This window comes from Caenibacillus caldisaponilyticus, assembly GCF_002003465.1.
Taxonomy (GTDB): Bacteria; Bacillota; Bacilli; order Bacillales; family Sporolactobacillaceae; genus Caenibacillus; species Caenibacillus caldisaponilyticus.
In genome coordinates this window covers 1-88,947 of sequence record NZ_BDDQ01000005.1, presented here as the reverse complement: position 1 = coordinate 88,947, position 88,947 = coordinate 1, and the positions used below count along the sequence as shown (strand labels likewise).

84 protein-coding genes, 2 pseudogenes and 1 CRISPR repeat array are annotated in these 88,947 nt (G+C 48.7%); of the genes and pseudogenes, 27 read left to right on the top strand and 59 right to left on the bottom strand.

Translation table 11 applies throughout. The annotated features are described in order from the left end of the window. Window positions 1–734, bottom strand: a 734-nt coding sequence (locus CCB157_RS02670) for an ABC transporter substrate-binding protein (RefSeq protein WP_143286901.1), incomplete at its 3' end; no start/stop codon positions are given. A gap of 284 nt (window positions 735–1,018) precedes the next feature. Here CCB157_RS02670 and CCB157_RS02665 point away from each other — a divergent pair. Beyond that, window positions 1,019–2,197 carry an ROK family transcriptional regulator gene (locus CCB157_RS02665; protein WP_077614382.1) on the top strand — a complete coding sequence of 393 codons (1,179 nt, stop codon included), beginning with the start codon at window positions 1,019–1,021 and terminating at the stop codon, window positions 2,195–2,197. A gap of 329 nt (window positions 2,198–2,526) precedes the next feature. Next, window positions 2,527–2,856, top strand: a pseudogene (locus tag CCB157_RS02660) (hypothetical protein). Between the two features lie 413 nt (window positions 2,857–3,269). Here CCB157_RS02660 and CCB157_RS02655 read toward each other — a convergent pair. Then, window positions 3,270–3,728, bottom strand: a complete 459-nt coding sequence (locus tag CCB157_RS02655) for an SRPBCC family protein (RefSeq protein ID WP_077614381.1) — start codon at window positions 3,726–3,728, stop codon at window positions 3,270–3,272. Window positions 3,729–4,118: 390 nt separating this feature from the next. Here CCB157_RS02655 and CCB157_RS02650 point away from each other — a divergent pair, with 390 nt between their 5' ends. The 6 genes from CCB157_RS02650 to CCB157_RS02620 all read left to right on the top strand — a co-directional run bounded on the left by CCB157_RS02650 (window position 4,119) and on the right by CCB157_RS02620 (window position 9,894). After that, window positions 4,119–4,868: a GntR family transcriptional regulator gene (locus tag CCB157_RS02650; protein WP_077614380.1), complete on the top strand. Its 750-nt coding sequence runs from the start codon at window positions 4,119–4,121 to the stop codon at window positions 4,866–4,868. A 708-nt stretch (window positions 4,869–5,576) separates the two neighbouring features. Continuing rightward, the gene (locus tag CCB157_RS02640; protein ID WP_077614378.1) at window positions 5,577–7,325 is read left to right on the top strand and encodes a class I mannose-6-phosphate isomerase; all 1,749 of its coding nucleotides are present in this window, start codon (window positions 5,577–5,579) and stop codon (window positions 7,323–7,325) included. 30 nt (window positions 7,326–7,355) lie between these two features. Further along, window positions 7,356–7,754, top strand: coding sequence for a PTS sugar transporter subunit IIA (locus CCB157_RS02635; protein WP_158077176.1), 399 nt, complete (start codon window positions 7,356–7,358; stop codon window positions 7,752–7,754). A gap of 35 nt (window positions 7,755–7,789) precedes the next feature. Beyond that, window positions 7,790–8,278 carry a PTS sugar transporter subunit IIB gene (locus CCB157_RS02630; protein WP_077614376.1) on the top strand — a complete coding sequence of 163 codons (489 nt, stop codon included), beginning with the start codon at window positions 7,790–7,792 and terminating at the stop codon, window positions 8,276–8,278. Window positions 8,279–8,292: 14 nt separating this feature from the next. Then, a complete protein-coding gene (locus CCB157_RS02625) occupies window positions 8,293–9,087 on the top strand; it encodes a PTS mannose/fructose/sorbose/N-acetylgalactosamine transporter subunit IIC (protein WP_077614375.1) in 795 nt (264 codons plus the stop codon). After that, entirely contained in the window at window positions 9,088–9,894 is an 807-nt protein-coding gene (locus CCB157_RS02620) for a PTS system mannose/fructose/sorbose family transporter subunit IID (RefSeq protein WP_077614374.1), read from the top strand. It abuts the gene before it with no gap. 229 nt (window positions 9,895–10,123) lie between these two features. On the opposite strand, the gene CCB157_RS02615 is transcribed toward CCB157_RS02620, so the two are convergent. The 3 genes from CCB157_RS02615 to CCB157_RS17205 are packed head-to-tail and all read right to left on the bottom strand — an operon-like array spanning window position 10,124 to window position 11,853. Next, on the bottom strand, window positions 10,124–10,867 hold the full coding sequence (locus tag CCB157_RS02615; RefSeq protein ID WP_238594567.1) for an ABC transporter permease: 744 nt from the start codon (window positions 10,865–10,867) through the stop codon (window positions 10,124–10,126). A 9-nt stretch (window positions 10,868–10,876) separates the two neighbouring features. Beyond that, window positions 10,877–11,281, bottom strand: coding sequence for an ATP-binding cassette domain-containing protein (locus CCB157_RS17210; protein WP_143286900.1), 405 nt, complete (start codon window positions 11,279–11,281; stop codon window positions 10,877–10,879). Next, window positions 11,266–11,853: an ABC transporter ATP-binding protein gene (locus CCB157_RS17205; RefSeq protein ID WP_143286899.1), complete on the bottom strand. Its 588-nt coding sequence runs from the start codon at window positions 11,851–11,853 to the stop codon at window positions 11,266–11,268. Before CCB157_RS17205 ends, CCB157_RS17210 begins: the two co-directional genes overlap by 16 nt. 612 nt (window positions 11,854–12,465) lie before the next feature. Between CCB157_RS17205 and CCB157_RS02605 the strand changes: the two genes are divergently transcribed. The 3 genes from CCB157_RS02605 to CCB157_RS02595 all read left to right on the top strand — a co-directional run bounded on the left by CCB157_RS02605 (window position 12,466) and on the right by CCB157_RS02595 (window position 15,037). Continuing rightward, window positions 12,466–12,681, top strand: a complete 216-nt coding sequence (locus CCB157_RS02605) for a hypothetical protein (protein ID WP_077614372.1) — start codon at window positions 12,466–12,468, stop codon at window positions 12,679–12,681. Window positions 12,682–12,822: 141 nt separating this feature from the next. Then, window positions 12,823–13,572 (top strand): ABC transporter ATP-binding protein, encoded by a 750-nt coding sequence (locus CCB157_RS02600; protein ID WP_077614371.1) that lies wholly within the window; start codon window positions 12,823–12,825, stop codon window positions 13,570–13,572. Next, the gene (locus CCB157_RS02595) at window positions 13,547–15,037 is read left to right on the top strand and encodes a hypothetical protein (protein WP_077614370.1); all 1,491 of its coding nucleotides are present in this window, start codon (window positions 13,547–13,549) and stop codon (window positions 15,035–15,037) included. The genes CCB157_RS02600 and CCB157_RS02595 overlap by 26 nt, the downstream gene beginning before the upstream one ends. A 555-nt stretch (window positions 15,038–15,592) precedes the next feature. Here the strand turns inward: CCB157_RS02595 and CCB157_RS17200 are convergent. Further along, window positions 15,593–15,865, bottom strand: coding sequence for a hypothetical protein (locus CCB157_RS17200; RefSeq protein WP_143286898.1), 273 nt, complete (start codon window positions 15,863–15,865; stop codon window positions 15,593–15,595). 293 nt (window positions 15,866–16,158) lie between these two features. Between CCB157_RS17200 and CCB157_RS02580 the strand changes: the two genes are divergently transcribed. Next, window positions 16,159–16,437, top strand: coding sequence for a hypothetical protein (locus CCB157_RS02580; protein ID WP_077614367.1), 279 nt, complete (start codon window positions 16,159–16,161; stop codon window positions 16,435–16,437). Between the two features lie 344 nt (window positions 16,438–16,781). Here CCB157_RS02580 and CCB157_RS02575 read toward each other — a convergent pair whose 3' ends face one another. Further along, window positions 16,782–18,035: an ABC transporter permease gene (locus CCB157_RS02575; RefSeq protein ID WP_077614366.1), complete on the bottom strand. Its 1,254-nt coding sequence runs from the start codon at window positions 18,033–18,035 to the stop codon at window positions 16,782–16,784. Then, window positions 18,028–18,927, bottom strand: a complete 900-nt coding sequence (locus CCB157_RS02570; RefSeq protein WP_077614365.1) for an ABC transporter ATP-binding protein — start codon at window positions 18,925–18,927, stop codon at window positions 18,028–18,030. Before CCB157_RS02570 ends, CCB157_RS02575 begins: the two co-directional genes overlap by 8 nt. A gap of 488 nt (window positions 18,928–19,415) precedes the next feature. Continuing rightward, a CRISPR array of direct repeats spans window positions 19,416–22,036; the repeat unit is 30 nt; unit sequence GTTTTGATCTTACCTATAAGGAATTGAAAC. Between the two features lie 278 nt (window positions 22,037–22,314). Between CCB157_RS02570 and CCB157_RS02565 the strand changes: the two genes are divergently transcribed. Then, window positions 22,315–22,998, top strand: coding sequence for a DUF1287 domain-containing protein (locus CCB157_RS02565; RefSeq protein ID WP_077614364.1), 684 nt, complete (start codon window positions 22,315–22,317; stop codon window positions 22,996–22,998). 568 nt (window positions 22,999–23,566) lie between these two features. Here the strand turns inward: CCB157_RS02565 and CCB157_RS02555 are convergent. From CCB157_RS02555 to CCB157_RS02465, 19 genes are all read right to left on the bottom strand, one after another. Beyond that, a complete protein-coding gene (locus tag CCB157_RS02555; RefSeq protein ID WP_077614362.1) occupies window positions 23,567–24,295 on the bottom strand; it encodes an SIS domain-containing protein in 729 nt (242 codons plus the stop codon). 3 nt (window positions 24,296–24,298) lie between these two features. Further along, on the bottom strand, window positions 24,299–25,009 hold the full coding sequence (locus CCB157_RS02550) for a KDGP aldolase (protein WP_077614361.1): 711 nt from the start codon (window positions 25,007–25,009) through the stop codon (window positions 24,299–24,301). Then, window positions 24,969–25,733: a creatininase family protein gene (locus tag CCB157_RS02545; RefSeq protein WP_077614360.1), complete on the bottom strand. Its 765-nt coding sequence runs from the start codon at window positions 25,731–25,733 to the stop codon at window positions 24,969–24,971. Before CCB157_RS02545 ends, CCB157_RS02550 begins: the two co-directional genes overlap by 41 nt. A 147-nt stretch (window positions 25,734–25,880) precedes the next feature. After that, complete coding sequence (locus tag CCB157_RS02540) at window positions 25,881–26,873, bottom strand: phosphotriesterase family protein (protein ID WP_077614359.1); 993 nt, start codon at window positions 26,871–26,873, stop codon at window positions 25,881–25,883. A 487-nt stretch (window positions 26,874–27,360) separates the two neighbouring features. Further along, a complete protein-coding gene (gene ulaA, locus CCB157_RS02535; RefSeq protein WP_077614358.1) occupies window positions 27,361–28,656 on the bottom strand; it encodes a PTS ascorbate transporter subunit IIC in 1,296 nt (431 codons plus the stop codon). A 29-nt stretch (window positions 28,657–28,685) separates the two neighbouring features. Continuing rightward, the gene (locus CCB157_RS02530; RefSeq protein WP_077614357.1) at window positions 28,686–28,955 is read right to left on the bottom strand and encodes a PTS sugar transporter subunit IIB; all 270 of its coding nucleotides are present in this window, start codon (window positions 28,953–28,955) and stop codon (window positions 28,686–28,688) included. Between the two features lies 1 nt (window position 28,956). Continuing rightward, window positions 28,957–29,394: a PTS sugar transporter subunit IIA gene (locus CCB157_RS02525; RefSeq protein ID WP_077614356.1), complete on the bottom strand. Its 438-nt coding sequence runs from the start codon at window positions 29,392–29,394 to the stop codon at window positions 28,957–28,959. A gap of 12 nt (window positions 29,395–29,406) precedes the next feature. Next, window positions 29,407–30,045, bottom strand: a complete 639-nt coding sequence (locus tag CCB157_RS02520; protein ID WP_077614355.1) for a PTS sugar transporter subunit IIA — start codon at window positions 30,043–30,045, stop codon at window positions 29,407–29,409. A gap of 14 nt (window positions 30,046–30,059) precedes the next feature. Then, on the bottom strand, window positions 30,060–31,517 hold the full coding sequence (locus CCB157_RS02515; protein ID WP_077614354.1) for a BglG family transcription antiterminator: 1,458 nt from the start codon (window positions 31,515–31,517) through the stop codon (window positions 30,060–30,062). Between the two features lie 210 nt (window positions 31,518–31,727). Then, window positions 31,728–32,765 carry a 1-phosphofructokinase gene (pfkB, locus tag CCB157_RS02510; RefSeq protein WP_238594566.1) on the bottom strand — a complete coding sequence of 346 codons (1,038 nt, stop codon included), beginning with the start codon at window positions 32,763–32,765 and terminating at the stop codon, window positions 31,728–31,730. 297 nt (window positions 32,766–33,062) lie between these two features. After that, window positions 33,063–33,935, bottom strand: coding sequence for a tagatose bisphosphate family class II aldolase (locus CCB157_RS02505; protein WP_077614353.1), 873 nt, complete (start codon window positions 33,933–33,935; stop codon window positions 33,063–33,065). Window positions 33,936–34,120: 185 nt separating this feature from the next. Beyond that, complete coding sequence (locus CCB157_RS02500; RefSeq protein WP_077614352.1) at window positions 34,121–34,549, bottom strand: PTS sugar transporter subunit IIA; 429 nt, start codon at window positions 34,547–34,549, stop codon at window positions 34,121–34,123. After that, complete coding sequence (gene agaD, locus CCB157_RS02495; RefSeq protein ID WP_143286897.1) at window positions 34,550–35,371, bottom strand: PTS galactosamine transporter subunit IID; 822 nt, start codon at window positions 35,369–35,371, stop codon at window positions 34,550–34,552. After that, window positions 35,361–36,161: a PTS galactosamine transporter subunit IIC gene (agaC, locus tag CCB157_RS02490; RefSeq protein ID WP_143286896.1), complete on the bottom strand. Its 801-nt coding sequence runs from the start codon at window positions 36,159–36,161 to the stop codon at window positions 35,361–35,363. The genes agaD and agaC overlap by 11 nt, the downstream gene beginning before the upstream one ends. A 12-nt stretch (window positions 36,162–36,173) precedes the next feature. After that, a complete protein-coding gene (gene agaB, locus CCB157_RS02485; RefSeq protein WP_077614349.1) occupies window positions 36,174–36,647 on the bottom strand; it encodes a PTS galactosamine transporter subunit IIB in 474 nt (157 codons plus the stop codon). Between the two features lie 99 nt (window positions 36,648–36,746). Beyond that, window positions 36,747–37,454: a glucosamine-6-phosphate deaminase gene (locus CCB157_RS02480; protein WP_158077175.1), complete on the bottom strand. Its 708-nt coding sequence runs from the start codon at window positions 37,452–37,454 to the stop codon at window positions 36,747–36,749. Window positions 37,455–37,459: 5 nt separating this feature from the next. Continuing rightward, window positions 37,460–38,647, bottom strand: coding sequence for an SIS domain-containing protein (locus CCB157_RS02475; protein WP_238594565.1), 1,188 nt, complete (start codon window positions 38,645–38,647; stop codon window positions 37,460–37,462). A gap of 375 nt (window positions 38,648–39,022) precedes the next feature. Further along, complete coding sequence (locus CCB157_RS02470; protein WP_077614346.1) at window positions 39,023–39,754, bottom strand: GntR family transcriptional regulator; 732 nt, start codon at window positions 39,752–39,754, stop codon at window positions 39,023–39,025. Between the two features lie 328 nt (window positions 39,755–40,082). After that, window positions 40,083–40,811: a GntR family transcriptional regulator gene (locus CCB157_RS02465; RefSeq protein WP_077614345.1), complete on the bottom strand. Its 729-nt coding sequence runs from the start codon at window positions 40,809–40,811 to the stop codon at window positions 40,083–40,085. 239 nt (window positions 40,812–41,050) lie between these two features. Here CCB157_RS02465 and CCB157_RS02460 point away from each other — a divergent pair, with 239 nt between their 5' ends. Beyond that, the gene (locus CCB157_RS02460) at window positions 41,051–41,497 is read left to right on the top strand and encodes an NUDIX hydrolase (RefSeq protein WP_077614344.1); all 447 of its coding nucleotides are present in this window, start codon (window positions 41,051–41,053) and stop codon (window positions 41,495–41,497) included. Window positions 41,498–41,696: 199 nt separating this feature from the next. Then, window positions 41,697–42,209, top strand: a complete 513-nt coding sequence (locus tag CCB157_RS02455; protein ID WP_077614343.1) for a histidinol-phosphatase HisJ family protein — start codon at window positions 41,697–41,699, stop codon at window positions 42,207–42,209. A 13-nt stretch (window positions 42,210–42,222) separates the two neighbouring features. On the opposite strand, the gene CCB157_RS02450 is transcribed toward CCB157_RS02455, so the two are convergent. After that, on the bottom strand, window positions 42,223–42,756 hold the full coding sequence (locus CCB157_RS02450; RefSeq protein WP_077614342.1) for a macro domain-containing protein: 534 nt from the start codon (window positions 42,754–42,756) through the stop codon (window positions 42,223–42,225). A gap of 325 nt (window positions 42,757–43,081) precedes the next feature. Here CCB157_RS02450 and CCB157_RS02445 point away from each other — a divergent pair, with 325 nt between their 5' ends. Both CCB157_RS02445 and CCB157_RS02440 read left to right on the top strand, forming a co-directional pair. Continuing rightward, complete coding sequence (locus tag CCB157_RS02445) at window positions 43,082–43,462, top strand: nuclear transport factor 2 family protein (protein ID WP_077614341.1); 381 nt, start codon at window positions 43,082–43,084, stop codon at window positions 43,460–43,462. Window positions 43,463–43,661: 199 nt separating this feature from the next. Then, window positions 43,662–44,102, top strand: coding sequence for a GNAT family N-acetyltransferase (locus CCB157_RS02440; RefSeq protein ID WP_077614386.1), 441 nt, complete (start codon window positions 43,662–43,664; stop codon window positions 44,100–44,102). A gap of 284 nt (window positions 44,103–44,386) precedes the next feature. Here the strand turns inward: CCB157_RS02440 and CCB157_RS02435 are convergent, their stop codons facing one another. Then, window positions 44,387–44,779: an NUDIX hydrolase gene (locus CCB157_RS02435; RefSeq protein WP_077614385.1), complete on the bottom strand. Its 393-nt coding sequence runs from the start codon at window positions 44,777–44,779 to the stop codon at window positions 44,387–44,389. Window positions 44,780–45,345: 566 nt separating this feature from the next. Here CCB157_RS02435 and CCB157_RS02430 point away from each other — a divergent pair. Beyond that, complete coding sequence (locus CCB157_RS02430; protein ID WP_077614340.1) at window positions 45,346–48,618, top strand: ABC transporter permease; 3,273 nt, start codon at window positions 45,346–45,348, stop codon at window positions 48,616–48,618. A 95-nt stretch (window positions 48,619–48,713) separates the two neighbouring features. Here the strand turns inward: CCB157_RS02430 and CCB157_RS02425 are convergent, their stop codons facing one another. The 8 genes from CCB157_RS02425 to CCB157_RS02390 form a co-directional block, all read right to left on the bottom strand. Beyond that, window positions 48,714–49,004 carry a type II toxin-antitoxin system RelE/ParE family toxin gene (locus tag CCB157_RS02425; RefSeq protein ID WP_238594563.1) on the bottom strand — a complete coding sequence of 97 codons (291 nt, stop codon included), beginning with the start codon at window positions 49,002–49,004 and terminating at the stop codon, window positions 48,714–48,716. Between the two features lie 126 nt (window positions 49,005–49,130). Beyond that, window positions 49,131–50,141 carry a UDP-glucose 4-epimerase GalE gene (galE, locus tag CCB157_RS02420; protein ID WP_077614338.1) on the bottom strand — a complete coding sequence of 337 codons (1,011 nt, stop codon included), beginning with the start codon at window positions 50,139–50,141 and terminating at the stop codon, window positions 49,131–49,133. A gap of 257 nt (window positions 50,142–50,398) precedes the next feature. After that, window positions 50,399–51,388 (bottom strand): LacI family DNA-binding transcriptional regulator, encoded by a 990-nt coding sequence (locus tag CCB157_RS02415; protein WP_077614337.1) that lies wholly within the window; start codon window positions 51,386–51,388, stop codon window positions 50,399–50,401. Window positions 51,389–51,401: 13 nt separating this feature from the next. Continuing rightward, on the bottom strand, window positions 51,402–52,451 hold the full coding sequence (locus tag CCB157_RS02410) for an aldose epimerase family protein (RefSeq protein WP_077614336.1): 1,050 nt from the start codon (window positions 52,449–52,451) through the stop codon (window positions 51,402–51,404). A gap of 2 nt (window positions 52,452–52,453) precedes the next feature. Then, complete coding sequence (gene galT, locus CCB157_RS02405; RefSeq protein WP_238594562.1) at window positions 52,454–53,950, bottom strand: UDP-glucose--hexose-1-phosphate uridylyltransferase; 1,497 nt, start codon at window positions 53,948–53,950, stop codon at window positions 52,454–52,456. 127 nt (window positions 53,951–54,077) lie between these two features. Beyond that, window positions 54,078–55,253, bottom strand: a complete 1,176-nt coding sequence (locus CCB157_RS02400; RefSeq protein WP_077614334.1) for a galactokinase — start codon at window positions 55,251–55,253, stop codon at window positions 54,078–54,080. Between the two features lie 168 nt (window positions 55,254–55,421). Next, on the bottom strand, window positions 55,422–55,646 hold the full coding sequence (locus tag CCB157_RS02395) for a hypothetical protein (protein WP_077614333.1): 225 nt from the start codon (window positions 55,644–55,646) through the stop codon (window positions 55,422–55,424). 13 nt (window positions 55,647–55,659) lie between these two features. Then, window positions 55,660–57,276, bottom strand: coding sequence for a sodium:solute symporter family protein (locus CCB157_RS02390; RefSeq protein WP_143286894.1), 1,617 nt, complete (start codon window positions 57,274–57,276; stop codon window positions 55,660–55,662). Between the two features lie 412 nt (window positions 57,277–57,688). On the opposite strand from CCB157_RS02390, the gene CCB157_RS17195 reads away from it, so the two are divergent. Further along, entirely contained in the window at window positions 57,689–57,886 is a 198-nt protein-coding gene (locus tag CCB157_RS17195; RefSeq protein WP_143286893.1) for a hypothetical protein, read from the top strand. A 134-nt stretch (window positions 57,887–58,020) separates the two neighbouring features. Here CCB157_RS17195 and CCB157_RS02380 read toward each other — a convergent pair whose 3' ends face one another. Next, window positions 58,021–59,697, bottom strand: coding sequence for a peptide ABC transporter substrate-binding protein (locus tag CCB157_RS02380; RefSeq protein WP_158077173.1), 1,677 nt, complete (start codon window positions 59,695–59,697; stop codon window positions 58,021–58,023). A gap of 427 nt (window positions 59,698–60,124) precedes the next feature. Here CCB157_RS02380 and CCB157_RS02375 point away from each other — a divergent pair, with 427 nt between their 5' ends. Both CCB157_RS02375 and CCB157_RS02370 read left to right on the top strand, forming a co-directional pair. Then, window positions 60,125–61,423 carry an MFS transporter gene (locus tag CCB157_RS02375; RefSeq protein WP_077614384.1) on the top strand — a complete coding sequence of 433 codons (1,299 nt, stop codon included), beginning with the start codon at window positions 60,125–60,127 and terminating at the stop codon, window positions 61,421–61,423. Between the two features lie 16 nt (window positions 61,424–61,439). Beyond that, window positions 61,440–62,801, top strand: coding sequence for an Asp-tRNA(Asn)/Glu-tRNA(Gln) amidotransferase GatCAB subunit A (locus CCB157_RS02370; RefSeq protein WP_077614329.1), 1,362 nt, complete (start codon window positions 61,440–61,442; stop codon window positions 62,799–62,801). Between the two features lie 224 nt (window positions 62,802–63,025). Here CCB157_RS02370 and CCB157_RS02365 read toward each other — a convergent pair whose 3' ends face one another. From CCB157_RS02365 to CCB157_RS02270, 20 genes and pseudogenes are all read right to left on the bottom strand, one after another. Continuing rightward, a complete protein-coding gene (locus CCB157_RS02365; RefSeq protein WP_077614328.1) occupies window positions 63,026–63,976 on the bottom strand; it encodes a 2-hydroxyacid dehydrogenase family protein in 951 nt (316 codons plus the stop codon). An 88-nt stretch (window positions 63,977–64,064) separates the two neighbouring features. Further along, window positions 64,065–64,931, bottom strand: coding sequence for an NAD(P)/FAD-dependent oxidoreductase (locus tag CCB157_RS02360; protein WP_369688653.1), 867 nt, complete (start codon window positions 64,929–64,931; stop codon window positions 64,065–64,067). Then, window positions 64,877–65,176 (bottom strand): FAD-dependent oxidoreductase, encoded by a 300-nt coding sequence (locus CCB157_RS18290; RefSeq protein ID WP_369688652.1) that lies wholly within the window; start codon window positions 65,174–65,176, stop codon window positions 64,877–64,879. The genes CCB157_RS02360 and CCB157_RS18290 overlap by 55 nt, the downstream gene beginning before the upstream one ends. Window positions 65,177–65,208: 32 nt before the next feature. After that, the gene (locus CCB157_RS02355) at window positions 65,209–66,711 is read right to left on the bottom strand and encodes a peptide MFS transporter (RefSeq protein WP_077614327.1); all 1,503 of its coding nucleotides are present in this window, start codon (window positions 66,709–66,711) and stop codon (window positions 65,209–65,211) included. A 167-nt stretch (window positions 66,712–66,878) separates the two neighbouring features. Further along, window positions 66,879–67,604, bottom strand: coding sequence for a GntR family transcriptional regulator (locus CCB157_RS02350; protein WP_077614326.1), 726 nt, complete (start codon window positions 67,602–67,604; stop codon window positions 66,879–66,881). Window positions 67,605–67,963: 359 nt separating this feature from the next. Beyond that, the gene (locus CCB157_RS02340) at window positions 67,964–68,992 is read right to left on the bottom strand and encodes an NAD(P)-dependent alcohol dehydrogenase (protein WP_077614324.1); all 1,029 of its coding nucleotides are present in this window, start codon (window positions 68,990–68,992) and stop codon (window positions 67,964–67,966) included. Further along, window positions 68,964–69,704, bottom strand: a complete 741-nt coding sequence (locus CCB157_RS02335; RefSeq protein ID WP_143286891.1) for an iron-sulfur cluster assembly protein — start codon at window positions 69,702–69,704, stop codon at window positions 68,964–68,966. Before CCB157_RS02335 ends, CCB157_RS02340 begins: the two co-directional genes overlap by 29 nt. Before the next feature lie 14 nt (window positions 69,705–69,718). Then, the gene (locus tag CCB157_RS02330) at window positions 69,719–70,732 is read right to left on the bottom strand and encodes an amidohydrolase family protein (RefSeq protein ID WP_077614322.1); all 1,014 of its coding nucleotides are present in this window, start codon (window positions 70,730–70,732) and stop codon (window positions 69,719–69,721) included. Window positions 70,733–70,812: 80 nt separating this feature from the next. After that, the gene (locus CCB157_RS02325) at window positions 70,813–71,391 is read right to left on the bottom strand and encodes a DJ-1/PfpI family protein (protein ID WP_077614321.1); all 579 of its coding nucleotides are present in this window, start codon (window positions 71,389–71,391) and stop codon (window positions 70,813–70,815) included. A 168-nt stretch (window positions 71,392–71,559) separates the two neighbouring features. Beyond that, window positions 71,560–73,437, bottom strand: coding sequence for a sigma-54-dependent Fis family transcriptional regulator (locus CCB157_RS02320; protein ID WP_077614320.1), 1,878 nt, complete (start codon window positions 73,435–73,437; stop codon window positions 71,560–71,562). A 438-nt stretch (window positions 73,438–73,875) separates the two neighbouring features. Next, the gene (locus CCB157_RS02315) at window positions 73,876–75,141 is read right to left on the bottom strand and encodes an MFS transporter (RefSeq protein WP_077614319.1); all 1,266 of its coding nucleotides are present in this window, start codon (window positions 75,139–75,141) and stop codon (window positions 73,876–73,878) included. A 147-nt stretch (window positions 75,142–75,288) separates the two neighbouring features. Further along, a complete protein-coding gene (locus CCB157_RS02310) occupies window positions 75,289–76,308 on the bottom strand; it encodes a LacI family DNA-binding transcriptional regulator (protein ID WP_077614318.1) in 1,020 nt (339 codons plus the stop codon). Window positions 76,309–76,483: 175 nt separating this feature from the next. Then, window positions 76,484–77,101, bottom strand: a complete 618-nt coding sequence (gene hxlA, locus CCB157_RS02305; RefSeq protein WP_369688651.1) for a 3-hexulose-6-phosphate synthase — start codon at window positions 77,099–77,101, stop codon at window positions 76,484–76,486. 56 nt (window positions 77,102–77,157) lie between these two features. Beyond that, the gene (locus tag CCB157_RS02300) at window positions 77,158–77,994 is read right to left on the bottom strand and encodes an SDR family oxidoreductase (protein ID WP_077614316.1); all 837 of its coding nucleotides are present in this window, start codon (window positions 77,992–77,994) and stop codon (window positions 77,158–77,160) included. Beyond that, window positions 77,991–79,070 (bottom strand): mannonate dehydratase, encoded by a 1,080-nt coding sequence (gene uxuA / locus CCB157_RS02295; RefSeq protein WP_077614315.1) that lies wholly within the window; start codon window positions 79,068–79,070, stop codon window positions 77,991–77,993. The genes CCB157_RS02300 and uxuA overlap by 4 nt, the downstream gene beginning before the upstream one ends. A gap of 14 nt (window positions 79,071–79,084) precedes the next feature. Further along, window positions 79,085–79,708, bottom strand: coding sequence for a bifunctional 2-keto-4-hydroxyglutarate aldolase/2-keto-3-deoxy-6-phosphogluconate aldolase (locus tag CCB157_RS02290; protein ID WP_077614314.1), 624 nt, complete (start codon window positions 79,706–79,708; stop codon window positions 79,085–79,087). Window positions 79,709–79,725: 17 nt separating this feature from the next. Next, complete coding sequence (locus CCB157_RS02285) at window positions 79,726–80,745, bottom strand: zinc-binding alcohol dehydrogenase family protein (RefSeq protein ID WP_077614313.1); 1,020 nt, start codon at window positions 80,743–80,745, stop codon at window positions 79,726–79,728. Between the two features lie 10 nt (window positions 80,746–80,755). Next, on the bottom strand, window positions 80,756–81,766 hold the full coding sequence (gene allD, locus CCB157_RS02280; RefSeq protein WP_077614312.1) for an ureidoglycolate dehydrogenase: 1,011 nt from the start codon (window positions 81,764–81,766) through the stop codon (window positions 80,756–80,758). A gap of 11 nt (window positions 81,767–81,777) precedes the next feature. Then, window positions 81,778–82,323, bottom strand: coding sequence for a 6-phospho-3-hexuloisomerase (hxlB, locus tag CCB157_RS02275; protein WP_077614311.1), 546 nt, complete (start codon window positions 82,321–82,323; stop codon window positions 81,778–81,780). Between the two features lie 10 nt (window positions 82,324–82,333). Then, window positions 82,334–83,288: pseudogene (locus CCB157_RS02270) on the bottom strand (sugar kinase). Window positions 83,289–83,422: 134 nt separating this feature from the next. Between CCB157_RS02270 and CCB157_RS18195 the strand changes: the two are divergent. From CCB157_RS18195 to lacD, 5 genes are read left to right on the top strand one after another with little or no spacing between them, the layout of a single operon-like run. Beyond that, window positions 83,423–83,557 carry a hypothetical protein gene (locus CCB157_RS18195; RefSeq protein ID WP_274519610.1) on the top strand — a complete coding sequence of 45 codons (135 nt, stop codon included), beginning with the start codon at window positions 83,423–83,425 and terminating at the stop codon, window positions 83,555–83,557. 40 nt (window positions 83,558–83,597) lie between these two features. Further along, entirely contained in the window at window positions 83,598–84,533 is a 936-nt protein-coding gene (gene pfkB, locus CCB157_RS02265; protein WP_077614310.1) for a 1-phosphofructokinase, read from the top strand. 2 nt (window positions 84,534–84,535) lie between these two features. After that, on the top strand, window positions 84,536–85,972 hold the full coding sequence (locus tag CCB157_RS02260) for a PTS fructose transporter subunit IIC (protein ID WP_077614309.1): 1,437 nt from the start codon (window positions 84,536–84,538) through the stop codon (window positions 85,970–85,972). Window positions 85,973–85,991: 19 nt separating this feature from the next. Beyond that, the gene (locus CCB157_RS02255; RefSeq protein ID WP_077614383.1) at window positions 85,992–86,444 is read left to right on the top strand and encodes a PTS sugar transporter subunit IIA; all 453 of its coding nucleotides are present in this window, start codon (window positions 85,992–85,994) and stop codon (window positions 86,442–86,444) included. Between the two features lie 15 nt (window positions 86,445–86,459). Then, window positions 86,460–87,449 (top strand): tagatose-bisphosphate aldolase, encoded by a 990-nt coding sequence (lacD, locus tag CCB157_RS02250; RefSeq protein WP_077614308.1) that lies wholly within the window; start codon window positions 86,460–86,462, stop codon window positions 87,447–87,449. A gap of 51 nt (window positions 87,450–87,500) precedes the next feature. Here lacD and CCB157_RS02245 read toward each other — a convergent pair whose 3' ends face one another. Further along, the gene (locus CCB157_RS02245) at window positions 87,501–88,292 is read right to left on the bottom strand and encodes a MurR/RpiR family transcriptional regulator (protein ID WP_077614307.1); all 792 of its coding nucleotides are present in this window, start codon (window positions 88,290–88,292) and stop codon (window positions 87,501–87,503) included. Window positions 88,293–88,697: 405 nt separating this feature from the next. Here CCB157_RS02245 and CCB157_RS02240 point away from each other — a divergent pair. Next, the coding region (locus tag CCB157_RS02240) for a transposase (protein WP_193432242.1) at window positions 88,698–88,947 on the top strand (250 nt) is incomplete at its 3' end.

Here is an 88,947-nt window from a genome sequence, read left to right as displayed (position 1 = left end):
TCCTTACTCATAGAACCGTCCTTAAGTAATTCAGCATACAGGCTTAACGCTTTAACTCCTTCCGGAGAATTGATTTGTTGGTAATCTCCCCCTGCAGAGATTAAAAAGGGGTAAAACTGGAACGTCGATTCTTCGGATTTAACGCCTGAAATCGCGAAACCATAATGTTCATTATTCGTCAATCTCTTCGCATCCGCTTTCAATTCATCCCAAGTTTTGGGCGGCTCCTTTATACCGGCTTCCTTAAACATATCCTTGTTGTAGAACAGAGCAAGGCAGTTGCTCTCATAAGGAAGCCCATAATAGCGGCCGTTATATTTTGCCGAATTCAGCGGTCCTTTAAAATATTTGTCCGCTTGTCCCCATTTGTCGATGCGGTCGGTCAAATCCTCAAGGACACCCATTGCTGCAAAGGAAGCATTATCGACACCGTCCATAAAGACAATATCCGGCAAAGTCCCTCCGGCAACCCCGACTGACAATTGTTTCTTGGTTTCGTCAAAAGGAACATATTCCGTAACGACTTTCACTTTGTCCTGTGTTTTGTTATACGCTTTAGCCAGTTTTTCAAACTCGGTTTTTTGCTTACCCGTAAAGTAATGCCACACTTTAATTTCCGTTTTGGCGCCTTTTTCGCTGGTTCCAGAAGAAGAATCTTTACCTCCGCTACATGCTGTTAACGATAACGATAAAATAAGCCCGATAATTAACAACACGATTTTTCCTTTTTTCAAGTGCGACACCCCTTCTGAATATTGTTTTATTTTTAAACAAACTTGCGGATTGCCGATTATCGAAAGCAGCGTCCAACAATCATCATTGTTACCGCTTTCACCTCATCCCTTAAAAAATTAGCACCACATTTCTTATGAAAGTTTGTTTATTGACTAAATTAAGTATATAGATTTTTTGATTTAGCTGTCAATAATTTATTTTATATTTTTCCCTAATATGTAAAAATAACGGGTTGTTTATGTTATTATGTTTATTGGATAAATAAACTTATTAAGGTGATAAAATGAAAACAGGTGATCAAAATCTAGTAAAAAAAATCAATAAGTCTATCGTACTGGATACCATTCAAACCAAAGGCCCCATCTCAAGAGCGCAAATTTCTAAAACGACCGGATTAAATAAAGCGACCGTTTCCTCTTTGGTCACAGAATTAATTAATGAACATTATGTTTTTGAAATCGGTACGGGACAATCCAACGGCGGAAGAAAACCCGTTATGCTTTATTTCAATAAGAATGCTGGATATTCCATCGGCATTGATCTTGGTGTCAATTACATTCTCGGCGTTTTAACTGATTTAAAAGGAATTATCATTGAAAAAGCTTTTGTTACACTGAACAAACAAGAATATCCACACGTGATTAAAGAGGTTTTGAAAATCATCAAAGAATTGATCTGCAAATCTCCGGAAAGCCCTTATGGAATCATAGGGATTGGCATTGGTGTTCCCGGAATTGTCAACAGTGAAGGAAATATTCTATTTGCACCCAACTTAAATTGGCGGGAAGTAAACATTAAAGAAAGAATTTATAAAGAATTTAATATCCCGGTCATCATTGAAAATGAAGCCAATGCAGGGGCACATGGTGAACGGCTGTACGGCGCCGGACAAAACATTTCTAATCTCGTCTATGTCAGCGTCGGAATCGGTATTGGAACAGGTATAATTATCGATAACAAACTATTTAAGGGCGCAACTGGCATATCTGGGGAAATGGGACATCAAACCATTGAAATAAATGGGAAAAAATGCAGGTGCGGAAATAGAGGATGTTGGGAATTATACGCTTCTGAAAGTGCGCTGCTAGAGCTTGCAAAAACATTGCCTGTTTATAAGGATGCAAAAAACATTCGCCTTGAGGATCTCATCGAAGCGGCCAACCAGGGAAATAGCGATGTCATCAATTTATTTGACCGAATCGGAGAGCATCTTGGGATTGGATTAATCAACATCATCAATACGTTTAATCCGCAACAAGTCATCATTGGGAACCGTTTTTCACTCCTAAAAGATTGGATTATCAATTCTATCAACCGAGTATTAGAACAAAGATTGTTATCATTCCATCGCGATGCTTGCACCATCACATTCTCTAATCTCGGCATTTACTCTTGCGCCTTGGGATCATCGGCATTTGCCATTTCTAATTTCTTTGCCAGCGAAAAAGTCGTAGTGGAATAAAGAAGCGTAAAGATGAATAAAAGGCATTGAGCTGGCATTAATGAATCGTTCTCTTTTGAAAAAATAGATCTGGATAATGAGTATAAGATTTACGTAGGATAAAGAATAAAGCGTGCATAACGCATCTATATCATTTCACCAATAAACTATGATGGCCCTATCCCCTCCCTCGCCCTTTCATAAAGATGAGTTGGTATCTTAAGCAGAGCTGATGCGATGACCGATGCCGGATGGACCGATCCCCTTTGTACGAAAGTTTGTATAAATATTTTTTAAATTCGGTACCCTGTGATATAATCTGACAAAAAGTTAGAATAGGAGAAAGCTTGATGGTACACTTAGCCCCAGATGCCAAACCCAAGGTCATCACGCTCTGCGGTTCGACAAAATTCAAGAAACAATTCGAGGAAGCCATGGCGCAATGGACATTGAAAGGCTATATCGTCCTGAGTGTCGGTTTCTTCGAGCAAAGCGATCATATTGAAGTCACCGAAGACCAAGTTAAACTTTTTGAATAGCTGCACTATCACAAAATCGACATGTCTGATGAAATCTTTGTGATCAATGTAAACGGATATATTGGGAAAAGCACGCAAAAGGAAATTGAATATGCCATCCGGAATGGCAAAAAAGTCACGTACCTTGAACCCATCCATTGAGCCGGCCTCAATGTATGGGACTTTTTTGATACATTGCCGAACGGTATGCCGGTCCGTCTCTTCAAGAGTTTCCGATCTCTTCGTTTGCTTCTTGCCGCTGCCTTTCCCTTTTTGCAATGCAAAGAAACGCTGTCAAATGGACGAACGGGTCTCACAAAAATGTCCTAAAATCATGCCATTCTTCGCTTCAGACGCTTGTCAACCGTTGATCCCTTGATTACATGCGCGCTGATGGACGTCGTTCGATTTAAATTCATGGCCTTGCACGTCAATTAAGAGTTTTGTCGTTTGCCGCTGAATCCGTTATAAGGCGCAACACATGATGCGAATACGCTCTTTTACATTCAAAAAAAGAGAGTATGGAACCTTCCAACTCTCTTATCCCGGAGCCTATATTCTTCGACCGTTTTCTTCTATTTACAACAAAGAATGCCTTCGCCGGATTCCATGCTGGATTTTAAACTGTCCAGCACTTCCCGCCAGGCTTGAACGTGCCACTGTTTGGCGCGTTCCCAGTCGTCCGACTCCCCCCAACCCGTATGTTCGACGGTTACCTTCGTGCCATCATCGGTCGGCGCAAAGGTGACGGAAACGTGCGTAAGCGCACCGGCCTGATTCATGATCTCCGCAAAGGGATCGGGCCCTTTCCACTCGAAGACCAATGCATGCGGTCGGTCAATTTTCAAGATTTTGCACCCTTTGGTGCTCATGTGGTCCTTATTGGCGGGATCGAAAAAAAGCTCAAATTTGCCGTTCTCTTTCGCCTCGATTTCCGCAGCCGGCGCAAACCATTCGGTAATCCGATCCGCTTCCGTCCACGCCCGCCAAACCAGGTCCAAATCGGAACGAATCACGACGTCCGTACGAATCATTCAATCCCCCCTTTCTTTCCGATTGCGTTCAAGCCCATTATATATTGCTTCAAAATCATTGAAAAGTAAAAAAATTACAAATGACGGTTTCCTGGTGCGCTCCATCCAACGCGGTCGAGCCGCAAGATTCGGCCAATATATAAGGGAGTCGTTTTATGACTTTTTTATCGGGAATAGGCCCATTTTAGTAGCCGCCGCACACCACGCCCGCTCAGATAATGAATAGCGAAAGCCTTGTCAGGCGTTCCCATTTGTTATATTTTTATACATTTTGTCGATAAACAGCTCTTTATTGTTATATCAATATGATGTAAGATAATAGGTAAACATTGGATCCATTTTAGTCCTTCATCCTACACCCTCGCCACATCCATCATAAGGGAGGTCACCATGATCCGGTCTTTAAATACGAATAAAGATGCCGCACCGTTGTACGTGCAAATCAAAGAGGATTTAAAGGAAAAAATTGAATCGGGGCATTGGGTGCCCGGCGACAAGATTCCTTCCGAGTTGGAGCTTTGCGAACAATATCAGGTCAGCCGAATCACCGTCCGGGAAGCCATCAACGAGCTCGTTTGGGAAGGCTATCTCATACGGAAAAGGGCGAAAGGCACCTTTGTCCTGGATTACAAACAAAAGCTCTCCGATCGCGACTATTATACATACGTTAAAAGCTTTACTTATGAAATGAAGGAATTGGGGAAAAGCCCCGTTACCATTAAGGCTTCCGTGAAAAAAATCAAAGCCGATCGTTTTCTGGCCGCCCAGCTGCAAATTAAAGAAGGCGCCGACATCATCGAGCTGAAACGGGTCAGAGGCGTCGACGGCAAAGTGTTTGTCTTTTTCAAAACCTATATTCTTTATGATCCGCGGCTGTCGCTCTCATCGGAAGATTATTACGGCTCCTTTTATAAAATGTTAAAAGAGATCGGCATTACGATCGCGAAGGTCAAGGAATACTTGGAAGCGGTCAAACCCGATCCCGAAGTGCAAGAACAATTGAACGTTTACGAGCACACGCCGATTCTTAAAAGGGTGCGGCACGCGTCCAATCAAAACGGCGATTTTCGCGAATATACCGAATGCTTCTATATCGGCGAACAATATCGTTATTATATTGATTTCAGCACACAAAATTGACGCTGGTGCGCTTCCGCCGCAAAGGCGGCGGGCATTTTAGAGGCTTGCTCCCTTGCGGACGCCTCCCGTACATGTATGGCGATGGGAGCCCAGATCGATGGGAAGCGTTTGTGTGCGAAATGGGGACCATCTCGATCCTGGATGGCTGAGTTTTTACCGCGTGTTTTAGAGATTGGGCGGACGCCGCGGCCGGCGATAAAGAAGTAAACGGCAAAGTCAGCGTTTCCCGTTTGATGACGCAACGACTTCTCCGAGACGATTTCCCCCGGTCCCTACCAGATGCTCTTTATTATGAGCCTCAATGGTTAGAAGATGCTGCCTTTGGCTAGCCGCCTCTCCTCTTTCAGGAGGTTCTGCTCCGATTTGGCGAAAATGGTCCCGCCGCATCCCAAAAAGAAAACACCTTTACGCGAGATATGAGCGGGCAAGAGTGGCTTTGAAACGGCATCAATCATCTTTTGAAAGACCATCAGCCGATGTTGAAAGCGGCAACATCGATACGTCGTTCTGCTAAACATTTCATTCGCTTCTTTAATACCTAGGCCGAAAAAAGAAGCCGCTTTTCCATCCCTTCTTTATCTTCCGCTTTTTCAAGTGGAATTTGAAAAATTTTTTAAAAAACGCTTGATTTGGATAAGATCCCGTGATATTTTATTGGTGAAGTTATTGTCATAACATTATATCATTACATCATCAGGTGATAACGATATGGCGAATTACGATCTGAGTCCGGAAATCCGCATCCATATGGAGGAAGGACACGCTTGGCGGGGGTATCCGGCGATCATCCATGAATTGCAAAAAAAAATTCATCAACTCGAAAAGACCAAAACGGTGGTTGCCATCGATTGCTATCCGGGAATTCGATATGACGAGATCCGAAAAGGCCTTATTGAACCGCTCGGTCCCGATTGCCTGATCCTCTCCGACGATTTCGCTTTTTCCGGAGAACAAATCACCGAGATGGTGCGTTACAACTTGACGGATGATCGCGTATTCGGCATCCTCTCGCACCACACGCTCGATCAGTTTTTCGATCGCGCCAAAATGGAATCGGCGACAAAACAAATACGAGATTTTGAAACCGGTTTAATCCTGATTTACGGGGTCGGAGCGAGCCTGATTTATGAACCGGATATCCTCGTCTATGCCGATCTGGCCAGATGGGAGATTCAGAAAAGATACCGCTCCAAAGAGATCGGCAATTGGAAAATGGATAATTTCGAGGAGGATATCCTTAAAAAATATAAACGAGGCTATTTTTTCGAATGGCGCATCGCCGATCGCCATAAAAAAAAGCTTTATGACAAAATCGATTATTTGTTGGATACCAACGCCAAAGATGATCCGAAAATGGTGACGGGAACGGCCTTCCGGGAAGGACTGGCCCAGGTCGTCCGCCGGCCGTTCCGATTGGTGCCCTATTTTGATCCGGGCGTTTGGGGCGGCCAATGGATGAAAGAACGCTTTCGTCTCGATCCGAACGAGATCAATTATGCTTGGAGCTTTGACGGTGTACCCGAAGAAAACAGCCTCTATCTTCGCTACGGGAATATCCGAATTGAAATTCCGTCAATTAATCTCGTGTTTCGCCACCCTGTCGAACTGTTGGGAGATCGGGTGCATGCCCGGTTTGGCACTGAATTTCCCATTCGCTTTGACTTTTTGGACACCATGGACGGGCAAAATTTAAGTTTACAAGTTCACCCGCTGACGGAATATATTCAGGAAACCTTCGGCATGCCCTATACCCAAGACGAAAGCTATTATCTCCTCGACGCCAAAGAAGACGCCTGCGTCTATCTGGGATTGAAGAACGGCGTCAACAAGGAAGAAATGCTCGACGCTTTAGAAAAAGCCAACAGAGGCGAGGGTGATTTTGATGATAATAAATACATTAATAAGTTTCCGGCAAAAAAACACGATCATTTTCTTATTCCCGCCGGCACCATCCATTGTTCAGGGAAGAATTGCATGGTTTTGGAAATCAGCGCCACCCCATACATTTTTACGTTCAAATTATGGGACTGGGGCCGCCTCGGACTCGATGGATTGCCGAGACCGGTGCATTTGGAACACGGCAAAAACGTCATTCAGTGGGATCGCGACACCGATTGGGTGAAAAAAAATCTCATCAATCGCATTGAAAAAATCGCGGAAGGCGATGGATGGATCGAGGAGCGCACGGGCTTGCACGAAAGGGAATTTATTGAAACAAGGCGGCATTGGTTCTCCAAAAAGGTGACCCATCAAACGAACGGTAGCGTCAACGTCCTGAACTTGGTCGAAGGCGATGAAGCCGTGGTGGAAAGTCCGACCGGCGCCTTTGAACCCTTTGTCGTCCATTATGCGGAAACCTTCATCATTCCCGAATGCGTGAAAGAATACACGATTCGTCCTTACGGAAAATCCGTCGGCAAAACGATTGCGACCATCAAAGCATATGTCCGAGTTTAAACATCACATATATGTGCAAGGAGGATGGGCATGAAGGCAATATTACTGACATCGCATGGCCGGTTTTGCGAAGGCCTGCTGGATGCCTCACGAATGATTCTCGGCGAAACGCCTCATCTTTACGCCTTGGCCTTAGACGATAAAGGGGTCGATCATTTTTCTCATGCTTTGGATCTGCTCATCGGTGAATTAAATCAAAAATACGACAGCCTGTTGATCCTCTGCGATCTCAAAGGCGGAACGCCTTACAACCAATCGCTGAAGCATGTCTTCCAAAGCGACGGGAATATAAAAATTTTAACCGGCATGAATTTGCCGATGATCCTGGAAATCTATCCGCAGCTTGAAACGGCAGGTTTGGATGACTTGGTACGAAAAGCCTCCGAAACCGGTAAGCAAGCCATCACTGGCATCAATGAAGTCCTGTGAAAAAACGATCCAACACCATAGGGAGGAACTCGATCATGCCAATCTCTTTTGTCCGCATCGATGACCGCGTCATTCATGGCCAAATTGTAGCGAGGTGGTCCAAATTAAAACCTTGTCACGGCATTCTCGTCATCGACGACAAAATTGCCAACGATCCATTGCAAAAGCAAATTTTTGCCCACGCCGCCCCCAGCGGAGTGAGGGTCGGCATCTACACGGTTGAAGAAGGCATTGAAAAAATCAACAAGGCCAAACAGGCGAAAAACGCTTACTTTGTCATCGTCAAATCACCCGTGACCTTGCAAAAATTAACGGAAGCGGGATGTGATTTCGGCCGCGAAATCAATGTCGGGCCGATCAGCGCCAGAGAGGCTACCCAAAACGTCGCCAAGGGGGTGTCGATTACGGAAGAGGAAAAAAAGGCGTTTGATTATCTCAGTAATCAAGGAAAAGACATTGTCTTCCAGCTCGTTCCCGAAGAAACACCGGTAACTTGGGATAAAGCGAAACAAAATTATAAATAAGGGGGACGCTTACCATGGATTTGGTATTGTTCATTCAGGCCCTTCTGATCGGCATTTTTTGTTATCTCGGATCCGTCTCATCTCCGTGGCTGATGGGCGTTACCGGAGGTTATTACGTCGTCGGCAGGCCGCTGGTGGCCGGTCTGATCGTCGGCCTCATTCTCGGTGACGTAACCACCGGCATCATATTGGGAGTGGCCGTACAGGCGGCTTTCATTGCCACCATTTCAACCGGTGGCACGCAAAACTCCGAAATTACTTATGCCGCTTACGGAGGCATCGCATTGGGCATGTTGGCCCACGCTTCGACGGGCGTTACGGTGACGCTGTCGGTCGGCATCGGCGCGCTCGGATTGATTTTGCACAATTTTATGATGGTCATCAATTCCTATTGGAACCGTCGGGCCGAACAAGCGGCCAATGACGGCGACGCCAAGGGCATCGTGTGGAACAATGCGATTTACCCGCAAATCGGCAACTTCATTTTAAGGGTCGTTCCCGTCACGCTCGCCGTCTATCTCGGACAGGGTTTTGTCTCCGATGCCTTAAAGGCCATACCGAAAGACGTCACAACGATGATGAATGTGTTGGGCGGTTTGTTGCCCGCGTTGGGAATCGCCCTGTTGATGAACCTTTTGATAAGAGAAAAAGCGCACTTTATCTTCTTCCTTGCCGGATTCGTGTTCATCGCTTTTATTAAAAACAACATGATAGCGCTTACTGTTTTTGCCATCCTGATCGCTTATATCATTTATTTGGTAAAACAAAAAGCCGGTTCCACGGTCGAACTGGAAGATGAGGTGATTTAAATGCCGAAACTTGAGAAAAAGGATTTGCGCAAAGCTTGGCGTTCGTGGGCGATGTATCACCTGTCTTCAATGAGCTTTGAAAAACTGGAAGCGCACGGCTTCGCCCACTCCATGCTTCCCGTTTTAAAGAAGCTGTACAAAGACAATCCGGAGGAATATCGGAAGGCTTTAAAAAGGCATTCGGTCTTCTATAATACCGAACCTCAAACCGGCAGCTTGGTAAACGGCGTCATTTGCTCCATGGAGGAAAAACGGGCCAACGGGCAACCCATCGATGATGACATGTTTCACAGCATCAAAACGAGCATCATGGGCCCGCTCGCGGGCATCGGCGATTCCACGCTGCAAGGGATATTTATCCCGATACTCCTGACGATATGCATGGGGATTTCCAACCACGGCAACCCGTTGGGCGTCTTGTTATACATCGTCGCTTATCTTGCCATCATCTTAAGCCTCTCCTATTTCCTGTTTATGAGAGGCTATACATTGGGAATTCACTCCGTCAACAGCATCATCGGGGAAAATGCCGAAAAACTAAGAGATGCATTTAATACCTTAGGAATCATAGTGATCGGCGGACTGGCGGCATCTTTCGTCAAACTGTCAACGGTTATAAAAATACCAAACGGAGATGAACAACTCGACCTGCAAAAAACGTTTGACGGCTTCTTCCCCGGACTGTTGTCCCTGCTCGCGGTTCTGCTGTGTTGGTATTTGATTTCCAAACGGAAATTAAGCGCATCCAAGGTTTTGATCATCTTGGTGCTCATTTCCGTCGTCGGCGTGCTGCTTGGCGTCTTCTAGAATCGTAGCGTTGAAACGCCGGACCGGTCCCCACCGCCAATCCTGCTGCAAGCCATTGGCTTCTTAATGGCTTATTCTTCCGCAGGCGTTGGCCCGTGACCGGTCCTTTTTTATCATTCATCCCAAGCGATTCGGTACAAGTCGAGCCTCCCATGATTTCGGTACCTATCCCGGCTTACCTAGTGGAGTTATGCTTTAAACACGACTTCGCCATCCATGGAGGACCGGATTACGAAGATTCCCAACGAAATTTCCACTTGGCAACGATCAGCGCCGCAACAAGAATGGCGAATACTAAAGCGATGGATCCCATATAATGAGCCAGACTTTTGCCTACCCACAAATCTTCCAGCACGTCCACCACATGGGCAAGCGGAATATAATCTGTCACATGCTGCAGCCATTTGGGGAACTCGCTTCTCGGGATGGCGGCACCCGAAGAAAAAAACATGATAAAAAAGATGGCCATCCCAGCAGTCTGCGCGGTCCTTATTGTGGACGCCAGCCCGCCGACGGCAAAACCGACCGCATACAACATCGCCATGCTTAACAATAGAAACAGGCTTGTGGCAAAAATATTTCCGCCGTAATGAATATTAAATACCATCTTCCCGACGATTAAAATAAGTACAGCCGAGATCAAAAACATAAAAATTTGAACGGCCACCTGAACGGTCAAAAAGGCAAACCGCGGCAGCGGGGTCACTTGGTAATGCTTCAAAATGCCCCGTTCCCGATATTCCGCGAGCGTGATCGGAATCGAAATCAACCCGAGATTCGCCATCACCATGGCGAAAAGCGAAGGAATGTATATATCAATAAAACGAAAGCCGTTGTGCATGTCGTAATGTCCGTACACGGAGCCAAAGAGCAACAATAAAATCACCGGAAAAAGCAGCGTAAAAAACATCGCAAACGGTTCGCGCAAAAACAACAAAATCTCCGCCCAAAACATTCGGGCGATGGATTTCATCAAAAGCCCTCACTCCTTCCGATAGGCACGACCCGTCATAAATAAATACAAATCTTCGAGATTGGCTTTGCGCGTTTCAATCTGATCCAATTGGATTCCTTTGGCCTGAATATAACGATGAACCGACGGCAGAAATTCCGAATTGATGCCGTAAAGCAAATAATTGGATTCGACTTTTTCCCATTTCCCGAGATGCGGAATGCTCTCCAAATCATCCGACGAGCAGTTGAATCGATCCGGGATTTTGACCCTCACGCCCATTTGATTTTCCCGCAAGAGCTCCTTTGGCGGCCCCATGGCAATGACTTGGCCGCGATCGACCATGCATAACGTGTCTGCGTGTTCTTCCGCTTCGTTCATGTCATGGGTCGTCAAGAAGATCGTCACCCCTTCCCGTTTCAACTCTTCCAGCATTCTCCAAATATTGAACCTTGCCTGCGATCCAGTCCGCTCGTCGGTTCATCCAAGATCACAACCTTAGGACGGCCGATTAAGGCAAGGACAAGCATAAACCGCCGCTTCTGACCGCCCGATAACTTCCCGAAAAATTGCTTTTCCAAACCGGAAAGCCCGCATGCCTCCATTAAATCTTTATACGGGAACGGGTTGGCATAGAAACTGGAAAAAACCTTCAGCGCCTCTATCAGCTTTTGGCGCGGGATCAATTGGTCTTCCTGCAATTGGACGCCGACTTGTTGATAGACGCGCGCTCTGTCTTTTCTTGGGTCCAATCCCAGGATGCGGACCGTTCCGCGATCGGGAACGCGCAACCCCTCCATGCATTCCACAGCCGTCGTTTTCCCGGCGCCGTTCGGACCGACGAGCACAAAAATTTCACCGGGTTCGACACTAAAGCTGATGTCCTCGACGGCGACCGTTTGACCGTATCTTTTTTGCAGATGTTCCACTTCTATGACCGGCGATTTTACAGATCGTTTCAGGATGGGTTGGTCACCGGCATTCGCCGACAACGAAGGTGGCTGCATCCCCTTCCCTCGCTTTCCCTTCGAATTTTTTAACAAAGGCTTGTTTCCAATTTAGACATGCCCATCTTTTCTTCCTGCAAACGATTTCTTTTTCATGGAAAGCAACACACAAAAATCTTGGATTTTTATCGTGCAAATCCAAGCGGCGCGGTGGCCTTCAGCCAACCCAACGTTTCTCTATTCCCTTGAAAAAATCCCTCAAATATTTAGCTTATGGATCCATTTCTCGATTCGTCTATGAAAATTGTATCAATTGTTGCGATATAGGTATATTAGGTACAAAGTATTATTTTTTAATTTTTAAAAAATAATTCGGATCAGTGACGACTAAAATAACGAAAGGGCGTTGCCGGCTGTCAAACCGCCATCCCGCCCGCATCGCACGCTTGCGATGCATCCTCTTCCCGGCCTTCCATCTTCCATCGCTCTTTTTAGCGTTTCGTGCCAAAACTCCGTCCAATAACCCGCTTTTTCCCAGGATTTAACTATAAAATAGGGATTTCTGACTGTTTTTGGATGAGAAAAAGGAATCCGCAAGGGTAAAGAGAATTCAAAAGTTAGCATCTTGGATTGGCTTATCAAAAGATGATGGGTAGAAAGGAGGGAGAAGGAATGAACACAGCTTATGTCGCTCCATTCGTCGACCTTCAAAGCGATGACAACGTGGAGGATGCCGTCGTCTGGTACGTGGTGGCGATCTTCGTCTTGCTCGCTTTGGGTGCGACCATTCTTCTTGGTGCAATGGCTTGGTGTTTCATTCACGCCAAACATTCGCTCTATGCCGTCGTCAGTCTGAATCCGTGGACCTTTAAAGTAGGCTGTAACTAGTGCAATTCGTTTGAGGCATAAGGGTGTTCATCACTCTTATGCTGCCCAATACGGTTCATGAGTCGAACCGTTCTATTACGAGCGACGGAGGCGGTTGCATCCCATCTCGCGGTGACATGCCTATCGGGGGGTTGAACTTAGATGGATCCTCTTCTGCAAGTCGATCGGATAATCAAGTTTTACGGAAAAACGAAAGCGGTGAACGGCATCTCCTTTCATGTTCAAAAAGGAGAAATATATGGCCTGATCGGTCCCAACGGCTCCGGGAAAACGACAACGATGAACTTGATCACCAATTTAATCACACCGACCGACGGGGACATTCGCATCAAAGGTTTATCACGGGATGATCTCCTTGCCAGAAAAAGCTTGGGATACATCCCCGATGAACTATTGTTGCCCGAAACGCTGACCGGTAAGGAATATTTAACGTTTGTAATGAAAATGTACGAGGTCGAGGCCTATGATTTTATGTGGGATCTCGCCCGCTTGTTTCGGATCGATAAAGTGCTGGACCAACTGATCGGCAGCTATTCGCACGGCATGAGAAAAAAGATCCAGTTTATGGCTGCGCTCATGCATAAACCCGAACTGATCATTTTGGACGAACCATTTAGAGGGCTTGACCCGGAAACCGTCATCATGTTGAAGGATATGATCCTCCAACTCAAAGAAACGCGCGGACTTTTAATTGCAACGCATGATCTGCTGATGGCGACGGCCTTATGCAGCAAGGTCGGCATTCTTTCCAACGGCGTCATAGTCGCGGAAGGCACGGTCGATCAACTACTGCGAAGCTATCGGGCCGTGACGTTGGAAGACGTCTTTTTGCAAGCCACCGGATTGGGAAGAGGGGGCACCCAATTTGAAAAAGTCATGGCAAATTTCTAAGGTCATTATCTGGACATGGAAAAATCATTATAAATCACTATCGGAACGGCAGCCGCTTCTCAAGTTCATCCTCCCCGTGATTGCGTGTCTTCTCTTTGTCCTGATTATTATTTTAAGCCATTCGGCCGTCCATTCTTTCACGCAGGCCGCCGGCATGAACGATACCATTCTCACCAAAGTCATCTTGCTCGTCCTCTTCGCCAATGCGTCATTGTTTACCACCGTGATATTTACTTTTTTCCTCATCATGTCGCCGGAGCGCACCGCTGTTGAATTGTCTTTATATTGGTTTCCTGTCAAAACCCATCAGCGCAAGTTAGGTTTTTATTTGCCGCTCATCATTGCTGTATTATTGATCGATCTGATCATTTTTCTGCCCATCCTCGTCACTTTTTCAACGGGCGTCGGGTTTTCGGCCGGTTTGACGGCCCTCGTCACCGCTTGTTTTATCTTGCAAATATTGACCGTCGAATGGGGGACGTTATTCTTTGTTGAATGTTTTACTTTTCTCTACCGCTTCTTACGGATCGGCGGAATGACGAATAAACTTTTAAGCATATCTTCGTCCGGGTTTCTCTTCCTTTTTCTGTTTCTATCTTTTGCTAATCTAAATAAAATTTATGAGTTGGTCGACCACGTTTCCTTCAATCCGCTGAATTTTGCACTCATTCATCTGGGTTACGCTTTGCCGGCTTTCCAGCTGCAACATCAGCCCTTCCAAGTCGTTTGGTGCACCCTCCTGCCGCTCGTCAGTTTCGCCTGCTTCATTTTCAGCACAATGATCCCCCGAAACTTGTCGGAGCAAAGAGGCGTTACCCTTTTTAAAACGTTGCCTTTTGTCAACAACAAGTTCTTCAACATTATGATCAAAGAATGGAAAGACATGATCCGCCATCCCGATATTTTTATGATGCTCATCATCTATTTAGCGCTTGTGATCTTTGTCGGCCTTAAAATGCATTTACACGCTTACCTGTCTATGGCGACATTATTTCTTTGGGTTTTGATCGGCATTTTAAGCTACAGCTCTTTTGGGCGCGATGAAAAGATAAGATGGATGGTTTATGCGTACCCGTATTCCAGGAAAGCTTGGATCATGGCAAAATTAGCCGCCAATATCGCGTTTAACCTTGTCGTCGGCATCCTGTTCGTCGCGCTGCTTCTCATTTTGCAAGGCGGGCCGGCACAGTTGGCATTCGTTTACCTTCCCGTCGGAATGCTCGTCACTTGCGTATGTTTTCTCGCAGGTATCCTATTGCCGTACTCACAAGACCATCCCTATTCGACGGCGTTTTCTTCCATTATTGTTTGCCTTGTCGGATTGCCGCTGTTGCTCGTCAGCGCCCGTGTTCTGTCTAAATTGCAGGATAATGCCTTCTATCTCGTTTTAAGCTTATCGACCCTTCTCGTAATCGCTTTAACCTCTCTCGTGGAAGGATGGAGGCATGCCCATGATCGCCAATAGCAGCATCCCTTATTTTCCCAAAGCCGTTCGGATCGTGCCCGGCGCTGTCCAAGATGTCGCTTTGAACCAACACTATCCTATGAATCAGACCGCGGAAATCTTTTTAAAAAAAAATCGATGGCCAAAAAAATATCGCGACCATATTGGATGAACTCCAAAAGGCTTTCCCGAACGTGAAAACCGACATGTTGACGCGCGATTTTTACCGATTATTAGAAAATCTCGTGAACCATTATCTGATTTGCTTTAAAACGCCTATAAAAGATCAAGCGCTGATCCTCTTCAGCCTCTTTTGGATTCGGAGCGGTTTCCGTTTTTTCACTGGAAAGCGATATACCATTAACGGCGTCCATTTTTTTACAATTTTTGCCCATCTGTTCGCAATTATTCTCAAAAGGTTGTGCATCGTCCTATTTCCCCTGAACACAATGGTCTTGCTCTTCGCTTTATATCTTGGACAACCGGAAATTCTGATTCCGATAGGTCTCTTTGATGCCCTGATTTTCGGCGTTTTTTTTAAGCATCGCCATCCATGAATCCGGGCATCTTTACGCCTTAAGAAGAATAACGAAAAATCCGCACATGGGTTGTTTGGTCACCAGCAACCTGTCTTATAAAATCAGGCGCCCGGCTTGGGAAAATGAGGCCTTCATCTCGCTGTGCGGCCCGCTGGTCACGACGTTTTTGGGCATTTCCGGCATCTGGTTGGATATTTTGATTCACCAACCTCTCGTCCATTTGCTCATTCTGTGGATGGCCATCATCTTTATTTTTCATTCCATCAATCTTTGGCCCGTGCTGCCCGATGGAAAACATCTCTTTCGCCATCTCTTCGCTTCGGAACGTTAAACAGAGCGTTCACCTCTTTTGCGAAGCGTAAAGAGGTCATGGCAAGGCCGGACAAATGCCAACCATCAAGGGATATACTTTTGTCATTGAATTTTTTGCGGCTTGTCCAAAGCGCAACTTTTCGGAACGGGACCAGCAAAGGGGTTGAACTAGAAACTTCAACTCGATAAGCAAGCCGGGGAACAGCGATCCCCATTGAAGCAAGGCGTATAATGCCTATCGGATCCTGAGCCTTTGAAATCAACGGAAGGAGATGATTCAATGAACAAGACATGGATCAGCATCTTTATATGGTCGATTCTTTTGGCACTCTTTTTTTAGTGACCGTTTTCTTCGGCGGGCTGACGTTATATGCGCTGTTTACGTACCATTCTTATGACATCGGCGGGGTGTACAGCATCACCGTTCATAAAAAGAACCCGTCGTTTGATCTGACCGTCAGCAGCGGATTCTTGTGCGTTTTTCTGATCACGGTCCTTTTCTTCATTTTAGTCTTCAGTCTCGCCCAGCTCCTGCGTACCCGCCGTAACGACAGCAAAGCGGGCAGTTGAGCGATGCATCTCCGTGCGCGTTTGGAATGAGGGTGGCCGGCTTAGACGAACCGGCGGTTTGCCATTCACTCGGCGCAAGAGAGTGCTAAACCCATGACGGAGGCAAAAACCGTTTCTTGTCAGGGGCACCTTACCCAAGTACTTTTGTCTTGGGGCGTCTTATACATTCCACTTGGTCTCCGGGCATTCTCCCGATTCCGGCCTATGGCGGACGCCTTTGCTTCCGGCGAACGGTTGGCGCTCAGCGCCTCCCGTTCATAACATTCACCTTTCGGCACCACATCGATGCCGGGCGCACACAAAGATGAAACCGGATCGGGTCCTCGATCCGGTTTCGTTTTTTTCTATTTATTTTCCTTCGACAACTGCAAGGCTTTTTTCATTTCCTTCAAAAGATTGGAACGGCCGTACATCAGGACGCCGCCTTTGTAGACGCGTGCCCCGAAAACCGCGAGGATAACGATGCTCGCGATCAAAAGACCGATGGAAAGCAGCGTCTGCCACAACGGGAGATCCAACATCCCAACCCTTAAAAACATGAGCATCGGCGTAAAGAAAGGGATAAAGGAAGTCACCGTGACGAAGGGCGCTTCCGGATTGTTTAAACCGAATATGGCCAGCATAAATGCCAGGACGATGAGAAAGGTCAACGGGCTGATCATCTGATTGACGTCTTCAATCCTGCTGGTCAATGAACCGAGAAAGGCTGCGATCGTGGCATATAGCAGGAAACCGAGAATGAAGAAAAGAAGCCCGTAAAGCATGATGACAAAAGATGAATCGCCAAAACCGAAAAAGTCGAAAAAGCCGCCCGACATCTTTTCCAAATTGCTTTTGATGGCGTAATAGCCGAACCCGAAAATGATGATGAGTTGGGTGAGGCCGACAAAGACGACACCGGCAATCTTCGCAAACATATGGGTGACGGGCGAAACGCTCGAGATTAAAATTTCCATGACCCGCGATGATTTCTCCGTTGCGACTTCGGTGGCGATCATCGTCGCGTACATGATGACCGCGAAATAGATGATGATTAAGAGGGCGTAAACCAGTCCCCTTGCCTGGCTCAATTCTTTTTCGCTTTTCGCTTGTTTTTCAACGGCCACATGGTGAAAATCGACCGGGGCATTTAATTGAGCCAACTGTTCCTGTGACAAATTCAGATGCTGCGCGGCTTGTTGCGACCTGATTCGTTGGAGCACCGACTGCAGTTGGTCCGCCAACGATTGGTCGGTCAGCGATTTCGTTTTGAAAACGGCTTTCGGCAAACCGTCCGCGCCGAAGGATAAAATTAAATACCCGTCCACATCGCCATTTAGCACTTGTTTCCTTAATTTTTCTTCATTCGCCGTTCTTTGGACGATCGTAACATGTTTATCCGTTTTCTCCATCATTTGCGTAAAGGGTTGTGCGAGTTGTTTCGTTTGATCGACAAGGACGATTGTCTTTTCATCGCTTCCGTTAAATTTTTTGATGAGATTCGGCAATTCGGTCATCAATAAAATGAGGGCCAAGGTAATGACCGTCGTGATGAGAAATTGCCTGGATTTGATTTTCGTTAAATAGGTATGGGAAAAGACGATCCAAAAATTATTCATGTTCCGCACCGACCTTTTCTATGAAAATATCATTTAACGTCGGTTCATCCAGAACAAATTTCCGGACAAATCCTTTGTTTACGACCGATTGCAAGATTTTTTCCGCGACGGTTTCGCTTTCGATTTGCAGCTCGATGCCTTCGGCTGTCAATTTGGATCGGGTCACCCCGGGGTGACTGGCCAGAAAACTTAAATCGAAATCCGCGTGAATGATTAAATTTTTTTTGCCGAAAGACCGCTTGATTTCTTTTAAAGATCCTTGAACGACGGGATTGCCTTTATGCAAGATGCACAGATTTTCGCAGAGCTCTTCCACGTGTTCCATGCGGTGGCTGGAAAAAACGATGGAGGTGCCTTCATTTTTGAGATCGATGACGGCTTTTTTGAGCATTTCCACGTTGACGGGGTCCAGTCCGCTGAACGGTTCATCCAAAATGAGCAATTTCGGTTTATGGATGACGGCGGCGATGAATTGGATCTTTTGTTGATTCCCTTTGGACAGTTCCTCCACCTTTTTATGTTTATATTCGGCAATTTTAAACCTATCAAGCCAGATGTCCAGCTGTTTCAACGCATCTTTCGGCTGCATTTTCCTCAGCCGGGCAAGATAAACGATTTGTTCGCTCACCTTCAATTTCGGGTAGAGGCCTCTTTCTTCGGGCAAATAACCGATGTCCGGGCTCATGGAATGGTCGATTCTCTGTCCGTGCCACGTGATCGTGCCTTCATCCGCCCGCAGGATGCCGAGGATCATCCTGAACGTCGTTGTTTTTCCGGCACCGTTCGCCCCGAGAAGCCCGAACATTTGTTTTTCGGGTATGGAAAGCGTCAAATGGTTGACCGCCGTATGGTTCCCGAATTTTTTCGTGACATTTTCCAATTTCAATACCATTTCGTCTACCTCCCTATGGTTCCTACGAATGAATGTTTTTGATGGTTTCAAGATGTTAAAAAGGGATAGGATTTCGCAACATTCATTACATGTTGTGTGCACCGTAAAGGATATAGGGATCCGTTGTGCTCGGACATGTTCACCTACTTTACGGCGAAGGAACGGTGAAGCAGGAAAGTCGTAAGTGATGTTTCAGACGGGATGGACGGATGGCATCGGGCGAGGCTACATTTTGTGTAGAGCGTGCAAAGATTTGTTTCTGTGAAATCCTGACGAAGTGGTAATATAAAAACAAAAGCCCATGCGGCCCATGCTCAATTTTTGTCGTCGACCCTGAGTAGCGTCAAAAACCCTAGGGATCGACGACGATTGGTGATGTCACTATTTCTTGCCGTGACGCGGCTTTTTTGTAAAACGAAAAAATTTTGTTTTGAAAGGAAGGATTCACGCGCCCGATGAAGAATGTTGATATATCGGCAGTTTTTTGGGTTTTGATCTTACCTATAAGGAATTGAAACTTCAGTCTAAGGAGGTGATCCCGTTGTTCAAAATCGTTTTGATCTTACCTATAAGGAATTGAAACCCAGGCTGATACGGGAATTTGACGACATGCCATTGGTGTTTTGATCTTACCTATAAGGAATTGAAACTTAGCACAATTTCATCGTCATACGTCGCCATCTTGATCGTTTTGATCTTACCTATAAGGAATTGAAACTCGGTCAGTTTCGCGAATTGATCGGCCAATGCTTTCGTTTTGATCTTACCTATAAGGAATTGAAACAATTAACATTTTCCTTTTTTCTTGTCCCATTTTCTTCGTTTTGATCTTACCTATAAGGAATTGAAACACGGTTCACACAAACAAATTATACATAATCCGAGAGGTTTTGATCTTACCTATAAGGAATTGAAACTCGAAACTGAAATAGAGAATTATGAAATTGATCATGATGTTTTGATCTTACCTATAAGGAATTGAAACTTCCAAAATATAATGGACATGATTTAGGCCTACGAGTTTTGATCTTACCTATAAGGAATTGAAACTAAAACTCTTTTCTCCGTTAGTTTCTTGCGACACAAAGTTTTGATCTTACCTATAAGGAATTGAAACAACATAGCGGGCGACCCCTTTCGCGACCGAATTGACCGTTTTGATCTTACCTATAAGGAATTGAAACCGCTCCAATGCGTGCGAAGGAATATAATCCGCCAAACGTTTTGATCTTACCTATAAGGAATTGAAACTGACCTGATTTTCGATTTCCAATAGTTCGACGATGGGTTTTGATCTTACCTATAAGGAATTGAAACTTGGGTTGATTTGAAGAGGCGGCGATGTCAAGCGCGTTTTGATCTTACCTATAAGGAATTGAAACTTTTCTGATTATTTATGGTCACAAAAAAATAACCCCCGGTTTTGATCTTACCTATAAGGAATTGAAACTTTCTCCTCAAGCCAAGGTAATTCCCTATATGCCTTGTTTTGATCTTACCTATAAGGAATTGAAACAGATCCACAAGAAGCATCTCGATCTGGCGCTGTTCACGGTTTTGATCTTACCTATAAGGAATTGAAACAGAAGCCGCGCCGATGGTTCCACGGCGTCATATCCCGTTTTGATCTTACCTATAAGGAATTGAAACATGAGTCCGTATTCATCGGCCTTTCGTCGATGAATGTCGTTTTGATCTTACCTATAAGGAATTGAAACTTCCAAACCGTGAAACGCATCGATGATAAAGCGGACGTTTTGATCTTACCTATAAGGAATTGAAACAACGAAACTAAACTAAACGAAACGAAACGTAAAAATGTTTTGATCTTACCTATAAGGAATTGAAACTGACGATTTTGAGTCAGGCGCCGAACAACAATATACGTTTTGATCTTACCTATAAGGAATTGAAACTCAATACTCTCTTGGCCGGCAACCTCGGCGCCGAAAAGTTTTGATCTTACCTATAAGGAATTGAAACTTGCACAATGCGTTAGAGAAGTTGACAGAATTAAATGTTTTGATCTTACCTATAAGGAATTGAAACTGCCAAGAAACCACTTGGACTCACCGCCGGGACTCCGTTTTGATCTTACCTATAAGGAATTGAAACTCAGCAGTTGTCTCTTTTTTACTTGTTTCCTCTTGCGTTTTGATCTTACCTATAAGGAATTGAAACTCTCCGTCCGGCGCCACATGAAGGTGATTTTTCAAAGTTTTGATCTTACCTATAAGGAATTGAAACTTGTATTGCAATTGCATTTTTTGTTTTTCGATGTCGGTTTTGATCTTACCTATAAGGAATTGAAACTTTTGATGATGTCATCGTCCGCCGCATGCTCGTCGGGTTTTGATCTTACCTATAAGGAATTGAAACATGAATTGGAGGCGCAAATCGCATGAAAGTCGAAATCGGTTTTGATCTTACCTATAAGGAATTGAAACTCGATATTACTTTGCCGTTCTTTCTGTTTGATTTCAGTTTTGATCTTACCTATAAGGAATTGAAACCGGAGCAAACCGGGAGGAAATCGGAACTCATCGCGGGTTTTGATCTTACCTATAAGGAATTGAAACCAATAATGACTGGGATTATGCAACCCGTAGCCAAGCCGTTTTGATCTTACCTATAAGGAATTGAAACATTTGTCCGAAGCTCGACTCAACATCTTTCGCCATGTTTTGATCTTACCTATAAGGAATTGAAACTACTGCATGAAAACCGTAAATAATCAACGAGGATACAGTTTTGATCTTACCTATAAGGAATTGAAACCGTTAAATCCGACGGGATCATATCAGTCCTTTTCGGGTTTTGATCTTACCTATAAGGAATTGAAACATACCACTCCGAATCGATGATCGTCCGGCGGTCGACGGTTTTGATCTTACCTATAAGGAATTGAAACTCGTTGCTTCGTGATCGTCGGGTAACTCAATTTCAGTTTTGATCTTACCTATGAGGAATTGAAACCGGCGAGCCGGTAGCACAAGGCCGGCCAAGATTCACGTTTTGATCTTACCTATGAGGAATTGAAACCGCGGTTATTGGCAATGGCGATGGACATCGCCCTTTTGCTTTGATCTTACCTATAAGGAATTGAAACGTGTAAACTGTGACAATAAACTTTCCTTGTTCGCTACATTTTAATCTTACCCATGAGGATCGAGGCAAGCCACCGCGACCGGAATATTGAAAAAGCAAGCTCGATTGCTGTTTAGATAAAAAATAGACATGATCGCAAACGAAAAGAGACGGTTTGGTCAGCCGTCTCTTTGCATAAATTCTTATAACCGAGAGTCTATTTTTCATCCTAAGTCGTTGGTGAGGCAGTTTGGGTCATCACAAGGTGCTTAATAAAAATTAGAAAAGGGAAAGATATCCATGCGAAAAATGGTGAAACGCTTATTTGTAGCTGCCCTCGTCGTGTTGCTTTTAAGTTCAGGAACCCTTGCTTACCTTTATTTTTTTCACGGTTATCACGGGAAAGATTTGGCCGTGATGGATCCGGATCATAAAATCCAAGACGATACCGACGGGGACGGCATTCCCAATCTGAAAGATCCGGATGCGGATGGGGACGGCATTTCGAACGCCCAAGATATTGCGCAAATGGGAAATCAACTCGCAGGTACCCTTTATGATCCTTTAAAGGGCGGGTACGAAAACATCGGCGGCAAGCTTGGATTTATCGTCTGTATCGACGTCCCCCGCATCGCTTACGCCCATGCCGGCATCTATTTGCAAGATCTATTGACGCGCGATTTCAAGGCGCATCCCGAACACTATGACACGCAAAACGGAATGAATACCCCGCAAACTCCGTACTTTTTCAGGCGCGTCCGCAATGTTTATGATTATGCGGAAGGCAACGGTCTATTAATTAAAAAGAGCGCAGCCCCTAAAGTCGGAGATATCGTTTTTTATGGGCGCTACCATGCGACCCTCGTCGTCGGTGTTCATAAAGACGGCACATATGACGAAGTCGAAGCCCATCCTAAATTAATTTTCGTTCAAAAGCACGTCCATAAGAAATGGAAGCCTCACGACGTCGCGAGATTTTTTTAGCGCGTTTTTTGGGGACAGTCCCCCAGCACTTTAAAGCGCCAAAGCAGGAATACCAGTTATATTTAAATGCTTTAAAGCTCTTAGTGTTGCCTTTCTGGATTTGAAAAGCGGCAAAGATCATGCGGAACACGTTCTCAAGCCTTTCACTAGGGGTTTGTATTTTAAACGCATCGATATCATCGCCTAAAAATTTTAATGCCGCTGCCTGCTTGAAAACCGAAAAATAATTTTCCGATAGAATGTTGGATTGATGAATTTTAAAAAGAGGGATTATGTCATATTGTTCTTTTTATCCGCCATAATTTATGGCATCAATTTGATCGGGCCATTGACTATCGGAAAGATAAGTAAGGTACTTTTAACTTCCATTATCACTTCTTTATTTCTCAGAACCATCACAAACATCATACGGTCATTCATTAACATTGCCGCCAAAAAATAAAAAGGGGACTGTCCCCCAACGCTTTAAAGTGTTAAAGCAAAATAACCCTTGAAAATCAAGGGTTATAGTTCTTTAGGGTTACGTCAAGCTTCATACAAACGCACTAAATTATGGGGACTGTCCCCTTTACAGAGGAATTCGGGCCCGATATTGTTCGACCAAACGCTTGTTGTGCGTGTCGGCGCCTTCGATGTTGCCGCTTAAAAAGATGGGCGGTTCGCTGCCGCTTTCGGCGAGAAGCGCAATGGTTTCGGCAAAAATGCCGTTTAAGATGGCGGCACCGGTCACCGTCGATGACGGCGCGAACGGGACGGCGACTTTCGGATGGCTGAGGACGGCATCCCCCACGGGTGCGTGGTTATCGATGACGAGGTCGACCACCTCATAAAGGCGTTTGCCGCTGACATGTCGCGACGGTTGGCTTTGCGAGTATTCAAGCGACGTCACGCCGATCACAAAAGCGCCTTGCGCTTTGGCATACAGCGCCACGTCAACGGGCACGGGATTGCGACCGGATGTCGAAAGGACAAACACCACGTCTTCTTTTTTGAACTCATAATCTTGCAAAAAGGTCGAAGCGTAACCATTTTCCCGTTCCAATTCCGATGAACGGACAGCCCCTTCATGAAGCATGAGCGGTTCTATCAAAATCGGCTTCACCGGGACGAGTCCGCCGGCCCGGTAAAAAACTTCTTCAGTCAAAATGTGTGAATGGCCGCAGCCGAACAATTGGACGATACCGCCTTTTTGCAAACCTTCAGTGACTTTACGAGCCGCTTGCCTCAGACGATCGCCTTCTTCTTTTTCAATCAACGTTAGGAGTTCATTGATTTTGTTAAAGTATGCGGTCAGCATGTTTCACACCACCTGATTCACGATGTTTTGGACGATGTCCGGACGTGTACGGCCGGTTTCCTTATCCATGGCCGCTCCAAAAATGTGCGGCATGATCCACTGTATGCCGGTGTTCTTTAATGCTTGGTACAACGGCTCCACGTGGTCGGCCGCAATCCCGCCGGCCGGCTCAATGCCTTTAACGCCGGCTTTGGCTAAAGCCGATGTCAGCGCGACGAGTTCCTCGAGATGTTGCAAACCGTTCATCGGCATAAACTTGACGGATTCAATGCCCAATTCGCCCGCCGTCACGGCAAACGTTTCAACAGGAATCTCCGCCCCGTTTGACAGCTTGACCGTTCCCTTCTTGCCGCTTGGTGTAACCAAGGCGTTGACGATCTGTGGTACACCCTTTGCATCCAAAAAACCTTTGGCGTAAACGGCGGTTTTGAAAGGTTGATTCAGGTGGCCGGGATTGGCACGTGCGGCTATATCCAACGCCTTTTTCCACATGGCGATGTTGCCGTTGCCGCCGAGGCCAATGCTCACCACGGGTGCAACTTGTTTCATTTCCTTCACGACGGCCACCGCCTCATCCACCGATTCGAAATCCGCGGCGGCTATGCCAGGCACCACTCGCCCGTTGCCGACACGAACAATGTCTTCGGCATTATCCTTGTCTTTGGCCAGAAAGTTAAAGAAGATGGTACCCGGTTCGGTGATTCGATTGAACATGGTCCTGCTCCTTTCGGAGGATTTCCACCATTTTTGCGACAGCGGCATCGATCACTTTTTGCCCTTTTTCTTTCGTGGCGAGCGTCGCATCCCCGAGCACCGCCGTTTCCGTAAACCACTCCCACGGCGTCGGCGTCATATCCGCTTCTTCCGCGATGTGCGGCACGTCGCAAATCGCCTTATCCATATCGACGTATTCTTCGGCCAGATAGAGCATGTAGGACGTCTCCAATTCGCATGCGTGGAAATAAGAAGCATGAGTCGGCGGCGTTTCCCGCACTTCATTGATGACATCCTTCGTTCCGGGGTAAAAAAAGTAATAGATTTTCATGTCTTGGTATTCATCGAAAAGCTTTCGGGCCGCCTCTTTTAAAGCGACGGTGTTGCCAAGGTGGCCGTTGATCATGGCCAAAATGCGAAAGCCCTGAAAATATAAGCTTTTGCCGATATCGACGATCAAACGAATGAGCGTTTCATTGCTGATGTTGATGCTGCCCGGAAAATGGCGAAGGCTCCACACCTGTCCGTAAGCCACAACGGGCAACTGAAGGGCACCGGTCTGTTCGGCCACCCGTTTCGCCAAGCGCTCCGCGAGCAAATTATCCGTTCCCAGCGGAAGATGGGGCCCGTGTGCTTCTATTGCTCCGACCGAGAGCAATGCCGTCCGTTTCGCTTTTTTGACTGCCTCTTTAAAATCAAAAGCGTTGAGATGCTCGTATTGCATCACCATCCTCCTTTCTCTGTTGCCGGTGCGGAGTCTGTTTCAGGGGCTTCACATACCATCCTGTGCGGTTCATTGTTTCGATGGATCAGCCCTTTATCCGGCACTTTCAAAATGAAGGCCCTCGATGGACAACTCGACTCACCTGTTTTATTTTTTAAAAGCGAAGCATCGCGCGGGGTTTTCGACGAAAAATTTGCGGACGAGCCGTTCGCCGTCGAAGCCTTTCCGGTTCGCTTCCTCGATGAACCGCGGCACCCATTTCGCGATGATATATTCCAAGCCCAGGCCGTAGTCATAGTGCTTGTAGTAACTTTTTCTTGCGGTGTCGCCGCTGATCAAAATTTGATCTTCATAGCCTTTTTCGACCAACGCGAGAATGCAAGCGATCCTCGTGCTCTCGGGGGCGTATTTGATCTTGGCGATGCCGTCAAACGACAGAAACGCCCCGGTCTTGGCCACTTGTTCGTGATAATACGGATCCGGATTGCGGTCCATATGTCCGAAACTGACGTAAGAAAGGTCCACGCCTTCCTCTTTTAAAATTTCAATTTGTTCAAGCGCCATCGTTCCGGCTTCCGTGTGGGAATGGATCGGGGCTTTCGTTTCATGATGGGCGCGGGCGACCGCACGAATCGTTTTTTCCTCAAGCGGCGTAATTCGGTTATACCCCGTTCCGAACTTCACTTGCCCGCCCTTAAATGGCGTGCCTTCCAGTCCTTCCTCCACTTCTTTAATGACAAATTCGGCCAATTGATTGATGGAAGAAGCGTCGATCCATTGACGAAACGTTTCATAGTTTCCAAGCACCGGCTTTAAACGTTCAGGGATTTTCGCGGCCCACAAAAAACTTTTATTGAACCCAGCCGTACCGATGATGCGGATCCCGGTCTCTTCGGCAATCGCTTGGACGTCCTCCACGTGCCGGCCGTAATCAACCGCCGTCGCATCAACAATCGTTTGGCCGCCGTGTTTTTTAAAATCCAGAACATCTTGTTTGGATTTTTCCTTATCATCCAGCAACAAATCGTTTTCGCCGCGCTCTTGCCAGTAGGGCGGCGTGCAGACAAGGTGTTCATGCGAATACGTAAAACCCATGTCTTTCGGATCGATGTCTCCCGTTAAAGTTCGCACGAAACTCATGATGAACATCTCCCGGTGATTCGTAGTTAATGGAAAAACCTTTGACGGTTTGATGTCTTTAAATGAGCAGTCCGTTGCATCGATAAAGCGTCGCCTTGGCGATCCGCCCGGTCGGAGCAAAAAACGTACGGCGGATGCGCACGTCATGTCCGTTTAACGTAGCCAACCGCACGAGAAGCGTTTCTCGACAGCGGGCAAAAGGAATGGAGCTGGACGGAATGACCGCGTTCATAAGCTTTCAGAGCAGAAACCCTTCAGCAGCAAAAAACGTTATGGCAAGCAAAACGATGTCGGCCGTCAAAAGGCAATGAGCGGCTCAAAAAGCTTCGGGAAACGGATGTCTAAAACTCACGAAACTACTGGCAACCATCGACAACCTGCAGCCGCCTTGCCGACCGTCTGAAAACCCTTTTCCTCATAATCCCGGTCACACTCTGCGCAAAGAAAGGGCACACGAAGCGCCCTTTCCGTTTTCAGTTAGGCGGGATTAGAAGAAGAGATTGGCCAAAAGATGGATGACGGGGCCGAGAATGAACATATCGGAATCCGCTGCCCACATCGCCGTATCGGGGATGGTGCTGCCGATCAAGAAATGAACCATGATATATTGGCCCCATGCCACGACGGTCGAGGTGATGAAACCGGCGATCAAAGCGCCGCGCACACCGCCCGTTGCGTTGCCGAAAACCCCGGCGGTCGCCGAGTGGAAGAACAGGACGATCATCGTCGGGATAAAAATGTAACCAACGGTATTGCCGATGATGACCAACCAAATCAAAGCGCCGACAAAGGAGCCGAGAAATCCCAAAATCACCGCGTTGGGCGCAAAGGGAAATACAACCGGGCAGTCCAATGCCGGTTTAGCGCCGGGAACGATTTTTGTCGCAATGCCTTTAAAAGCCGGAACGATTTCCCCAATGAACATTCGGACGCCCATCAACACGATGGCAATGCCGCCCGCAAATTGGAAGGATTGCACGATCGAGTAGACAACGAAGTTTTGGTCGCCCGCTTTTTTGATCAGACTCTCCGCTCCCGGGGTTCCCTTGAAAACGATGACCATCGCGCCGATGAAGAACAAAACGCCCATCGTCAGCGCCGTAATGACGTTGGAATCGCGGAGAAACTCCAGGCCTTTCGGCAGCTTAATTTTTTCGGAATCGTTTTCTTTATTGCCGAAAACCTTACCCGCCAGCGCACCCAATAGAGCGACGGAAGCGGAAGTATGGCCGAGCGCGATATTGTCGTTTCCCATGATTTTTCTCATGAAAGGCTGGGTTAAAGCCGGCTGTATCGTCCAATACAAACCCATGACAATCGACAGGAACAAAACCAGTTTTCCGAAAGACACATGACCGGCGGCTTGAATGACGATCCCGGCAAAAATGGTGGTCGTCCAAAACATCATGTGTCCCGTCAAATAAATGAACTTCAGCTTCGTGAAACGGGCGAGCAAAACGTTAATGATAAAACCGATGGTCATCGCCAACGTGACAGCGCTGCCATATTGACTGATGAAATGGTCTTGTCCGATAAAATGGCCGAGCGAGCTGTCGTGGAGGTTAAACACTTCTTTCCACATCGGTTCAAAAACGGTTAAGGAATTGACGATGACATTGGCGCCCGAACCGATGATCAAGAAACCGATGACCGCTTTAAACGTCCCGCTGATGACTTGATTGGCCGTCTTCTTTTGGACCAATAAACCGATTAAAACGATAAGTCCCAAGAGAATCGCCGGTGTGCCGAAGAAGTTGTTGGCCAACCACTGAATGATTTGCATGCTCCACACACTCCTTAAAAGTTATGAGATTACTGGCTCAGATGTTTCTCCAATGCCGTTTTTATTTCTTCTTGATCAAAATAGTTTTCCACCAAAATGATCGTCGCGTCGTGGTCGCCCAAAGACTTGGCCAGTTCACTATTAGTGATGATATAATCGGCCTGCATGCTCGAGGCGCTGGAAACATCCATATGCTCGACGTCCGCTGTGACGCCCAATTCGTTGAGCACGGTCTCCACGTTCATGCGCAAAATCAAACTCGTTCCTTGTCCCAATCCGCACACGCAAAGTATTTTCATCCTATTTCCCTCCCAAAATCGGCAGCATGTCCTGATAGGATTGCACTTTTAACAACATGTCGATATGTTCTTTACGACTGAGCAATTGCATGAGGCGCTTTAACAGCATGAGATGTTCGTCCGATGTTGAGGCGCCCAATGCGAAAACCAACCGTACCGGATCATGTGCGGAATGGCCGAAAACGACGGGTTTTTCTAAACGAATCATCGATATGGCGGCCTCTTTCACCCCATCCTCCGGTCGTGCGTGGGGAATCGCCAAATGCGGCGCCAATACAAAATACGGACCGTTTTTGCGATAAGATTGAATCATGGCATTTATATAAGCCGGCGATACCGCGTCCGCATCGGCCAGAAGCTGGCCGGCTGCCCGGATCGCGTGCTCGGGGCTGTCCGCGTCGACGTTTAAATCGACAAGGTCTCTCTCCAAAAACTTCATCGGTCTCTCCTTCTATCCATGTTTGATGCCAGTCGGCCGCAAAAGGGCCAACAACTCCTGTTCGTTTTGTGACGCAAGCAGAGCTTGAAACCCTTCTTTTCGGCTGAGCAAGCGGGACAATTGCGACAAGGCTTTCAGGTGTCTTTCATCGTCCGTCGCCGCGAGAACGACGATCAGTTGCACCAGATGGTGTTCATCCGGAAACGGAATCGCCTGCCGCAGCTTCAAGACGCTTAACCCCAATTCCCGCACCCCGTCTTCGGGTCTGGCATGCGGAACCGCTACGCGCGGGGCGATTACCATATACGGTCCCATCGTTTGGACATTTTGCAGCATGGCATCCACATAACGGTCTTCGATCGCTTGTTTAAGGAGAAGCGGCTCAGCCGCTATTCGAATGGCGGCCTCCCAGTTCGCCACGGAATCTTTGATCTGAACCGTATCGCTTGAGAGCAGGTCAGCCAATCCCGGTTTTTCTCGGTGCATGCCCACGATTTCCGGCTGATGCAAATAGCCTTGCAATGCTTGATAAAGCCCCGATCGGTCTGCAATTGTTGCATGCTGTTCGACGATTTCCAGAATCGTCTCGACCGACAGATGGCGCCTTCGGGGCACCTCCGTTTTCAATGCCAACTTCTTTTGCAGTTCCAAAAGCTGGGCCTCAGTTAGAATCGGGCTGACACGGACGGATCGCCATCAGCCAATGGTGTGGTCGAAATGATGAAATCGGCCTGATGTTTATATTGGTGATAATTCCTGGTCGTCGCCGTACGGATGATTTCGATGGACGGAAACCATTCCTCCAATTGTTGTTGCAACATCCGCGACGTGCCGACGCCATTGGCGCAAACGACTAATACTTTACTTTTTTTTCGGACCCGTAAGCCTTCACGGCGCAGCCAGCCTCCAAAGTGCAGGGCCATGAAGGCGATTTCATTTTCCGGCACAGGTTTTTGCACCACCGCTTCGAGACGGTGGATCACCTTTTCCGTTAAATGATAAATTTCCGGATAGTGTTCAATCACTTGCTCAGCAACGGGATTGATCATTTGAATATCATAGATTAAGCGGTAATACGCCGATTTTAAATGGATCAGCATGTTGCGTTCCATTTGTTCCCGATCTTGGAATTGGACGAGCGCCAACTTCTCAAAATCATCAATCATTTTTTTAATGATCACGGCCAACTTTTTGATATCGCGGCTGTCGGTTTCTTGCACGCGAAGATCGTTGACCCGGGCACCCAAAAAATGGGTAGCTAAGTAATAAATCTCATCATCGGGAATGTCCAGTCGGTAGACATGAGCCAAGTGCTCCATTAATCTTTGTGCCAATGCTTTTTCCGGTGTATCGCTCAGAACATCCTTTTCGATCGGATCGAAGCGCACCACCCGATCCAACTGAATGCGGCGAAGGATAAAGATCAGACGAATGGCCAGCTGACGATGGACATCATCGGTGTATTCCAACTCAAATTGGGTTTCACATCGTTGAATGAAGTGCACTAGGTCGTCAAAAACACGCGGATGAAGGGACGGAAACACCATGGCGCCTTCGTGACGAAACAGCTTTTGCTTGTTTATTTCTAAAACGGACCAAGCATGTTCGGGAAAAATCACCGATAAATAATAGACCATCGCCTTCCGACAGCTTTTCTCGTCGCCCTCAATGAGGTAGCCTTTCCTCCGATCAGACAGCAAAGCCACCTGAAATCCGTCAAGACGGTTTTTTAAAATTTTAATATCCTCAATGATCGTATTACGGCTGACCCGGAAAAGTTGGGAGAGATCATCTATAAAGACGGGACGGTCCGTCGTCATTAAATGCAAAATGATCCAAGCTTGTCTTTCCTTCGTCGTATACTCGTAATCCCGCTCATTGAGGGTTTTGATGTCTTCCTGGATTTTTCGCTTCTCTTTTTCCTCCAAATAAACACCGGCGTTGCGAATTTTTTTCAGCGGCGAATAACCCCGTTCTTTCAGCCAGTCGTCAATTTTATCGAGATCGTAGTAAATGGTCCGGCGCGACACCCGGAAAGTTTCCGTTAAAAACGGAATGGTCACATACCCGTCCGCATGCACAAGGTGATTCAAAATGGAACAACTGCGCTGATCCAGTGCCATCGGGTGATGCCTCCCTTGCCTACCCCTCTATCCGGTGCTCACTTTTAATTTAAAGCAAGAGAATTGCAAATTATAGACCAAACGTCCCACATCGTATTGTGCAAAGATTGGGGGACTGTCCCCCAATGCTTTAAAGTGTTAAAGCAAGAAAACCCTTGAAAATCAAGGGTTATAGTACATTTGTTGTATGAAAAATTTAATACGTATGGATTAAAATTCGGGGACTGTCCCCCATACGATTTGTTTTTTTAATTCCTGGACCTTTTCGGGATTGACGTAACCGGTGAGCGGTTCGGCGGCGTTGGCGGCTCCGCAGGCCGCAGCAAGCGTCAGCGCCTCTTCGATGGTGTCTCCGTTGACAAGGCCGACGGCGAGGCCGGCGACAAAAGCATCGCCGGAGCCGACCGCGCTGACGGTTTGGACTTTCGCCGCAGTCATTCTATAATGCCGGCCTTCAAGCGAGATGAAGGCGCCCCGTTCCCCGTCTGAGACAACGATGAGCGGAACGGCATACGTTTCATAAAAATGATCGAGCGCCCGCCAAATCTCGCGTTCGGTCGTGATCGAACGCCCGAGGATTTGCTCAAGTTCCTGACGATTCGGCTTGATCATATACGGGCGCTCGGCCAGGCCGTCCATTAAAGCCGAGCCGCTCGTATCCAATAACACTTTGATTCCTCTCTGAGAGGCATCGCGGATGATCCTCCGGTACAGCTCTGACGAGACACCCCGGGGGAGCGAACCGCTGACGACGACAACTCCTCCCGCCGCGAGGATTTCGGCCAGGCGATGCCGAAAGGCCTCCACTTCCGCGGGCTGAATGACCGGGCCTTTTTCCAAGACTTCGGTTTGGGTGCCGTTGGCATCGATGAAGGCAAGGCATACCCGCGTTTCGCCTGCAATCTCCACAAATCGGTCGTCTATTCCCAATTTCGCAAGCTCTTCACGAATCCACCGGCCGTTATTCCCGCCGAGAAATCCTGTCGCAACGACTTCCGCGCCCAAAAGGCGGGCCACTCGTGAAACATTCAACCCCTTGCCGCCGGCCGTGCGGAGCGGAGCGTCGGTGCGATTGGACGCCCCGATCCGGAGGGCGTCCAATCGATACATCGTATCAATCGCGGGATTCAAGGTCACGGTCACGAGACGCCGGCACTTCTCTTCAGCGTTCCAGCAATGGGCAGAAAACTGATCATCCTTCATCAAAGTCGCTTCACATCCCGTCACCTCATTTTTACGCGTTGGCATGATTCCGCCGTTCATTAACCTTTTTTGCACTCTTGTTTCTCGAGGTTTCTTGCAGCCGCCCGGATCCGGCGCGTGAATCCAGGCGCGACCCTTCTCAAGTCATTCACGAGTCCCATAATAGGTACAATCCGCCGATTTTGCTCCACTTTCGAATCATCCAAATCCAGGCGATCCATCATCTGGCCTTTTGGCAATCGCGCACACCTTGGCGGCTGCTTTGAGTGTCTTTTCCCACAAGACGAACCCACCTAAACAAGCGGTGGCTCCGCCTTGCCGTGAGCGATCAAGGTCGTCCATTTACGCTTTTCCGTGGCTTCCGCACATCTTGATTTTTTCAATGACGACTTTTTTCATGGCTTCTTTGCCGGGCGTCAAATATTTGCGGGGGTCGTTTGCGTCCGGATGTTCGGCGAAATATTGTTTGACCGCGTCGGCGAAAGGAATTTTCAGATCGGTCGCGATGTTCACTTTGCATATGCCGCGCCGGATCGTCTCCTGAACGATCGGCGACGGCACGTCCGAAGCACCGTGCAAAACGAGCGGAACGCTGACTTCTTGACGGATGGCTGACAGGCGCTCGAGATCGATTTTCGGCTCGCCTTTATAAAGGCCGTGCGCGGTGCCGATCGCCACCGCGAGCGAATCGATGCCCGTGCGCGCCACGAATTCCTTGGCTTGTTTCGGATTGGTGTACCTCGCGTCTTTTTCATCGACGATGAGGTCGTCCTCAACACCGCCCAACCGGCCGAGCTCGGCTTCGACGGAAGCGCCGAGGCGGTGGGCATAGTCGACGACCTCTTTGACGATTCGCACGTTTTCTTCAAAAGGTTCATGCGAAGCGTCAATCATGCACGACCGGACACCCATGTCCAAATAGGTTTTGATGGCTTCAAAAGATTCAAAGTGGTCAAGATGAAGCGCGATCGGTATATCGTGTTTGCGCGCCGCCGTTTCCACAATGGCGACGAGATAATCCCCGCCCGCGTATTCAAACGTGCCCGGGGTGCCCGCCAGAATCACCGGCGAGCGCCATTCCGCCGCCGTTTCGACGACGACTTGAACCGTTTCCAGGTTATGAATGTTGAAGGCCGGCACCGCGTAATGTTCTTTTTGAGCTTTGATTAACATCTCACGCGTATTGACGATATGAGAAGAATTTTCGCTATGCATCATAAAGCCTCCCGATTGCGTAAATGAAAGTTTGCCTTCACAAACCGGTCGAACAGTCATTGCTCCCACAATCCGACTGAATGAAATCCATGTTTATCCGCACGCTCGCCCGCCGAATAAAAGGCGTTTTGCCGCGCCCCTCTATTCCATGATGAAAAGGTTCCTCAACGGAGGAACCTTTTCCATCAGATGCCGTCGGTTTCCACGGCTTCCGTTTCCACGGTTTTCCTTTTTTCGAAGACGCCCGTGGCGTTTTGGCTGACGGAAACGACCCGCCGCGCCAAAGAGGCGAGATCTTCCGTTTCTTTTGTAAAAATGGCGTCGAGCAAGGCGCCGACGTTGCAGCCGGCAACGACTTCGATGCGCTCATTGTCATAGGCAAGCGACGCCGCGGTTTTAAACGGTGTACCGCCGATTAAATCGCAGAAGAAGAGAATGTCGTTTCCGTCATTTTCTTCTAGAATGCGCTCAAACTTTTGTTTGAGATCCTGGTCGGATTCTCCCGCGATGAAGTCGACAAAGTAGAGATCTGGGTTATCGCCAGCGAGAAGCTCCACTGTACTTTTAATCCCCGTTGCGAACTGGCCGTGTCCGGTCACCACAATCTTTTTCACTTACAACACTCCCAAGAACGAAAGAATGATCGCCATCACAAAGGTGACAAGAATCAGAATGACGGGACTGACATTTTTCTTCTTCAAGAAATAGTACATCAAGAACGTATAGCCCAACGGCAGAATGTTCGGGAAGATGTGATCAAAGAAATCTTTTTGCAACGAAATGCTATGGCCGGGGCTGATTTTAAACGACGCGAGCACGTTGATGTGCACATAAGTCGCGATCAAACCGCCAATGACCGTCACGCCGAGAATGGAAGCGGCCTTCGAAATGACTTCCGAATTGTCCTTGATCTTGGCGATCGCCCGAACGCCCAGGGAATAACCCGTGTGCGCCCAAAAGATTCTCATCAGGAAGATGGCCAAATAGACAAGGAAGAAAATGATCGGACCTAAAATGTTGCCGTCTTTACAGAACGAAGCCGTGATGCCCGCCACGATGGGCAAAATCGTAAACCAGAAAATCGCATCCCCGATGCCGGCCAAGGGGCCGAACAAGGCGACTTTCAAGCCGTTAATGGTATTCCGTTTTTCTTTGCTTTCCTCCAGCGACAAAATGAGGCCCATAAGGAAAGGCACGAGCGGCGGGCTGGTGTTAATAAACTCCAGATGATCCTTCATCGCTTCGGATAAGCCTTTTTTGTCGTTCTTATAGATTTTCTTCAAGAACGGCAGCATGGCATACAGCCAACCGCCGGCCTGCATGCGTTCATAGTTGAAACTCGCTTGGAGGAGTACGGAACGCAGCCCCAATTTCGTGATATCGCGCTTCGTCAATACTTTTTGATTCTCTCTGGTCTCCGTTGCATTAGATGCCATCTTCATAGCCTCCTCCCACATTTCCGCTTTCCGCGACTCTCTTTTCCAGCTCAGCTTTTTCTTTGTCGTTATAGAATTGATAGATCGCCGCAGCCGCGCCGATGACCGCTACAGGCAGCAAATTGCCGAATTTGATAAAGCTTGCCGCGAGAAAACCGATCATCAAGTAGGGCAGATATTTGCCTTTCAACATGACTTTCATTAACAAACCGAAACCGACCGCCGGCAAAATGCCCCCGGCGATTTCGAAACCGTGGCTGAGCCATTTGGGCATCGCGTTGACCAAATCCTTCATCGGTTCTTGCGCGACATAAGCGCTCAAGAAAACGACGACGCCGTAGGTCAAGGCGACGATCACCATCGGCAGGATGGTAATGCGCGCAAAGCCTTTCGTGTCCGCTTCTTCCGCATACTTGTCCGCTTTTTGCATGAATACGGAGAAGATAGAATAATAGAATAAGATGATGTATTGCATGAGAAAACTGAACGGTAAGGCCAAACCGATCGCGGTCGACGGATTGCTCCCCGTCGTATGGGCGAGAACGACCGTCATGACGCCGGCCAAAATCGGGTTCGGCGGTTGTGTGCCGCCCGCGGGCGTCAAACCGGCAAAGGCGAGCTCCGTTAAACCGCCGGCGACCACGCCGAGCGTCGTGTCGCCCAGAGCCATGCCGGTTAAGGTACAGACGATCATCGGCCGGAAAATGTACAAGCCTTCCAACCAAAAGTCAAAACCTGCAATGATGGCAATAACCGCAAGAATAATGCCTTGTGTCAACGTAATGTCCATCATCATCACTTCCTATTCAATGTAATGTTTGGGATCGCCTGGTGTATCTTGAATAAATACATTAATGCCTTTCGATTGAATGTAGCGCAAATCTTCCAAATCTTTGTCGTCGACATACACTTTTTTCGTGATCGGTCTTTTGCCTTGAGAAAAGTGCATGTTTCCGACGTTGACATCCTTGATCGGCACGCCACCGTCGACCAGTTGGCGGACGACTTCAGGCGTCCGGCAGACGATAAAGATTTTTTGATGCGGCGCCGCTTTATGGATGATGTCGATCGTTTTTTGCACGGTAAAGAAGCGGATGCCGGCTCCGGATGATTTCGCCGTCGCTTCCATCAGCTGTTGTTGGAGCGGATCGTTTGCCGTTTCATCATCAACGACGACCAACAAATTGGCGCCGAGCGATGTCGTCCAAGTCACCCCCACTTGTCCGTGAACCAGCCTGTTGTCAATGCGTGTGAGCAAAATGTTTGGTGTTCCCATGTTTGCTTTCCTCCTGGTTGCTATTGTTAATAATTTTCTTTAAATAGATGTCACACGGCTACTATAACGGCGGATTCCGATGAAATCGCCAATGAGCCATCAAAGCCAAGCGGCCGCCTCGTTGTCCGCAAAGACGTGCAAGTTCGGATGAAGCTGCAATATCGATGCGGGGACGGACTCCGTAATCGGCCCTGTTAAGCTTTCCCTTAATATATCGGCCTTATGACTCCCGTTGGCTATTAAGACGATGTGTTGCGCATGCATGATGGTTTTTATGCCGACGGTCACGGCCTTGTCGGGCACGCGATCGTATCCGCCGAATTCTTCGCTGTGCTGATGTTTTGAGGCCGGTGCGATCTCAACGATATGGGTGAGCGTGGCAAATGCGGTACCGGGTTCATTAAAGGCGATATGCCCGTTTTCCCCCAGCCCCAAGAGAATCGTGTCGAATCCGCCATGCCGCTCAATGTCTTTATCGAAACCGCCGGCATTTTCTTCATGCAACCAATGAATGTTGCCATCATCAATCTGCGCGATTCGGTAAAAGCGATCGTTTAAATATCGGGTGCACGTTCCTGCTCGCGTGCGGTCAACCCCGCAATACTCGTCGATGTTGTAGAAATGGACATGGCCGATGTCTGCGCCTCTGGACAATTTTTCAACCAACCGCTCGTACAAGCCGACCGGCGTTTTCCCGGTGGCCAGACCGATGTTGACCCGTCCAGTCGTTTGCGTCATGCGGCCGTAGAGAAAAGAAGCGGCGGCTTCGCTCATCTCCTCATAGGTCCGCGTCACGGTCACTTTCACTTTCATCACCTGCTTTTCGAGCGATGTTCAAACGGATAAAGCGTCACGCCTTTGACGACGCGGTTCACTGTTCCATCCGGACGTGGATTATCGGGATGAATGCCGAGCTTCATCGAAGAAAACATTGCATACAGCTGGCCGTATAAAAGGTAATCCAACGCGATAAAGCTGTCCGGCAGATCGAAATCGCCATCCTCGGCAACGGTCAGCACCCTGTCGCTTTCGCCGGTCAACGCTTCATCTTTTCCATACGTCACGGCCACAACGACATGGCGGCCTTCATCACCCTTCAACTCTTTTAAAAGATCGCGTTCATACTTGCGCGTATACGGATCGTTGGACAGGAAAACGAACACCAACGTGTCGTCATTGACGATCGACTTCGGGCCATGGCGAAAGCCCAATACCGATTCCGACAAGGTCGGGATGATCCCTGACGTCAACTCCAGATTTTTCAAAGCGGTTTCTTTCGCCAGCCCCTTCAACACCGAAGAACCGAGATAGACGACGCGCCCTTTCCCCAATCGCACGAGTTCTTGAACGCTTGGATATTGTTCGTTCAAAATCCCTTTGGCCTGTTCAATGACCGGACGCAGTTTGGCTTTGGAAGCGTCCAGATTGTCCAAGTCGAAAATCAGCAGCGCCGTTATGTACATGCAGCTGAAGGAGCTGGTCATCGCAAAGCCTTGGTCGTTGGAAGCCTCCGGCATGTAAAGGACCAACCCGTTTTCACACGCCTCCGCTTTTTTCGCCAACTCGCCGTCGGGATTGCACGTGATGACGATGTGCCAAATCTCTTTGACGAGCTGCTGCGCCAGATCAAAGGCCCCGACGGATTCCGGGCTGTTGCCGCTGCGCGCAAACGACACGAGCACGGTCGGAACGTCCGGGTTCAAGTAATCCAAGGGGCTCGAGACCAAATCGGTCGTCGCAATCGATTCGACGCGGTTCGGAATCAAGCGGCTGACATAAGGGGCGGCGGTATCGCCGACATAAGCCGAGGTGCCGGCTCCCGTGAAAATCACCCTTGCCTTCTTGTCGATGAGTTTGTCTTGCAAAAAGGCTTGGATCTCGGTCTTCCGGTTTTCTATGATGTTTATGGTTTCTTCCCACAGTTTCGGTTGTTGAAAAATTTCGGCCGCCGTAAATTTATTTCCCTTTTTCTCCAACTGTTCCGTTGCAAACCCAAACAATGTCAACTCCACCCACATCCTTTTCGGGGGACAGTCCCCCAATACTTTAAAGCGCTGAATCAAAGGAAATGTGTCATGATTTTGTTTTTCTCATCGTCTTGTCGTGTTGTCATTACCACTATTTTCAAGTCGCCGACATTCGCCGCTCCCATGCAGAGCCAAGGGCGAATGCGCGTTATATATAACATTGCCGTGCCGCGATTTCGCCTGTTGCCGCGGGCCCCGCCGCTGTTTGCCACTGTGAGAAAAGGTTATGTTTCCCCAACGCGGACACTCGCACGCTTTATGTCTGTTGCTCCGGTTGGCTGACGGATTTGAGCCTTACAATCGTATCGATTGTTTGCCAACTGGAGTTGAGCGGCTCTCGAGCCATTGCTAATTTTTGTTATCCAGGCGGACGCGGTATTCGAAGAGATCGCCGCGGGCAATCGTATTCGTATATTCGACGATGATATCGCCATCGTAGGTGAACCGCTCAACTTTTAACGACGGAATTTCGACCGGTATCTGCAACAACTTCGCCTCATCGTCTCGGGTTACGACAGGTCGGAAGACTTCTTCCGCCATCGTCGGCTTGACGCCGAAACGGGTCCGAAGCATATCGTACAAAGACATGCTTTCGAGATCTTCTTTTCGGATTCCGGGAAACAGATCATGCGGCACGTACGTCGTCTCGAGCAACATCGGAATGTCATCCGCCAGGCGTAGCCGCACGAACTCATAGACGGGATCGCCTTCGTTGCGCTTCATTTTGCGGGCGATTTTTTTATCCGCTTCTATGACTTTGAACGACAACACGTTGGATACCGGTTTCTTGCCCAATCTTTTCATTTCCTCGGTGAAGGAGTAAAAGCGGGCAAGGTTTTGGTTCACTTTTCTCGGAGCCACGTACGTCCCTTTCCCGTGTTGTTTATAGACGTACCCGTCCCGCTCCAGTTCGGAGATGGCTTGCCTCACCGTCGTTCTTGAGAGCCCGTACTTTTCGCATATTTCCCTTTCCGAAGGCAGCTGGTCGTTTTCCTCCATATGATTTTCAATCTCGTCGACGAGAATTTCCATGAGCTGAATGTACAGAGGAATCCGACTATTTTTGTCGATTTTCTTCATGTTAACCCTTCCACAAACCCAGTGGTGATGTGGTCATTACCAGTATAAAACGACTAGTCAAAAATGTAAAGGCATACATTTAAATTTGGGGACAGTCCCCCAGCGCTGTAAAGCAATAAAGCAAAATCACCCTTTAAATTCGCGGAGTTTACTACTTTTGTACGGTATGATGCATAGGCCGAAAGATTTATTTTTGGGGGACTGTCCCCCAATGCTTTAAAGCGCAAAAGTAAAAAAACCCTTGAAAGGCAAGGGTTATAGTGCATAGGTATTATCTTAAATGTCATGCATTAGACCTAAATTTGGGGGACTGTCCCCCTATCCTCATTCATTGATTTTCCAAACGGACGCGGTATTTAAATTTATCGCCGCGGGCAATGGTGTTCGAATATTCGATGATGGCATCCCCGTCGTAAGTAAACCGTTCGATCTTTAACGACGGTACTTCAGCCGGCATTTTCAACATTTCCATTTCAAATTCCCTCGTCATGACGGGGCGAAAGACTTCTTCCGCCATCGTGAGGCTGGCGCCGAAGCGGTAGCGAAGGATGTCGTATAATGGCGTTTTTTCCAGATCAGCTTTGCGGATCCCGGGAAAGCGATCGTGCGGGACATACGTCGTCTCAAGCAACATGGGAACGTCGTCCGCCAGGCGGAGCCGAGAAAACTCGTAGACAAGATCGCCTTCATTGCGCTTCATTTTGAACGCAATTTTTTTATCGGCCTTCACAATATTGAAGGACAACACTTTTGACACCGGCGTCTTGCCCAGCTTCTTCATTTCTTCGGTAAATGAGTAGAAACGAATCAAATCTTGGTTCAATTTTTTCGGCGCAACGAACGTCCCTTTCCCTTGCCGTTTATAAATGTAGCCGTCCCGTTCCAGTTCGGAAATGGCTTGCCTCACCGTCGTTCTCGAGACATCATACTTTTCGCAAATTTCCCGTTCCGAAGGCAGCTGGTCATTTTCTTCCATCTGGTTTTCGATTTCGTCGATGAGGATATCCATGAGCTGGATATACAAAGGAATCCGACTGGTTTTATCAATTTTTTTCATTATTAACCCTTCCGCCTGCATAGTGGTGATATAGTCATTACCAGTATAAAATGATTCTCAAATAATGTAAATGCTTACATTTAGACTTCATCCATTTTTTCAAATGATCGGAAAGGATAAGAGCAAATCCGATTACGTTATCATCAACTGTTCACTATTGATTTTCGTTGAACGAACGGACAGAATAAATATAATTTAAAAGACATATATAACGTGGATCGGTCAGGGGGAAACGACGAATGGATTACGTCAGGGAGCTAAGAAAACTGGTTGGCCACAGGCCTTTAATCCTCCCCGGCTCTGTGGTGTTGATTATCAATGAGAACCATGAAGTGTTATTGCAAAAGCGAACCGATGGCCGATGGGGCTTGCCCGGCGGGATCATGGAATTGGGAGAAAGCCTTGAAGATACGGCGAGAAGAGAAGTCAAAGAAGAAACGGGACTCCTGATAGGAGAGTTAAGATTAATAGGCGTTTTCTCCGGCCCGGAGTATTATGTTAGAGCCGCCAATGGCGATGAATTTTATTCGGTCACCGCCGTTTATGTCACCAACGATTTTAAAGGCGACATCAAAATAGATGAGACAGAATCCATGGATGTTCGGTTCTTTCGCTTTGAAGATTTGCCCGATGGCTTAATCGACAAATATCGCCGTTTTATTGAGGGGTCAGTCCCCCGAAAATAAGCCTCTTAGTCTACTATTTAGGTTGTACTAAAGTATTAAACCGTTGATTTCACAGCTTTCTTTTGCTTTAACGCTTTAAATCGGCGGGGGACTGTCCCCCAAAAATAAAACATTTTGTCTATATTTGATATCATGCAAAAGTATTAAAACCTTAATTTAACGGCGTTCTTTTGCTTTATCACTTTAAAGCAATGGGGGACTGTCCCCCTTACAAGAGCCTTTCGATTTTGTCATTTGTTCATTGCATGCCGCAAAAGGGCTCGATCTGCACAATGGCGACTTTTTTACGGGAAAAGAATTAGATCAGGCCTATGCGGAATATTATGAGGAATTTTTGCGGTGCCTGGGCGCTTTTGATCAATACAGCGTTTTGGGACACCTGGATTTGGTGACCCGCTATCGCTATGAAGAGGGAGCCGATCTCCATTTGGAGATCATCGAAGAGATATTCAAGAAAATCATTCCTGAGGGCAAAGGCATTGAGGTCAATACGTCGGGGTATTATTACGGATTGAGCCGAGCCTTGCCCGGGAGAGAAATTTTGCAGCTTTATAAGGACATGAACGGCGAAATCATCACGTTCGGTTCCGATGCCCACTTCCCGTCACGGATCGCCGAAGCCTTTGATGAAACCATGGACCTTTTAAAAACCATCGGCTTCCGCTACATCGCCACCTTCGAAGAGATGGAACCCGTCTTTCATAAAATATAGAGGGACAGTCCCCCTAAAGGGATTGTCCCCTTAAATATTCTACATAGTACGCAAAGTCTCGGGCGCCGAAGAGGACAAAGCGGATGCGTTTCAACGTTTTAAGGTTGGCCGTTTCCGAAAGAACAAGCGGAATGACCACTTGTACCGCTTCCTTGATCGGATAACCAAAAATGCCCGTGGAAATGGCGGGAAACGCGATGCTTTGCACATGATGTTCTTCCGCCAAGCGCAAAGCGTTCCGATAACAATTTCCGAGCAAAACCTCTTCAGGTTTGTCCACGCCATACACCGGTCCCAAGCAGTGGATGACATATTTGTTCGGCAACCGGAAACCGGGAGTGATGACCGCTTCTCCGGGCTTGATGGGCGCGAGCGGCCGGCATGCCTCGGCCAATTCGGGACCGGCCGCGCGATGGATGGCGCCCGCCACACCCCCGCCCGGCATCAGCATGGCATTGGCGGCATTCACTACCGCTTCCACGTCCGGCTGTCTCGCAATATCCCCTTGCACACATTCAATGACCACGCCGTTTTTTCTGACTTCCATCTCTTTTCCCACCTACTCCGTTTTCGATGATCGTACGCCGCTTACGTGTTTCTTCTTGCGGCGGTTCCATGCATTCCCCTCAATCGCTTTCTGCCTTACCCATTCTCTGCAAAAATGGCGAACTAAGATGCCGGAAAAACCCGCTCCGCTTTTCCCGTCTAGAAAAGATCTCGACATCTAAATTTTAATACTAATCATTTACGAATGGCCCTTCATCTATATTTAAACAGCTTTTCGATGAACACCCATCCCTTAAAACGCTCATCTGAAGAAAAATTCAGGATGGACTTGTCCGATTTTTTGTGTTAGGACTGTAAAAAAGACGATTCGGGAGGCTGAAACCGATGACCAACGCTTCATTGGAAAACATCTCCGCGAACTGGAAGAACGATTGCTGCAGACCGAAGTTCGAAAATCGCCAGAGGAGCTGGATCAGCTGCTTGCCGACGATTTTGTGGAAATCGGAAGCTCAGGTCGCCTGTTTAACAAACAGCAAATCATTGAGGGGCTGATCAACGAAACCCCCGTTCACCGAACTTTGTTGGACTTTAAAATCAAATTATTGGCGCCGGATGTCGCGCTGGTGACTTACCGCGTCCACAATCACGAAGAACAGAGATACTCCTTGCGCAGTTCGATTTGGAAACGAAACGAAGACCGATGGCAAATGGTCTTTCATCAAGGGACCCTCACCGCCGCACCGTGAGCGCCTTGTCGGCTGTCAGAAGATTAAGCGAAAACGATCGATTCGCGAGCGTGGATCCAAACAGTGGGAAAAACCGGCCGAAAAAGGTCGGCTTGATGCCCTGAAGAAACACTATCATCGGGCGGTTCAACGCTCATGTTCCCACCATTTCATGGGCACTGCGATCAATCATATCCAAAAGAAAGGTTTGGGATGGATGATGGAAATCAGAAAACCAACAAATGCTGAACTGGAACAAATTCTAACCCTTGCGCCGCAAGCCTTGTACGAAGGGACATTGGGTAAGGCAACATTGACCCATGAAAACACTAAGAAACTGATCACGGCGCTTTTGGAAAAGGGTTGTTATTACCTAGCCGCCTTTGAAAATGATCAATTGACAGGCTGGGTTCTGATCGGCGCAAGTCAAGACCGGTTGACTGAGAAGGAAACGGGTTTTATTTACGAACTATACGTTAAGCCGGAATTCAGGGGAAAAGGTCTTTCAACACAGTTAATGACAAGGGCCATTCACCAATTAAAAGCGGAAGGTTATTCTGAGATTCGACTGAATGTATTCGCAGGAAATCCGGCTATAAAGCTATATGAGAAAATGGGTTTTAATGTTAGAAACCTCACGATGAGCTTATCTCTAAATTAAATTATAGACCATACCGTTTTCCGGACGAAGCCGGCGACGCTGGGGTTCGGAAATGAAAAACACAGGGCCGCCTCATCGAAGCCCGGTTTATATGCGAATGACCCGCGGTTTACGTTTTTCCTACGCGGTTCTTTCTCGGCATGAGCATTTTAAAGACCGGGACATCCCAAACGGGACGGCCATGCGAATGCATCTTTTCGGAGGCTTCGGCGCGGGAGAAAGCGGCGCATAAAGCCAAACCTCTCCCGCCGCCGGATCGCACCGTGGAACCAGAGCAACTCCCCTCATGATTTATTAAGCAACGCGGCCACTTCTTGCGGGCGGACATCTAAACCATTTAATTCGTCAAGTCCCACCCATACCGGCTCATAGCTCCCGCGCCGGCAATCGCCTGACGTGAATTCAGCTCCGTTTCCCGAACCGAACCGACCACCGACGCGGTTAGCTACATAAAAATATTGGAAACCGTTCCTCTCGACGGTGGTCAACAGTGACGCAATCTCAACGCGGAGTCCCAACTCCTCAAACGCTTCTCTTTTCGCAGCCTGCTCCGGAGTTTCATCGGCCTCGATGCCGCCGCCGGGGAAAACAAAATAGACCTTCCCGTTGACCGTTCTTTTGATGAGCGCGATTTTACCCTCTTCTATTAAAACAACGCCGGCTCTATGTCTCATCAATTCAAGCCCCTTCCTATCCCTAGTTTCCATATATAGAAACAACCGATAAAACACAAACGCGCAAATGGTGAGGATTCGGTATTATTCCTTTAATATGGTCATCCCCAAGAAGGGTTCAACGGGCATTATATCTGAAAATACTTATTTTTTTCTATGCTTATCCCGGTACAAAAACGCGAAAACCATGCCTAAAACCCAACTTGTTGATGTGAAACGCCGTTTCATCAAGCCAAAACGGCGTTTTGCATATTCAGTCCCGCAATAATTGCCTTCTAATCAATGATTAAGGTTCCGATGGATCCCACTTCATGTTTCCAAATGACTTAACTGGGCAATGTAACCGACCAATCACAATGGCGTTCGTTGCTCGTAACGAGTGCCGCCTCACCCGAGAAATGATTGACACGGCACAAGAAGAGGCATGACGACCTTTTCACCAAGATGTCGTTTACAATTATTATTTTAATATATATAATATGAAATATCAGTAAATTAAGATTGGCGCCGCTTCGCAGATCAAACGCCCGGGAAACTTTTCGCGCCATTCCCAAAGGGGCTGGGATGTCATGATCCATTTTATCTGGCGAAATTGGTGGCGGCATAAAGAGCGCTTCATTTTGCTGATCGCAGGCGCGCTCATCGTCGGCTCCGGTTTGAGCGACCTGGTCGGCATGGCGCAATCCAATGCCGGGACGGTCGTCGACGCCCTTGAGAAAAAGTGGTCGGCGTCCTACGATATTGTCGTCCGCCCGCCCGGATCCAGGAGCGCGACGGAAGACAAACATCTTTTGGAATCCAATTATTTAAGCGGGCTCTCCGGAGGAATCAGTCTCGACCAATACCATAAAATCCAAAAGATCGAAGGCGTGGAAGTGGCCGCCCCGATCGCCATGATCGGCTATATTTTTAATCCAATAAGCCTGACAAAAATAACCTTTGAAAAAAACGGCATCTATCGCATCCATAACCACGAAGCCATCCATACGGGCCCAAAGACTGTTGTCAGGGAATGGAACGATTATTATACCTTTGGCCCTTGGTGGCCGCCGAAGGCAGATCCGAAATATGGAGTCGACGTCACCACAGACCGTCAGCTGGAATTGGCGACCGATGCCTATGTTTTACTGGCCGGCATTGATCCCAAGGCGGAAGCCAAACTGGTCGGTTTGAATCAAGCGGTGATCAAAGGCGACGAAAGCCGTTACTTTGAAGACTTCGACGAACCCTCTCAAAACACCACTAGTCTCGGGACTACGGATACCTACATCCCTGCACTGCTCAATGCGAGACCGGCGGTGGATAAAAAATATACTTACACGATTGAACGTCTCGACTTGCCTTTTCAAAACGCGAATGAAGCGACTAAAATCATGGAAACCGTCAAAGAAAAAGGCGGCGAAAAATATTTGGATACGATCAAAGCGACGGATCGGCGCACCTACACTTTTACTGAAGGGGAGGCCCAACGGTATTTAATCGAAAGCTTTACCGGAATCGATCCAAAAACGGGAAAGAAAGTCGATCCTGATATGGATCGCGTTCGTTCCCAATTCCATTGGATCAGCGATAAACCCAGCCCTTTGGATTTGCGGCCGGTGTCCAGCCCCTATCCGAAGCAATGGCCGTACGCCTATGAAACGAAGATTTTTCGCGATCCGCCGATCTTTCCCACCGATCCGGCCGAAACCTACCGGCCCAAAAGCGCATTCGGGAAACAAAGTTCGGACTGGCCCCGCGTCTTCATCCAGCCCATCGGCATTTATGACCCCAAGAAACTCGATATCGCCCAAGACCCGTTGACGGAGCTCCCCATGGAAACGTACCGCCCGGCCTCCGCCAAACTGGTGCTGAACGCGAAAGGCAAGCCGGTGAATCCCCCCATCGAGGTCAAGCCTTCGGATGATCCCTATGATTTTTTGACCCAACCCCCGACGGTCTTGACGACGATCGATGCCGCGGCAAAAATTCTCGGAGACAAGCCGATTTCCGCCATTCGCATTAAAGTGGCCGGCGTCCATCAGTTCAATGAAGCCAGCCAGAAAAAACTGCAACACATCGCCGACCGCATCACTGCCGAAACCGGCTTGATCACGGACATCACCCTCGGCTCTTCGCCGCAGCTCGTGTTGACGCACATTCCGTCCATCCAAGGCCGGCCTTCCATCGGCTGGATCGAGCAGCCTTGGGTCAAAATCGGGTCGACCTTCACGATTTTTCAAGAAACGAAAGTTGGGTTTTCCGGCGTCATCGCCAGCGTCATACTGGTCGCCGTCATTTATGTCTTCAGTTCTCTTCTCGTCTCCATGCTGGCGCGCCGAAAAGAATTAGCCGTTTTGCTGGCGGTCGGCTGGCGGCCGCGGCAATTGGCGAACATGATTTTTTGGGAAGCGGGGCTGATCGGCGCTTTCGTGGCAATCGTTGCCTGGGTGATCCTCGCCCTCGTTTTATCGGTCCATCAAACCGAGACGACGCTCTTCCGCGTTTTGTCGGCCGGGGGATTCGGCTTCGCCATCTATGGGTTGGGCGCGGTGATCCCCGCCGTCTCCGCCATGCGCATCCGTCCCTTGGAAGCCATCCACGCCGGAGAAGTTTCACGAGTTTCGCGGCGATTTCTGCAAACGAAAGGGCTGATTTCCCTCGCGTTCGGCCACTTGCTCGGCACATGGCGGCGCAGCCTTTTGTCACTCCTCGCCATTGCCGTTTCGGCCAGCCTGCTCATTTTCTTCCTGTTCGTCACGTGGCGGCTGAAAGGGATTCTTTATACCACTTTGCTCGGCGAATACGTCGCGCTGGAAGTCGGCCCGCAACATTACATAGCGATGGCCGTTGCCGTGTTGATCGCGATGTTGACGACCGCGGAAGTCATGTGGCAAAACGTTGCCGACCGCCAAACGGAAATCGCTTTGTTCAAAGCGGTCGGTTGGCCAGACCGCGGGGTCCGGCTCCTCATCTTATTGGAAGGCGGCCTGACCGGCCTATTGGCCGCTCTGCTCGGCCTGGCTCTGGCTTTCGCCATGATGGGGTTCATGTACCGCCAAGTGCCGCTCAACCAGATCGGCTTTTTGCTTCCGATGGGGAGCCTCCCGATTCTCATCGGCATCATGGGTGCCATTTTGCCGGCGGAACGCGCGGTGCGCATGATGCCGGCCCAAGGAGTGCGTGGCTCGTACGCCAATCTCAAGGAAACGGAGAAAAAGTTCAGGCTCGGCTTGGGCATCGCCGCCGCCGGACTCATGGCCGGTTTTCTCCTCATGATGTTTACCACCTTGCCGACGGCCAAGCCTGAAGCGGACCGCCCGGCGCATCAAGAAAAAGTGGTGCCGACGAACGGGAAAGTGACCGCCGGAAACCAAGACGCTCCGAAGAAGAAAACGAAGCAAACGGACAACGGCTCCGCCATGCCCAATGCCACAAAGGATTATAAGGTGAAACTGGGAGAACCCGTGGAATTTGCGTCCTCCACCCTGACGGTGACCCGCTTGACAGACGACATGCCCCCCGCAACGAAAGCGCATATTGACAAATATGAAGAAAAGCTGGCACCGGACATGAAATATCTCACGGTTCAAATGTTCTATAAAAACCCTGGTCCAAACAACACCTTTTTTGAACCGTTGTATTCGCAACTCAAAACGGATGCGGGTACGCAAAAGCCCGTCTATTATTCGGTCGTCAAGGGGGATAAAAGTTGGAGCGGTGGTTATGTCCCTCCCGGCAAGAGCTTGGAGGTAGCCGTCACTTACCGGATCCCGAAAAACGCCAAGCTTCGGAGCATGACGTTCAACAATGTGTTTTTACGAGAACTGAATAAAAAGGTCACCGTCGATCTCGAGCATTGAAGCGTCGACAACCGGTTTCAAAAAATTTGAAGCGGCTGCTTTGCTATCTAGAGGAAAAATGGCGTCGTCGGTCATCGATTTATGCCTACTTTAGGCTATTTTTTCGGGTAATGAACAGTCTTAATATATCGCTTTAACTCTTTATAAAATTGTTCTCTTGTTCCGGCGTGAATTAAAATGACCACTAATCTGTTTTCATCTTCACTTATTGAATAGGCAAGTTCATAATAAATACCATTATGCCTTATATCAAACCCATAAATTCCGGCCAAGTCACCTTTTTTAAGTTCCCCGGCATAAGGATGGGACAGCAGAAGTTGGATCGCATTCACATATTTTTCCCTTAAAGCCGGGGCTTTGTGAATGGATTTGAAAAATTTTTTCACCGGGCGTCGAACCCTTATAGACGCCCTGTTAGCCCTAAATGAGATAAGGGGCAGACGCGCCGGTCAAGCGCATCTGCCCCTCTCTTTTTACCGATTTTGAATCATCAATATGTCCACCGCGTCCGCTCACTCATACCCGTTCGGATTGTTGACTTGCCAGCGCCAGGCGTCCGCGCACATGTCTTCAAGGGTTTTCTCCGCGGACCAACCGAGTTCGGCCTTCGCCTTGGAGGGATCGGCGAAATACTCGGGCAAGTCGCCGGGGCGCCGCCCCACGATGGAATACGGAATTTTTTGCCCCGTCGCCTTTTCAAAGGCGTGCACGATTTCGAGCACGCTGTATCCTCTGCCCGTGCCCAAGTTATACGCTTCAACGCCCCGGGAAGCCAGCACCTTTTTTAAAGCCAAAACGTGGCCTTTCGCCAGATCGACGACATGGATGTAATCGCGCACGCCCGTGCCGTCCCGGGTCGGATAATCGTTGCCGAACACTTTCAATTCTTCGCGTTTGCCGACGGCGACCTGGGTAATAAACGGCATCAAATTGTTCGGAATGCCGTTCGGGTCCTCGCCAATCCGGCCGCTCTCATGTGCGCCGACCGGGTTGAAATAGCGCAGCAACGCGACGCCCCATTCCGGATCGCTCGCATGCACATCGCGCAAAATATCTTCGATCATCCGCTTTGTCCGGCCGTACGGGTTGATCGGACCCAGCGGCAAATCTTCCGTATACTGGACGACATCCTGCTTCCCGTAAACGGTCGCCGACGAGCTGAACACGCATTTTTTGACCCCGTGCTTTTGCATGACGTCAAAGAGAATCACCGATCCGGTCACATTATTATGATAGTAACGAAGCGGCTGCTCGACGGATTCCCCGACCGCCTTTAACCCGGCAAAATGAATGACCGCCTCGATCTCATGATCGGCAAACACCTTTTCAAGCGCCTCGCGGTCGAGCAGATCGACATGATAATAGGGAAACGTTTTTCCCGTAATCTCACGAACGCGCTCAAGCGCCGCCGGCTTGCTGTTGGCGAAATTATCAATGACGACGATGTCATACCCCGCATCCAGCAATTCCACGCACGTATGGCTTCCGATATAGCCGGCACCGCCGGTGACTAAAATCGACATACGCATCCTCCCATTTCCAGCAGAAATTAAAACGATGAAACACGAAGTTTCATCGGCCCAAGGGCATGACAAAAATGCCCCTTTGTCCCGCTTCCGTAATCCTACACAGAAAATAGCCGCTCCGGGCATGGTGTGGCGGAAGCGATCGCCGGGATCGAGATGGCCGTTTTTCCCGTCCCAAAAGCAGAAACAAGGACCAAAAACGGGCAGTTCTCATCAGATCACGTCAACGGCAAAAAACCTGCCCAGCTCCCTTTTTAAAGACTGCTCTGGCGGATTTTTAGTTCGGTCGCCAGAAAGACTTTCTTCGCGATTTTCCGCCCGGCCCACCGTTCGAGCAATAAATCGACGGCGGCTTCGCCCATCATCTCCGTATACACTTTCACGGTGCTGAGGGCCGGGTACACATACTTCGACACGCTGATATCATTCACGCCAATGATGTTCACGCGCTCCGGGACCGCGATTTTCGCTTCGTGCAGCGCGCGCAAGCAGCCGATCGCCATGGCGTCATTCGCGACGAAAAAGGCGGTCGGCAAGGCGTCGCCCCATTCTTCGATCGCCTGCTTCATTAAGGCATAACCGTGATTCACCGAAAAAGCACCGACGTACATCGCTTTCTCGTCCAGCAATCCTTTTTCGCCCATATATGCTTTAAACGTTTTTTCCCGTAAATCCTCGATCGTCGCCGTGTGATCTTTATAGCTTTCGCGCCCGCCGATGTAGCCGATGCGTGTATGGCCATTTTCAATAAAATGGTCGAGCACCTTTCTCGTCGCTTTCTCAAAATCGACGACGACGGCATCGTATTTTTCATCGTCCGGCGAGCAATCGACAAACACGATGGTATCAGTCACGCGTTTTAAATCTTGAACTTGTTTGCCGCTGAACTTGCCGACGGCGATGATGCCTTGAACATTTTCATGCAGCAAATCCTCATGGCGATCGTAGAAGAGCTTCACCACTTGCAAATTTTTCGCCTGGCACTGCTTTTCTGCCCCAAGGCGGATGGACATATAATACAAATCTTCAAGCTCTTCTTTTTCCGTATACCAATGAATGATCGCCACTTTCGGGGCGTTGGCTTTCCGCGGCGCCCGCTTTTTATACGATAGCTGCTCGGCCGCTTCAAAGATCCGTTTTTTCGTTTCATCCGTCACCGAAATGGTCGGGTCATAATTCAAAACCCTCGAGACGGTCGCAATGGAAACCCCGGCCTTTTCGGCGATGTCTTTTATCGTTGCCACCGCAAGTCGCTCCTTACTTCAATGTACAAAACGCATAACGCGTCGTTGAACGATAGATTTCACCCGGTGTTAATACGATCGACGGAAACTCCGGATGATGAACGGCATCCGGCAGATGCTGGGTTTCAAGGCAAACGCCCAAATAGGGGCGCACCGGTTTTCCCCAAACCTTAAAATCGCCTTTTAATTGATTGGACGTATAAAGCACGACGCCCGGTTCATCCGTTTCTACGATCAGCTTTCGCCCGCTTTCCTCGTCTGTCAAGACGATTTCCCGGTTACGGTTTTCCGACAAGACGAAGGGATGATCGTACCCGTGCCCGACCAAGCGGTTTTGTTCATGCGTCGACTTCACGCCATCTTCGAGGTAGCGGCCCGCGCGGAAATCAAACGGCGTGCCCGCCACATCAAGCATTCGGCCCGTCGGAAGCAGCGACGCGTCCAATTCCAAAAACCGGTCGCTTTTCATCGTCAAAACATGGCGCAAAACATCGCGTTTGGCATCTCCGCTGAGGTTAAAGTACGAATGGTTCGTCACGTTCAAAAGCGTCGGCCTGTCCGTGACTCCTTCATAGGCGATCGTCAAGACATTGTCCTCGGTCAGCCAATAAACGACCGTCATATCGACGCGTCCCGGATAGCCTTCTTCGCCGTCGGGGCTGGTGTATCGAAATTCGACGCCGGCCGCTCCTTCTTTTTTGATAATCTTACTATTCCATATCCGCCGGCTGAATCCTTTATTTCCGCCGTGCAAATGAGTCGTGCCCTCGTTTTGCGGAAGATGAAACGCCTCACCGTCGAGTTCAAAGCGGCCGTCTTTTATCCGCCCGGCGACGCGGCCGATGACCGCGCCGAAATAAGGCGAATGCTCAATATAATCTTCAATGCGCTCAAAGCCCAAGACGACGTTTTCAAAACGGCCGTCCGCATCAGGGGCCATGATCCGCGTAATGATACAGCCATAATTCAAACAGGTGACTTCAAACCCTTGACGGTTTTTCAACGTATAAGCGATGACCGGTTGCCCGTCCAGCTCGCCAAACGGCGCAGTCGTAACCTTCATGTTTATGACTCCCATCTCGCATTTAATTTTTTCAGAAACCGTCTCAATGCGGCGCGCCCTTTCTCATCGCGTTTAAACACGGCGGCGTCTTCCAGCACGCGCAAGAAAACCAAACCGACTTCGCGGCGGACGACGTCGCGGACGTTTTCCGGGCACAAGCCGCCGGCGTACTTTTCCTTTAGTTGCTGAGCCCACGGGAGATGGTAATCCGCAATATCGTTCGCTTCATCGAGCAAGAATTTTTCCACCTCTAAAAGTTCCCGATCGAGGCGTCCGGGCAGCACCGCAAGCCCCATCACTTCAATCAAGCCGATGTTTTCCTTTTTAATATGATGGACGTCCTCATGCGGATGAAAAATGCCGTAGGGATGTTCCGCACTCGTCCGATTGTTGCGCAAGACGAGATCGAGTTCAAACGCGGCGCCGCGGCGGCGGGCGATCGGTGTGATCGTATTGTGCGGCGTATTCCCGGAATATGCGAGAACATCGGCCTCCGGATCGCTGTACCGCTTCCATCTTTCAAGAATAAAGGCCGCAACCGCCGCGAGCGCTTCGGCATCGCATCCCCTTAACCGAATGACCGGCATCGGCCATCGGATGATCGACGCTTCGACATCCGGAAATCCGTCCAACCGGAAAGCATAGTCGTCTTTCGCCCTCGCCATCGCGAATTCATAACGGCCGCCTTGGTAATGCTCATGGGCGAGAATCGAGCCGCCGACAATCGGCAAATCCGCATTGGAACCAATAAAATAATGCGGGAATTTTTCCACAAAAGCAAGCAGGCGACGAAACGTCCGCTCATCTATCGTCATCGGCCGATGTTCCTCGGAGATGACGATGCAATGTTCGGGATAATAAATATAAGGGGAGTATTGCATAAACCACGGTTCATCGAGCAAGTCCAAGCGGATGACCCGGTGGTTCGAGCGGGCCGGGTGGTTGATGCGTCCGGCGTAGCCTTCGTTTTCGAGGCATAAAAGGCAGGCCGGATAGCCGACTTTCGGCGCCAGCTTTTCCCTGGCAATCGCTTTCGGATCTTTTTCCGGCTTGGACAAATTGATCGTGATGTCCAAGTCGCCGTAAGGCGTCGCGACTTTGTAGGTGATGTTTTTCCGGATTTGTTCCATTTTAATATAGCGACTGTGTTGGCTGAGGGCATAAAAATAATCCGTGGCTTCTTCCGGATGCTTTTGATAGCGGCGGTAAAACGCCCGGTTGACCTCTGACGGCCGCGGCATGACCGCATCCATGATCTTGCTTTCCAAAATGTCGCGTTCGGCCGGCGTGTCAGCGATCAGCCCTTTGGCGACGGCATAATTTAAAATCGCTTCCAGCGGCGCCGCTTCGTTTGCCGGCACTTCTCCATCCTGATGAAAATCGTCCAATCCCAACAGCGCGAGGATGCGGTTCCTCGCATAAATTTCATCCTGCTGCTCAAGCAACTGCAAGGCTTTCGATTGTTCGAGCAGAGCCTGTATCGCTTGTCCAATCGTCACGCCGAACACCTTCCGTCTTTGAAGCTCTTTATCCGCGAAGCATCGGCCGCCGTTTGGCGATGGGGGCGGGCCTTCGCGCCGGCCCCACCGCATTTCTCCCGGCCATCCAGCCCTTGCACGATGGCTTTTACTCGACCAAGAGCCATTCGCCGGCTCGGTCTCCGATGCTTGCGATATAAAAACTTGCGTCATAACCGATGGCCTTTCTATAACGGGCCCCGACGTTTTCAATAAAACGGTCGACCCGATCGGCCTCGACGATCGCGATCGCACAGCCCCCGAAACCGGCGCCCGTCATGCGCGCGCCGACGACCCCTTCTTCATCCCAGGCCGCTTCGACCAACACGTCGAGTTCGCGTCCCGTGACTTCGTAATCCTCCCGGAGGGAGCGATGCGAGGCGTTCATGAGCGCGCCAAAAGCGTTTAAATCCCCGCGTTCGAGCGCCTCAAAAGCCTTGAGCGTCCGTTGATTTTCGCTGACCGCATGCCTGGCCCGCTTTCTCGCCGTCGGATCCGCGATCACATGCGCATAACGTTGAAAGTCTTCCTCGGACAACTCGCCGAGCGATTCGATGTCCGCGACTTGTTTTAGCGCCGCAAGCGCCCGCTCGCATTCCGCCCGGCGTTCATTATATTTTGAGCCCGCGAGTTCACGGCGTTTATTCGTATTCATGATGACGATTTTATGGCGATCGAGCTTGATCGGCGCATACCGGTACGTCAAGCGGCCGCAATCCAACAGGATCGCGCAATCCTTTTTCCCCATGCCGATCGCGAACTGATCCATAATGCCGCTGTTGACATGAATAAATTCGTTTTCGACACGCCGCCCGATTTTGACCATCTCGATCCGATCCATGTTCAAGTCGAAGAGATGATCCATGATGACGCCGATGAGCAGCTCAAGCGACGCCGAAGACGACAGCCCCGCCCCATTCGGAATGTTGCCGTACACCAAAATATCGGCACCGGAATCGACCGGATAACCCGCTTCCTTAATGTAGCGGATCATGCCTTTGGCGTAATTCGCCCACTCGTGCTCTTTTTTAAAATCCAGTTCGTCCAAGGAAAAACGAATGATCCCGATCTCGGGGAAATTCATGGAATACAGGCGCACCCATTTATCCTCCCGGCGCCTGGCCAATCCGTACGTGCCGAGCGTAATCGCGCACGGAAACACATGACCGCCGTTATAATCCGTATGTTCACCGATCAAATTGATCCGCCCAGGGGAGAAAAACGTCCGATAATCCTCGCCCTGGAAAATCTCCTGCCATGTCCGATGCATGTTTTTATCCACCATCTGAATCCATCCTTCCTTGTCGCCACGTATAAACGGAACCGCTTTCATCATCCATCTTAAATCTCCCCAGGCGGTTTCGTCAATGATTTTTTACTAAAATTTATATGTTATTTTATCTATTTTTACTTAAACACCCCGGCCGCTTAGAGCGACCGGGGTGTTGCCGCATTATTCTTCCTCGACAATGATTGCCGGTTTCCAGAAGGAAAGCGCCAAAAAAGCGAGTCCGAAGATCAGGAGGACCAGTCCCCACCAAAGGTTCAAGTTGGAATGGATATGCGTTTTCACCGGCGCCGCAAACAGTCCGTAGCCACTGATGATCAAGCCGTAAATGGTGAAAACGCCGCCGATGACTTTCCGCAAGTCAAAATAAGTTTGTTTTTTCGGTTTCATCCTTTGCTCCCCCTCACCATAACCAAATATTAATGACCACCAGAATAACGAGCGAAATCGCTGACAAAACGCCCGGACGTTTATACCAACTTAAATGTTTGTAGTTCGGTTTCTCGGAATAAGCATACACAAGGCCTTGCAGTTCTTCTTTCGATTTTGGTTTGGTGAAGAAGCTGACGCCGATGGCAACGACCATCGCAATCGCCCAGGCGATGAAAGCCCGCCAGAAGTTGCCGGCTTGGGCTGAGCCGTAAAAATCGGCCGGAATCGCGATATACAAGACGATGGCGCCGACGACGCCGCTGAGAAGGCCCCAGAAACCGCCCCAAGCGGTCGTGCGCTTCCAGAACATGCCGAGCAAGAAGATGGCGAACAACGGGGCATTGAAGAACGAGAACAGCGTTTGCATATAGTCCATGACGCTCGGGAAACTGCCGGCAATATAGGCCGTCCCGATGCTGACGATGATCCCGATGACGATCGCCCAGCGCCCCACAAGAATATAATGCTTATCCGGGGCGTCCTTTTTAATATAGGATTGATAAATGTCGTACGTAAAAATCGAGGTGAACGCCGTGATGTTCCCCGCCATGCCGCTCATAAAGCTGGCCAGCATCGCCGTCAGGCCGAGCCCGAGCAAACCGGGGGGATAGTACCGCTGAATGAGCAGCGGCAACGCCAGGTTGTAACTCGGCCCGCCGGGTTTACCGATATTGTGGAAAAGGACGGCGGCGATCAACCCCGGAATGATGACCAAAAACGGCACGGCCATTTTAAAGAAGGTGGCAAAAATCGGCGTATTTTGCGCGGCCCGCAAGTTCTTTGCCGCAAATCCGCGCTGGACGACGAGAAAGTCGGTCGTCCAATACCCGAACGCGAGCACAAAACCGAGACCGAGGACGATGCCGAGCCAGCTGATGCCCATGGCGTTTTGAGAAGGATCCGCGGTATTTTGCCAAAGATGGCCGAAGCTGTCGGGCAACCGCTCAAGCATTTTGTCCCAGCCGCCCAGCTCGTGCAGGCCAATGAAAGGAATGGGCAAAAGCCCGAACCAAATGAGGAAGAATTGCAAGACTTCGTTATAGATCGAAGAAGTCAAGCCGCCAAGGCCGACATAGATCAACACGATGACGGCGGAAAAGAGAATGCTCGTGGTCAGCGACCAGCCGATCAACACTTTAAAGATCAAGCCCATGGAATACAAGCTGATACCGGAAACGAGAATCGTCATCACCGAAAACGCCACCGCATTTAAGGCGCGCGTCGCTTCATTGTAGCGAAGCTTCAAGTATTCGGGCACCGATCGAATTTTGGTCGCGTAATAGAACGGCATCATATATAGGCCGAGGAAGATCATCGCCGGAATCGCTCCGATGAAATAGAAATGGGCCGTCAAAATGCCGTATTCCGCACCGTTGGCCGCCATGCCCAACAGTTCCAAGGCGCCAAGATTGGCCGATAAAAAGGCTAAGCCGGTTATCCACGTCGGCATGGAACGGCCGGATAAGAAAAAGTCATCGCCGGATTTCATGTGGTTTTTTAGTAAAAATCCGATGCCGATGACGAACACAAAGTACAGAATGATGACGAGATAATCGACCACGCCGGCATGAAATAAAACTTTATCCATGTCCATTCACCTCTCTGAAGTTTAAAAGACGCGCCCGGACTTTTAACCGCTTACATTTTGGGATTAAAAAATAACGGGCGTCTGATGTTTGGTGATGACTTTCCCATTTCCGTTTGTTTTTTAGTTAAATTAATGAGTTATTTAACTAAAATAAAAAATAAACGAACGGGAAAGCGCTGTCAAGATATTTTCATAAACTTTTATTAAAAACTCCGGAAATCATTGACATTTGTCGTTGTAAAAGCGTCTGCGAGATGGAAACCCATGTCCGGCTCATCCGTTCCATGAAAAAACCCAGATGGATTCAACCGAAACCGCCCAAAATTCAACAAAAACAGCGAGGAATTCAACAAAAGCAGCATGAAATTCAACGAAAAACGCCAAGAATTCAATGAAAACCGGCGGCCAATCAATGAATCTCTATTTTCCGGCATTTAAAGCGGCAGCCAATCGATCAACGAAACTTTTCAAATTTGATCGTGACCCCGTTTCACGTACGAACTACATTGCGGAAGAGCTGGAAAATCCAATTGAGGAGCTAACAAGCCGAAAACCTTTAAGCCATCGTAAGGGAGCATCGCATAAAAAAATCGCCCCTTCCCATGCTTGAGTCATGGGAAGAGGCGATTGAAGCGGTTCGCCGTCAAGAGTACCTGGAAGCCAAAAGTTAATGGGTTTCCAAGGCGCCCCTACTTAGACCTCACGCCTTAAGGTGTTGGGTTTCCAGCAAAAGCCGCTTTTACTTTAATGCTTCGCGATATACGCATAGGTCCAGTCTTGGTTCGGTCCGGGACGGGTGTAAATAAATTGTTTGACATACGGCTTGAGCAAATAGACATACGCGGGTTGGTACAGCGGGACGATGACCGCATGATCCAACAGCAATTTTTCCGCCTTTTGCATGATCTCAAACCGTTTTTCGGGTTGGGCGCCCAAGTTTTTCGCCTTCTCAATCATCGCGTCATATGTCTTGTCGCTGAACCCGGTGTTATTAAACGGGCCGCCCGTCACCCACATTTCCAGATCGGACATCGGGTCCGGATAATCGGGGCCCCAGCTGGCCAAGGAGATGTCATAATCCCCGTCGCTTTCCTTTTTCAAAAATTCGTTGACCGGCTGTTTGCTTATCGTAATGTGGATGCCCTTTAAGTTTTTCTCCAATTGCCCTTTCAAAAATTGCGCGATATCGTTATTCGAACCGCCTTCGTAGATCATCAGTTCCAAATTGACCTTGTCTTTGCCGATTTCTTTCAAGCCTTGGTTCCATTTATCTTTGGCCCACTTCAACGAATGCTTGTTGATCTCGGGATACGCCGCACGGAAATCTTTGCCGTCCGGCCCTTTCATATATCCCTTCGCCACAAAATAGTAAGCGGGGGCCGAGCCGTCCTTCAACAGATAATCGGTCAGTTCTTTGCGGTCAATCGCATTGTAGATCGCATCGCGAATATTTTCATTTTTAAGGACCTGAACTTTTTCGTTCAGGCGCAAGAAAATATTCCCTTTGCCCAGTACGCCTTTATGTAAATCGGGCTGCCCTTCAAACTGGCCGATCAAATCGGTATTGAGGTCGGTGAAATCGATTTTCCCCGATTTATACAAATTGATCCGCGTGGAAAATTCTTTGACAACCTTGTAATTAACTTGATTGAGATGAATATGCTTGGCATCCCAATAATCCGGGTTTTTCTTAAACGTCCAGCCGACGCCGTGGTCCCACTTGGTCATCGTGAACGGGCCGTTGAACACCATCTTATCGGGTTCGCTCGCATATTTATCCCCATACTTCTCGACGACTTTTTGATCGACCGGGAAAAACGCCGGAAAAGACAACAAGCTTAAAAAGAACGGTGTCGGGCGTTCAAGCGTCACTTGCACGGTCCGTTTGTCCAGCGCTTTAATGCCCAACTGATCGACCTTGTTGTATAGTTTGCTGTTCGGATCGGTAATTTCCTTAGCGTTTTTAATGGCCGCGGATGTAAAAATAAAAGCATATTCACTGGCGGTATCCTTGCTCACCATTTTTCGCCAGGCATAGACAAAGTCTTGGGCCGTGACCGGATCGCCATTGGACCATTTGGCATCCGGACGCAGTTTAAAGGTATATACGGTTTGATCATCGCTGACTTTCGGCATTTCTTGGGCCATATCCGGAATCGGCTTTCCGTTGACATCCAAGCGCATCAAGCCGGATTGCACTTCTTCCAGCGCCCGCAGCGATATACCGTCCGTCGCATGGAAAGTGCTCATGGTCGAAATGTCCCCATCGGAGACCATATTCAACACTTGCTTATCGGCCAAACCTTTTGAAGCCTGGCCGGTTTCCTTATTGCCATCGCCGTTTGATCCGCAAGCGGACAACAGCAAGCTGAACGCACCAATGAGGCTGGCGATGACCATCCAACGTGAGCGACCTCTCATCCCACATGCTCCCTTCATTAAAGTTGTCACCAACAACTCTTATATTTTAACGAATGACTTCCGGAAAATGGAACTCATACGCACCCACCGTTATTTTTTTGAATATGCTCATAATAGACATCTCAATTCCTGGCACAACGCATTGATGAAGGCAGATGATCCCGACCCCGGTGGCGGCGGAGGCGGTTTTTGCCGCCCGCGCTGAGACCGCAACCCGGCCAATACACGCTCGTTCTTGGAAAGAACGTACCGATCCATGACCGCATCAGGCGGCAGCGAATGCGGTGACATGCCGATGAATACGCCAAACACAACGTTTTACTAAATTGAGTTTAAAGTATTATAATTCTATTTGTCTAAATAAATCAAAAACACATGAGGGGGAAGTCGTGTGAGCCGATTAGCCGGACGTTATCGTTATGTCATCATGTCGATGGTCGTGCTGATGGTGATCATCAACTACATCGACAGGGGGGCGATTTCCTACGCTTCAGAACCCATTATTCGAGACTTTCATTTGAATGCGGTTTCATGGGGCGCCGTTCTTGGCTATTTTGGTTACGGCTATTTATTTGGCGCGTTAATTGGAGGCGCTTTAGCGGACAAAATGGGCCCCAAATGGGTTTGGATTGTCGCGGGCATGGCATGGTCCATCTTCGAAATCGGAACCGCCTATGCCGGCGATATCGGCGTCGCGCTTTTCGGCGGATCCGCTCTCGTGGGATTTGCCGTTTTCAGAATCCTTTTCGGCTTTTCGGAAGGTCCGACGTTTTCTACCATCAACCGGACCATGGCCAACTGGGCGGCGCCTAAAGAAAGGGGCTTCGCGGCGGCGCTCGGCCTGCTCGGGACACCGGTCGGCGCCTTGCTGACCGCACCGGTCGCCGTGGGGCTTTTGACGCTAACGGACAATTGGAAATTGACCTTCGTCCTTCTCGGCATCCTCGGTATTATTTGGATTATCATTTGGTCCAAAATTTTTACGAACAAACCCGAAGAAAATCCCCGCGTGACAAAAGGCGAGCTGGAACTCATCCGCTCGGATAAAGACCTTCTCAAGAACGAAATCACTTTGACGGAGTCTGAACAAAAAACCAGTCACTGGTACGACTTTTTCAAAAATCCGACCTTGATCGCCGACGCGATCGGCTACTTTGCTTTCCAATACGTCAACTTTCTGTTATTAACGTGGACACCGAAATATTTGCAAGACGTGTTTGATTTTAATCTCGGATCGCTTTGGTATCTCGGCATGGTTCCGTGGATCGGCGCCTGTTTTACCGTCGTCCTCGGCGGGAAAATATCGGATAAGTTGCGGCAGAAAACGGGAAGCTTGCGCATTGCCCGCTCCGGTCTGGCTGTCGTCTCCCTCTTGCTCACCGCCGTTTGTTTCATTCTTATACCGCTCGTTCACAGCGTGGAGGCTGCCCTCTTTCTGATGGCGCTGGGTAATGCTTTTAACTTCTTGCCGAATTCGGTATATTGGGCGGTCGTGATCGATACCGAACCGGCTCGGGCCGGAACGTATGGCGGGATCACCCACTTTATCACCAATATTGCGACCATCGTTGCGCCGACTTTAACGGGCGTCCTCGTCAGCGATTACGGATACGGCGCCATGTTTACGGCCGCGGCCATCGCCACATTCATCGGCATGATCGCGATGCTGTTCGTCAAACCGGGAAAGCGGTCCGCCGTTTCGGCCAACGAGGAAGCCGTTCTATGAAATGAGGGAAGTGCCCATGGATGACCTTTTAACCCTTGCGCAAAAAATAAGAGCGCGACAGATTTCCCCTGTGGAAATCACCGAACGCCTTCTAAAAAAGATTGAGGCACAAAATCCAGCATTAAATGCGTTTATCACGGTCGCGGCGGACGAAGCCTTGGCCGCCGCCAAAAAGGCTGAACAAGAGCTTTACCGGAATACGTACCGCGGACCGCTGCACGGCATTCCCATCGGCATTAAAGATATGATCGAAACCAAAGGGCTGCGCACGACGATGGGTTCCGGGATCTTCAAAGATTACATTCCCGAGAAAGACGCCGCTGTCGTCCAAAAACTAAAGGAGGCCGGCGCCGTTATTCTCGGCAAACTGCACACGCATGAATTTGCCTATGGGCCGATGGGGGACCGCTCCTATTTTGGTCCGGCGCGCAATCCTCATGATCGCCATAAAATTGCGGGAGGATCGAGCAGCGGAGCCGGAGCAGCGGTCGCCGCGGGCCTGTGTTATGGCGCCGTCGGAACAGATACCGGCGGCTCGGTTCGGATCCCCGCTTCCTGCTGCGGCGTTGTCGGATTAAAACCGACCTACGGACGGGTGGCGGTGGACGGGGTGTTCCCCCTCAGCTACTCCTTGGACCACGTGGGCCCGTTAACCCGGACGGTTCTGGACAACGCCGCGCTCTTTCAAGCGATGATCCATGGTGTGGATCTGAATGAAACCTGGGCGAAGGTGGAAAAGGTGATCGCCGATTTCGATCTGTCGAAAACCGTGATCGCCATCCCCGACGATTATTTTTTGGACGACGTTGACGATGAAGTCCAACAAGCCTTTGCAGACGCCATCCAATCGCTTGAAGCGGCCGGAGCTCAAATCCGCTCCATAAGCCTTCCCGATTTGGAAAGCATCCGATGGGCGCAGCCCATCGTACAAAAGAGCGAAGCCTACGCCATTCATGAAAAATGGATCGAGGCAAGAAGCAAGGATTATGATCCGGAAGTTTATGAACGCTTGCTCGAAGGCAAGCAGCCAAAGGGTTATGAGTACGTTCGGGCCATCCGGATGAGGGAGGAAATCACTCAACAGGTCGAGGCCTGTTTTAAGACGGCGGACGTGCTCATGACTCCGACCCTTCCGATTTTGCCCACGAATATCGATCAGCGGGAATTGATCCTGAATGGAAAAACGCTAAAGGTCCGGTCGGCGCTCTTGAAAAACACCTCGCCGTGGAACTATACCGGTCATCCCGCGCTCTCCGTGCCGTGCGGCCGGTCAAAAACAGGGCTCCCCATCGGCCTGCAAATCATCGGACCGTTGCACCAGGAAATCAGGCTTTATGCCTTCGCCCGTCAAATCGAAAGGGTGGCGGCAGCCGTTTGATCTCACCCCCGTAGAGATCGCCTTATTCGTTTTAATTTGGTGAAGGCAATCGTTTGAACACCCCTCGCAAGATCTCCTTATTCGTTTTAAATTAAAGAGATGGCCGGCGCTCCTGGCCATCTCAAACGGATTGCGATGAAAAAGCAGCGAACTTTTTATGAATCCTAACTTCATCGTCATGTCATGATGCGGATCAGCTTCTTTGATGTAAGCCACCCGCCGCTTTATACCGGAGTGAGCGCCATGTCATTTTTAAGCACATGAACGATATTTCTAGCGGCAAGTTTGGCCATTTCATTCCGCGTTTCAATCGTCGCATTCCCGATATGCGGCGTGAGAACGACATTGTCTAAGGTTTTTAATGCTGCGCTGATCTCCGGTTCAAATTCAAAAACATCCAGTGCCGCACCCGCAATGTTTCCTCTTTTTAGCGCATCAATCAGATCGGCTTCATGAACAATGGGGCCCCTTGAGGCATTAATCAAATAGGCATCCTTTTTCATGATTGCAAATTTATCTTTGTCCAAGAGATGATGTGTACCGGCGTTATAAGGGGTATGGATCGTCACAAAATCGGCTTCCCTCAGCAATTGATCGAGAGACTTAAAAGTGACGCCGAGCTCTGTTTCTAACCGAGCGTCTTTTCGATGTCGACTTGTATAGATGATCTTCATCCCAAACGCTTTGGCTCTTTTCGCCACCGCTTGTCCAATTTTGCCCAAGCCGATGATCCCCAATGTCTTTTGATATAATTCCCGCCCTAAAAAGAACAATGGCGCCCAGCCATTAAACCCTTTGGTTCGGCATAACCGGTCACCCTCTACAATGCGGCGGGAAACGGAAAGCAATAGCCCGAAAGTCAGTTCGGCAGTCGCCTCGGTTGAGACCCCTGGTGTATTCGTCACAACGATGCCCTTTTCTTTCGCATGCTCAAGGGCAATGTTGTCATAGCCGGCCCCAAAATTGGCGATGATTTTCAAATGCGCTCCCGCATCGATCACCTCTTTTGTTATCTGTGCGGACAACGGGCATAACAGCGCGTCTTTGTCGCGGATTCTTCTGCACAGTTCTTTTTCCGGGAGCCTTTGCTTTACAAGATCGATTTCCAAATTGTGTTCTCGTAAAACGTCATAACCCACCGCCGGTATTTCTCCGAGCACCAAAACTTTTTTCATTGTGACCACTCCAACCGCTTGTGATGAGAAAAAGAGTGAAGCGCTCAAAAAGCAGCCTTCACTCGATTTTTTTCTTTTTTTACCCACCTCATGCTAGAAACGGTTCCGGTGAATAGGGACGCACATCCATATCCAACGCCTCGTTTAAGGTGAGTTCGGCCGCCAACTTTCCAAAATATGGCCCCATGGTTAAACCTGAAGCGCCTAATCCCGTCGCGATGATCAAGCCGCTATATGGCGGGACGGCGCCAAGCAGCGGCAAATGGTTCGGTGCCATCGGCCTAAATCCGATCCTGATCTCCCGAATCGTCCAATCGGCAAGCCCCGGCGCGATGCTTAAACCCTCGGACAACACCGCGTGGACGCCGCCCGCCGTCAATCGATAATCAAATCCCGATCCGGTTTCTCTCGTCGCACCGATGACGACGCGATGATCAGGGAAAGCGAGAAGGTAGTAACTGGATTCCGGAAGAATCACCGGCCACCGTGAAGTTTCTTCATTCGGCGACTGAATATGAACGATTTGCCCCCTTTGCGGTTCGACCGGCAAGGAAATGCCTAATGGTTCCAGCAAAGAAGGCGTCCAGGCGCCGGTCGAGACGATGACGCGATCCGCATGGATAGTTCGATCTTTGGTTTTTATCCCGGTGACTTTCTCTTTGTCAGTCACCAATTGCGCTTCATCTTGGATATAAACCGTACCATGTTTTTGCGCCGCATTGAGCAGCGCTTGGCGTAGCAGCCGGCCATCCACGCGGGCCGCTCCCGTTACATGAATCGCCCCATAAGAAGGGTCCAACGGCGGAAAAAGTTTTTGCGGCTCACCGGGCTCCAAATAAGACACTTCACCGACTTCCGGTGTCGATTGTTTTCTTTGCAAAACCCTTTCCTGAATCCGCTTCAGCTCCTCGGGATTCTTGCTGATGCTGAGCCCGCCAACCAGGTCGTAACCCAAATGGCTTCGCCTTCCTCCTCCAATTGCGAGACAAGAGTCGGATAATAAATCGCGCTCGCCTTCGCCATAGTATACCAATCAGGGTCTTCAACACGCGAAAGCCAAGGGCAGACAATGCCGGCGCCGGCGGCGGTCGCTTGGCCTTGATGCCCCTTATCTACAACAATGACTTCGGCTCCTTTTAAGGCGAGATGGTAGGCCGCGCTCGCACCCACGATACCGGCACCCAATACAACAATCCGCATGGCGCTCACTCCTTAGATCATGTCTTTTTCCATTAATCGATTCCGCGCATGAGTTTATGAATGCGCGGTGCAAAGAAATATAATATAACTCCCAAAACCAATATCGTGCCGCCGACGATGCCGAAATAACCAAATTCCGTCGCTCGGCTGTAGAGCGGGACAATCTGGGCATTGATCCCTTGAGCGGTGGCGTCCGAAATCAGCCATAAACTCATCGTTTGCGCCGAAAACGCCGCCGGCGCTAGTTTCGTCGTTGCCGATAAACCGACCGGCGATAAACACATGGCGCCTACGATAACTAAAAAGTAGCTTGCCGCCAACCAAAGCGGACTCACCTTGACATCCGCCCCGAATAAAAGCGATGGCAAGGCCAGGATGAGGAAGGATAATGCGGCGAAAATGAGACCGTAAGCGAATTTTCTCGGCGTTTTCGGCTGGCGATGACCGAGCTTGACCCAAATATAGGCAAAGGTGGGCGCCAGAATGACGGTAAATATCGGATTTAAAGATTGGAACCATGACGACGGAATCATAAAACCAAAAGCGTTTAAATCGGTCCTTTGATCGGCAAAAGCAGCCAAAGTCGTGGAACCTTGCTCATCGATGATCCAGAAAAATACGGATGCAATAAAAAGAAAAATATAGGCGCGTATTCTTGACCGTTCAATGCCCGTCGTTTTCTTGCTGCTTAACATGACGATGAAATAAACGATCGGAAGGATAATCGCCAATATCGTAATGCAGTTGACGAAGAAATGAATGTCTAACACGCCTACCGCCTTAAAGACAATAAAACAAAGCGCCATCAACACCACGATTCCGGCGATCCGCAAGGCCAGCGCTTCGCTTTCCTCTTTGGTCACAGGATTCTTCGGCCGATAAGATTCGGCAGGCAAATGTTTTTTTGCGGTTAACAGAAAGACCAGCAGACCCAAAGCCATCCCGATGGCCGCGACGCCGAATCCTAAATGATAATTGACCTTTTGTCCCAATGTTCCGACAATATAAGGTGCAATAAAAGCGCCGATGTTAATGCCCATATAATAAATGCTGAATCCGGCATCTCGGCGAATGTCGTCTTTAGCGTATAGTTCACCGACGGCACTGGAGGCGTTCGGCTTAAGAAGACCCGTTCCCACAATGATCAGGGCCATGGATACAAATAAAGCGGCCATTCCGGCCGGCAAAGCCAGGGCGATATGACCGAACATGATTAAGACGCCGCCCATTACGACCGAGCGGAAAGTGCCTAACCATCGGTCGGAAAGCCAACCGCCGACGATGCTTGACATATATACGAGAGAACCATAGGCCGACATGATCGCTGCAGAAGTGGCCTGGGATAAGCCCAATCCGCCATTGGCAAGCTGATCATACATGTAAAAAAGAAGGATGGCCCGCATGCCATAATAAGAAAAACGCTCCCAGAGTTCCGTGAAAAACAACGTCGACAACCCTCGAGGATGGCCAAAAAAACCTTTCTGCGGCGGTCCATCCACATTGACATCCAGCGCAACCGTTTTGTTGCTCCCCATTTTTATCCTCCTTATGATTTATAAATTATAAAATTATATTTTTATATTTTTTATTCATGAATGCAAAGACAGAACCGGAAGCACATCAACGCATAAAGTTATAACATTATATTTTTTAACAAAAAGCCAGATTGCCGCCCAATAAGGCTACCTTCAAGCCGCATCCGTTATTCATCATGCAGATTAAACTCGATGTAGTAGTCGACTTTATCATGGCGCAGGACAAACTTTGAATATTCCACGGGGATCTTTTCGTTCGTGTACGTGACCCTTTCTATCACAAAAAGCGGCGCTCCTTTTTTGATATTTAAAACGTCGGCTTCATAAGCCCCCGCAACGATGGAAGAAAAATTGATTTTAACTTTGTCCAGTTGAACACCGCTTTGTTGGACGATATTATAAATTAAATCCTTTTCTGTCGATAACGGCGAGAAATTCTTGCAGAGCTCATAAACCAAGTAGGAATACTCAATGGCAGCGGGCACGTCATCCTCATATTTTAGCCTTATCATGCTGATCACCTGATCGCCCTTGGTGATCTTGAGCTTATTGGCAATCATGTCATCGGCCGGTTCTACGGATGAATAGATTAATTTATGAGGGCTCATGGCGCCCTCTTTACCGCCGAAGGTGACCGCATCTAAAATATTTTTTTCTTTCACCTTTTTGGATACAAACGTTCCCTTACCTCTTACACGATAAAGCTTCCCTTGCTTGACCAACTCCTGTACCGCTCTTTTGACGGTAATGGTGCTTACGTTGAAAAGACGCGCCAATTCTTTTTCGGTCGGCAGTTGAAAGCCTTCTTCCCATTGACCAAGGGATATTTTTTCGTCAAGAATTTCTTGCACCTGATAATACAACGGTGTCGGCAAATTTTTGTTTAACTTCATGCTACTCTCCCAAAAGTTATAACTTTATAATGTATTATATTTCTAAATTGCCAGTTGTCAATGTCTTTTAAAAATTTTTTTGGCGGTCGTCCGCCCGACGGGATTTGCCGTTGAATGACAGGAACATATAAAAAAAGCCTTGTTGCTTTCCCGGACAAGACGAAGCGAATATTTCATAAGCCGGAAAGCAACAACGGCTCGTTTCCTTCTCCCAACGGACGATGAAATCTTGACCGCCAAGTTTAAAAGATCGGCAGGCAAAAATTTTGCCGCGATATTCTTTTTTCGGGCTCATTTCTATTTATGCTTTTCCCGGGAAAGTCGAACGGCTTCCCCGGGCCGTTCCCACCTTCATCTTCTCACGACGGCACCAATACGGCGCGGCCGTTGATCTTCCCTTCCTCCAACAGGTGCAGGACTTTATCGGCTTCTTCCAATGCATATTGGGTGCTGTGCAATTTGATTTTTCCTTTAGCATAAAGCTGCATTAACTCGTACAATTCATTGTAATTTCCGACTAAATTGCCGATAATGTTGAATTCATTGTTTATGATATCGAGCGAAGGGACATGAAGGGCGCCGCCGTAACCGACGACGAAATAACTGCCGCCCTTGCGAAGCATTTTCATGCTGTCGGCATGGGTTTCATCGGTGCCGACGAAATCGATGATCACGTCGACGCCTTTATTATGGGTGAGTTTACGGATCTCGGCGATCGCGTTTTGACCGCCGCGGACGCCGTCATCCGCTCCGTATTCCAAAGCCATGTTCAAGCGCTCATCGTTGGTATCCATCGCAATGATATCCGCTTGCCCGAATTCCCGCATCAATTGCACGCCGATGTGCCCCAAGCCCCCCATGCCGATCATCAAGACCTTTGTTCCCGGCTTGGCGAAGGGGGCCGCTTTTTTGACCGCCCGGTAAGCGGTGATGCCCGCATCAGCCAACGGGGCGACATCCGCTGGTTTCACGTGTTCATCCAGTTTAATCAAGGCCCTTTCCGATGTCTTCAAATATTCCGCGTAGCCTCCATCCACGGTCAAGCCCGGAAATTTCAAGTTGTCGCAATGCATGTCTTCGCCTGCCCGGCAGCTTAAGCATTTGCCGCAGCTGACGACCGGATGGACGATAACGGGATCGCCGATTTCAAATTCGGTGACGCTTGAGCCTTTTTTATACACCCAGCCCGCATTTTCATGGCCGATGGTAAAGGGCAACGGCGTGCCCAAGGTTTCCGCCCAAACGCCTTCGATCAAGTGCAAATCCGTTCGGCACACGCCGGCCCCGCCGATTTTCACGATGACGTCCGTCGGATCGGTAATCTCGGGATCGGGGATTTCTTCATAGGACAAAGGCTGATTATACGCCTTTAACCTCCAGGCTTTCATTTTGATCACTCCCAGCGTCTTGAAGGTTGTATCGAGTCAACAACAAATTTCGGCAGTAAAACGCATTGAATTCCATGCTTAATCTCGTGCGGCGGATATTCAGCAAGTGGTCTCGAAACGCGCCGATTTCGACGGCCTTGCCGTCTTCATCGATAAAGGCCGGTTGACGTTTATCTTTATAGAGCCCCAATTCTGTGAGAATCAGCAAATAGCGGTCCTTCAACATGGCTCCCTTCATATCGCCGGTTAAGATCTCCTCGAGCTCGGAGACCGTTAATGACACTAATCGTTGTTCGGTCATGCCTTTGCTCAGCAAATGGCGGATCACTTTTTCTTGTCTCGAATAGAAGGCCTTGATTTTAAAAGTTCGTCTCAACTGTTCCAAATCGCCGCTGGATAATTTTGAGAAAGCCTCTTGAAAAGTCTCTTGGTTTGAAACCCCTTGGCTGATCTCGCGGGAGAAGCTATGATCCTTCAGCTCGACCGTCACGTTGTTCACCCAATCCAGTTCGGAGACTTTTTCACGGATATCGCTCGCCATCAAGTAGGCGAAATTGGGTGAACACCAATACGTGGGCAAGCGAAACCTCACGTTGACTTCCGAACCCTCTATTTTTACGTCATCAATAAACCCCAGCTCGACTAAGGATTGGTCTAATTCAGGGTCCATCACGACGTTCAGCTTTTCCATGACTTCTTGTATGGGCAGCATGTTAAGCCACATCCTCAGCTGATCAAGACATCGTCGCGCAATTTTTCCTTTTGCGCCTCAATATCGATGTCATAAAGCCTGGCGATATTTTCGCCCAGGATTTTCTTTTTGACGTCCATGGTCAAATCGACGCCCGTCTCTTGCTTGATATCTTCGGGCAATTCGAATTCAATGAACTTCTCGATCAACCATTTCGGATGCCAAATCGCATAGTCGCTGCCAAAGAAGATGCGGTTTTCATCAAGCCAGAAAAGCAATTCGCTGATGATCTCGGCGAAATAACGGGGCCGGGCATGGACGAACGGCAGGGCGACGGCCAAACCGCCGTATACATTGGACTCTTGGGTCGCGATCCAGCAAAAATCTTCAAGACGAGGCAGGCCCACGTGCTCGACGATAAAGTTCAAATCTTTGAAAACGGAAGCGACCTCATCGACGTCCCCAACGTCAAACGCGTCCTTGTTCAACGGCGTGATCGTTGGCCCTTTATGCACGTGAATATTTTTAATGCCCAGCTCACGGCATTTTTCAAGATAGCGATAACACATCGGATCCGTCAGCTTGTAGCCTTTGGAATCCCCGCGCCATTCGGCGGTATACAACTTGACGCCTTTGATGCCGTAGGTTTCGACTTGATATTCGAGATTCTCCAGTCCCCGCTCGCCGTCCCGGGGATCGAACGCGCCGTTTACAATAAAGCGGTTCGGATATTCCCGCACCAGTTCCGCATCTCTTTCCACCGTATTGAAACCGTTTTTGTAAAAATCGGTAAGGTAGGTGGGCTGGAAAATCGCCATATCCACGTAACCGCTTACAAACAAATCATGGACGATCGTTTCTTTATCGTATTTTAAAAATTTCTCGCGCGGCCAAATGTATTCCTTCGGGCTAAGATTCTTTTGATAGTCGTGGAAACAGTTGATGAATTCCTCGCCGTGAACGTTCAGCTGGTTCTCGGGACTGGCATCCCAGTAATGGACATGGCCGTCAATGACGAAAATTTCTTCGCCATCTTTCGTGATATACATGGCCTAACCCTCCCAAATGATGTGAAGATCTGAAGGATGCGCCGGCGGCGGCAACGCGCAGGCTGCGCCGTGGACACGTTTTAAACGGCGGCTTTTTCCGCTTGATGAATTTGTTTGACGAACTCCTTCATCAAGCTGGGCAAATCCGGCCACGCATGCCCGGAAATCAAGTTGCCGTCTTTATGGAACGTTTTTTTAACATAGGTGGCACCCGTGCTTTCCACTTCCGGTTGGCAGGCGCTGTAAGCCGTCAGCTCGCGTCCTTTGATCACCTCTCCGATTCCGGTAAACACGAGGCTGCCGTGGCAAAGGACGGCGATCGGCTTATTCGCTTCAAAAAAGTGTTTGACGATCCCCGGCAAATGAGGATTCAGGCGGATGTGTTCGGGCGCTCTGCCGCCGGGAATGATGAGACCGTCGTAATCGTTTGGATCGACGTCTTCAAACGCTTTCGTCGCTTCGATTTGATACCCGCGTTTTTCCGTGTACGTTTCCCAATCCTCGAAATCGTGAACAACCGTATGCAAGACCTTTTTCGACGGTGCGGCGATGTCCGTTTCGAAGCCTTCTTCCAAGCACCGGTAATACGGATAATAGATTTCCAGCGCCTCGACCGCATCGCCGGCAACGATGAGAACTTTTTTAGCAGCCATGGTCATACCCCCTGAAAAATGTTTTTTCAACATCTTTATATGCAACATTCATGCCAAAACGGGGTGGCCTTGGCCTGCTGAAAGGAAGGGATAACCGGGATGGCCGCTTGCGCATTATTCGCATGATCGCGTTTCATAATGAGAAGACCGTCTCAAATTGAAACGCTTACATTTTTAATGATTGAGATGAATCTTGTATTTTTTTGCCCACCGGTAGACCGTCGCCCGGCTGATCCCCAACAGGCGGGCGGTTTTTGTCAGGTCGCCGTTGCATTTATAGTAGGTTTCCAGAAACACTTCTTTTTCAACATCTTGAATTTTTAAAGTCGAATTCTCGAAAGAGTGGGGCGCGTCGTCCGCATCGCCCATAATTTCTTTAATATCTTGAAGGCGGATGACCGGGTTTTCGATCATGACGATGCATCTCTGAACGATGTTTTCAAGTTCCCGAACATTCCCCGGCCAGGAATGACGTTGCAAAAACTCAAGGGCTTCCTTGCTGAATTTTTTCGGTTTGGCGTTTTCAGGCGTCCACTTTGTGATGAACCAATGAACCAAATCGGGAATGTCTTGCGTTCGGGAACGGAGCGGCGGAATGTGGATTTGCAAAATGTTTAAGCGATAATAGAGATCGGATCGAAATTCTCCCTTTTTTATGGCCTTTTTGAGGTCTTTGTTTGTTGCGGCGATCACGCGGATATCCACGGGGATCGGCTTGCTTCCGCCGACTCGGGTGATCCTTTGCTCTTGCAAAACGCGTAACAAGATGACTTGTAAATCAGGGGTCAACTCGCCGATTTCGTCCAAAAAGATCGTGCCGCCGTTTGCCAACTCGAATTTCCCCGGCTTTCCTTGTTTTAAGCCGCCGGTAAACGTCCCCGGCTCGTAACCGAATAATTCGCTTTCCAAAAGGGATCTCGGAATGGCGGCGCAGTTGACGACGATAAACGGCCCCTCTTTGCGGTCGCTCAAGTTATGGATGCTTTGCGCCACCATTTCTTTACCGCTGCCCGTTTCACCTAATATTAAGGTGGTCGCATCGGATTGAGCGACGAGTTGCACTTTTTTCCGAAGCCGGTTCATGACATCGCTCGAACCGACCAATTCATTCATTGTAATATAGGCCTTGTTGCCCTCGATCCTTTTCGCCAGGCGGCGAATGTGCTGGGCTTCCCGGAAAGTCACCATCGTCGCGACGCGTTCTTCCGCGATGAGCAGCGGTTTCGCTTGAACCAAGCACGTGATGGGTTTCGTTTTCACCGTCATCACTTCATTTTGGATAGGCGTCTGGGACAAAATGGATTCTTGCAGGGCGGGGTTGTCAAAAAATTCATCAATCGTTTTTCCGATCATTTCCGCAGGGTTTAGATCAAGAATTTTGGCCGCTCTTTCATTGGCTTGTTTAATCGTAAACGATTCGTCCACCAATATGACCGCATCCTCCACCATGTTTAAGAGCGCATTTAAAGTCACGTTGGATTGTTTGATCTTGTTCGTAACGTTCGCCAACAAATATTGCCGTTCTATCGCCTTCGCCGCGGAAACCACCATGCCGAGCGTATGAGCGTGTACGAGTTCGACGGGACCTGAAACATTCACAATGCCCAATAGTTGCCCTTCCTCATCAAAAATGGGCGCCGCCGAACACGTTAAGTTGTGGAGCCTTTGCCAAAAGTGTTCACGGCCAACGACTTGAATGGGCTTCCCTTCTTTAATGACCAATCCGATCGCGCTGGTTCCAATGATTTCTTCCCTCCATATTTTTCCGGGCGACAATTGGAATTCAGATGTAAACGAACGCGTCGTCGGATCGTTGAGCACTTCAAGAATGACGCCGTCGCGGGTGGTCAGCAAGGTCAAAAATCCGGAACCGCTTACAAAATCGTGGAGATCTTTAATAATCGGCAAAGCGACGTCTAACAATAATCGGTGTTCCGCTTTTAGCTCCCGCAATTTTTCCTCATCTAATGCCTCGGTTTTCAATTCCGTGGCATCTTGCCGAAGCCCATATGTCTGACAGCGGCGCCATGAATTCACGATTTCCTTTCGCATCGTCGGACCACACTCCCGGGATATTTGGCGTACTTAAAATCGACGCGAATTCTGCTCAACGCGAGACTGAACCAGCGATTGACAAGGGTCCTTTGGGAAAACGCCATGATTACCGAATGACGCGAACAACCTGCATCCCTTTGATGGCTTCTATAAATAAGTTTATTCTGTTCAAAAGGTTTCGGAAAGTGGGTCCGGGGAAGAAAGAGGAATTTTTTGCAGAAAAGATTAAAAATAATGAGCTTTTGTTGAGGAGCCTGCCTGCCGCCTCATTCTTTGAACAGGCAGGATCAAAAGAAGAGCCGTCAGGCGTTGGGAAAACGAAAACGCCATCTCCCTAGACGCGTTGGATACTTTTTAATGAAAGGAAGCCTATCATTAAAAAAGTCGGGTGCCGCCCCGTTGCGGAACAAAACACCCGACTCCAAGGCATGATAACTATTGATTGATGGCCGATTCGACCGCCACCGTTGGCCGCTTCGCGATCGGCCTGACAAAGCGGATGACGGAAAGCGAAGCGAAAACGGCCAATCCGCCGGCAAGCAAAAACGCAGCGGTGAATGTTCCCGAAACATCGACCAAATAGCCGGTTAATGACGGACCGATGATGCCGGCCGTATTCGCCAGGAAGTGCATAAAACCGCCGACGGAACCGACATTGCTGGAATCGACGACGTCCTGGATGATTGCCCAATAAATGGCACCGGTCAGATACAGGAAGAAGACGGAAAGCGCAACAAGCGTTACAGCGCTTACAGTTGTTGACACCATGCCGGCGAAACCGATGCACACCGCCGAAGCAAACAAACAGGTGACCAGAACGACCTTTCTTGAAAACAGCACGCCTTTGTTAATAAAGCGCTTTCTTATAAAGTCGGAAATGATCCCGCTCAGCGCCAGACCGACAAAGCCGAGCACCCAAGGAATGACGGTAATCGCGCTCATTTCTTTGACGCTTAAGCCGCGGGCCTCGACCAAATAACTCGGAAACCAATTTAAGAAAAAGAACAAAATATAGTTATAGGCGAAAAAGGCGAAGGCCGTGAACAATACGGTCTTTTGCTTCAAATAAAAGGTCAGCGGCACTTTTTCTTTCGGCTTGTCCTCCGTCGCAGAGGCCGTATTTTGAACAGCCGCGTTGGCCGGTCTTTCTTTTACGAATTTCCCCCAGAAAAGCGCCCAGATCAAACCAATCACCATGATGAAGATAAACGAGACGCGCCAATGGAACGAAACGGCAATCAATCCGACAATTGGACCGGAAATGGCTCCGCCCAAGGGTGTACCGCTATTGGCGATGCCGACAACCGATGCCCGTTGGTTCGACGGGAACCAGTTATTCACCATTTTACTGATCGTTGTCGACAACGGCCCTTCGGCCATGCCGAAGAAGATCCGAATCAAGATCAAACTGATAAACCCGACGGCCAAGGCGACAGCTCCGCTGAACAGCGACCAAACGATCATGGCGACCAACAAGGTCAATTTGGCCCCGAATTTATCGGACGCCATACCGCCGATAAAGTTAAAAAGAGCGTAACCGACGGAAAAACTACTGAAGATGATGCCCAGTTCCGTGGCGGAAAGATGTAGGTCCTCCTTGATGAACGGAGCTCCGACCGAGAGCGCCGAACGGTCCAAGTAGTTAATGACGCCCGCAAGGAACAACAAAATGATGACGAACAATTTGTCTTTCGTAAACATGTGATTTCCTCCTCCTCAATGATGACCAATTAAAAGATATAAAGCGCTTTCCTTTTTATATATAAAAATGAATTTTCGAACATATTTAGGTAAACCGGTTTAGTTTGTGTGAAGGGGAAACCCCCTTTTTAAAAAGAAATGGCTGGACTAATGCGGTTTCCCCGATGAATCCCTGACGATCAAAGTGGGCGCAAACCGCTTAATCAACGGTTCTTCCCCGCGGCCTTCTTCTTTTCTGATTTGCCGCAGCAAGCGTTCGGCCGCCTCTTTCGCCATTTCTTTCGCCGGCTGGGCCACGGTGGTGATCGGCGGCGAATAAAAACCGGCAAAAGGAACTTCATCGATGCCGATCACCGCGACATCGTCAGGTATCTTCAAGCGCCGTTGATGCATGAATTTCAACACTTCGATGAGCACGATATCATTGCCCGCCAAAATCGCTTGCGGCGACGGATCCGATTGAAACAAGTCATGCAGGACCGCCGGCAGTTCCCCCGCATCCGCCGATCGGATATAGGCTGGATTGATCTCGATGCCGTGGGACTCAAGGGCATCTTTATAGCCTTGAATTCTTTCCACCCGCGGACTGATTTTGCGGATAATCGAAGTCGTCACGATGGCGATGCGCTCATACCCTTGTTGGACAAAATGATCGACCGCCAATCGGGCAGCGAGCCGGTTGTCCAACATGACGGTTTCGATCGCCAACTCTTCAATCGTTCGATCCATGAACACGACCGGGAAGCGGTCTTTCTTCATTTGTTCATACAAATCGATATTCCCGCCCGTCGGAAAAATGATGATGCCGTCCACTTGTTTGGCCCGCAGCATTTCGATGTAGTTGCGTTCTTTCTCCGGTTGATCGTCGGCGTTGCAGACGATGATATGAAAATTGTGTTCGTGGAAAAAATCTTCCACGGAACGGATCACATGCGTTGAGAAAGTATGCAAAATATTCGCGACCACGACGCCGACGGTATAGGTCGTTTTTTGCTTTAGACTTCTCGCGATGATATTAGGTTGATAATTCAACTCTTTAATCGTGGCTTCAATTTTTTTTCTCGTTTCTTCACTCATGTAATCATATCGTTTATTTAAATACTGGGATATCGTGCTCTTGGAAACGTTGGCTCGCTTGGCCACATCCGCGATCGTAATCTTTTTCATCGCCTCACCCTTTACGATCCAAAACGTTTAGAACGAAGGCCCGGCCGAAGATAAAACGATTTAGTAAAACGATTTATATCCATCTTGTAAGGGAATTATAACCGATGTGTAAGCGCTTTACAAGGCTTTTTTCGCAAAATTCCTCTTGTTGCTAGAAAATTTAAACGATCGAGTTTCAGACGATTTGGCATAGCTGCTTCAATCTCTTTGCCGCTGCCTTCGGGTTCTCGCTCCTCGTAATGGCTGAACCGATGATCAGTTGATGGATGGGCCACTGCAAAACGTCATGAATCATTCGTTCGTTGATGCCGCCCGCCAAGCTGATTTGAATGTTCCCTAAATGCTTAACCGGTTCCAGCAAATGCCGGCCGGCTTGAACGCCCGTCATTTGTTCATCTTTTCCCAAATGCAAACAAAAATGCGTGCAGCCGATGGCGGCTATGTCGTCGATTTTATTGCGATCCGTCATGCCGAGCAAATCGATCATCACGTGCTTTTGCCGGCGCATCGCTTCCCGGTGAGCTTCCCGAATCGTGGAAAGCGAGGCAAACGCCATCACCGTGACGTAGTCGGCGCCGGCGTCCAACGCCTGAGCCGCTTCATAACGCCCGGCGTCACAGATCTTCATGTCCGCGACGAGCGGCAACGTCGGGTGACGCTTCCGGATTTCCCTGATGATCGCCATTCCGTATTCTTTGATAACGCCCGTACCGACCTCTACCACGTCGACGTCTTCTTTCAATTCATCAATCAGTTGAAAACAACGCGACCATTCCAAGCGATCCAAAGCCAACTGTATTTTGATGACAAACCACCTCCTAAAGAAGTTGGCATCACGCCCTCTTACGGTTAAACGCCTGAATAAGCCATAAAACCGCCATCAACCGGGACGGTCACACCCGTCACAAAACCGGAATACGCTTCATCGACAAGCCATAGCAATGTACCGAGCAAATCCTTCGGCTGTCCGAAGCGCTTCATCGGCGTTCCTTTTAATATTTTTTGCGACCGTTCGGTATATTCTCCATTTTCATCGAGCAATAAATCCCGATTTTGTGCCGTCAAAAAGAAGCCCGGAGCAATGGCGTTCACACGTAAACCGAATGGGGCAAAATGCACGGCCATCCACATCGTCAAGTTATTGATCGCCGCTTTGGCAGCACTATATGCCGGGACTTTGGTCATCGGCGCATAAGCGCTCATCGAAGAAATATTAATGATGACGGGTGCTTCCGCCGCAAGCAATGCTTCGCCAAACACTTGGCTGGCAAGAAACGCTCCGAGAAAATTCGTGTCAAAAACCTTGGAAAATCCCTGTTCTGTTAAATCGAAAAAGGATTTTCCGGACGGCTCGCCCGAATGAACTTCGGAATCGGTGATCGCATCCGGATGATTACCGCCCGCACCATTGATCAAAATATTGACCTTGCCAAAAGCGGCGAGGATCTCTTCTCTCGCCTTTTCCAAAGAGGCCCGGTCGAGCACGTCGGCTTGAACAGAAATGGCGGTCCCGCCCTGTTGATTGATCGCATCGGCCACCCGTTTGCCTTTTTCTGCCGTACGGTTCAGGACGGCGACCATGACGCCGTGCCGGGCCAATTCCCTTGCCATTTCGGAGCAGAGCACCCCGCCGCCTCCGGTGATGACAGCGACGCGACCCTTTAAATTTTCATGCACCGGCATCATAAAGATCGACCTTTCCGCTTTTTCTCGTAACCGTCCCATAAACCGAGCAAATACATGATCCCGAGCGCTCGATCGTATAGACCGTAACCCGGGCGGCATTTTTCTCCCCAAATATGGCGGCCGTGATCGGGTCTCACATAACCCGTATAATTTTGCTCGTGCAGCGCTTCGACCACCCCGCTGATATCAATCGAGCCATCTTGGGTGTAATGCGACGTTTCAACAAAATCCCCGTTTTCATAAATCCTGATATTGCGAATATGGGCAAACGGCGCTCGTGAGGCATACTTTCTTGCAATTTCAACCATGTCGTTTTTCGGATTCGCCCCCATGGAACCAGTACATAGGGTGATGCCGTTGGCCGGCGAATCCGAAATGGCAAACAGCCTTTCATAACTTTCGGCGCCCGTTATGATCCGGGGCAGTCCAAAGATCGACCACGGCGGATCATCGGGATGGATCGCCATTTGTATGCCGCATTCCTCGGCCACCGGTAAAATTTCTTTTAAGAAAAAGGCCAAATTCGACCACAGTTGTTCTTCGTCGACACCTTTATAGGCCTCGAACAATTCGGAAATGCGCTCCAATTTTTCGGGCTCCCAGCCGGGCAGCGTGAGATTGTTGGAAGAGTCTGCTACCATTTGGATCAAATCCTGCGGATCCAAATTCTCGACCTTCGCCTTTTCATAAAACAGCGCCGTGGACCCGTCTTCCAACGGATGGAACATCTCCGTTCTTGTCCAGTCGAAGATCGGCATAAAATTATAACAAATCACTTTGACGCCGGCTTCCGCCAAGTTGCGGATCGTTTGTTTATAATTTTCGATATACTTCATTCTGTCCTTATCGCCCAACTTAATGGACTCATGCACGTTAACGCTTTCAACAACGTCGGCGTGAAACCCAAATGAGCGGATATAGTCGACTTCCTCTTGGATTTCGTCTTTTTCCCAGACTTCTCCAACCGGTTTTTGATGCAAGGCCCACACAATGCCTTTTGTTCCCGGAATTTGCCGGACTTGCTCTAAGGTCACGGTGTCATTGTTTCGGCCGTACCAGCGGAAAGTAATATTCATAACGCCCCTCCATCCTATGCGGAAAGTTTTTTCAAATAGGTTCGGCTGAGTTCAACAACGGCCTGATATCCGCCTTGTTGATAGGCTTTATTCAAATCGCTGCCAACACCGACCGCAAAGGCGCCGGCGTCGATCCAATCCTTTATGTTGTGTTGATCGATGCCGCCCGTCGGCATCAAGCGCGCGTTGGGCAAGGGACCTTTCACGGAACGGATGAAGGACGGCTTGAAGAGGTTGGCGGGAAACAGTTTTAAGACATCACACCCGGACTCCAACGCCGCCACCATTTCATTGACGGTCATGCAGCCGGGCAAATACGGGATGCCGTAGCGATTGCAAAGCGTCGCCACCTCACGGTTGAAATGCGGGCTGACGATAAATTTTGCGCCTTCCGTGATCGCAAGCCGCGCCGTCTCAGCATCCAAAACCGTCCCCGCGCCAAGCAGCGCCTTTTCCTGCTCCAACGCTTGAAAAACCTTTATGACGTGAGGCGTCGTATATGTGATTTCAATTGCTTGAATGCCGCCTTCGATCGCCGCTTTGGAGAGGTCGATCGCTTCCTCGGCACTCCCCCCTCTTATGACGGCAATGATTTTGGCCTCTGCGATTTTCTGTAAGGTTTCATATTTGGTGTTCACCCGTTTTCCGCCCTCCTTTAATCAAAGATGATCAATGCCTTACGAACTTTATCAGGATGGTTTTCAACAAAAGCAAAGGCTTCTCGAACTTGATCGAAAGGAAAACGATGGGTCACCAGGCCGTTATGGGCCAATTTTCGCTCATTCAGCCATCGAATGACCTTCGAAAACTGGTTCGTCTGCAAGCGCGAACCGACAATTGTCACTTCTTTTTTGGTTATCGGCAGCTGTGGGATAGAGGCCGGTCTTTCATCAAATCCGAGGACGACAACGGTGCCGGCCGGTGACGCCGCCTCGACCGCAAGCTCAAACGTTTGCGGCAAGCAAACCGCATCAATGACCACATTTGCCCCTTCCCCATCGGTCCATTCGGCGACCGCCTGTTGAACATCTTCCCGGCCGGCATTCACAATCAAATCGGCGCCATTTTCTTGAGCAAACGCCAAACGCTCATCGCTTAAATCCGTGATCATCACGTCCGCGCCAATCAATTTCGCCATTTTCAAAACACAAAGCCCGATCGGGCCGGCGCCTTGAATCAATACTTTATCCTCTTTTTCAACTTGGCCTCGCCAAACCGCCTGCGCGCCGATCGTATACGGCTCAGCCATGACGATTTCATCCCATGGAAGGTCGGGATCAACCGCATGGACTTGTTGTTCGGGAAGAACCACCCATTCGCGCAGGCCGCCGTCTTCATGCACGCCGAATACGGATAAGTTTCTGCACACATTTGGGCGCCCTTTGCGGCAGGCATAACATTGGCCGCAATACCGAATCGGTTCGATGACGACATGGTCGCCCGCGCGCACGGATGTCACCGCTTCTCCGACCGCGACGACTTCTCCGGCGACTTCGTGACCGATCACCCGCGGCAGCGTCGCGAGCGGATTCGTTCCATGGTAAATGTGCATATCCGAACCGCATATGCCTACGCGTTTGACCTTAATCAGGACATCTGTCGGATTTTTAATGTCCGGCTTTTCAACGTCTTTTATCACCAATTCCCGGGCTCTAAGGACTTGGACGGCTTTCATTTTCGTTCACCTACTTTGTCAAAAATTCATAGACCGTCTGCGCGATCGTAATGCCTTTTTCCCGGTTTCTTTCTTCATGCATGTGCTCGATTTCTCCGGGTACATAAACGCGTTCAAAGCCGGGCGCGGGTTCGACTGCCTGTAATTCCGCGATCATTTGGTCCATCTGCTCCAAGAACCTTTCTTTGTCCGTAAAGAAGCCCGGATGAATCGCGCAGAAATAATGTCCGAGTTTTCTTTTTTGCTCAAGGTTTTCATACATGCTGCGGACGTGCGGGCCAAACGCCGCCCCCGCCAACAAACCTGAGAAAACATCCACGATCACGGATAAACCGTAGCCTTTCGGACCGCCGAACGGTGAAAGGGCCACGACTTTATGGGGATCGGTGACGGGGGCTCCGTTTTCATCAACTCCCCAACCTTCCGGAATCTCTTTGCCTTCCTCGCGCGCTTGCAGAATTTTTCCCAATGCAACGTTGGATGTGGCCATATCTAAAATCAGCGGTTTCTTTGACTTAGCAGGAACGCCGTAGGCGATCGGGTTCGTGCCCAAAAACGGCGTTTTACCTCCAAACGGGACAACAATTTTGTCCGTATGGGTCATGGCGATCCCGATCATTTGGGCTTCGGCCGCTTTTTGAACGAAATAGCTGAGCGCCCCACAGTGGCTGCTGTTTATCGCCGTCACCATGCCGACGCCGTTTTGTTTCGCCATTTCGATGGCATGATCCATCGCCACATCCGCAATGACGTGGCCAAAACCGTCATCGCCGTCAATGACCCCTGTGACCGGGCCGGTCGCCTTAAAAGTGATCTGCGCATTCGGGTTAATGCCGCCTGCCTTCAAACGGTTCACATAATGCTCCGTTCTTAACACGCCGTGGGAATTGACATTTCGTAAATCGGCATGGATTAAAACGTCCGCCACTTTTTCGGCGTGTTGACGCTTTAATCCCGCTTCCGTCAATTTTTTTATTACGAGTTGCCGCGCTTCATCGGCTTGAATGGTCACCGTCGCCATGATAAGCCCCCCTATTCCAAATTCGCATGCCGCCTCTTCATGGACCCGTTCCCGTCGTGCTCCGATAAACTGTCGATAACTGCCGCATCGAGCAGTAAATGCGCCGCCTGGTCAAATTGATTGCCTAACGGTTGAATCGTCGCCGGCTCATGTTCGAGGCGGTGCTTCGTCGCCGCGGGAATATGCAAAACAGCCGAACACCAGTCCCATTCTTTGACATTTTTATTCGCGGTCACCAGACAAACATAGGCGCCGGCGTCGGCTGCCGCTTGCCCAATGTGACGAACCATCGCTGTTAGCCCAGATCCGGAAACGACAATTAATACATCATTTTTTTGAATCGCAGGCGTCGTCGTCTCTCCGACCACATAGACGGTTTTTCCGCCATGCATCAAACGCATCGCGATCATTTTCGCAACCAGCCCCGAACGGCCTTCACCGGCGAAGAAGAAGCGCGCCTCCCGCTTTAACAGCGAAACAAAAGATTCATATTCGGAAACATCACAGCTTCTTAAAACGTTTTCAATTTCGCCCAGTATTTTTTGAATGGTTGACATCTCGTCCACCTTATCTTTCAATCACCGTTTCTTGGTGTATAAAGGCTTGAACTTCATCCAGATAAGGAAGTCCTTCATTATCACCGGCAACCGTGGCCACCAAAGCGCCGACGCCATTGGCGAATGTCAGCCGCTCCTCATGGGAATAGCCGTTGAGCAAAGCATAAATGTATCCGGCATCAAATCCGTCACCGGCGCCTACGGTGTCGACCGCTGCGACCGGAAACGCTTCCCGCTTATACCAGCGGTGTTCGGTATACAATTCGGATCCCTTGTCGCCGTCTTTGATCACCAATTCGCGGATTCCGTATTTTTCGGCAAACGTCTCAAACGTTTTTTTTGCCGTCATCCTCCAAAATCAAAGAAATTTCCTCGCGGCCGGTCAGCAAAACATCGACCGAGGGGAACAATGCCAAGAATGTTTTCCGCGCTTCTTCAAGCGTCCACAACTTCAAGCGGATATTCGGATCAAAGGAGATTTTGACGCCTTTTTCTTTGGCGAGCCGAATCATCCGCTCCGCGATCGACCGGTTTTTGGGATCGATCGCGAGATAAACGCCTGTCAAATGAACGACATCGATGTCTTCAAACATTTCATCACGGATGTCTTCCGGTTGTAGCGTTAAGATCGGCGATTGATGACGGTAATAAAAAGTTCTGCCCGAACCGTCCTCGCGAATTTCTTTGAAATTGATCGACGTGGGATAACCTTCAACAAAATGCACATCGCTCACGTCGATGCCTTCGCCGCGGGCAAAATTATAAATCACCCGGCCGAACTCATCCTTTCCTAAGCGGCTCACCCATTTTGAACGCAGGCCTAAGCGGGCGCATCCGACGGCAAAATTCAATTCCGCACCGCCGACTTTTCTCTCAAAACGCGTTACATATCTTAAGGGGCCGGACACGGTCGGATTCATCGTGATCATCGCATCCCCTAAAGTCATGACACCAAACCGTGACATCTTGTTATCCTCCTACAGAAGCCGCACTTTTCTGACGGATATGGCGGCAAAAAGAACTAAACCGATTTACTAATACGGTTTAGTTGTATTATAGTTGAAAGCCCTTACAATGTCAATAGAGGGGGAATATATCTATGACGCGCGAATGGATGCTTTTGCGTGGCAAAATGCGCCGTAATGATCATTCAAAGTTCGTTTACGGCGAAATGCTCGATAAACAAAAGCGTTTACAATTATTGAAAACATTTACATCAAAAAATGTGCCATAGTGAAGTTGCAAGGAAGATAGAAAAGAACTCAGGTGATCCGATGATTTATACGTGTACTTTGAACCCGGCCATCGATCTATTTGTCGAACTGGAAGCCTTTCACCCTTTCGTCGTGAATCGCACGACCGCGGAGTATTATCAGGCCAACGGAAAAGGAATTAATATTTCTTTTATTTTAAAAAGAATGGGAATCGATAGCACAGCAATGGGGTTCCTAGGGGGATTTACCGGCCGATTTATTCAAGAAACCCTACAAAAAGAGGGGATTCCGACGGATTTTGTAAAAGTCGCGGGCATTACGCGCGTAAACACATTTGTTAGAACACAAGATAAAGAATATAAGATTGTGAATCGCGGGCCTGTAATCACCCCGATTGAAAAGAAACAAATATTGAACAAGATTAACCAAATAAAAGAAGGAGACGTCTTATTTGTCTCCGGGAGCCTGCCTCGGGGCGTTCCGGATGAAATTTTGGTCGAAATTGCGCGGATTGCACAGAAAAGAGGTTTTCGTCTCATCCTGGACGTCAGTTCCAAGCGGTTAATCGATTGTTTGCCGTATCGACCTTATCTCATCAAGCCGAATGACGAAGAACTCGCCGCGTTATTTGGAGAAAAAGCCTTAACGGATGAAGAAATCGTGAAAGCCGCCTATCAATTGCTTAATCGCGGTGTGCAAAATGTTCTCGTATCAATGGGGCCAAAGGGCGCGCTCTTTATCAATCAAGACCTGGCCCTCATGGCTACAGCACCTAAAGGAAAAGTCGTGAATACCGCTTGCGCTGGCGATTCTTTACTAGCCGCATTTACAGGCTCTCTCATTTTAGGTGAACGAGTGGACATGGCGTTGTCTTTCGGGGTCGCCGCCGGTTCCTCGACTGCTTTTTCCCCGGGATTAAGCGATTTAACCGATGTCCCCGAACTCATCAAACAAGTTCAAATAAAAGAATTAGAGCATCATAAAGGAGGCTTTTAAAAATGGCGATTAAAATTATTGCCGCAACCGGATGCCCAACTGGCATCGCCCATACATTTATGGCACAGGAGGCTTTGGAACAAGCGGCGAAAAGGCATGGGGTCGAAATTAAAGTCGAAACGCACGGCCAAGTCGGAATTCAGAATCCATTGACACCTGAAGACATCGCTGAAGCCGATGGCGTCATCATCGCTGCTGACAAAGACGTGCAAGCGGAACGCTTTGCCGGAAAGCGCGTTATTGATGTCCCTGTCGGCAAAGCGATAAAAGATCCCGATGCCTTAATTGAACAAATCATTAGCGGTAATGTTCCAATTTTCAGAGGAAAAGAACCCGTAACTGAAGAAAAAGATGTTAATGTCGAGACCCGCTCAGGAAGCGGCGCGGCAATTGGCCATACCATTTACAAACATTTAATGAACGGTGTCTCGCATATGCTCCCGTTTGTTGTGGCCGGTGGCGTCTTGACCGCAATTTCATTCTTATTCGGCATCTATTCCTTTGATCCGAAAAGCTCCCAATACAACGAATTCGCCGCCACATTAAAAACGATCGGCGGCATGGGCATGAACTTGATGGTGCCCGTCCTTTGCGCTTATATTGCTGAATCGATCGCCAAACGTCCGGGTTTAGTCATCGGTTTTATCGCCGGCATGATCGCTTATACAAACGGCACCGGCTTTCTCGGCGGCATTATCGGAGGCTTTTTAACAGGCTATATAATGCTCGGTTTAGCTTGGGCATTTAAAAAACTCCCAAAAGTATTCGACGGTTTAAAAGCAATTTTCCTTTACCCTGTTATAGGGCTGTTCATTGTCGGTTTGCTGATGTGGGTTTTATCGAGTCCAATGGAAGCGATTAACAAAGGATTAATGTCCTTCTTAACTGGATTTCAACATTCCAATCCGGTCTTGCTCGGAATCATTGTCGGATCTATGTGTGCATTTGACATGGGAGGCCCCGTAAATAAAGCCGCCTATGTCACGGGAACCATGTTGTTAGGCCAAGGAAACTATTACTTCATGGCTGGCGTATCGGCAGCATGTATTACGCCGCCGCTCGTTACCGGTTTTGCCGCTCTCTTCTTCCGCAAATATTTTGATCAAGGCGAACGGAATGCCGCCTACGTCAATTTTATCCTAGGCTCGACCCATATTACCGAAGGCGCCATTCCTTTTGCTGCAAAAAATCCATTGACAACGATACCGATTTTAATGGTCGGTTCATCGATCTCGGCCATTTTAACCTATCTGTTTAAAGTGCAAGTGCCTGCGCCACACGGCGGCTTCTTAGTATTGCCAGTGGTCACGCGCCCGTTCATGTGGGTAACTGCCATTCTGACCGGATCCATCATTGGTGCTATCCTTTACGGGTTTTCACGTAAGCACTCCACCGCGCAACAAACTGAGAACAGAGAAGGCATCGCTTCGGTCATTTAACATAGAAAGGATGAACATCATGGCGATTTTAACATTAGATAACATCCACCGCGGGCTAATAGCGAAATCGCAAGTGGAAGTCTTTCAAGCCATTGCGAACACAGCGGTGAAAAATGGATACGCTACCCATGCGGATGCTGTGATCCAAGGCTTAAAGGATCGGGAAAAGGAAAGCACGACAGGCTTTTTGGACGGATTTGCGATCCCGCACACGAAAAACGCAGCGATTCAGCGGCCAGGCATTATTGTCCAAACGATGGAAAACGGTGTGGAATGGAGCTCGATGGACGGCCAACCCGTAAAAATTGCAATCGCTATGTTGATCCCCGAGAGCGAGGCGGGAACGGCCCATTTAAACTATCTCTCTAAAATCGCCAAAATGTTGATGCATGAAGAGGTGCGGAAGCAATTAACGCATGCGCAAAATGAACAAGAGATTTTTGATATTTTATCCCAATACTTGGGTGAATAAAAGGCAGTGATCACGATGAATCCTTTGACGGACGGCAAAAGAGAGGGTTTAGAAAAACTGTCAGATAAGAACGGCATCATCCGGGCGTTAGCTATCGACCAACGCGGTTCATTAAAAAAAATGATTTCTGATGGAGAAAACTTAGCGAACGAAAAATCCTTGCAACGTTTTAAAGCACTGGTATCAGAAACATTGACCCCATATGCGTCAGCCATTTTGCTGGATCCAGAATACGGATGGCCTGCTGCCGATGTCCGCGCCAAATGCACTGGCTTACTGATGGCTTACGAAAAAACAGGCTATGATGCGAGCGCTGAAGGCCGGTTGCCAGATCTTTTAGCTCATTGGTCTGTGAAACGATTGAAAAACCGCGGAGCGGACGGAATCAAAGTATTATTATACTACGATGTGGACGAATCCCCGGCCATTAATGATCAAAAACAAGCGTTTATTGAACGCATTGGGGATGAATGCCGGGCAGAGGACCTCCCTTTCTTCCTCGAAATAGTGACTTATGATGCCCGTATTACGGATGTGCTCGGGGAAGATTATGCGAAAGTTAAACCACATAAAGTCATTGAAGCGATGAAAGTATTTTCCCACGACACCTATGGAGTGGACGTCCTGAAAGTGGAAGTACCCGTCAATATGGCATTCGTTGAGGGATTTGGAGAAAAAACAATTTATACAAAAGAACAGGCTGCAGAATATTTCAGAGCACAAAGCGCAGCCACCGATTTACCGTTCATCTTTTTAAGCGCGGGGGTATCGGCGGAATTATTTAGAAAGACCCTCTATTTCGCTAAAGAATCTGGTTCCCGCTTTAATGGCGTATTGTGCGGCCGTGCCACATGGAAAGATGGGGCAACCAAGTTTGCGAAAGAGGGAGAAAAAGCTGCAGAAGATTGGTTGCACAATCAAGGTCGAGAAAACATCGAATCCTTAAACGAAGTGCTGCAAACATGCGCGACGCCCTGGCAACGGGCCGGGCGCTTTGCGAAATAGGTTTTAAAGGTCAGGCTTATCCCCCATATTCGAGGAGAGATGCCTGACCTTTTATATTCCCCGCTTTGACTTTGTACGGATGGCATAAGCATCGAGAAGTATTCGTGAAATGACTTGTAACGGCAAACGCGAACGCACTTCATATTCAGGAAAATAAGAGTGTGGGCTTTTATAACCTACAAACACCATTTCAGAAAGACGGGCCAATGGGGAATCAAAATTGGCTGTTATAGTAATGGTACTCACATTGTTCATTCTTAAATTTTTACAAGCATCAACCAATTCTTCTGTCCTGCCGTTTAGGGAAACAAATATGGCCAGTTCATCCTCCCGAATCCGCCTTGAGATCAAACGGATGATGTTCGGATCATTGTGCATTTCGCAATTTTTTTCGATCAGCTGGAATTTAGTCTCCATTTCACTGGCAATCATTTCGGAAAATCCGCGCGCAAAAATGTACAGTTTTTTGGCGCTTCGTATTTTTTGAATCGCATCCTCTATCATCCCACGGTTTAACATTTTTATGGTATTGATGACTTCGCTTTCATTTTTTAAGATCGCTTGGCTAATTTCCTGATCCGCTTGTTCTACGATTTCAAATTTCGTTTTGTCAGCCATCACATTTTTTAGTGCCTGCTTAAAAGAGGTAAACCCGTCGTAACCAATCTTTTTCATTGTTCTAACGATGGTCGCGGTCGATACGCTGGCCATTTCGCTTAATCTCACAATCGATAAGGACGGGATTTGATCGAGATTATGATAGATATAATCAATTAAATATCGTTCAGCTGTGCTCAATGACTGATAGGCTTCACTTGAGATACTGAAATTTGATGTTTTCATGGAAACGGCCTCCCTTTTTTAAATTATAATACTTTTCACGTTATGTTATGGAGATACGGGCGACCGGATCCATACCATTTTTCGGCGGTTATTTTTTCTATCTGTGAGTGTGTCTTTCCTGATTTACGAGACATTAATAAACAAACCGCCCTCTATGTCTTACATAAATAAAGCACCATCCTTCAGTAATCTATAATATCTTTCGTCATCTAATCCCGAATCATTTTTCAATATTTCAATTGTGACATTATAATTGTCGATCATTGCCGAAAATACTTCTTCCAAGGTTTGGTAAAGTTGAGTCCGTAAAATTGTGTAAAAAGGAAATGTAAAAAGAGCCACGTTGCTTTCCCTTTGATAGAATGAAAGTGAACCAAAAACCAAACAAAAAGGAGGAAAGCAACTATGGCTCAATACAATATTACAATAAGCGATGAAATCCTGCACGGGTTCTTGTCGCAAGATCAAGGACTGGCCAAACTGTTGGAACAGGTCTTGAATCAAATCCTTGAAGCCCAGTTAACGGATCAACTTGGCGCCGGCCGTTATGAGCGCACAGAGGAACGAAAAGGCTATCGAAACGGGTCTTATCCCCGGCAATTGACGACTCGGGTGGGACGGTTGACCTTGCGCGTGCCGCGGACAAGGGATGGGG

Bases quoted from the DNA above. Each gene is read 5' to 3' on its own strand.
- CCB157_RS18290 (WP_369688652.1), bottom strand. From the start codon at position 65,176: ATGCGGATTGTTGTATTGGGTGCCGGTATCGTGGGTGCGAGCGCGGCC.
- CCB157_RS02465 (WP_077614345.1), bottom strand. From the start codon at position 40,811: ATGAAAAAAATTGATAAAACCAGTCGGATTCCTTTGTATATCCAGCTC.
- CCB157_RS02625 (WP_077614375.1), top strand. From the start codon at position 8,293: ATGGATTTGGTATTGTTCATTCAGGCCCTTCTGATCGGCATTTTTTGT.
- CCB157_RS02525 (WP_077614356.1), bottom strand. From the start codon at position 29,394: ATGAAGTTTTTGGAGAGAGACCTTGTCGATTTAAACGTCGACGCGGAC.
- CCB157_RS02460 (WP_077614344.1), top strand. From the start codon at position 41,051: ATGGATTACGTCAGGGAGCTAAGAAAACTGGTTGGCCACAGGCCTTTA.
- CCB157_RS02565 (WP_077614364.1), top strand. From the start codon at position 22,315: ATGCGAAAAATGGTGAAACGCTTATTTGTAGCTGCCCTCGTCGTGTTG.
- CCB157_RS02575 (WP_077614366.1), bottom strand. From the start codon at position 18,035: ATGAATAATTTTTGGATCGTCTTTTCCCATACCTATTTAACGAAAATC.
- CCB157_RS02395 (WP_077614333.1), bottom strand. From the start codon at position 55,646: ATGAAACCGAAAAAACAAACTTATTTTGACTTGCGGAAAGTCATCGGC.
- CCB157_RS02540 (WP_077614359.1), bottom strand. From the start codon at position 26,873: ATGAGTTTCGTGCGAACTTTAACGGGAGACATCGATCCGAAAGACATG.
- hxlB (WP_077614311.1), bottom strand. From the start codon at position 82,323: ATGTCAACCATTCAAAAAATACTGGGCGAAATTGAAAACGTTTTAAGA.
- uxuA (WP_077614315.1), bottom strand. From the start codon at position 79,070: ATGAATATTACTTTCCGCTGGTACGGCCGAAACAATGACACCGTGACC.
- CCB157_RS02380 (WP_158077173.1), bottom strand. From the start codon at position 59,697: ATGAGAGGTCGCTCACGTTGGATGGTCATCGCCAGCCTCATTGGTGCG.
- CCB157_RS18195 (WP_274519610.1), top strand. From the start codon at position 83,423: ATGACGCGCGAATGGATGCTTTTGCGTGGCAAAATGCGCCGTAATGAT.
- CCB157_RS17205 (WP_143286899.1), bottom strand. From the start codon at position 11,853: ATGCAGCCACCTTCGTTGTCGGCGAATGCCGGTGACCAACCCATCCTG.
- CCB157_RS02335 (WP_143286891.1), bottom strand. From the start codon at position 69,704: ATGCTGCCCATACAAGAAGTCATGGAAAAGCTGAACGTCGTGATGGAC.
- CCB157_RS02630 (WP_077614376.1), top strand. From the start codon at position 7,790: ATGCCAATCTCTTTTGTCCGCATCGATGACCGCGTCATTCATGGCCAA.
- lacD (WP_077614308.1), top strand. From the start codon at position 86,460: ATGAATCCTTTGACGGACGGCAAAAGAGAGGGTTTAGAAAAACTGTCA.
- CCB157_RS02505 (WP_077614353.1), bottom strand. From the start codon at position 33,935: ATGCATAGCGAAAATTCTTCTCATATCGTCAATACGCGTGAGATGTTA.
- CCB157_RS02260 (WP_077614309.1), top strand. From the start codon at position 84,536: ATGGCGATTAAAATTATTGCCGCAACCGGATGCCCAACTGGCATCGCC.
- agaB (WP_077614349.1), bottom strand. From the start codon at position 36,647: ATGGGAACACCAAACATTTTGCTCACACGCATTGACAACAGGCTGGTT.
- CCB157_RS02515 (WP_077614354.1), bottom strand. From the start codon at position 31,517: ATGGCACTGGATCAGCGCAGTTGTTCCATTTTGAATCACCTTGTGCAT.
- CCB157_RS02410 (WP_077614336.1), bottom strand. From the start codon at position 52,451: ATGAAGGTTACGACTGCGCCGTTTGGCGAGCTGGACGGGCAACCGGTC.
- CCB157_RS02665 (WP_077614382.1), top strand. From the start codon at position 1,019: ATGAAAACAGGTGATCAAAATCTAGTAAAAAAAATCAATAAGTCTATC.
- CCB157_RS02430 (WP_077614340.1), top strand. From the start codon at position 45,346: ATGATCCATTTTATCTGGCGAAATTGGTGGCGGCATAAAGAGCGCTTC.
- CCB157_RS02470 (WP_077614346.1), bottom strand. From the start codon at position 39,754: ATGAAGAAAATCGACAAAAATAGTCGGATTCCTCTGTACATTCAGCTC.
- allD (WP_077614312.1), bottom strand. From the start codon at position 81,766: ATGGCGACGGTGACCATTCAAGCCGATGAAGCGCGGCAACTCGTAATA.
- CCB157_RS02440 (WP_077614386.1), top strand. From the start codon at position 43,662: ATGGAAATCAGAAAACCAACAAATGCTGAACTGGAACAAATTCTAACC.
- CCB157_RS02580 (WP_077614367.1), top strand. From the start codon at position 16,159: ATGGATCAGCATCTTTATATGGTCGATTCTTTTGGCACTCTTTTTTTA.
- CCB157_RS02365 (WP_077614328.1), bottom strand. From the start codon at position 63,976: ATGAAAAAAGTTTTGGTGCTCGGAGAAATACCGGCGGTGGGTTATGAC.
- CCB157_RS02555 (WP_077614362.1), bottom strand. From the start codon at position 24,295: ATGCTGACCGCATACTTTAACAAAATCAATGAACTCCTAACGTTGATT.
- CCB157_RS02310 (WP_077614318.1), bottom strand. From the start codon at position 76,308: ATGAAAAAGATTACGATCGCGGATGTGGCCAAGCGAGCCAACGTTTCC.
- CCB157_RS17210 (WP_143286900.1), bottom strand. From the start codon at position 11,281: ATGCTGGAAGAGTTGAAACGGGAAGGGGTGACGATCTTCTTGACGACC.
- CCB157_RS02285 (WP_077614313.1), bottom strand. From the start codon at position 80,745: ATGAAAGCCGTCCAAGTCCTTAGAGCCCGGGAATTGGTGATAAAAGAC.
- agaD (WP_143286897.1), bottom strand. From the start codon at position 35,371: ATGGCATCTAATGCAACGGAGACCAGAGAGAATCAAAAAGTATTGACG.
- CCB157_RS17200 (WP_143286898.1), bottom strand. From the start codon at position 15,865: ATGGCGAAAGAGATGTTTTCCATCGGGCAGCACGGGCCAAAGATTGAT.
- CCB157_RS02615 (WP_238594567.1), bottom strand. From the start codon at position 10,867: ATGAAATCCATCGCCCGAATGTTTTGGGCGGAGATTTTGTTGTTTTTG.
- CCB157_RS02650 (WP_077614380.1), top strand. From the start codon at position 4,119: ATGATCCGGTCTTTAAATACGAATAAAGATGCCGCACCGTTGTACGTG.
- CCB157_RS02320 (WP_077614320.1), bottom strand. From the start codon at position 73,437: ATGCGAAAGGAAATCGTGAATTCATGGCGCCGCTGTCAGACATATGGG.
- CCB157_RS02550 (WP_077614361.1), bottom strand. From the start codon at position 25,009: ATGTTCAATCGAATCACCGAACCGGGTACCATCTTCTTTAACTTTCTG.
- CCB157_RS02655 (WP_077614381.1), bottom strand. From the start codon at position 3,728: ATGATTCGTACGGACGTCGTGATTCGTTCCGATTTGGACCTGGTTTGG.
- CCB157_RS02390 (WP_143286894.1), bottom strand. From the start codon at position 57,276: ATGGATAAAGTTTTATTTCATGCCGGCGTGGTCGATTATCTCGTCATC.
- CCB157_RS02375 (WP_077614384.1), top strand. From the start codon at position 60,125: ATGTCGATGGTCGTGCTGATGGTGATCATCAACTACATCGACAGGGGG.
- galE (WP_077614338.1), bottom strand. From the start codon at position 50,141: ATGTCGATTTTAGTCACCGGCGGTGCCGGCTATATCGGAAGCCATACG.
- CCB157_RS02530 (WP_077614357.1), bottom strand. From the start codon at position 28,955: ATGAAAATACTTTGCGTGTGCGGATTGGGACAAGGAACGAGTTTGATT.
- pfkB (WP_077614310.1), top strand. From the start codon at position 83,598: ATGATTTATACGTGTACTTTGAACCCGGCCATCGATCTATTTGTCGAA.
- CCB157_RS02605 (WP_077614372.1), top strand. From the start codon at position 12,466: ATGAACACAGCTTATGTCGCTCCATTCGTCGACCTTCAAAGCGATGAC.
- CCB157_RS02545 (WP_077614360.1), bottom strand. From the start codon at position 25,733: ATGCAATACGAGCATCTCAACGCTTTTGATTTTAAAGAGGCAGTCAAA.
- CCB157_RS02600 (WP_077614371.1), top strand. From the start codon at position 12,823: ATGGATCCTCTTCTGCAAGTCGATCGGATAATCAAGTTTTACGGAAAA.
- CCB157_RS02355 (WP_077614327.1), bottom strand. From the start codon at position 66,711: ATGGGGAGCAACAAAACGGTTGCGCTGGATGTCAATGTGGATGGACCG.
- CCB157_RS02325 (WP_077614321.1), bottom strand. From the start codon at position 71,391: ATGACCATGGCTGCTAAAAAAGTTCTCATCGTTGCCGGCGATGCGGTC.
- CCB157_RS02370 (WP_077614329.1), top strand. From the start codon at position 61,440: ATGGATGACCTTTTAACCCTTGCGCAAAAAATAAGAGCGCGACAGATT.
- CCB157_RS02340 (WP_077614324.1), bottom strand. From the start codon at position 68,992: ATGAAAGCCTGGAGGTTAAAGGCGTATAATCAGCCTTTGTCCTATGAA.
- CCB157_RS02350 (WP_077614326.1), bottom strand. From the start codon at position 67,604: ATGAAGTTAAACAAAAATTTGCCGACACCGTTGTATTATCAGGTGCAA.
- CCB157_RS02330 (WP_077614322.1), bottom strand. From the start codon at position 70,732: ATGTATATCACGAAAGATGGCGAAGAAATTTTCGTCATTGACGGCCAT.
- agaC (WP_143286896.1), bottom strand. From the start codon at position 36,161: ATGGACATTACGTTGACACAAGGCATTATTCTTGCGGTTATTGCCATC.
- CCB157_RS02620 (WP_077614374.1), top strand. From the start codon at position 9,088: ATGCCGAAACTTGAGAAAAAGGATTTGCGCAAAGCTTGGCGTTCGTGG.
- CCB157_RS02315 (WP_077614319.1), bottom strand. From the start codon at position 75,141: ATGTTTACGAAAGACAAATTGTTCGTCATCATTTTGTTGTTCCTTGCG.
- CCB157_RS02245 (WP_077614307.1), bottom strand. From the start codon at position 88,292: ATGAAAACATCAAATTTCAGTATCTCAAGTGAAGCCTATCAGTCATTG.
- pfkB (WP_238594566.1), bottom strand. From the start codon at position 32,765: ATGCCAACGCGTAAAAATGAGGTGACGGGATGTGAAGCGACTTTGATG.
- CCB157_RS02450 (WP_077614342.1), bottom strand. From the start codon at position 42,756: ATGGAAGTCAGAAAAAACGGCGTGGTCATTGAATGTGTGCAAGGGGAT.
- CCB157_RS02635 (WP_158077176.1), top strand. From the start codon at position 7,356: ATGAAGGCAATATTACTGACATCGCATGGCCGGTTTTGCGAAGGCCTG.
- CCB157_RS02640 (WP_077614378.1), top strand. From the start codon at position 5,577: ATGGCGAATTACGATCTGAGTCCGGAAATCCGCATCCATATGGAGGAA.
- CCB157_RS02255 (WP_077614383.1), top strand. From the start codon at position 85,992: ATGGCGATTTTAACATTAGATAACATCCACCGCGGGCTAATAGCGAAA.
- CCB157_RS02570 (WP_077614365.1), bottom strand. From the start codon at position 18,927: ATGGTATTGAAATTGGAAAATGTCACGAAAAAATTCGGGAACCATACG.
- CCB157_RS02300 (WP_077614316.1), bottom strand. From the start codon at position 77,994: ATGATGCCGGTGCATGAAAATTTAAAGGGTCGCGTCGCTGTCATCACC.
- CCB157_RS17195 (WP_143286893.1), top strand. From the start codon at position 57,689: ATGAATCTCTATTTTCCGGCATTTAAAGCGGCAGCCAATCGATCAACG.
- ulaA (WP_077614358.1), bottom strand. From the start codon at position 28,656: ATGCAAATCATTCAGTGGTTGGCCAACAACTTCTTCGGCACACCGGCG.
- CCB157_RS02400 (WP_077614334.1), bottom strand. From the start codon at position 55,253: ATGGTGGATAAAAACATGCATCGGACATGGCAGGAGATTTTCCAGGGC.